This is a genomic window from Mesoterricola sp. MK458, from assembly GCF_055384935.1.
Genome location: NZ_AP045075.1, coordinates 872669 through 984882, shown reverse-complemented (window position 1 = coordinate 984882; position 112214 = coordinate 872669). Strand labels below are relative to the sequence as shown.

The 112214-nt window shown below is 66.6% G+C and carries 100 protein-coding genes, 1 tRNA gene and 1 pseudogene (1 of these 102 cut by a window edge); 40 read left to right on the top strand and 62 right to left on the bottom strand.

Annotation, left to right across the window (positions count from 1 at the left end; genetic code table 11):
- The 19 genes and pseudogenes from ACZ5LB_RS04295 to ACZ5LB_RS04205 form a co-directional block, all read right to left on the bottom strand.
- Positions 1-193 carry the 5' end (the start) of a sensor histidine kinase gene (locus tag ACZ5LB_RS04295; RefSeq protein WP_464604887.1) on the bottom strand. The gene continues 1214 nt to the left of window position 1, outside the view, so only the first 193 of its 1407 coding nucleotides appear in the window; it begins with the start codon at positions 191-193; its stop codon lies off the left edge, out of view.
- A complete protein-coding gene (locus ACZ5LB_RS04290) occupies positions 193-873 on the bottom strand; it encodes a response regulator transcription factor (RefSeq protein ID WP_464604886.1) in 681 nt (226 codons plus the stop codon). The genes ACZ5LB_RS04295 and ACZ5LB_RS04290 overlap by 1 nt, the downstream gene beginning before the upstream one ends.
- Before the next feature lie 112 nt (positions 874-985).
- On the bottom strand, positions 986-1291 hold the full coding sequence (locus ACZ5LB_RS04285) for a hypothetical protein (RefSeq protein WP_464604885.1): 306 nt from the start codon (positions 1289-1291) through the stop codon (positions 986-988).
- On the bottom strand, positions 1288-1704 hold the full coding sequence (locus ACZ5LB_RS04280) for a c-type cytochrome (protein WP_464604884.1): 417 nt from the start codon (positions 1702-1704) through the stop codon (positions 1288-1290). The genes ACZ5LB_RS04285 and ACZ5LB_RS04280 overlap by 4 nt, the downstream gene beginning before the upstream one ends.
- A 539-nt stretch (positions 1705-2243) precedes the next feature.
- Complete coding sequence (locus ACZ5LB_RS04275; protein ID WP_464604883.1) at positions 2244-2768, bottom strand: hypothetical protein; 525 nt, start codon at positions 2766-2768, stop codon at positions 2244-2246.
- Between the two features lie 192 nt (positions 2769-2960).
- The gene (locus tag ACZ5LB_RS04270) at positions 2961-3956 is read right to left on the bottom strand and encodes a radical SAM protein (RefSeq protein WP_464604882.1); all 996 of its coding nucleotides are present in this window, start codon (positions 3954-3956) and stop codon (positions 2961-2963) included.
- 41 nt (positions 3957-3997) lie between these two features.
- Positions 3998-4357 carry a CZB domain-containing protein gene (locus tag ACZ5LB_RS04265; RefSeq protein WP_464604881.1) on the bottom strand — a complete coding sequence of 120 codons (360 nt, stop codon included), beginning with the start codon at positions 4355-4357 and terminating at the stop codon, positions 3998-4000.
- 677 nt (positions 4358-5034) lie between these two features.
- Complete coding sequence (locus ACZ5LB_RS04260; protein ID WP_464604880.1) at positions 5035-6738, bottom strand: ATP-binding protein; 1704 nt, start codon at positions 6736-6738, stop codon at positions 5035-5037.
- 25 nt (positions 6739-6763) lie between these two features.
- Positions 6764-7027: a hypothetical protein gene (locus tag ACZ5LB_RS04255; protein WP_464604879.1), complete on the bottom strand. Its 264-nt coding sequence runs from the start codon at positions 7025-7027 to the stop codon at positions 6764-6766.
- A gap of 75 nt (positions 7028-7102) precedes the next feature.
- A complete protein-coding gene (locus tag ACZ5LB_RS04250; RefSeq protein WP_464604878.1) occupies positions 7103-7375 on the bottom strand; it encodes a hypothetical protein in 273 nt (90 codons plus the stop codon).
- A gap of 120 nt (positions 7376-7495) precedes the next feature.
- Positions 7496-7879, bottom strand: coding sequence for a hypothetical protein (locus ACZ5LB_RS04245; protein ID WP_464604877.1), 384 nt, complete (start codon positions 7877-7879; stop codon positions 7496-7498).
- An 11-nt stretch (positions 7880-7890) separates the two neighbouring features.
- Entirely contained in the window at positions 7891-8352 is a 462-nt protein-coding gene (locus tag ACZ5LB_RS04240) for a hypothetical protein (protein ID WP_464604876.1), read from the bottom strand.
- Positions 8353-8370: 18 nt separating this feature from the next.
- Positions 8371-11715: an efflux RND transporter permease subunit gene (locus ACZ5LB_RS04235; protein WP_464604875.1), complete on the bottom strand. Its 3345-nt coding sequence runs from the start codon at positions 11713-11715 to the stop codon at positions 8371-8373.
- Positions 11716-11725: 10 nt separating this feature from the next.
- Positions 11726-13189: an efflux RND transporter periplasmic adaptor subunit gene (locus ACZ5LB_RS04230; RefSeq protein ID WP_464604874.1), complete on the bottom strand. Its 1464-nt coding sequence runs from the start codon at positions 13187-13189 to the stop codon at positions 11726-11728.
- A gap of 13 nt (positions 13190-13202) precedes the next feature.
- Positions 13203-14636, bottom strand: a complete 1434-nt coding sequence (locus ACZ5LB_RS04225; protein ID WP_464604873.1) for a TolC family protein — start codon at positions 14634-14636, stop codon at positions 13203-13205.
- A 641-nt stretch (positions 14637-15277) separates the two neighbouring features.
- On the bottom strand, positions 15278-15604 hold the full coding sequence (merP, locus tag ACZ5LB_RS04220) for a mercury resistance system periplasmic binding protein MerP (RefSeq protein WP_464606271.1): 327 nt from the start codon (positions 15602-15604) through the stop codon (positions 15278-15280).
- A 15-nt stretch (positions 15605-15619) separates the two neighbouring features.
- Positions 15620-15904 (bottom strand): annotated as a pseudogene (merT, locus tag ACZ5LB_RS04215) (mercuric ion transporter MerT); the annotation flags it as partial.
- Between the two features lie 144 nt (positions 15905-16048).
- The gene (gene groL / locus ACZ5LB_RS04210) at positions 16049-17683 is read right to left on the bottom strand and encodes a chaperonin GroEL (RefSeq protein ID WP_464604872.1); all 1635 of its coding nucleotides are present in this window, start codon (positions 17681-17683) and stop codon (positions 16049-16051) included.
- 34 nt (positions 17684-17717) lie between these two features.
- The gene (locus ACZ5LB_RS04205) at positions 17718-18005 is read right to left on the bottom strand and encodes a co-chaperone GroES (RefSeq protein ID WP_464604871.1); all 288 of its coding nucleotides are present in this window, start codon (positions 18003-18005) and stop codon (positions 17718-17720) included.
- A 217-nt stretch (positions 18006-18222) separates the two neighbouring features.
- Between ACZ5LB_RS04205 and ACZ5LB_RS04200 the strand changes: the two genes are divergently transcribed.
- The 4 genes from ACZ5LB_RS04200 (at position 18223) to ACZ5LB_RS04185 (ending at position 21707) form a co-directional block, all read left to right on the top strand.
- Positions 18223-18930 carry a zinc ribbon domain-containing protein gene (locus tag ACZ5LB_RS04200; protein WP_464604870.1) on the top strand — a complete coding sequence of 236 codons (708 nt, stop codon included), beginning with the start codon at positions 18223-18225 and terminating at the stop codon, positions 18928-18930.
- The gene (locus ACZ5LB_RS04195; RefSeq protein ID WP_464604869.1) at positions 18927-19589 is read left to right on the top strand and encodes a YggS family pyridoxal phosphate-dependent enzyme; all 663 of its coding nucleotides are present in this window, start codon (positions 18927-18929) and stop codon (positions 19587-19589) included. Before ACZ5LB_RS04200 ends, ACZ5LB_RS04195 begins: the two co-directional genes overlap by 4 nt.
- An 89-nt stretch (positions 19590-19678) precedes the next feature.
- The gene (locus tag ACZ5LB_RS04190) at positions 19679-21226 is read left to right on the top strand and encodes a methyl-accepting chemotaxis protein (protein ID WP_464604868.1); all 1548 of its coding nucleotides are present in this window, start codon (positions 19679-19681) and stop codon (positions 21224-21226) included.
- Positions 21227-21290: 64 nt separating this feature from the next.
- The gene (locus tag ACZ5LB_RS04185) at positions 21291-21707 is read left to right on the top strand and encodes a YfiR family protein (protein ID WP_464604867.1); all 417 of its coding nucleotides are present in this window, start codon (positions 21291-21293) and stop codon (positions 21705-21707) included.
- Here ACZ5LB_RS04185 and ACZ5LB_RS04180 read toward each other — a convergent pair.
- The 3 genes from ACZ5LB_RS04180 to ACZ5LB_RS04170 form a co-directional block, all read right to left on the bottom strand.
- Positions 21704-22399, bottom strand: coding sequence for an NAD(P)H-binding protein (locus tag ACZ5LB_RS04180; RefSeq protein ID WP_464604866.1), 696 nt, complete (start codon positions 22397-22399; stop codon positions 21704-21706). The two genes, ACZ5LB_RS04185 and ACZ5LB_RS04180, sit on opposite strands and share 4 nt — an antisense overlap.
- Entirely contained in the window at positions 22396-23502 is a 1107-nt protein-coding gene (ftsW, locus tag ACZ5LB_RS04175) for a putative lipid II flippase FtsW (protein ID WP_464604865.1), read from the bottom strand. Before ftsW ends, ACZ5LB_RS04180 begins: the two co-directional genes overlap by 4 nt.
- Before the next feature lie 73 nt (positions 23503-23575).
- Positions 23576-26149 (bottom strand): zinc-dependent metalloprotease, encoded by a 2574-nt coding sequence (locus tag ACZ5LB_RS04170; RefSeq protein ID WP_464604864.1) that lies wholly within the window; start codon positions 26147-26149, stop codon positions 23576-23578.
- A gap of 411 nt (positions 26150-26560) precedes the next feature.
- On the opposite strand from ACZ5LB_RS04170, the gene ACZ5LB_RS04165 reads away from it, so the two are divergent.
- Positions 26561-26824 (top strand): hypothetical protein, encoded by a 264-nt coding sequence (locus ACZ5LB_RS04165; protein ID WP_464604863.1) that lies wholly within the window; start codon positions 26561-26563, stop codon positions 26822-26824.
- Between the two features lie 30 nt (positions 26825-26854).
- Here ACZ5LB_RS04165 and ACZ5LB_RS04160 read toward each other — a convergent pair whose 3' ends face one another.
- On the bottom strand, positions 26855-28510 hold the full coding sequence (locus tag ACZ5LB_RS04160) for an acyl-CoA mutase large subunit family protein (RefSeq protein WP_464604862.1): 1656 nt from the start codon (positions 28508-28510) through the stop codon (positions 26855-26857).
- An 86-nt stretch (positions 28511-28596) separates the two neighbouring features.
- On the opposite strand from ACZ5LB_RS04160, the gene ACZ5LB_RS04155 reads away from it, so the two are divergent.
- The 12 genes from ACZ5LB_RS04155 (at position 28597) to ACZ5LB_RS04100 (ending at position 43285) form a co-directional block, all read left to right on the top strand.
- A complete protein-coding gene (locus ACZ5LB_RS04155) occupies positions 28597-30192 on the top strand; it encodes an amidohydrolase (RefSeq protein ID WP_464604861.1) in 1596 nt (531 codons plus the stop codon).
- Positions 30189-30851: a ribulose-phosphate 3-epimerase gene (gene rpe, locus ACZ5LB_RS04150; protein WP_464604860.1), complete on the top strand. Its 663-nt coding sequence runs from the start codon at positions 30189-30191 to the stop codon at positions 30849-30851. Before ACZ5LB_RS04155 ends, rpe begins: the two co-directional genes overlap by 4 nt.
- A gap of 509 nt (positions 30852-31360) precedes the next feature.
- A complete protein-coding gene (locus ACZ5LB_RS04145) occupies positions 31361-32425 on the top strand; it encodes an MFS transporter (protein ID WP_464604859.1) in 1065 nt (354 codons plus the stop codon).
- 2 nt (positions 32426-32427) lie between these two features.
- Complete coding sequence (locus tag ACZ5LB_RS04140; RefSeq protein ID WP_464604858.1) at positions 32428-34653, top strand: molybdopterin oxidoreductase family protein; 2226 nt, start codon at positions 32428-32430, stop codon at positions 34651-34653.
- Positions 34653-35234, top strand: coding sequence for a 4Fe-4S dicluster domain-containing protein (locus tag ACZ5LB_RS04135; RefSeq protein ID WP_464604857.1), 582 nt, complete (start codon positions 34653-34655; stop codon positions 35232-35234). The genes ACZ5LB_RS04140 and ACZ5LB_RS04135 overlap by 1 nt, the downstream gene beginning before the upstream one ends.
- The gene (locus tag ACZ5LB_RS04130) at positions 35234-35746 is read left to right on the top strand and encodes a QcrA and Rieske domain-containing protein (RefSeq protein ID WP_464604856.1); all 513 of its coding nucleotides are present in this window, start codon (positions 35234-35236) and stop codon (positions 35744-35746) included. Before ACZ5LB_RS04135 ends, ACZ5LB_RS04130 begins: the two co-directional genes overlap by 1 nt.
- Positions 35743-35949, top strand: a complete 207-nt coding sequence (locus ACZ5LB_RS04125) for a DUF6755 family protein (protein ID WP_464604855.1) — start codon at positions 35743-35745, stop codon at positions 35947-35949. Before ACZ5LB_RS04130 ends, ACZ5LB_RS04125 begins: the two co-directional genes overlap by 4 nt.
- Positions 35950-35968: 19 nt before the next feature.
- Complete coding sequence (locus ACZ5LB_RS04120; protein WP_464604854.1) at positions 35969-37459, top strand: MFS transporter; 1491 nt, start codon at positions 35969-35971, stop codon at positions 37457-37459.
- 71 nt (positions 37460-37530) lie between these two features.
- Positions 37531-39636 carry a dephospho-CoA kinase gene (gene coaE, locus ACZ5LB_RS04115; RefSeq protein ID WP_464604853.1) on the top strand — a complete coding sequence of 702 codons (2106 nt, stop codon included), beginning with the start codon at positions 37531-37533 and terminating at the stop codon, positions 39634-39636.
- A gap of 10 nt (positions 39637-39646) precedes the next feature.
- Positions 39647-40168, top strand: a complete 522-nt coding sequence (locus tag ACZ5LB_RS04110) for a macro domain-containing protein (protein ID WP_464604852.1) — start codon at positions 39647-39649, stop codon at positions 40166-40168.
- Positions 40168-41550 (top strand): TldD/PmbA family protein, encoded by a 1383-nt coding sequence (locus ACZ5LB_RS04105; RefSeq protein ID WP_464604851.1) that lies wholly within the window; start codon positions 40168-40170, stop codon positions 41548-41550. The genes ACZ5LB_RS04110 and ACZ5LB_RS04105 overlap by 1 nt, the downstream gene beginning before the upstream one ends.
- 31 nt (positions 41551-41581) lie before the next feature.
- On the top strand, positions 41582-43285 hold the full coding sequence (locus ACZ5LB_RS04100) for a phospho-sugar mutase (protein ID WP_464604850.1): 1704 nt from the start codon (positions 41582-41584) through the stop codon (positions 43283-43285).
- A 15-nt stretch (positions 43286-43300) separates the two neighbouring features.
- Here the strand turns inward: ACZ5LB_RS04100 and ACZ5LB_RS04095 are convergent, their stop codons facing one another.
- From ACZ5LB_RS04095 to ACZ5LB_RS04030, 14 genes are all read right to left on the bottom strand, one after another.
- Complete coding sequence (locus ACZ5LB_RS04095) at positions 43301-43717, bottom strand: arsenate reductase ArsC (RefSeq protein WP_464604849.1); 417 nt, start codon at positions 43715-43717, stop codon at positions 43301-43303.
- The gene (locus tag ACZ5LB_RS04090) at positions 43714-44157 is read right to left on the bottom strand and encodes a rhodanese-like domain-containing protein (RefSeq protein WP_464604848.1); all 444 of its coding nucleotides are present in this window, start codon (positions 44155-44157) and stop codon (positions 43714-43716) included. Before ACZ5LB_RS04090 ends, ACZ5LB_RS04095 begins: the two co-directional genes overlap by 4 nt.
- Before the next feature lie 10 nt (positions 44158-44167).
- Positions 44168-45244, bottom strand: coding sequence for an ACR3 family arsenite efflux transporter (gene arsB, locus ACZ5LB_RS04085; RefSeq protein WP_464604847.1), 1077 nt, complete (start codon positions 45242-45244; stop codon positions 44168-44170).
- A 13-nt stretch (positions 45245-45257) separates the two neighbouring features.
- A complete protein-coding gene (gene arsM / locus ACZ5LB_RS04080) occupies positions 45258-46094 on the bottom strand; it encodes an arsenite methyltransferase (RefSeq protein WP_464604846.1) in 837 nt (278 codons plus the stop codon).
- An 11-nt stretch (positions 46095-46105) separates the two neighbouring features.
- Positions 46106-46429 (bottom strand): ArsR/SmtB family transcription factor, encoded by a 324-nt coding sequence (locus ACZ5LB_RS04075; protein ID WP_464604845.1) that lies wholly within the window; start codon positions 46427-46429, stop codon positions 46106-46108.
- A 96-nt stretch (positions 46430-46525) separates the two neighbouring features.
- The gene (locus tag ACZ5LB_RS04070; protein WP_464604844.1) at positions 46526-47047 is read right to left on the bottom strand and encodes a hypothetical protein; all 522 of its coding nucleotides are present in this window, start codon (positions 47045-47047) and stop codon (positions 46526-46528) included.
- A gap of 12 nt (positions 47048-47059) precedes the next feature.
- Positions 47060-48316, bottom strand: coding sequence for a hypothetical protein (locus tag ACZ5LB_RS04065; RefSeq protein ID WP_464604843.1), 1257 nt, complete (start codon positions 48314-48316; stop codon positions 47060-47062).
- 295 nt (positions 48317-48611) lie between these two features.
- On the bottom strand, positions 48612-49325 hold the full coding sequence (locus ACZ5LB_RS04060; RefSeq protein WP_464604842.1) for a cytochrome c biogenesis CcdA family protein: 714 nt from the start codon (positions 49323-49325) through the stop codon (positions 48612-48614).
- Positions 49322-49702 carry a TlpA family protein disulfide reductase gene (locus ACZ5LB_RS04055; protein WP_464604841.1) on the bottom strand — a complete coding sequence of 127 codons (381 nt, stop codon included), beginning with the start codon at positions 49700-49702 and terminating at the stop codon, positions 49322-49324. Before ACZ5LB_RS04055 ends, ACZ5LB_RS04060 begins: the two co-directional genes overlap by 4 nt.
- Before the next feature lie 46 nt (positions 49703-49748).
- Positions 49749-49982 (bottom strand): thioredoxin family protein, encoded by a 234-nt coding sequence (locus ACZ5LB_RS04050; RefSeq protein WP_464604840.1) that lies wholly within the window; start codon positions 49980-49982, stop codon positions 49749-49751.
- A 10-nt stretch (positions 49983-49992) separates the two neighbouring features.
- The gene (locus ACZ5LB_RS04045; RefSeq protein WP_464604839.1) at positions 49993-51066 is read right to left on the bottom strand and encodes a permease; all 1074 of its coding nucleotides are present in this window, start codon (positions 51064-51066) and stop codon (positions 49993-49995) included.
- Positions 51059-51442 carry an ArsR/SmtB family transcription factor gene (locus tag ACZ5LB_RS04040; RefSeq protein ID WP_464604838.1) on the bottom strand — a complete coding sequence of 128 codons (384 nt, stop codon included), beginning with the start codon at positions 51440-51442 and terminating at the stop codon, positions 51059-51061. The genes ACZ5LB_RS04045 and ACZ5LB_RS04040 overlap by 8 nt, the downstream gene beginning before the upstream one ends.
- 135 nt (positions 51443-51577) lie before the next feature.
- Positions 51578-52147 carry a DivIVA domain-containing protein gene (locus ACZ5LB_RS04035; RefSeq protein ID WP_464604837.1) on the bottom strand — a complete coding sequence of 190 codons (570 nt, stop codon included), beginning with the start codon at positions 52145-52147 and terminating at the stop codon, positions 51578-51580.
- Positions 52148-52155: 8 nt separating this feature from the next.
- Entirely contained in the window at positions 52156-52410 is a 255-nt protein-coding gene (locus ACZ5LB_RS04030; RefSeq protein WP_464604836.1) for a YggT family protein, read from the bottom strand.
- Positions 52411-52499: 89 nt separating this feature from the next.
- Between ACZ5LB_RS04030 and bshA the strand changes: the two genes are divergently transcribed.
- The 4 genes from bshA to ACZ5LB_RS04010 all read left to right on the top strand — a co-directional run bounded on the left by bshA (position 52500) and on the right by ACZ5LB_RS04010 (position 54343).
- Complete coding sequence (gene bshA, locus ACZ5LB_RS04025) at positions 52500-53645, top strand: N-acetyl-alpha-D-glucosaminyl L-malate synthase BshA (protein ID WP_464604835.1); 1146 nt, start codon at positions 52500-52502, stop codon at positions 53643-53645.
- Between the two features lie 12 nt (positions 53646-53657).
- Positions 53658-53734 (top strand) — tRNA-Met (locus tag ACZ5LB_RS04020).
- Between the two features lie 110 nt (positions 53735-53844).
- Positions 53845-54144: a nucleotidyltransferase family protein gene (locus tag ACZ5LB_RS04015; protein ID WP_464604834.1), complete on the top strand. Its 300-nt coding sequence runs from the start codon at positions 53845-53847 to the stop codon at positions 54142-54144.
- The gene (locus tag ACZ5LB_RS04010) at positions 54134-54343 is read left to right on the top strand and encodes a HepT-like ribonuclease domain-containing protein (protein WP_464604833.1); all 210 of its coding nucleotides are present in this window, start codon (positions 54134-54136) and stop codon (positions 54341-54343) included. The genes ACZ5LB_RS04015 and ACZ5LB_RS04010 overlap by 11 nt, the downstream gene beginning before the upstream one ends.
- A 14-nt stretch (positions 54344-54357) precedes the next feature.
- Here ACZ5LB_RS04010 and ACZ5LB_RS04005 read toward each other — a convergent pair whose 3' ends face one another.
- From ACZ5LB_RS04005 to ACZ5LB_RS03980, 6 genes are all read right to left on the bottom strand, one after another.
- Entirely contained in the window at positions 54358-54849 is a 492-nt protein-coding gene (locus tag ACZ5LB_RS04005) for a DUF4405 domain-containing protein (protein ID WP_464604832.1), read from the bottom strand.
- 133 nt (positions 54850-54982) lie between these two features.
- A complete protein-coding gene (gene acnA / locus ACZ5LB_RS04000) occupies positions 54983-57727 on the bottom strand; it encodes an aconitate hydratase AcnA (protein WP_464604831.1) in 2745 nt (914 codons plus the stop codon).
- Positions 57724-59028 (bottom strand): NAD(P)/FAD-dependent oxidoreductase, encoded by a 1305-nt coding sequence (locus ACZ5LB_RS03995; RefSeq protein WP_464604830.1) that lies wholly within the window; start codon positions 59026-59028, stop codon positions 57724-57726. The genes acnA and ACZ5LB_RS03995 overlap by 4 nt, the downstream gene beginning before the upstream one ends.
- A complete protein-coding gene (locus ACZ5LB_RS03990; RefSeq protein WP_464604829.1) occupies positions 59021-62605 on the bottom strand; it encodes a multifunctional oxoglutarate decarboxylase/oxoglutarate dehydrogenase thiamine pyrophosphate-binding subunit/dihydrolipoyllysine-residue succinyltransferase subunit in 3585 nt (1194 codons plus the stop codon). Before ACZ5LB_RS03990 ends, ACZ5LB_RS03995 begins: the two co-directional genes overlap by 8 nt.
- 44 nt (positions 62606-62649) lie before the next feature.
- Positions 62650-62988, bottom strand: coding sequence for a cupin domain-containing protein (locus tag ACZ5LB_RS03985; RefSeq protein WP_464604828.1), 339 nt, complete (start codon positions 62986-62988; stop codon positions 62650-62652).
- Positions 62989-63267: 279 nt separating this feature from the next.
- Positions 63268-63870, bottom strand: a complete 603-nt coding sequence (locus ACZ5LB_RS03980; protein ID WP_464604827.1) for a TetR/AcrR family transcriptional regulator — start codon at positions 63868-63870, stop codon at positions 63268-63270.
- Between the two features lie 167 nt (positions 63871-64037).
- Between ACZ5LB_RS03980 and ACZ5LB_RS03975 the strand changes: the two genes are divergently transcribed.
- On the top strand, positions 64038-70028 hold the full coding sequence (locus ACZ5LB_RS03975) for an alpha-2-macroglobulin family protein (RefSeq protein ID WP_464604826.1): 5991 nt from the start codon (positions 64038-64040) through the stop codon (positions 70026-70028).
- 166 nt (positions 70029-70194) lie between these two features.
- On the opposite strand, the gene ACZ5LB_RS03970 is transcribed toward ACZ5LB_RS03975, so the two are convergent.
- Genes ACZ5LB_RS03970 through ACZ5LB_RS03950 form a run of 5 tightly spaced genes read right to left on the bottom strand, consistent with a single transcriptional unit; the run spans position 70195 to position 73549 of the window.
- The gene (locus ACZ5LB_RS03970; protein ID WP_464604825.1) at positions 70195-70509 is read right to left on the bottom strand and encodes a hypothetical protein; all 315 of its coding nucleotides are present in this window, start codon (positions 70507-70509) and stop codon (positions 70195-70197) included.
- Positions 70491-71252, bottom strand: coding sequence for a prolipoprotein diacylglyceryl transferase (locus ACZ5LB_RS03965; protein WP_464604824.1), 762 nt, complete (start codon positions 71250-71252; stop codon positions 70491-70493). The genes ACZ5LB_RS03970 and ACZ5LB_RS03965 overlap by 19 nt, the downstream gene beginning before the upstream one ends.
- Positions 71222-71608, bottom strand: coding sequence for a DUF4395 family protein (locus ACZ5LB_RS03960; RefSeq protein WP_464604823.1), 387 nt, complete (start codon positions 71606-71608; stop codon positions 71222-71224). The genes ACZ5LB_RS03965 and ACZ5LB_RS03960 overlap by 31 nt, the downstream gene beginning before the upstream one ends.
- Before the next feature lie 41 nt (positions 71609-71649).
- The gene (locus tag ACZ5LB_RS03955; protein WP_464604822.1) at positions 71650-72258 is read right to left on the bottom strand and encodes a methyltransferase family protein; all 609 of its coding nucleotides are present in this window, start codon (positions 72256-72258) and stop codon (positions 71650-71652) included.
- Positions 72251-73549: a radical SAM protein gene (locus ACZ5LB_RS03950; RefSeq protein WP_464604821.1), complete on the bottom strand. Its 1299-nt coding sequence runs from the start codon at positions 73547-73549 to the stop codon at positions 72251-72253. Before ACZ5LB_RS03950 ends, ACZ5LB_RS03955 begins: the two co-directional genes overlap by 8 nt.
- Before the next feature lie 340 nt (positions 73550-73889).
- Here ACZ5LB_RS03950 and ACZ5LB_RS03945 point away from each other — a divergent pair, with 340 nt between their 5' ends.
- The gene (locus ACZ5LB_RS03945; protein WP_464604820.1) at positions 73890-74543 is read left to right on the top strand and encodes a hypothetical protein; all 654 of its coding nucleotides are present in this window, start codon (positions 73890-73892) and stop codon (positions 74541-74543) included.
- A gap of 85 nt (positions 74544-74628) precedes the next feature.
- On the opposite strand, the gene ACZ5LB_RS03940 is transcribed toward ACZ5LB_RS03945, so the two are convergent.
- The gene (locus ACZ5LB_RS03940; RefSeq protein ID WP_464604819.1) at positions 74629-75558 is read right to left on the bottom strand and encodes an alpha/beta hydrolase; all 930 of its coding nucleotides are present in this window, start codon (positions 75556-75558) and stop codon (positions 74629-74631) included.
- A 104-nt stretch (positions 75559-75662) separates the two neighbouring features.
- Between ACZ5LB_RS03940 and ACZ5LB_RS03935 the strand changes: the two genes are divergently transcribed.
- Positions 75663-76877: a C45 family autoproteolytic acyltransferase/hydolase gene (locus tag ACZ5LB_RS03935; RefSeq protein ID WP_464604818.1), complete on the top strand. Its 1215-nt coding sequence runs from the start codon at positions 75663-75665 to the stop codon at positions 76875-76877.
- Between the two features lie 85 nt (positions 76878-76962).
- Here the strand turns inward: ACZ5LB_RS03935 and ACZ5LB_RS03930 are convergent, their stop codons facing one another.
- Complete coding sequence (locus tag ACZ5LB_RS03930) at positions 76963-77310, bottom strand: hypothetical protein (protein ID WP_464604817.1); 348 nt, start codon at positions 77308-77310, stop codon at positions 76963-76965.
- A gap of 278 nt (positions 77311-77588) precedes the next feature.
- On the opposite strand from ACZ5LB_RS03930, the gene ACZ5LB_RS03925 reads away from it, so the two are divergent.
- The 5 genes from ACZ5LB_RS03925 to ACZ5LB_RS03905 all read left to right on the top strand — a co-directional run bounded on the left by ACZ5LB_RS03925 (position 77589) and on the right by ACZ5LB_RS03905 (position 83389).
- The gene (locus tag ACZ5LB_RS03925) at positions 77589-78110 is read left to right on the top strand and encodes an O-acetyl-ADP-ribose deacetylase (RefSeq protein ID WP_464604816.1); all 522 of its coding nucleotides are present in this window, start codon (positions 77589-77591) and stop codon (positions 78108-78110) included.
- Between the two features lie 121 nt (positions 78111-78231).
- On the top strand, positions 78232-78969 hold the full coding sequence (locus ACZ5LB_RS03920) for a hypothetical protein (protein ID WP_464604815.1): 738 nt from the start codon (positions 78232-78234) through the stop codon (positions 78967-78969).
- Positions 78966-81404: a hypothetical protein gene (locus tag ACZ5LB_RS03915; protein WP_464604814.1), complete on the top strand. Its 2439-nt coding sequence runs from the start codon at positions 78966-78968 to the stop codon at positions 81402-81404. The genes ACZ5LB_RS03920 and ACZ5LB_RS03915 overlap by 4 nt, the downstream gene beginning before the upstream one ends.
- A gap of 25 nt (positions 81405-81429) precedes the next feature.
- A complete protein-coding gene (locus ACZ5LB_RS03910; RefSeq protein WP_464604813.1) occupies positions 81430-82008 on the top strand; it encodes a hypothetical protein in 579 nt (192 codons plus the stop codon).
- Positions 82009-82150: 142 nt separating this feature from the next.
- On the top strand, positions 82151-83389 hold the full coding sequence (locus ACZ5LB_RS03905) for a porin (protein WP_464604812.1): 1239 nt from the start codon (positions 82151-82153) through the stop codon (positions 83387-83389).
- 66 nt (positions 83390-83455) lie between these two features.
- On the opposite strand, the gene ACZ5LB_RS03900 is transcribed toward ACZ5LB_RS03905, so the two are convergent.
- Positions 83456-83623: a hypothetical protein gene (locus tag ACZ5LB_RS03900; RefSeq protein ID WP_464604811.1), complete on the bottom strand. Its 168-nt coding sequence runs from the start codon at positions 83621-83623 to the stop codon at positions 83456-83458.
- Between the two features lie 221 nt (positions 83624-83844).
- Here ACZ5LB_RS03900 and modB point away from each other — a divergent pair, with 221 nt between their 5' ends.
- The 6 genes from modB to ACZ5LB_RS03870 all read left to right on the top strand — a co-directional run bounded on the left by modB (position 83845) and on the right by ACZ5LB_RS03870 (position 88065).
- Positions 83845-84510 (top strand): molybdate ABC transporter permease subunit, encoded by a 666-nt coding sequence (gene modB / locus ACZ5LB_RS03895; protein ID WP_464604810.1) that lies wholly within the window; start codon positions 83845-83847, stop codon positions 84508-84510.
- On the top strand, positions 84503-85597 hold the full coding sequence (locus tag ACZ5LB_RS03890) for an ABC transporter ATP-binding protein (protein WP_464604809.1): 1095 nt from the start codon (positions 84503-84505) through the stop codon (positions 85595-85597). Before modB ends, ACZ5LB_RS03890 begins: the two co-directional genes overlap by 8 nt.
- 106 nt (positions 85598-85703) lie before the next feature.
- Positions 85704-86249 (top strand): hypothetical protein, encoded by a 546-nt coding sequence (locus ACZ5LB_RS03885; RefSeq protein ID WP_464604808.1) that lies wholly within the window; start codon positions 85704-85706, stop codon positions 86247-86249.
- 58 nt (positions 86250-86307) lie between these two features.
- Entirely contained in the window at positions 86308-87084 is a 777-nt protein-coding gene (gene modA / locus ACZ5LB_RS03880; RefSeq protein ID WP_464604807.1) for a molybdate ABC transporter substrate-binding protein, read from the top strand.
- Between the two features lie 34 nt (positions 87085-87118).
- Positions 87119-87496 (top strand): winged helix-turn-helix domain-containing protein, encoded by a 378-nt coding sequence (locus ACZ5LB_RS03875; protein WP_464604806.1) that lies wholly within the window; start codon positions 87119-87121, stop codon positions 87494-87496.
- Positions 87497-87516: 20 nt separating this feature from the next.
- On the top strand, positions 87517-88065 hold the full coding sequence (locus ACZ5LB_RS03870; protein WP_464604805.1) for a hypothetical protein: 549 nt from the start codon (positions 87517-87519) through the stop codon (positions 88063-88065).
- 1 nt (position 88066) lies between these two features.
- Here ACZ5LB_RS03870 and ACZ5LB_RS03865 read toward each other — a convergent pair whose 3' ends face one another.
- The 9 genes from ACZ5LB_RS03865 to ACZ5LB_RS03825 form a co-directional block, all read right to left on the bottom strand.
- Complete coding sequence (locus tag ACZ5LB_RS03865; protein WP_464604804.1) at positions 88067-88492, bottom strand: hypothetical protein; 426 nt, start codon at positions 88490-88492, stop codon at positions 88067-88069.
- A 72-nt stretch (positions 88493-88564) separates the two neighbouring features.
- The gene (locus tag ACZ5LB_RS03860; protein WP_464606269.1) at positions 88565-90859 is read right to left on the bottom strand and encodes a PAS domain S-box protein; all 2295 of its coding nucleotides are present in this window, start codon (positions 90857-90859) and stop codon (positions 88565-88567) included.
- Positions 90860-91000: 141 nt separating this feature from the next.
- Positions 91001-93364: a hybrid sensor histidine kinase/response regulator gene (locus ACZ5LB_RS03855; RefSeq protein ID WP_464604803.1), complete on the bottom strand. Its 2364-nt coding sequence runs from the start codon at positions 93362-93364 to the stop codon at positions 91001-91003.
- Between the two features lie 84 nt (positions 93365-93448).
- A complete protein-coding gene (locus ACZ5LB_RS03850) occupies positions 93449-94039 on the bottom strand; it encodes a hypothetical protein (RefSeq protein WP_464604802.1) in 591 nt (196 codons plus the stop codon).
- A 114-nt stretch (positions 94040-94153) separates the two neighbouring features.
- Entirely contained in the window at positions 94154-95185 is a 1032-nt protein-coding gene (locus tag ACZ5LB_RS03845) for a DUF2911 domain-containing protein (protein WP_464604801.1), read from the bottom strand.
- Between the two features lie 85 nt (positions 95186-95270).
- Positions 95271-96752 (bottom strand): diguanylate cyclase domain-containing protein, encoded by a 1482-nt coding sequence (locus ACZ5LB_RS03840; protein ID WP_464604800.1) that lies wholly within the window; start codon positions 96750-96752, stop codon positions 95271-95273.
- The gene (locus ACZ5LB_RS03835; protein WP_464604799.1) at positions 96749-97177 is read right to left on the bottom strand and encodes a hypothetical protein; all 429 of its coding nucleotides are present in this window, start codon (positions 97175-97177) and stop codon (positions 96749-96751) included. Before ACZ5LB_RS03835 ends, ACZ5LB_RS03840 begins: the two co-directional genes overlap by 4 nt.
- Positions 97174-97608, bottom strand: a complete 435-nt coding sequence (locus ACZ5LB_RS03830) for a hypothetical protein (protein WP_464604798.1) — start codon at positions 97606-97608, stop codon at positions 97174-97176. Before ACZ5LB_RS03830 ends, ACZ5LB_RS03835 begins: the two co-directional genes overlap by 4 nt.
- Positions 97605-98882 (bottom strand): hypothetical protein, encoded by a 1278-nt coding sequence (locus ACZ5LB_RS03825; RefSeq protein ID WP_464604797.1) that lies wholly within the window; start codon positions 98880-98882, stop codon positions 97605-97607. Before ACZ5LB_RS03825 ends, ACZ5LB_RS03830 begins: the two co-directional genes overlap by 4 nt.
- A 117-nt stretch (positions 98883-98999) precedes the next feature.
- Here ACZ5LB_RS03825 and ACZ5LB_RS03820 point away from each other — a divergent pair, with 117 nt between their 5' ends.
- Together ACZ5LB_RS03820 and ACZ5LB_RS03815 are read left to right on the top strand one after the other, a co-directional pair.
- Positions 99000-99647 carry a purine nucleoside phosphorylase YfiH/LACC1 family protein gene (locus tag ACZ5LB_RS03820; RefSeq protein WP_464604796.1) on the top strand — a complete coding sequence of 216 codons (648 nt, stop codon included), beginning with the start codon at positions 99000-99002 and terminating at the stop codon, positions 99645-99647.
- Positions 99648-99688: 41 nt separating this feature from the next.
- Positions 99689-101329: an MFS transporter gene (locus ACZ5LB_RS03815; RefSeq protein WP_464604795.1), complete on the top strand. Its 1641-nt coding sequence runs from the start codon at positions 99689-99691 to the stop codon at positions 101327-101329.
- A 384-nt stretch (positions 101330-101713) separates the two neighbouring features.
- Here the strand turns inward: ACZ5LB_RS03815 and ACZ5LB_RS03810 are convergent, their stop codons facing one another.
- Positions 101714-102373, bottom strand: coding sequence for a class I SAM-dependent methyltransferase (locus ACZ5LB_RS03810; RefSeq protein WP_464604794.1), 660 nt, complete (start codon positions 102371-102373; stop codon positions 101714-101716).
- A gap of 59 nt (positions 102374-102432) precedes the next feature.
- On the opposite strand from ACZ5LB_RS03810, the gene ACZ5LB_RS03805 reads away from it, so the two are divergent.
- From ACZ5LB_RS03805 to ACZ5LB_RS03795, 3 genes are all read left to right on the top strand, one after another.
- A complete protein-coding gene (locus tag ACZ5LB_RS03805; RefSeq protein ID WP_464604793.1) occupies positions 102433-103320 on the top strand; it encodes a DMT family transporter in 888 nt (295 codons plus the stop codon).
- A gap of 105 nt (positions 103321-103425) precedes the next feature.
- Entirely contained in the window at positions 103426-103731 is a 306-nt protein-coding gene (locus ACZ5LB_RS03800) for a transposase (protein WP_464604792.1), read from the top strand.
- A gap of 567 nt (positions 103732-104298) precedes the next feature.
- On the top strand, positions 104299-109686 hold the full coding sequence (locus ACZ5LB_RS03795) for an RHS repeat domain-containing protein (protein WP_464604791.1): 5388 nt from the start codon (positions 104299-104301) through the stop codon (positions 109684-109686).
- Positions 109687-110334: 648 nt separating this feature from the next.
- Here ACZ5LB_RS03795 and ACZ5LB_RS03790 read toward each other — a convergent pair.
- Positions 110335-111315 carry a hypothetical protein gene (locus ACZ5LB_RS03790; protein WP_464604789.1) on the bottom strand — a complete coding sequence of 327 codons (981 nt, stop codon included), beginning with the start codon at positions 111313-111315 and terminating at the stop codon, positions 110335-110337.
- Positions 111316-112214 lie beyond the last annotated feature (899 nt).

Sequence of the window (112214 nt, the reverse complement as noted above, 5' to 3'; positions counted from 1 at the left end):
CGTGGCAGTCCTCGTGCTCGTTGAGGATGTGCACGACGGCCGCCGCCATTTCGCGCAGGGGCTCGTCGTGGTGCTGGAGCATCCGGTGGCGCGTCGCCTGGTATACGAGGGAGCCGAAGACGGCCAGGACCAGCGTCAGGATGAGCCCGTACCAGACGGTGAGGCGTAGGCGGAGAGTCCGGATCAGGCGCATCACGTCTCCTCGCGCAAAAGGTAACCCGTGCCTCGCACGGTTTGGATCAGATTCGAGCCAAAGGGCTTGTCAATCTTCTTCCGCAGGTAGGTGATGTAGACGGCCACAACGTTGCTGTCCTCGGTGGCGCGGTAGTCGGAATTCCAAACACGGTCCAGGATCGTAGCAAGGGTGACGACCGTGCCTTTCCGTTGGAGGAGCAGCTCCAGGAGCGCGTATTCCTTGGTTGAGAGCTCGATGAGCTGACCGCCTCGTATGACTTCGCGCTTCTGGGGATCCATCTCCAGGTCTCCGGCCCGGAGAAGGGTCTGGGGCTCCACCTGGGGGCGCCGGGTGATGGCCTGGAGGCGGGCCAGAAGTTCCTTGAATACGAAGGGCTTGGGCAGGTAGTCATCTGCTCCCATGTTCAGACCTCGGACGCGGTCGTCCACGGTTCCACGCGCGGTCAGCATGAGGACGGGGGCCGGACAACCGGCGGACCGGATTGCTTTCAGCACTTCGAACCCGTTCATTCCCGGCAGCATCACGTCCAGCAGGATGGCATCAAAGGTCCTGGCGAGAGCCTTCTCAAGTCCCGAAAGCCCATCGAAGGCCACCTCGGCTGTGATCCCATGCTCCTTGAGCCCTTGTTCCAGTACCCGCGCGAACTTGGCTTCATCGTCGATGATGAGGATCCGCATGCCCAATTCCTCCAATTGACCCTGGCCAGAAACCAACCGGATCTCCATGACCGGTGATAAATCCCGAGAAGGGACGAAATCCTAGGAAACTCTTAGAACCGGATTCCCAAGGTCACTTTCCCTTGGGGACGGGCCCCAGTTTGACCGTTTCCGCAGTCTTGTCGTCTTCCCCGAGGACCACGATCACACGCTGACCGGGTTTGACCTGATCGGCGCCGACCATGTCCTTGCCCCGCATGAACATCGTAGTTTTGGAGAGCGGGATGGAGACGGCCTTGCCGTCCTTGCCAACGAGTTCGATCCGGCTGGCATCAATGGATTTTACGGTCCCCATGATTTCCTTATGCGTATGGGCAGACGCGATGCCAGGAACAAGGAGGATGGCCGAAGCCAGAAGGTAGCTGGAGGCAAATTTCATGGTTTCCCCTTTCGGGCGGTGTGGGACTTTGAGTGGGACGGTGCTGATTCGGGGGCCTCGCCCCCATTCAAGAACTCATTTTCTTTTTGCTGTTGCTCCTGTTCCATGGGTGAGACAGGATTCATGAGTTTCATCTGATCAAGTTCCGCCGGCGTCAGGTTGGGCAAGTGCCGAACGAAATGGACGAGTTGCCATGTTTGAGCGTCTCCGTCAATGCCGGCGTTCCCCCAAGAAGGCATGCCCGTGAGACGCACCCCGTTCCTGATGATGCCGAAGAGTTCCCCATCAGTCAGGTCCTGGGTTGCGGCAAGGATCATGTCCGGCACCCGCGGGTACAGATGAACGCCGATTTCCGTGGCACCTCGGCCATCGTTGCCATGGCAGGTAGCACAATGATCGGCCCAGTGGGCCATTCCTTCGGCCACCACCGCAGAGGACAAGGGGACGGGGTTTGCAAGTTTCCGGTAAGAGGAAGGCACTGCAAGGTGCCTAAGCCCTCGAGCCAGCCACGCCTCAGCCGGGGTGGGCTCAACCCGCGTGCTCACCCCCCGGTGTATGGTCCAAACCGCAGTCATAGAGGCGAGGCCAAGGAGAACCAGGCTCCACGCAAGGCCTGCAGTGAAATAGGGCCGGAGTGCCGCCAGCCTCCGCCGTCTTTGGTCAACGCTTTCCAAGGGCATTCCGGGCTCCATATCAGCCAAGGCCTACAATGAGAATTATCGGCCTGAACCAAGTGATAAGTTGTTTTTTGTGGGACCAGGCCCAAGTTGAAGAGGTTTCCAAAGACCTGCAAGGCTTCGCAAGAAGTGGTGGCGGGCTGGTCCCGTTGTTTCCCACCACCCCGAAGTCCTCAGCCGGGAGAATGGACAGGTAATTTCCTGACTGCACGACGAACATCCACACCACCGCGTCTAAGGTTCTGGTGCAGAGAGGGAGGCTGGGGCCTTTTCGTTCATTGGTCCCCCCTCCCCTCCAGTGGCTTCATCCTGATCGCCAGATACGCCATCACGGCGGCCTCCGTGGCAGGGTTATGCAACCCGGCCCGATGGGCGAGTACCAAAGCCTCCTCCATCGGCCGCCTCACGTCGAGAACCCAATAGGCCAGCAGTGCGCCAGCAGCCCGGTTGCCCGAAGCGCAATAGACAAGTACCTTGGCACTCGGAGGCAAAGCTTTAATATTGGAGCGGAACGAATCCAATTCCTTGGCCGAAGGTTCCCGATCCGTGGGGCAGTTCAAGTAGGCCCCGTGAAAGGTTCGCACCCGATCCCCTTCGAGACTTATGTAGCCCTCGTCCGGCTTGCGAAGGTCGATCACATGGGTGATGCCAAGGGACTCTAAAGAAGCTGGGGTGATGCTGTCGGGGCTGCCGTTGATGACAAGCAGACCAGCCTGGATTTCGAAAGGGCGCGGACTCGATTGGGCCTGCGCGCGTGCAGTAAGCATGAGGACAGGAAGAACCAGCCCCAATCTACGCATGGGCATGCCTCCCCACTTGGGTCGTTTGGCGACCTTGACGGAATCGGATAGTAACGAACGTGACCAAGTTGTCTCCTGGATGGGTTTGCCTGATTTCAGGGGTGGTTCTTCCCTCACCTTCAAACTTAAGCCTTGGCGCGGAAACCCCGGGGGGAGCGGTGTGCGCCGGATGAGATTTCATGTATCACCGATTCAATGACCGATTGCGAAAGGGAAATCTATTTCGTTGCAAAAAGGGCTGGGAGATCGATTGACGTATTCCATGGACTTCTGGAATCTCGCCCAAAACCTCCTGGGTGTCATGTTCATGATGACGGCATTGACCCCATATGTTACGCATGCTTGCTCCGTCTTACTCCCTTCAGGGACAGAGTTCCTCGGCGGCCGAAGGACCTTGGCCTGCGGGCAAAGCAGTCGAGCCAAGGCGCAGACCTTCGAGGTCGTCAATTCGTCATTTGGCACTTGGAGATCAGGTGGTGCCATCAGTGGGTGCCGATCGTACGAACCTGGGCCAGCAATGTGTCTGGAATGAAACGGCCCCACCTCGATAAAATCGAAACCTATCCCTCGAATCGCAAGGAGTTCCTGGGCGAGGGCTGCCCAGGTTTGACCAGGGAGGCCAATCCGGATGCCACCACCAAGCGAATACCCCATCTTACGGACACGTCGGAGCAACTCGATGCGCCCCCTGAGTGACTTCAGGTTGGGGGGATGTATTTGGCGAAATAAAATCCGGTCAGTGGTGACAAGGGGGAGCAGATAACGGTCCGCCCCGGCCCTCTTCCACGCGAACAATTCGGCAGGGCTCCGATCTCCAAGGCTCAGGGTGAGGGGCAGTCCCGTTTCTTCCTTGATCCATCGTGTCAACTTTGTAACGAATCCCGTATCCAGCGCAGGGTCGATGCCTGCCCTTAGGATGATGGATTCGCATCCCATGCTCTTGGCTTGGACGCCGCAAGCGATAATCTCCGGGATCTCCATTCGGTATCTCTTGGTGCCCCAGCTATTGACGGCATGGCTGCAGAATAAGCATTCCTTGCCGCAGTAGTTTGAAAAATCGATCTGCCCCTGGAGGCGGCGTTCCCTGCCGACGTGGGCGTCGCGGACTTGATCCGCGAGAGATCCCAGTTCCTGGAGGGTAGTCTCTACCGAACTCAACAGCCAATTCAGGATATCTTCGCGGTCCATGTCAGCCTCAGTCAGGTAAGATCTGCGTTTCGGGCCACCACCTAGCGCTTTTGGAACCCATCAACTTTCAATTTCAGGATGGCCGTCACCACGGCGATTGACAGAGCAGTGAACCTTGGACCATCCAGCCTTTCCATCGCTTTACCAGGGTCAGTTGAATGGAGCCTGACCACCATGCCGACTTCCTCGTGGAATTCTCGGTGGTCACAATTCAATTGCTCAAAGTCTATTCCCTCGCCGTATTCCATTTCCCCTTGCCCGTGGAGCCAGCGACCTAATTCACAAAGATCATCCCTGTGGGCCGTCCCCGGATCGATCCCAAGATCGGCCCCTCCATTCAAGAAGAGCCGTAGACGGAGCTTCCACCGGGTGTGAGCGGCCACGGCTTCGTCAGGATTCATGGCCGTTTCCTCCTTTGGGAGGAGCGGGTGGGTTGTCCGAGGGTGCCGGCCGATCTTTGAGGGTTTCCTTTCCCGATTTACAGGAACGGGCCCCGGCCGCCTGGGTCAGGCAACCACGCTTGCCACCGCAACCCGTTTTCCCGGGTTGTTGGTCACAACCACAGCAGATCGCCCCTCCCATCGCCTTCCTGCGAAGGCTTCTCCGGAATTCCATTACGCCATACCAGGACCCAATGGTCAGGATCGCCGCAGCAATAAACCCCAAGGCAAGGCGGAAATTCCTAGCGTCCGGTTTAGGCTGGAAGGCCTCAGGTACCACTCCCGGAGCGTGGCCCACCGGGGGCATCATGAGACCCTTGAAAAAACGCTTATGCGGCCTATGTGGGTCCCATCGTACGGGGTTGGGGTCTCCTGGTCGCTTCATGCTCCACTCCGTTCCTCTTCGATTCATTTGCCGCAACCACCTGAACAACTTAATGGGCGCGATTCTTTCTCCAAAGGAGGAACACCGCTACGTGTCAACCAGACCAGGGCCAATGCCACTCCCAGCGCAGCGCTTACAAGGAGCAGCCACCGCATCCGCTCGTTTATACCGGAGGTGTCTCCTTCTCCTGGCGCGGATCCTTGATCCCCGTCCGGAGGCGGTGCGGTGGGGGGAAGGCCTACGAATCCTCGATTCATGCCCCCTCCCCCAATGGAAAACGCAGCGTGAAAACCGTCCAGCCGTCTGGCGTCCGCCCAACCTCTGCGCTCCCCCCGAGGCTTTTCATGGTTTCCGAGACATTGAACAAGCCAAAGGCATCATCGGGTTCGGTGGCGGCCAGGCAGAACAAAGGATCAAAAAAACGAGCCAGGTCGGATTCGGGATGCAGAACGGCCGGGTCCAGAACCTGGATCGTGGCAATATCCCGATCCTTTTGACTGCTTACCCGGATAGAAGCTCGTCCTGCCGCGGCATCAAGAGCTCGCTGGATCAGCACTTCGAAACATCTCCTCACTAAACCCACAGGACCTCTAACCGGGCACGGGGACGGGTCCAGGTTCATCTCGATTCCATGCATGGTGCCCCTTTCCGCATGGAAGGACTCGATGACTTCCATCAGGCAGGCCTGGAGATCGAAGTACCTCACATCTGGGGCTTCGCTCGCGTTGGCGGCCATCCGCGTGAACTGTCGAAGAAGAATAGCGGCCTGTTCGGAGCTGCGTTGGAGGGTTTGAAGGGCATCCACGTGAGATGGGCACAGAGGGACGGATTGTTGGAGGAGCTCCTGGGCAAAAAGCATGGGGTGGAGGGCGCGTTCCAGGTCGCGGGCGGTGGAAGCCACTTGCCTGCCCACCTGGATCTGCCATTGGTATGCCACCAGACGGCGCTCTCGTTCAAGCTGGGCCGAAACATCCCGCAACACCGCAACGCGAAGTGTGTCACCCGCCCGCACTAGCGATCCCACCCTCGCATCGATGGCCCGTAGGGAGCCATTGGCATGAATCAGATTGATCCGTACAACGCGGTCAGGCTGGGCTGCCTCAAGGCGGCACCGCGCCTCCGTCGGCATTATGAGGCCCAGGTCCAGCCCACCATGGACACTTGTTGCGGGTTTCCCCACCAGATCCAAGAGCCCGGGGTTGGCCGTAAGGATGCCCCCGTTCAGGCCCCAAGCCACGACCCCATCCGGAATCGTATCCACAAGGGTCTGCACGAAACGGTCCGTTTGACGCCTTTGACCCCGCTGGAGAATGGCCATGCACAGAGCAATCCCGAAACCCAACGCTGCCAGAAGCGAAGCGCCCGCGAAGGCAGAAAGCTGGGCCGCGTTTCGGCGGCTGTCTTGAATGGAGCCCTCGAGCATCTCCCGGTGGTATCTCACCAATTCATTCAAAGCTGATAGTAAGGTCCGATGGGAGTGATCAAGGTGAGCCAGAGCAGCCGACACCTTCTCCCGACGTGACCGACCACCTGACCCGTCGGCCAATCCAGCGCTTGCGTGGACCGACCTGCGCACCCGGTCGACCTCCTTCAGGTATTCCACCATGGCCTGGTCGACAGCCACTAGGTAAGGGTCAGTGTCACTTTGGAGCCGCCGTCCCAGCTCCTTCCGCGATGCTTGGAGCCGATCCAGGGCCACCTCCATGGGTGCCGAGTCCGCGTCTGGGCTGGAAGAATAGGGGAAGTGCGAGACACGATCCTGGAGGTCCTCCAGGACTTCAAGATGGCGGGAGGTTTCCAAGGTCCAGGTGCTGCAGTGGGCAAAGCCCAGAAATGCGTCCCTGGTGCCGTGAATCAGAAACCATGACCAAACCAGCAAACCGAGGAAAGGTAGGGTAACGACTCCAAGGATCCAGAGTCGGCCGGTGCGGGGACCGATCGGAACCAGTTTGCTCATGCTCCTACCTTTCCCACGTCAAGGTCTAGTGCTTGTGGCCTTCATGATCCATGGAGCCCATGGCCATGGGTGCGTTCTTCGGAGTGCCGTCCTTGCCCAAGTAGGCATCCGGCTTCGACGTCAGCTTTTTTTCGCAATCCGCGCAGCAGATCCGGTATTCCCGTCCCTTGACGGTGACGATCTGGCTCTTCTCGTTAACTTTGAGCCCCAGGACCGGGCAGGTCATGTTGGTGGCGGGAGTCGCCTGGGGCGCAGCGGCGACAGCCAGGGCAAACAGTAGATTCAGCATGAAACTCCTTCGGGATCACGGCCAATGAAGGAACGCGCACCCCGGGCCGGTATCGGGGTCCGGTTTTGAGGAAAGTCAGTGATGTCGGAAGGGCTCGATCTTTTGGCCGTACCCGGACGGTTCCCAGGCCCGTTTAATGGAGCCATCGTCGTCAAGGTAGCGCTTTGGTTCGGCCTTGAGCCGATCCTCGCACGGAGCACAGCAGATGCGGTAGGTGTGGCCTTTGATGGTCACCGTCTGGTTTTTCTCCGTGACCTTCTCCCCAAGGACGGGGCATTCGGTATTGGAGGCGGGTGGCGGGGTCTGAGGGGCCGTGCCAAGCGCCAGGGAAAGCAGAAGGTTCAACATGGTGTTCCCTCCCATTCAGGACGGCCATTAGACAACGGCGGGCCACGGGCCGTCGCGGGACCCGCCGTTGAATCCTCCCCGCAGGGGCGGGAAAGCTATCTGGCTTTCAGGAGAAGTGGATCAGTGCTGGTGCCCCTCGTGAGCAGCGGGTGGAACGGGGGCGGGAGCGGCCTCGTCCGCCTTGGGGGCGTTCAAGGGCTTCCCATCCTTATCGAGGTACTTGTCCTTGTGTTCGGCCATTTCGGGGCCGCAACCATCGCAGCAAACCAGGTAGGTGTTGCCACCAACCACCACTTCCTTGTCACGCCCAGCCTTGACGGGGCGGCCCATGACCGGGCACAGGGTATTGGTGGCGGTGACCTTAGGCCCACTGTCCTGATGCCCGGAGTGACCCTGGTGGCCAGAATGATCGCCGTGGCCGCTGTGCCCGGAGCATTGGGCGAAGGAGGGCACAGCAGCATAGAATGCCATGGCGCCGAAAAGGGATAAGGTTCGAAGAGACATTGGGAACTCCTTTATTTCGCTAGGACAGCCGTGATCAGATTGCCGCCTTGGATGGCGACGTATGCCTTGTAGGCTTTCGGGTGGCCTGAAGGGTCGTTGGTGACGAATTCAAACCAGCCATGCCCAGACTTCTCGACGAAAGCGCGCATCCGCTTGAGGACAGGACTGCCCTCCGCATCGGGCATCCTGGTGTGATCCATGCCCACGTGTTTGCTCGGGCGATTCGCAGCAAGGACGACGTAGGATTCAGAATAGACCGTGAGCTCGGGATCCATTCCTGGCATGCCGGGCCAGAACTTTCCATTAGGATTCCGAACCTCGGCCACCAGACCTTCGACGCCCCGGGCTTTCCCCAGTTTCACAGCTTCCCTGACCCAGGTTTCGGCAAGGTGGCTAGGGTCGGCCATGGCTCCCCCCGGCGCCGCCACCAGGGCTATGGGAAATATCAGCGTTGTGATAAGAATGCGCTTCATCAGGTCTCCAGAAGTGGGCTAATGCTGGGTTTTGAATTCCGCCATGGGGTCGTGGGCGATGAAAACCTCGGTGAGGGGCCCTTCCACCACTTCCTTTCGCTTCCAGAGGTAGTAGATGGATGGGTAGACCAGCAACTCGAGGATGAAGCTGGTGGCGAGACCGCCTACCATTGGCGCTGCAATGCGCTTCATGACGTCCGCCCCGGTGCCGGTGCTCCACATGATGGGGAGAAGGCCCATGAAGGCCGCAAACACCGTCATCGCCTTGGGCCGCACCCGCTTCACAGCGCCGTGGATGATGGCTTCGACAAGGTCGGTCGTGGTCTTGAGTCGGCCTTCCTTGCGGGCTTCGTCGTGGCTGAGGTCCAGGAATAGCAGCATGAATACGCCGGTCTCCGCGTCCAGGCCCATCAGGGCGATGAGGCCCACCCATACGGCGATGCTCATGTTGTAGCCGAGGATGTAGAGGAACCAGAAGGCGCCAATGGCGCTGAAGGGTACGGCCAGCATGACGATGGAGGCCTTGAAGGCACTTTTGGTGTTGGCGTAAAGAAGGCCGAAGATCAGGACGAGCGTGATGGGCAGGATGAGCTTCAGCCGTTCCTTCACGCGGATCATGTTCTCGTACTGGCCCGACCAGGTCAGGCTATAGCCAGCAGGGAGTTTGAGTTCCTTTTCAATGGCTGCCTTGGCATTGTGGACATAGGTGCCGACGTCCACCTTGGCGGTGTCGAAATCAACCAGAACATAGCCGTTCATTTGCCCGTTCTCGTCCCGGATCATGGCTGGGCCATTGGCCCATTTCAGGTCCGCGATCTCCTCCATGGGAATGAGGGCCCCATTGGGAGCTGGAATGAGGACGCGCTTCAGGGCGTCGGGGTTCTCACGATAATCGCGGGCATACCGGACGTTCACGGGGTAGCGGGCGCGACCGTCGTAGACGGTGCTCTGATTGTCGCCGCCGATGGCGGTCATGATCAGCATGTTGGCCTGCTCGACACTTAGCCCATAGCGAGCCAGTTGGTCCCGCTTCAGGACGAAGTCCAGGAAGTAACCCTGGGCCGTGCGTTCCGCGAAGGCGCTGCGGGTGCCCGGAACCCCCTGAAGGATACGCTCTGCGTCCACGGCGATCTTCTGGATGCTCTCCAGGTCCGCACCGTTGATCTTGAGGCCCACCGGTGTCCGGATGCCTGTGGAGAGCATGTCGAGGCGGGCCTTGATGGGCATGGTCCAAGCGTTGGGGATGGCGGGCAACTTCACCACCCGGTCAAGTTCGGCCACGATCTCCTCTTGGGAGATTTTGTCCCTCCAGATCGGACGGAGCACGGCCTTCAGGAAATTGGGAGCCCAGTTGCTGTACCACCGGGGTTTTTCTCTCCACTGATCCTCAGGCTTCAGGTTGATCACGGTCTCCATCATGGAGAAGGGCGCCGGATCCGTGGCCGTATCCGCCCGGCCTGCCTTGCCGAAGACGGTGTCCACCTCAGGTACGGTCCGGATCATCCGGTCCTGCACCTGGAGGATGCGCTGGGCTTCGGTCTGGCTGAGACCCGGCAGCGTGGAAGGCATGTAGAGTAGGGTTCCCTCGTTCAGGGGAGGCATGAACTCACTGCCAAGATGGAGGAACGCCGGAATCGTGCCCAGGACCAGCAGCACGGCAACCCCGATGGTCGCCTTGGCGTGCTTCACCACGAAGCGGCAAGGCCTTTCGTAGATGCGGTGGAGGAATACGCTGATGGGATGCTTCTCCTCGGCGTAATATTTGCCGACCGCCACCTGGGTGAGGGTCCAGGCAAGCCATTTCGGCTTGAACATGAACGGCTCCACCCGGGCGAAAAGCATGCGCATGGCTGGGTCGAGGGTCAGGGCCAGAAGTGCTGCGATGCCCATGGCGAAGTTCTTGGAGAAGGCCAAGGGCTTGAAGAGCCGGCCTTCCTGGTCCAGCAGGGTGAAGATGGGCAGGAAGCTCACTGCCACCACGAGCAGGGAGAAGAATACCGACGGACCGACTTCCATCAGGGCTTCCAACCGGACCGTATGGAAGTCACCTGGTTTTCCAGCTTCGATCCACCGTTCGATCTTCTTGTAGGCGTTTTCAACCTCCACGATGGCCCCGTCCACCAGGACGCCGATGGAGATGGCAATGCCGGCGAGGCTCATGAGATTGGCATTCTGGCCGATGCCGAACATCGGGATGAAGGCCAAGGCCACGCTGACCGGGATGGTGATGATGGGAACGATGGCCGAGGGGATGTGCCACAGGAAGACCAGGATGATGATCGAGACGACGATCATCTCCTCGATGAGCTTATGCTTCACGGTCTCGATGGCTTTGTGGATCAATTCGGACCGGTCGTAGGTGGTGACGACCTCCACGCCTTCCGGCAATCCCTGCTTGAGATCGGCAATCTTGGTTTTCACCCGTTCGATGACATTCAGGGCGTTCTCGCCTTGACGCATGACGACGATTCCACCTACTGCGTCACCATGGCCGTCCAGGTCCGCCAGCCCCCGCCGCATTTCTGGGCCGAGGGAGACGGTGGCAACCTCCCCAAGCCGGATGGGGGTGCCATTTTCCGCCTTCAGGACGGCGTCTTCCAGGTCCTTGGTCGTCTTCACATAGCCCCTACCTCGGACCATGTATTCCCGGCCGGAGTACTCGACCAGGCGTCCTCCGACTTCCGAGTTGGCCGACTTCACGGCGCCGATGACGGACTCGATGGGGATCTTGTAGGCCGCCATCTTGTTGGGGTTGACCTGCACCTGGAACTGCCGCGCCTGCCCGCCAACCGTGGCCACTTCCGCCACGCCTGGTGTGCTCTGGATGCCGTATCGAAGGAACCAGTCCTGCAGGGAGCGCAATTCATCACTGCTGTGTTTTCCGCTGTGGTCCACCAGGGCGTACTGGTAGACCCATCCCACGGACGTGGCGTCCGGGCCGATGGTTGGCACGACGCCGGTCGGCAGGCTCGAGGTGATCTTGCTGAGGTACTCCAGTGTCCTGGACCTGGCCCAATAGATGTCCGTCCCATCCTCGAAGACGATGTAGACGTAGGAGAAGCCGAAATCTGACAGCGCTCTCACTGCCTTTACCTTGGGTGCACCCAGGAGCGCCGTGACGATGGGGTAGGTGACTTGGTCCTCGACGATGTCGGGACTTCTGTCCCACTTGCTGTAGATGATCACCTGGGTGTCGCTGAGGTCAGGCAGGGCATCCATCGGGATGTTGCGCATGGTCCAGAAGGACATGACGAGCATCACCGCGGTGGCGGCCATCACCAGCCAGCGGTTCTCCGCTGAAAAACGGATGATGCGTTGAAGGAATGTTGGATGTTCGGGGTCGTAGGCCGTGTTTCCGCTCATGGGAGGCTCCTCAGTGCTGGTGGCCGCCCGTTTGGGCAGCGGCTGGCTGGGAGGAGCCCTTCTGGCTCATGTGGGCCAGGGCCGCCTTCAAGCGGGATTCGGAATCGACCAGGAAGTTGGCACGGGTCACAACTTCATCTCCAGGCTTCAGGCCGGAAAGGACTTCGACCTTCTCACCTGCACCTGCGCCCACGGTGACTTCCTGGGGTTCGAACTTTCCGTCGCCCAGAGCAATGAAGACCACTTTGGAAGTCCCGGCATCCAGAACCGCATCCAGGGGGACAAGAATGCCCTTGTGCCCCTGGCCCCGGAGCACCACTTCGCCGAACATTTCCGGTTTGAGCTCACCCTTGGGGTTCGGAACTTCGAGGCGGACCCGCGCGGTCCGGGTCTTGGGGTCCATGAGGGGGTCGACGAAGGCGACCCGCCCTTTGAATACCTTGCCGGGGTAGCTCGAAATCGTCAGGTCCGAGGCCATGCCGACCTTCGCGCGGGCGATCTCCGCTTCATAAATGTCCACCTGGACCCACACGCTGCTGAGGTCGGTGATCTCGAAGGGGATGTCCGAGGGGGTGATCCGGGCGCCTTCCACGACATTCTTGGCCGTGACGACGCCAGAGATCGGGCTCCTCAGCGTCAAGGCCCGAAGAACCTCGCCTGTGCTTTCAAGGTGCTCGATGGCCTCCTTGGGCACGTCCCAAAGGGACAGCCGGCGGCGTGCGGCTTCCAGCAGATCGCCGCCGCTGGTCTGCATGGTGCCTCCAGCCAGGGCCTTCTGGGTCTTCAGGGCCAGGAGGAACTCCCGCTGGGCACTGACGAATTCGGGGCTGTAGAGGCTGAACAAGGGAGTCCCCTTGGTCACCGGCTTCCCGAGGAAATCCACGTACAGCTTTTCGACGAACCCATCAACTTTCACGTTCACTTTACGGACCCGGGTTTCGTCCACGACCACGCGTCCGACGGCCCGCAATTCTCCGCTGACCTGGCCTTCAACCACTTTCGTGGTGGTGAGCCCGATGAGCTGTTGGCGTTCATGATCGATGGTCACGGCCGCATGGGTGTCGGTCCCTTTCCCTTCACCCTGGAGGTCTCCTTCGAAGACCGGTACGTAATCCATGCCCATCTCATCCTTCATGGGAACCTGGGATGTGAGGCTGGGATTCATGGGCGAGCGGTAGAAGACGATCTTGCCCTTCTCCTTGGGCTTTGCGTTCTCCATCGCCACCAGGGTCATGCCGCAGATGGGGCAGTTCCCTTCATGATCCATGATGATCCGGGGGTGCATGGGGCACTGGTACATCTGCTTGCTGGCGGCTGCAGGGGCAGTTGCGCCCTGCGGATGCTCATCCCCATGGCGATGGGTGGGGATGAGCTGGGTGGCGCCTATGCCAACAACCACGCCCAGGGCGATCAGGCTTATGGTCCGAAAACGGGAAGGGCGCTCAGTGCGGGTCTCAACGGGTTCGTCAATCATGTTCAGCTCCTGGTTACATCGATTTCATGCCGGAACCCGCATCGCCACCGGAGGCGGGGGTAGCACCGGATTTCAGGGAAGAGGCCGAGCTTGCCCCGGAGGGGCTGCCACCCATACCCATGGCGGCCGAATTCAAACTCTGGGCCGAAATGGTGGGGGTTCCGGTGAGGTTGAATTCCTCCTGGGCAATCTGAAGGGATAGGACCTGGGCGACCGCCTGAAGGTAGCCCCCGCGGTCCGCGATCCATCCGTTGAGGGCCTCCAGCACACTCAGAAAGGGGGCGCGGCCGGCTTCATACTGGGCCAGGTTCGCCTGGAAACTGGACTCGCTCTGGACCAGGAGACCTTCTTTGTACAGCTTCAGGGTTTCCTGGGCGGCCTGGAATTGCGCGGCCCGCTCCTGGATTCTCTGGCCGAGGATGTTTCGCACATTCTCGGCTTCCGAACCTTGGGCGGTGCGACGGTATTCCTGCTCGTGAACCGCCCGTTGCTGCTTCTGCCGGGACCAGATGGGCAGCGAGATCGATACGCCCACCTGCCACATGGGGTCCAGGCCACCACGGGGCATCAGGCCCGCGCTGACCGCAAAATCGGGATATCGATCGCGCTTGGCAAGATCCAGGCTCCGTTCAGCCTGCCGCGCCCCAATCCTGGCTGCTTGGAGTTCCGGGCTTTCCTTTTCGGCTCGCTGGAGCCAATCGGAAACGGCAGGCGCCTGGGGAGCGAGGTCCGCGATCCGAGCCGTGGTTGGGACCGGTTCCGCGGCACCGGCGCCGCGCAAGCGGTTTAAAGTCGCCAGGAGAACGCCCTCCTGAGAGTTCAGGGCCAACCGCGCCTGGCGGATGCGGTTCTGTTCCAACTGGGCGCGAAGCAGGTCGGCCTGGGATCCTTGCCCGACCTCGTACCGGACACGGGTGATGTCGCTGGCTTTCTGCCAGAACATGGCCTGCTGGTCCAGCAAATCCAATTGCCCGCGAACCAGGAGGAGGCCGTAGTAGGCACGCTTGAGATCCGCGATGAGGGTGAGGCGAGTGCGATCGGTTGTCGATCGCGCTGCTTCCGCCCCAAGGGTGGCGATGTCGCCCCTCAGGGCGCGTTTGCCGGGCCAGGGCAGGGGCTGGGTGACCATCACCTGGTAATAGCTGGTCTCCATCTTGCCGACTTGGATCCCCTTGAACCCGTCGTTCTGCAGCCCTAGGGTGAGGCTGGGATCCGGCAGGACCTTGGCCTGGGGGATCCGTTCCTTTTCCGCCTCGACCAGGGCCTTTGCCTGGGCCAGGCTCGGGTTTCGGTCGAGCGCCTCCTGGATCAAGCGCCCGAGAAGGGGATCGTCAATCGAACTGGATTGCTGGTACGGAGCAGATGGGGGAATGGGGGATTGGGCTTGAAGTTGGGCCCACCCGACAACCGGGATGATGCCCAACGCCAAGCGCACGAATTGGCGCATAGCGGTCTCCATGAATTCAAGATGGGAAAACATAGCCACCTGCCTATCGGCAGGCATTCTCTTCGTCTTAAATTAGGAAACGTTTTAGTTGCGCCAATCGATCAAGGTTGGGAGGTGGATTCTGCTGGCCAGCCCATCGCCGGAGCGTGCCCGCCACGGAACGGCTTGCCTGGGCCGTTCTCGGCGTTTCGGTGGGCCAAGGGTGTGCCTCGGCCTGTTTGACCGGGGGAGAGTCCGGTTCGGCAGTGATGTCAGATGCCGTTTTCCGGACCACATTCGAGGATGGACTGCACGTCGCGGACCCAGGATGGCAGGGGGAATCCACTTTTCCGGCAGGCTGGGGGCGGGCTGGAGCATGGCATTTGCAGGGTTCATCCGTCGACACTGCACAACCGCACCGGCAGGCCAGGGTTGAAGGCGCCATTGTCGCCTGGACGCCGTCCAATGGACCGACTAGGGCCAGGACAGCGAGCGCGATGTAGCGGAGGATGGAACGCATGGAAATCACCTATTCCCCATCCTATGCCAGCCAAATCCCATCACAAGCTGTTTCATTTTGTTCTAACGAAATTTTAATGTTTGGCAATACTCCGGCCAAATCGGTTTGCTGGAAGGTGGCCACAGGCAGGCCCGTTTGCCCTTCAATGCGTGTCATCAGTCCCATGATCGCCCCAGGTTCGGGTCCAGCGGGTGCACTGCTTGATGCTGGACGGATAGCCTGCGTCTCCGGTGGCCTTGGCCAGCTTCTGCACGCTGGTCTTTGCATCATCGAAAATGACAACCGCTTCGCGTGTCTCGAAGGTCACGAAGACTTTGCTGACGCCTTCGACCTTGGAAATCGCCTTCTTGACGGTTACCGGGCAGGCGGAGCAGGTCATGGCCGGTAAAGACAGTGTGACAGTCTGGGTGGCGGCCTGCTCGGGGGCAACAACGGCAGCGAGGATGAGGGAGACAAACAGTTTTTCCAGGATGAACCCCTATAATTAATAGGGAAATGACATGACGCAGGGAAAGCCGAGTGCCACCAGGACCAGCGCGACCACAAGCCAGAAAATGAGCTTGTAATTAAGTCGCACCTGGGGAATCGCGCAGCCCTCACCTGGTTTGCTAGCTTGCGCCGGGCGGTAGATGCGCCGCCAGGCGAAGAACAACGCTTCCAACGCTGCGCCGATGAAGATCGGGCGATACGGCTCCAGCACTGTCAAGTTGCCGATCCATGCCCCGCTGAATCCCAAGGAGACCAGAACCAGAGGTCCGAGGCAACAGGTACCCTAATATCGAAGTCGCTGACAACGACCAGCCATCCCATCGATTAAACAACTGCATTAATAATTGTGCTTAAATTCAGTTCTCACAAACCCCAGAGGAAAGAGGCCCCGAAGGGCCTCTTTCCTTGGGTCGTGGAACAGGGGCTAGTACATGTCTTCCATGCCGCCGCCCATGCCGGGGGCGCCCATGGGAGCGGGCTTCTTGTCCTCGGGCAGGTCGCAGACGATGGCTTCGGTGCTCAGCATCATGGAGGCCACGGAGGCCGCGTTGCGCAGGGCGCTCTTGGTCACCTTGGCGGGGTCGATGACGCCGAACGCGACCATGTCACCGAACTCGGTGGTGGCGGCGTTGAAGCCGAAGTTGCCCTTCTCCTCCTTGACGCGGTTGACGATGACGCTGCCTTCCACGCCGGCGTTGTTGGCGATCTGGCGGAGGGGCTCCTCCAGGGACTTCTGGACGATGGCCACACCCGTGGCCTGGTCGCCGCCGAGCTTCAGGGTGGAGAGCTTGGCCAGGGCGCGGAGCAGCGCGACGCCGCCGCCGGCCACGATGCCGTCCTCGACGGCGGCCTTGGTGGCGTGCATGGCGTCCTCGACGCGGGCCTTCTTCTCCTTCATCTCGGTCTCGCTGGCCGCGCCAACCTTGATGACGGCGACGCCGCCCACGAGCTTGGCCAGGCGCTCCTGCAGCTTCTCCTTGTCGTAGTCGCTGGTGGAGACCTCCACCTGGGCGCGGATCTGCTTCACGCGGCCCTGGATGGCGTCGGCGGCGCCGGCGCCCTCGATGATGGTGGTGTTCTCCTTGTCGATGACGATCTTCTTGGCCGTGCCCAGGTCCTCGATCTTGAGGTTCTCGAGCTTGAGGCCGAGGTCCTCGGTGACGGCCTTGCCGCCGGTGAGGATGGCGATGTCCTCGAGCATGGCCTTGCGGCGGTCACCGAAGCCGGGAGCCTTCACGGCGGCGATGTTGAGGGTGCCGCGGATCTTGTTGACCACCAGGGTGGCCAGGGCCTCGCCGTCCACGTCCTCGGCGATGATCAGCAGGGGGCGGCGGCTGTTGACGACCTGCTCCAGGAGGGGCAGGAGATCGCGCATGTTGGAGATCTTCTTCTCGTAGATGAGGACGAGGGGGCTCTCCAGCTCGACCTTCATCTGGTCGGGGTTGGTGACGAAGTAGGGGCTGAGGTAGCCGCGGTCGAACTGCATGCCTTCGACGACGGTGAGCTCGGTGTCGCGGCCCTTGGCCTCCTCGACGGTGATGACGCCGTCCTTGCCGACCTTGGCCATGGCATCGGCGATGATCTTGCCGATCTCCTGGTCGCCGTTGGCGGAAATGGCGCCCACCTGGGCGATGGCGTTGCCCTCGACGGGCTTCTTGATCTCGTCGATGGCGGCCACGACGCAATCCACGGCGAGATCGATGCCCTTTTTGATCTCCATGGTGTTGGCGCCGCTCACGACGGCCTTGATGCCTTCCTTGTAGATGGCGCGGGCCAGCACGGTGGCGGTGGTGGTGCCGTCGCCCGCGATGTCGGAGGTCTTGGAGGCCACTTCACGCACGAGCTGGGCGCCCATGTTCTCGTGCTTGTCCTTGAGCTCGATCTCCTTGGCGACGGTGACGCCGTCCTTGGTCATGAGGGGGGAGCCGAACTTCTTCTCGATCAGAACGTTGCGACCCTTGGGGCCGAGGGTGACCTGCACGGCGTCGGCGAGCTTGTTGACCCCGCGCAGGATGGCCTGACGGGCTTCTTCGGCGTAGATGATGGATTTGGCGGACATCGTTTATCTCCTGAAAGGGTTCCGGAATTCGTTTCTAGCCGACGATGGCGAGGATCTCGTCCTCGCGCACGATGACGTGGTCGACGCCCTCGATCTTCACTTCGGTGCCGGTGTACTTGCCGATCAGGACCTTGTTGCCGGCCTTGACGGACATGGGGATGCGCTTGCCGTCTTCGGCGAACTTGCCTTCGCCCACCGCCACGACCTCGGCTTCCATGGGCTTCTCCTTGGCGGTATCGGGGATGATGATCCCTCCCTTGACCGTTTCGGCGGGCTCGCTGCGCTTGAGCAGGACACGATCGTAAAGGGGCTTGATTGCCATGTTGGCCTCCGTGAATAAAAGGGACCCGGGAGCTTCCTCCGGGGCGGCTGTTAGCACTTACTATCAGCGAGTGCTAATCTAGCCCGCGTCCAAATTGATGTCAAGGGGTGCAATCCGCTTTTGAGTCTTTTCGGCTCAAATTTTATTACATTTTTTATTTCGATCTTTGCGGGAGATTGCCCCGCCTACCTGGTCCGCTTAGGGGTAGGCTAGAAGCATGAGTCAGCTTTCCCTCCTGATCGAACTCCAGACCGTGCACGACAATTTGCACGTTATCCAAAGGGACCTGAGCGCATTCCCGCCCGACCTGGCCGCCCTGGATTCCGAGTTGAAGATGCTGGCGAAGAAACTCGAAGAGACCGGCAGGGCCCTGGTTTCCGCCCGGACGCAGCAGGCCAGCCTCACCGGCAGCCTCGCCGCCGCCCAGAAGCAGGAGGACCTGTCCAAGGCCGCCGTGAAGGAAACCCGGCAGAAGGCGCAGTTCACCCTCGCCATCCGGGAGCTGGATGACCGCCAGCGCCAGAAGACCGCCATCGCCCGCCCCCTGAAGGACGTGGAGACCCGCATCGAGGCCCTGGAGCGGGCCGAAGGCGAGATGCGCGCCCGCCAGACCGAGGCCCGCAAGCAGTTCGACGAGCTCCGCGCGGTCTTCCTCTCCGAGCACGAGAACCAGGTGGAGGGCGAACGCCGCCTCCAGAAGCGCCGGAGCGAGCTCGCCGAGGCCATCGACCCCGCCGTGATCGCCAAGTTCGACCGCCTCCTCCAGCAGCGCCAGGGCCGCGCGGTGGTGCCCATCGACAAGGGCTCCTGCGGCGGCTGCCGCACCCGCCTGCGCACGCCGTTCCTGGCCAAGCTCCGCGAGGAGAAGAACCTCTACTGCGAGTCCTGCCAGCGCATCATCTACGATCCCGCCCAACTCCCGTGAGCCCGCTCAGCGCCCGTGTCGCCCGGTTGCGTGCCCGCATCCAGCGGGCCTGCCTGGAGTGCGGCCGGGATCCGGGTTCGGTGGAGCTCCTGCCCGTTTCAAAGCGCCAGCCCCTTGACCTGGTGCGGGAGGCCGCGGACCTGGGCTTCTCCAGCTTCGGGGAGAACTACGTGCAGGAGGCCCTCGCCAAGATCGCCCAGGCCCCCGGCCTGGACTTCGTCCTCATCGGCCCCCTGCAGCGCAACAAGGCCAAGGCGGCGCTGGTCCATTTCCGGCAGATCATGACCGTGGACCGCCCGGACCTGGCCCTGCGCCTGCGCCACCTGGCCGCGGAACTGGACCTGGTGCGCGACATCTGGCTCCAGGTGGACCTCTGGGACGAGGCCACCAAGGTGGGCGGGGCCGGCGCCGGGGACCTGGAGGCCCTGTTCGCCGCGCTGGAGAATGACCCGCGCCTGCCCGTGCAGGGCTTCATGGCCATCCCGCCGCCCGAGGACCCCGGTTCCTTCCAGGCCCTGGGCGCGCTCAGGGCCCGCTGGCAGGACAAAACGGGGCGAAAGCTGAAGCTTTCCATGGGCATGAGCGGGGATATGGACGAGGCCATCCGGGCGGGAAGCGACCAGGTGCGCATCGGCACGGCGTTCTTTGGCCAGAGATAACCGAACTTTGACGCCACAATTCGCGCTCGACGATTTATGCTTCGATATACCAGTTGCGCATTCCCAACCTGTCTGGCTAGGAGTCTGAGATGGAATTCTGGAAAACCCTAAGCATCAGGAAGAAGCTGAGCTACTCCATCCTTGCGCTGACCTTGATCCTGGCCGTCACGGCCGGCATCGTCTCGGGGTGGAAGCTCACCTCGACGCAGACGGAGGGCATCTGGTCCAAGGGACACAGCCTCTCTGCGGTGCTGGCCGAAGCCACCACCTCCTCCTACCTCTCCGACGACCTGGGCACCACCACGGGCGCCACGGAACGCGCCCTGGAGTTCGTCAAGGACGACGCGGACGTGAGCATCGCCGCCGTGGTGGCCGTGGACACCGCCACCAAGGCCGTGGCCGTGAAGTTCCAGAAGCGCTACCGCGCCGACGCCAAGGTCGACACCGCGGTCCTCTGCGAGCCCCTGGGCAAGGGCGCCGTCAAGTACGAGAAGGGCGGCTTCATGGTCACCGCCTCCCCCCTCGGGGCCGAGGCCCAGGACCCCACCAAGAAGATCTACCAGGTGCTGGTCATGAACGACGCCAGCATCTCCCGCGAGAACATGAAGAGCATGGGGATGATGTTCGTCCTGGGCCTGGTCATGGTGGCCCTGGGCTACGTGGCCTCCCAGGTGCTGGGCAACGCCATCGTCAAGCCGCTGGAGACCATCCAGACCCGCATGCGCGACATCTCCGAAGGCGAGGGTGACCTCACGGCCCGCCTCGACGTGGCCGGCACCGACGAGATCGCCCAGCTCTCCGTGCACTTCAACCGGTTCGTGGAGAACATCCAGGGCATCGTCCACCAGGTGATCACCATCTCCACCAACATCGCCTCGGGCTCCCTGCAGATGACCGCGGGCATGACCGAGATGGCCTCCACCGCCGACGCCATCGCCCACACCGCCGAGAACCAGAAGTCCAGCGTGCGCCAGGCCAACGACAGCGTGGGCACCATCGCCAACTCCTCCAAGGTGATCTTCTCCACCGTCTCGGACGCCCTGAACGTGTTCGACCAGGCCCAGGAGGCCGCCGGCAAGGGCGGGACCGCCGTGGGCGCCGCCGTGAGCGGCATGCAGGTGATCAACCAGAACTCCAAGCAGATCGGCAACATCCTCAACGTCATCACCGAGATCGCGAACCAGACCAACCTGCTCAGCCTGAACGCCGCCATCGAGGCCGCCAAGGCCGGCGAGCACGGCAAGGGCTTCGCCGTGGTGGCCGAGGAGGTCCGCAAGCTGGCCGAACGCAGCGCCCAGGCCGCCAAGGAGATCACCGCCCTCATCCAGACCTCCAGCAAGAGCATCGACGACGGCACCTCCATGGTGAACACCGCCGGTTCCGCCCTGCGCAGCATCGAGGAGTCCATCCGGGCCAGCGCCGAGCGGATGAAGACCATCGGCAGCCAGAGCCAGACCCAGAGCCAGGACAGCTCCACCGTGGTCAACGCCATGGGCAGCCTGTCCAGCATCGCCGAGGGGAACGCCGCCGCCACGGAGCAGATGGCCGCCACCATCCGGGAAACTACCCGCACCGTCAATGAGTTGAGCAACCTGGCCGAGACCCTCAACAACCTCGTTTCAAGGTTCAAGGTCTGAAATTCACCTTTCCTCCCGGGATGCCGATAAGCCTTCCGCTCGGCCATTTCCGCGGAGGCAACCCATGGGCACCCGGATCCTAGCTCCCGTTGCGGCGGCTCTGGCCTTCGCGACCCTCGCCGCCGGCGACCTCTCGCCGGACCAGCAGGCCAAGTTCATCAAGATCCTAGCCAGCAGCGCCGGTTCCACCGGCAAGGTGGCTTGCAGGGACGCGGCCCTGGCCGGGGAACTGGCCAAGCTGGGCATGGCCAGCGATCCGGGCGCCAAGGTGGCCTGGGCCGGATCCGAGGCCGAGGTGAAGGCCCTCAAGGCCGCCGGCAAGCTGGTCATCTGCGGCAAGCTGGAATGGCTGGCCGCGGGTGGGAGCATCGCCATCGTGGAGGAGGGCGGGAAGCCGCAGATCATCCTCAGCATGGGCAACATCGCGGCGTCGGGCATCACGCTTTCCGACGCGGTGCTCAAGATCGGGAAGAAGCTTTAGGCCAGGATGGGGTGATGCAGGGCCAGCCCGGTCAGGACGCGGCTGCCGGAGGCATGGGGGTTGTCCAGGGTCATCCAGATGATGGCCTTGGCCACCTGGGAGGCCTCGATGGGGGCGAAGCGCCAGAGGAACCGGGAGCGGGGGGCCAGGTAGCGGGCGGCGGCCAGGTAGGGCTTGGCCAGCAGGAAGGCGCCAAGGCGCTCGGCCAGGCGGAATTCCTCCCGGTCGCCCAGAAGCAGCGAGGGGCGAACGATCAGGTAGGGGAGGCCGCTGGCCACCAGGACCTTCTCCGCCTCGGCCTTGGTCTCCAGGTAGAGGCCCCTGGGGTGGCCGGCGCCGGCGCTGGAGACCAGCGCGAAGGCCGGATCGGTGCGCAGCGCGGCCAGGCGGGTGACGAGAGCGGCGGGAAACCCCAGGTCCACCTCCCGGAAGGCCTCGGGCGATCCCGCCTTCTTCAGCGTGGTGCCCAGGGCGCACAGGAGCAGGTCGCAGGGGATCTCCGTTCCCAGGCGCTCCAGGTCGGCCGGGGAGCGGTAGTCGAAGACCACCTCCTTCACGCGGCCCGAAAGGGAACGGAGGGTGCCCGGGCGCCGCACCAGGGCGGTGAACTCCACGTCCTTGCGCGGATCCAGCTGGCGCACCAGCTCGCGCCCCACGAGGCCGGTGGCCCCGGCGATGACGATGTTTCTCATTCGCTGGCTTCCTTGGAAATGGCCAACAGCAGCCCCAGGGACGCGAGGCTCGCGATGAGGCTCGAGCTGCCGTAGCTGATGAACGGCAGGGGGATTCCCTTGTTGGGGGCGAGGCTGAGGACCACGCTGAGGTTCATGAGGGCCTGCACCACCAGCAGGAGGGTGAAACCCATGGCGCAGAGCTTGAGGAAACTGTCCCGCACCCGGTGGGCGATGCGGTAGCCCCGCCAGAGGATGCCCACGAACAGGGCCAGGACGAGGATGCTACCGATGAGCCCGGCCTCCTCGGCGATGACGGCGTAGATGAAGTCGGTGTGCGCCTCGGGCAGGTAGTTGAGCTTCTGCATGGACGCACCCAGGCCCACGCCGGTGATGCCCCCGTTGCCCACCGCGATCAGGCTCTGCAGGGCCTGGTGGCCCTTGCCCAGCGGATCGGCCTCGGGGTTCAGGAAGCTGAGCACCCGGGCCCGGCGGTACGGCTCGAACCACACGAAAGCGAAGCCCACCGCGCCCAGCGCCGGCGCCGCCACCGCGAAGATCCACCGCTGCGCGCCGCCCAGGAAGGTCACGAGGAGCGCCACGAAGAGGATGAGGAACGTGGTGCCGAAGTCCGGCTCGCGCAGGATCAGGGCCAGGGGTACCAGGAGGATGGCGAAGAGGGTCACCAGCTTGGGCACGGATTCCCGGCTCCCCTTGCCCCACAGGTCCCGGTGCCGGATCATCCACCAGGCGGTGATGAGCACCGAGATGGGCTTGAACAGCTCGGAGGGCTGGAGGCTGAGGCGGCCGAACCGGATCCACCGGTGGGCGTGGTTGACGGCCGGGAAGAAGAACACCGCCCCCAGCAGGAGCAGGAACACCACGTAGAGCACCTGCAGGATGCGGGGGTTCTCCCGCAGCACGGTCAGGTCGGTCTGGGTGAGGGCCAGCATGATGCCCACGCCCACGAACCCGCCCACCATCTGGTTCACCAGGAAGGTGGTGGCGGCGCTGTGGTTCTTGAAGGCCGAGGCGGAAAAGACCCAGACCATGCCCACGGCCATGAGGGCCAGGGCGAAGAAAAGGAGCAGGCGATCAATGGGGCGGCGGACGTCAGGGCTCAAGGGGGGCTCGAAGGCGAGGTGGAATGTCCATTCTAGCCATTCCGGCGCCCGGCCGGAAAAAGCTTCCGGCGCCCTACAGGGCGGTCCGCACCAGGGAGGCCCTCAGGGCTTCCTCGATGCTGGCCCGGCATTCGGCGAGGTGCGCCCGGGTCTCCCGCGAGAAGGCGTGCCTGCGGGAAGCGGCGGACAGCTGCGTGCGGAGGGTCGCCAGGTCCTCCCGCGCCAGGGCGCGGGCGTCGTCGGGGGTGACCGGGCCCGATTTCAGGACCAGGGCGATGAGCTGACGCAGGTGCTCCTTCTGGAGGCCCCGGCGGGTGGCGGTGGGTTCGACGCCCTGGCGCAGCTCCTCCCAGATGGAGGTGCGCAGGCCGTCGAAGAGCTCGGAAAGTCGGAAGACATCCTTGTCCTCGGTCTTTTCCGGCGCGTCCAGGATGCGGGCCATGGCCCAGGGGTTGAGGACCCGCACCAGGACCGCCTTCTGGATGGAGAGGGTCCGGGCCGACAGGGAGAAGTCCGGAACGCTCCCGGTGATTCCGTAGCCCCGGTCGAAGGGGTCCAGGGTGAGGCGGGAGACGAAGTCCGGCCGCAGCCGCAGGGCGTCCATGGTGAAGACGGAGGAGGTGATCAGCCGGAGCGCGGCCCGCTGCCGGGCGCCGCTCACGGGGGTGAGCGGGGTGCGGGGGGAGCCCGCATGGTCGCGCAGGTACACCACGCCGCCCAGGTACTTGGCGGCGTTGAAGGTGGCCGAGGCCATCTGGTTCAGGGCCAGGCTGGTGGTGCGCCGGAGCTGCTTGTAGTCGTCGCCGGGCTTGAAGGTGCGCTCCTGGAGCCGCCCCAGCAGCTCGTGGCTGAGGGCGATGCGCTTGGCGAGGTACGCCAGGGGGTCCTGGCCCAGGTCGAAGCGGTTGACCTCCGGGTCCATGGCGGCGCTGCCCGATCCGGCCTCCTCGTCGGTGGCGTAGTCGAGGCCCGGTTCGGTCTGGCCCCGGGCGGCGATGCGGGCCAGGTCCGCCTTCTCCCGGTCCGCGGGCAGGGTGGCGTAGGCGTATTCGATGGCCCAGTAGTCGTAGGGCCCCAGCGTGGGCATCGTGTAGTCCCCCTGGGCACGGCCGGCCAGGGCCAGGTTCACGGGGGTGTAGTCCATGACCGAACCCGCGATGCCGTGCACGGAGGTGAAGGCCTTGTCCGCGAGCTGGGCCTCCGAATAGGCGATGGAGGCCCTGAAATTGTGCCGCAGGCCCAGGGTGTGGCCCACCTCGTGCATGACCACGGTCTTGAGGTAGCCCTGCACGAAGGCCTCCGCCCCGGGCGAGCCGGGTTCCAGGCCGCCCCGGGCCTCCAGGAGGTCGGCCCCGAAGGTCAGTTCGTCCCGGCCTTCGGCCAGGTAGCGGCACGCGGCCCTGCCGCCCTGGGGCAGCTCCTCCCGGGAGCTCTCCCGGATGCGGCGGGCGAAACCGTCGCCCACGGCGATGTCGGCCTCGAGGATCTCGCCGGTCCGCGGGTCCACGAGGCTGGGACCGATGGCAAACCCGGCGTCGACGCCCAGGAACCACCGGATGGAGGCGTGCCGGAGGCCGTGGGCGCCGGGGTCGGCGTCCCCGGGCTGCAGGCGCACCTCCACCGCATCCTTGAACCCGATGCGCTCGAAGGCCTTGTTCCATTCCAGGATCCCGGCCCGCACCGCGTCCCGGTACTTCTCGGGGATGTTGCGGTCCATCCAGTAGACGATGGGCTGCCGGGGGCGGCTCAGCGCTTGGCCGGGGTCGGCCTTCTCCAGGCGCCAGCGGTTCACCAGGCGGGTCCGGGGATCGGGCCGGTCGTCCTGGGTGAAGTCCCAGACCGTGGCCACGAAATGCCCCAGCCGGTCATCGGCCTCCCGGGGTTTCATGGGCTCGTCGGGGAGTTTCGCGAGGGTGTACCGGAAGCCCAGGAACAGGCTCCGCAGGTCCTCCAGGGTGCCCGGCAGGGGGGCGGGGGAGATCACGGGCCGGGCCATGGAGAAATGCGCGCTGACCTGGAAGGAGGCGTAGTCGGCCGCGGCCGTCACGGTGGTGAAGGAGCTGTTGGCCATGTCCAGGGCGTAGGGCTGGCGGTAGGCGGCCTCCAGGTCCAGGGTGGCCATGGGAAGGTCTTTCAGGAACAGGAGGTTGGCTTCCACCAGGAAGCCCTTGCCCCGGGGATCGGGCAGCGAGACCACCGGCGCCGAGGCCAGCAGGCTGTCGGAGAAACCATCGGCCACCGCGTGGGCCATGGGCGTGCCGGGCCGCGCCGTGAAGGCAGCGTTGCGCGCCAGCAGCTGGAGGGTGTTGCCGATGCGCTTGAAGTACACCAGGTGGCTGTCGCCCATCATGCCGCCGTACAGGCCCCGCTCCCCCAGGCCGCGGGGGAAGGTCCAGGACAGGAAGAACAGCGGGCCCAGGTGGTCGGGCTTGAGGTCGAGCCAGACCTTGTCGTCCTTGCGCCAGAGCGTGAACAGGCCGCGCTGCTCCCGGGCGCCCTGCACCACGTCGGCGTAGGGCTTGAGGGGAACCGGGGCCTCCTTGGCCATGACCACGGAAATGGGGGTCTGCACCAACGGGGCCGGCGGGGGGTCGGCGGAGAAAAGGACGGCCGAGGCGGAGGCTACGGCCAGGACAACGTGCTTCATCGATCCTCCATGGGTCAAACCTAGGGCTTTCCAGGTCCATGTCGATGATTCGAAGCCACTTCCGTTCCTTCGGCCGCTTCCTTTAGCGTGCCTGCCTGGCCGTCACAACTGATTCAATAATTCGGCTTTTAATTCCATTACGCTCGCACGCCCGTTATCCGGGTTGTGACGGCGACCACGATCGGTCATATTTCAAAATATCAGGAAACAGTAATGTTGGACCCGTCCCAGCCCGCCCGCGCCGCCTCGCGGCAACCCGTAAAAAAGAGGCGTAACTGTCGCATCGGTGTGAATTTTTCAACTACGGCGTTGACGAAGCATTGGGCAGCCCTAAGTTTAAAACCTCGCCGGTCGGCGAGACCTTCCCCAACCCAAGCGGAGCGTAGCTCCGCACGAACCAGGAGGTCCGCAATGTTGATTTCAGCCTTGTTCCTCATGACGTCTGCCCTGTATCCGGTCCCGGCCGTCCCGGCCGAAGCTGCGGCGGTCGTGGAACCCGCCGCCGCCACGGTCTGCCCCGTGTGCGGCAAATCCATCGAAGCCGGCCAGGGAACCAAGATCTCCCTGCGGGGCCGCGAATACATCGTGGACGACACGGCCTGCAGCGATCAGCTGATGACGGATCCGGACAAGTTCCTGGAACCCGACGGCACGCCCAAGAACGCCAGGAAGTAGGCGAAGGGCGTCCGCCGGGTCCCCGGCGCCTCAGAGCACCAGGCGTTCCTGGTACTCCCCGAAGACGGTCCTCATGGCGTCGCAGACCTCGCCCACGGTCGCCTCGGCCTTCACGGCGTCGAGGATCAGGGGCATGAGGTTCGCGGCGCCCTTGGAGGCGGCGGTGAGGGCTTCCAGCTTGGCGCGCACGGCGCCGTTGTCCCGCTCGGAGCGGTACTGGGCCACCTGGGCGCGGCGCCGGGCGCCGAGGGCCTCGTCGACCCGCAGCAGTTCGGGCTTGGCCTCGTTCTGGATCGTGAACTTGTTCACGCCCACCACCACCTGCTCGCCGCGCTCCACTCCCTTCTGGAAGGCGTAGGCGGCGTTCTGGATCTCCCGCTGGGGGATGCCCTTCTCGATGGCCGAGACCATGCCGCCGGCCTCGTCCACCTTCTTGATGAGCGCCTCCGCCAGGGCCTCCAGCTCGTCGGTGAGGCTCTCGATGAGGTAGCTGCCGGCGAAGGGATCCACGGTGTCGGCGATGCGGGATTCGTGGGCCAGGATCTGCTGGGTGCGCAGCGCGATGCGGGCGCTCACCTCGGTGGGCAGGGCCAGGGCCTCGTCGCGGCTGTTGGTGTGCAGGGACTGCGTCCCGCCCAGGACGGCGGCCATGGCCTGGACCGTGGTGCGCACGATGTTGTTGTCGGGCTGCTGCGCGGTGAGGGTGGAGCCCGCGGTCTGGGTGTGGAAGCGCAGCATCTGGCTCTTGGGGTCGTCGGAGCCGAAGCGCTCCTTGATGATCCGGGCCCACATGCGCCGCGCGGCGCGGAACTTGGCGATCTCCTCGAAGAACTGGTTGTGGGCGTTGAAGAAGAAGCTCAGCCGGGGCGCGAACGCCTCGAGCTTCAGGCCCGAGGCCAGGGCGGCTTCCACGTAGGCGATGCCGTCGGCCAGGGTGAAGGCGATCTCCTGGGCCGCAGTGCAGCCCGCCTCGCGGATGTGGTACCCGGAGATGGAGATGGTGTTCCAGTTGGGCACGCTCTGGGCGCAGAACTCGAAGATGTTCGTGATGAGGCGGATGCTGGGGCGGGGCGGATAGATGTAGGTGCCCCGGGCCATGTACTCCTTGAGGATGTCGTTCTGGATGGTGCCGCTGACCTGGTCCCAGGAGGCGCCCTGCTCCTCGGCCACGGCCAGGTACAGCGCGAGCAGCACCGAGGCCGGACCGTTGATGGTCATGCTCGTGCTCACCTTGTCCAGGGGGATGTTCTGGAAGAGCACGCGCATGTCCCGGATGGAACAGATGCTCACGCCCACCTTCCCCACTTCGCCCATGGCCATTTCGTGGTCGGGGTCCATGCCGATCTGCGTGGGCAGGTCGAAGGCCACCGAGAGCCCCGTCTGGCCCTGCTCCAGCAGGTAGCGGTAGCGCTGGTTGGATTCCTCGGCCGTGCCGAAGCCCGCGTACTGCCGCATGGTCCAGAGCCGGCCGCGGTAGCCGGTGGGCTGCACGTGGCGCGTGAAGGGATACTTCCCCGGGCGGCCCAGATCCTTCAGGGGATCCATGTTCCCGATGTCGGCGGGCGTGTAGCTGTTCTTGAGGGCGATGCCCGAACTGGTCTCGAATTTCGGCGCCCGCAGCTTGGACGGATCCTCCTTCACTTCCAGGTTCTCGCGGACCTGTCGAAGGTAGTCGGGCTGGTACATGCGGCCTCCACGGTTTCGCCCAGGGTACCAGAGGAAGGTGCGTGAAAGGGTCACACTGCTCTAGACTGGATCGAAAGGTGGAACCCATGCCCATGCACGCCCTGCCCCCTCCTCCCGCGATCCAGATCCTGCTGGGGGCGGAGGTGTGGTCCGGCGACGGGGAGGTCCGAGCCGGCCAGGCCGTGGCCCTGCGCGGCGGGAAGATCCTGGCCGCCGGCCCCAGCGCCGAGGTGCTCGCGAAATTCCCCGCGGCCCGGCGCGTGGAACTCCCCGGCGGCACCCTGCTGCCGGGCCTCATCGAGGGCCACGCCCACGTGCTGGGCGTGGGCCAGATGGGACAGCAGGCGGACCTCACCGCCACCCCGAGCCTGGCCTCCGTCCTGGACCGGGTGCGCGCCTGGGCCGCCCAGCGCAAGGGCTGGGTGGAGGGCCGCGGCTGGGACCAGAACCTCTGGCCCACCAAGGCCTTCCCCACCGCCAAGGACCTGGACGCCGTCACGGGCGACCGCCCCGCGGTCCTGGAGCGGGTGGACGGCCATGCCATCTGGGTGAACTCCGCCGCCCTCAAGGCCGCGGGCATCACCCGCGCCACGCCGGATCCCCGGGACGGCAGCATCCTCCGCGACGCCGCGGGCGAACCCACCGGCATCCTCGTGGACGGCGCCGCCAACCTGGTGGCCAAGGTTCGCCCCGTCCCCTCCCCCGCGGCCGTGGAGGCCGCGCTGGTGGCCGGCCTCGACCACCTCCGCAGGCTGGGCTTCACCTCCGTGGCGGACATGGGCGTGGACCACGCGACCCTGGATGCGTACCGCCGCCTGGCCAAGGCCGGCAAGCTTCCCATACGCGTCTTCGCCTACCTGGAGCACGACACGAAACTCATGCTCCAGGAGCTGCGCCGGGCCCGCGCCGCCAAGACGGCCATGTTCCAGGTGCAGGGCGTGAAGTTCTACCTGGACGGCGCCCTGGGCAGCCGCGGCGCCCGGCTCCTGGAGCCCTACGCCGACGCGCCCACCCAGGGCACCTGGACCACGGATCCCGTGCGGGTGGCCGCGGACGTGAAGGCCACCATGCGGGCCGGTTACCAGCCCGCCATCCACGCCATCGGCGACGCCGCCAACCGCAAGGCCCTGGACATCCTGGAACGGATCCCCCGCCGGGCCGCGCTGCCGCCCCGCATCGAGCACGCTCAGATCGTCACCCCGGAGGACGCGGCCCGGTTCGGCCCCCTGGGCGTCGTGGCCAGCATCCAGCCCGTGCACTGCACCGACGACCATGCCTGGACCCCCGCGCGCCTCGGTCCCGCCCGGCTGGAGGAGGCCTTCCCCTGGCGCACCTTCCTGCGGGGCGGCGCGCTCCTGGCCCTGGGCAGCGACGCCCCCGTGGCCGACGCCAACCCCTTCGTGGGCATCGTCTCCGCCGAAACGCGGCAGGACGCGGCCCCGGACCCGCCGGGGGGCTTCCTGCCCGCCCACCGCCTCACCCGCGTGGAGGCGCTCCGGGCCTACACCCAGGGCAACGCCCGGGCCCTGGGCCACGCCGACCTGGGCGCCATCCAGGCGGGAGCCGCCGCGGATCTGCTGTGGGTGCAGGCGCCGGTCCTGGCCCTGACGCCCGCCCAGGTGCGCGCGCTGAAGCCGGGCCGGCTCTGGGTGAACGGTATCGAACGAACGGAGAAGCCATGACGCGCCCCCTGCCCCTCCTCGCCCCCTCCATCCTGTCCGCGGACTTCGCCCGGCTGGCGGAGAGCCTCCAGGTGCTCGGCGACCGGTGCGTGGTCCACGTGGACGTCATGGACGGCCGGTTCGTCCCCAACATCACCCTGGGCATGCCCGTGGTGGCCGCCCTGCGCCGGGAGACGAAGCTCCCCCTGGACTGCCACCTGATGATCGTGGACCCTGCGAAGTATGCCCTGGAGTTCGTGAAGGCGGGTGCCGACTGGGTTTCCATCCACCAGGAGGCGGATCCCCACGCCCACCGCACCCTCACCGCCATCCGGGAGGCTGGCGCCAAGGCCGGCATCGTCCTCAACCCCGGCACCCCCGTGGAGACCCTCACGGACCTGGTGGGCGTCTTCGACTTCGTGCTCCTCATGAGCGTGAACCCCGGTTTCGGCGGCCAGTCCTTCATCCCCCGTGTCCTGGACAAGGTGCGCCGCCTGGATGCCCTCCGCCGGGAGCGGGACGCGTCCTTCTTCATCGAGGTGGACGGCGGTGTCGGCCCCGACAACGCCGGCGCCCTGGTGGCGGCCGGCGCGGACGTCCTGGTAGCCGGCAACGCCGTCTTCAAGGCGCCGGATCCCCGGGCCGCCATCGCCGGACTCCTGGATTCCATGCATCCCTAGATCCCCTATTCGCCCCTGCCCAGGGATGGACTGTTCCGCTCCGGCCTGGCCCAAAGGAGCCGCAACTTTCGCCCCGTGAGGAATCCCCTCATCACTCACTCTGGCGGGCCTTGGGACGGGTGGTCCAAGGCCGTAATATTCCCGTCATCCAGACCGTTCGAAACAAAAAGCCTTGTACGAGGCGCCGAAGACGCCGAGGTTCGCCGGGAAAAGATCTTCTTTTATTCGGCGATCCTCGGCGTCTTCGGCGCCTCGGCGACAAGGCCCTTCGATGGAGTCTGCCGGATTCACCGGGTAACAGGTCGGCCGCGGCAGACTTCCGGCATCTTGGGTTTGCCGAGAACACGAGATGAAGGATAAGGCCCCCATTTCGACCCACCATCGAATTCAAAGGCGGGTTTCCCGCCCCCCGGCCCCCCCCCGTTGACCCGACCTTGATTTGCGTCAAGGTCCCCCCCCGCATTCCACCGCATGCTTGGGCGACCGGATCCCCGGAAATCGAGGTGGAGATGCTCGCCCTGTTGGAGTTGGAACTTCGGCCCCTGGCGCGGGCGACGCTGGCCACCCTGGCCCTGGCCGGACTCATCGCCCTGGGCAACGGTGGCGGGCGCTGGCTGGACCCCGCCCTCCTGGGCTACCTCATCGCGTCGCTCTTCGCGTGCTTCGGGGTGGCCTACCGGTACTTCACCTGGCTGGAGCGGCCGGCCACGGGCATGTACTGGCGCTGGACCCTGCGCACCCTCCTGACGCCCCGGGTGCTGGCCCGCCTTCCGCTGATCCTGCTGGACCAGTTGTTCCTTCAGCGCTTCATCGGGAAGCGCTCCCTCAAGCGCTGGGGCGCCCACGCCTGCCTGGCCTGGGGGTGCCTCCTGGCCTTCGCCGTCACCTTCCCGCTGGTCTTCGGGTGGGTGCGCTTCACCAGCGACGGGCTCAACGCGGACCGGTACCAGGCCTGGGTCCTGGGCCTGCCCGCGGGAACCTTCCCCCTGGGAGGGTTCGCGGCCTTCGCCGCCTTCCACATCCTGGACCTGGCCGCCGCCATGGTCATCGCCGGCTGCATCCTGGCCTTCGTGCGCCGGAGCCGCGACGAGGGGGACACCGCCACCCAGCGCTTCGACCTGGACATCCTGCCCCTGCTCCTGCTCATCGCCATCTCGGCCACCGGGCTCCTGCTCACCGCCTCCGTGACCTGGCTCCAGGGCCGCAACTTCGGGACCCTGGCCTACCTCCACGAGATGACCGTCATCCTCATGCTGCTCAGCCTGCCCTTCGGCAAGCTCTTCCACATCGTCCAGCGCCCGGCCCAGGCCGGGGTGAAACTGTACAAGGCCGAAGGGGACGCCCTGGGGCTCCGGCCCTGCAAGGCCTGCGCCACGCCCTTCATCCGCGCCAACCAGCACCGCGACCTGCGCCAGCTCTGGAAGGAACTGGGCCTGGAGGCGGGCGCGAGCCACCTGGACCTCTGCCCCCGCTGCAGGCGCCGCCTGCTCATGAGGGCCCAGAGCCTGCGCCTGGGCGGGGCCTTCGATCCCTTCGCGGACACGCCCGTGCCCGTGGAACCCCTGGAGAGCTGACCATGGCCCACCTGCCCACCGACCCCAGCCTCCTGCGCGACGCCTTCGGCCCCCACCTCAACACCGCCCCTCCCGGCGGCTGGGACGCGGACCTGCGCCCCGAGAAGACCGTGACCACCCACTGCTGCTTCTGCGGCCAGCAGTGCGGCATCAAGCTCAAGGTCGCCGGCAACAAGGTGGTGGGCTTCGACCCCTGGGAGGAGTTCCCCTTCAACAAGGGCAAGCTCTGCCCCAAGGGCGTCAAGCGCTACCTGCAGGGGAGCCACCCCGACCGGCTCCTGCACGCCATGAAGCGCACGGCTTCCGGCTTCGAGCCCATGGGCTGGGACGAGGCCATGGAGCGCACCGTGGCCGAGATCACCCGCATCCAGGACACCTATGGCAAGGACGCCTTCGCCATGCTCAGCGGGGTGAGCCTCACCAACGAGAAGAGCTACCTGGCCGGGAAGTTCGCGCGCCTGGGCCTGGGCACCCGGAACCTGGACTACAACGGCCGCCTTTGCATGGTGAGCGCCGGGGCCGGCAACAAGAAGGCCTTCGGCGTGGACCGCGCGGCCAATTCGTGGGAGGACATCCCGCTGGCCGACGTGATCTGGGTCTCGGGCGCCAACGTGGCCGAGTGCGCCCCCATCACCACCGACTACATCTGGCGGGCCCGGGACCGCGGGGCCAAGCTCATCGTGGTGGACCCCCGCATCACCCCCCTGGCCCGCACCGCCGACCTGGCCCTGCCCCTCAAGCCGGGGTCCGATTCCGCCCTCACCAACGGCATCCTCCACCTCCTGGACAAATGGGACCTGGTGGACCGCGACTTCGTGCGGGACCACACCAGCGGGTTCGACCAGGCCCTGGAAGCCGCCCGGGAATGCACCCCTGAGTGGACCAGCGCCATGACGGGACTCCCCGTGGCCGCCATCGAGAAGGCCGCGCGCATGTGGGGCGAGGCCCGCACGAGCTTCCTGCTCCACGCCCGGGGCATCGAGCACCAGACCAAGGGCGTGGAAAACGTCAACTCCTGCATCAACATCGTCCTGGCCACGGGCCGCATCGGCCGCCCCGGGTGCGGCTACGCCACCATCACGGGCCAGGGCAACGGCCAGGGCGGGCGCGAGCACGGCCACAAGTGCGACCAGCTCCCGGGCAACCGGGACATCGAGAACCCCCAGCACCGGGCCCACATCTGCTCGGTGTGGGGCTGCACGGACGAGGAGCTCCCGGGCAAGGGCCTCAGCGCCCAGGAGATCATGAACGAGATCCACGCCGGCGCCATCAAGGGCCTCCTGTGCCTGTGCTTCAACCCCGTGGTGAGCCTGCCGGACTCCACCTTCACCCGCGAGGCCCTGGAGAAGCTGGAGTTCTTCGTCTCGCTGGACTTCTTCCTGTCCGAAACCGCGCAGCACGCCGACATCGTCTTCCCCTCGGCCCTGCACGAGGAGGACGAAGGCACCACCACCAGCGCCGAAGGCCGGGTCATCCGCATCCGCAAGGCCGTGGAGCCCCCGGGGGAGGCCCGCACGGACTGGGAGATCATGGTGGAGCTGGCGCGCCGCCTGGGCCAGGGAAGGTTCTTCGACCACTTCACCTCCCCCGAGGCGATCTTCCAGGAGCTGCGCCGGGCCTCCGCGGGCGGCACCGCCGACTACGCCGGCATCACCTACGCCCGGATCGAGCAGGAGATGGGCATCTTCTGGCCCTGCCCCACCGAGGACCACCCCGGCACGCCGCGGCTCTTCGAGGGCGGGCGGTTCTTCCACCCCGACGGCCGGGCCCGGTTCATCCCCACGCCCTGGCGGCCCCCCATGGAGGTGGTGGATGCCGACTACCCGGTGTGGCTCACCACGGGCCGGGTGGTCTTCCACTACCTTTCGGGCACCCAGACCCGGCGCATCGGGTTCCTGGTGGAGCAGTGCCCCCACCCCTACGTGGAGATCCACCCGCGGCTGGCCGCGACCCTGGGCATCGGGGAGGGCAGCGCCGTCTCCGTCGCCACCCGCCGGGGCGAGCTGGTGCTGCCGGCCAAGCTCGTCACCACCATCCGCCCCGACACCGTCTTCATCCCCTACCATTGGCCCGGGAGCCTGGGGGCCAACCGCCTCACGGCCCGCCACCTCGACCCCGTGAGCCGCATTCCCGAGTTCAAGGTGAGCGCCTGCCGCGTCACGCGCACCACCCCCGACCGTTTCCCGCCCGAGCTCCTGGAGCTCATGGCCCTCGTGAAGGGGGCGTGATGGTCAGCGAGGAATTCGGCTTCTTCATCGACCCCCAGCGCTGCATCGGCTGCCGGTCCTGCGTGGCGGCCTGCGCGGAGTGCGGCACCCACCGCGGGCATTCCATGATCCACCTGGACGAGATGGACCGCATGGCCTCCACCCAGACGGGGCCCACCGTGTGCATGCACTGCGAGGATCCCATCTGCGCCATGTCCTGCCCCGCCGACGCCATCAAGCGCACCGAGGACGGGGTGGTGCACGCCAGCCAGAAGCCCCGGTGCGTGGCGTGCCAGAACTGCGAGATGAGCTGCCCCTTCGGCGTGCCCATCGTGCTGCCCGGGCTGGAGCAGATGCTCAAGTGCGACCTCTGCTACGACCGGTCCTCCGTGGGCCTCAAGCCCATGTGCGCCACCGTGTGCCCCAGCCAGGCCCTGCTCTTCGTCCCCCGCCACGAGGTGGCGGCCATGCGCGGCTCCAAGCCCCTGCGGGACTTCCAGATCGGCGCCCTCCGGATCCGCACCCGCAACGCGATCATGGTGCCCGACCCCGAAATCCCCCTGAACCTGGACGCGTCGATCCTCATGGAAGGAGGCCTCTGATGCCCGGCTGGAAGTCCCTTTTCCCCGTGGACCTGGCCGAGGAGGGGCGGCTCTCCAGGCGGGAGTTCGCGCGGTTCCTGGCCCTGGTGAGCGCCGGATTCACCGGCGGCATCGGCTACCTGGGCCTGCGCAGGAAGCCCCTGGACGGCGCCCCCGCCGCGCCGGCCGACGCCCCCCGGGAGCTGCGCCTCTGCCGCGCCGAGGACGTGGCCCCGGGCAACAGCCACCTGTTCACGTACCGCGACGCGCAGGACCGCTGCATCCTCGTGCGCACCGCCGGGGACCAGTGGCGCGCCTACCGCCAGACCTGCACTCACCTGGGCTGCGCCGTGCGCTGGGACGGAAAGGGCCTGGAGTGCCCCTGCCACAACGGCCGCTTCGAGGTGGAGCAGGGCTTCCCCACCGCGGGCCCACCGACCCGGCCGCTGTCGCGGCTGCGGGTGGAACTGCGCGACGGCGACGTCTGGATCGTGGGGGACCTGCCTAAACCCGGAGAAGGGGGGCTGGCATGAAGCGGTCCGTGTTCACGGGCGCCGCGCTGGCCGTGGTGCTGCTGATCGTGCTGATCCAGGCCTACCTTTTCGAGACCGTGCTGGGCGCGGTCCTGGATGGGGAGCGGGGGATGCTGGGCGGAGCCTTCGCCGTATCCCTCGTCCTGACCGCCGTGGCCCTGGTCCTGGCCTTCAAGGCCAAGGACCTGGACAACCCGGAATGACCCTCACCCTGGAGCCCGCATGACCCCGATCACCTCGTGGAACCCCGAGGACCCCGCCGCCTGGGAGTCCGGCCAGAAGGCCGTCGCCTGGCGCAACCTCGCCGTCTCCGTCCCGGCCCTCCTGGTGGCCTTCTCCGTGTGGATGTTCTGGTCCATCCTGGCGGTGCGCATGCGGGACGCCGGCTTCCCCTTCACCCCGGCCCAGCTCTTCACCCTCATCAGCATCGCCGGGCTCGCGGGGGCCACCCTGCGCATCCCCAGCGCGTTCCTGGTGCCGCTGGCCGGCGGCAGGAACACCGTCGCCGTCACCACCGCCCTGCTGATCGTCCCGGCCCTGGGGGCCGGGCTGGCCCTGCGGGACACCCAGACGCCCTTTTCCACCTTCGCCGTCCTGGCGACGCTCTCGGGCATCGGCGGAGGCAACTTCGCCTCCAGCATGGCCAACGTCCCCGCCTTCTTCCCCAAGCGCCTCGCGGGCACGGCCCTGGGCCTCAACGGCGGCCTGGGGAACCTGGGCGTGAGCGTCATGCAGGTGGTGATCCCCGCCGTCATCGGCGTGGGGCTCTTCGGGTCCCTGGGCGGCAAGGCGCCCCTCTACCTGGCCAACGGGGCCCTGGTGTGGGTGCCCCTTCTCGTTCTCCTCTCCGTGCTGGCCTGGGTGTTCATGGACAACCTGCCCGGCCAGGACGCCGAGCCTCTGGGGCCCGCGGTGCTGAGGATCCTCGGCCTGCACGCCCTGGGGCTGGCGGTGTCGGCGGCCGGCGTGGCGCTGCTGGTGACCTTCCGGCTGGGCCTGGCGGCGCAGATGGGGGTGCTGCTGGGCACCATCCTGGCCTCCCTGGGCCTGCTCAAGCTCATCCCCGGCCGCGTGAGCGAGCGGCTCGCCGCGCAGTTCGCGCTGTTCGGCAAACCCGACACCTGGGGCCTCACGGTGCTCTACCTGGGCACCTTCGGCAGCTTCATCGGCTTCAGCGGGGCCCTGCCCCTGCTCATCAACGTGGTCTTCGGGCGCCTTCCCGACGGCATGGTGAACCCCCACGCGCCCCGGGCCATGGCCTACGCCTGGCTGGGGCCCCTGGTGGGCAGCCTCTTCCGGCCCGTGGGGGGCTGGCTCGCGGACCGGTGGAAGGGCAGCCACGTGGCCCAGCTCAGCTTCGTGCTCATGGGCATCGGCGCCCTGGGCGTGGCGCACTTCGTGGTGCGGGCGCAGGGCGCGCCGGCCCCCCAGGTGTTCTTCCCGCCCTTCCTGGGCCTGTTCCTGCTGCTCTTCGTGGCCACGGGCCTGGGCAACGGGGCGGTGTTCCAGATGGCGCCCCAGGTCACGGCCCCGGGCATGGCCGCGCCCACGGTGGGCTGGATCTCGGCCGTGGCGGCCTACGGCAGCTTCCTGGTTCCTGCCATTTTCAAGATCCAGGTGGACGCGGGTTCGCCCCAGCGCGCCCTGTACCTGTTCACCGCCTTCTACGCGGCCTGCGTCATTCTCAACGCCTGGAGATACGCAAGGAGGTAGGAAATGGGCATAATGGCAGGCACCCCCGGGACGTAGGCCGTCCGGGGCCCAGAGATGCCCGGAGCCCTGCCATGACAACCCTCAACAAGCGCCTGGTGGAGGCCCCCTACCCCGTCGTGGGCCTCACGGGGGGCATCGCCGCCGGCAAGACCTACGCATCCAGGCGCCTGAAGGTTCTGGGCTGGGAGATCATCAACGCCGACCAGGTGGCGCGCGAGGTGGTGGAGCCCGGCACCCCGGGCTTGGCCGCCCTGGTGCAGGCCTTCGGCGACGGCATCCTCTCGGACGCGGGCACCCTGGACCGGGAGAAGATGGCCGGCCTGGTGTTCTCCGAACCCGCCAGCCGGGAGCGCCTGGAGGCCATCCTCCACCCCCTCATCGAGACCCGCCTGGCCGACAAGCTCCGCGCGCTGCCCGCCGACGTCAAGGGCGTGGTGCTGGACGCCGCCCTCTGGGTCGAGCGGGGCCAGGCCCACATCTTCGACGCGCTGTGGGTGGTGGACGCCCCGGAGGAGATCCGCCTCAAGCGCCTGATGGAGCGGGACGGCCTCGACACCGCCCGGGCCATGGACCGCATCTACGCCCAGAGCGCGGGCGCCGAGAAGCTGCTGCACGCCGACCAGGTCTTCCACAACGACGGCCGCGACCTGGACGAGTCCCTGCACAAGGCCGAGGAGGCCCTCCTGGCCCACTGGAAGACCGCCCGGAGCCGCAAGTGGCACCCGCCCATGAAGGCCCCCTTCGACGCCGGGCAGCTGCGCGAGACCCTGGCGGCCCTGCTCAGCCGCGGGGGCGACTATGGCGAGATCTTCGTGGAGCACCGCCGCGCCTGCGGCCTGGGCATGGACGACGGCCGCATGGAGGACGTGGCCGCCGGCGAGACCTTCGGGGTGGGCCTCCGGCTCATGGACGGGGAGACCACGCGGTTCGCCGACCTCATCGCCCCCACCGCCGAGGAGCTCCTGGACGCCGCCCACACCCTGGCCGCCCCCGGCACGGGTCCGGCGGCCGCCATCCCGGAACTGGCGCCCCAGCTCCTGCCCAAGCCCAGCCCCATCGAGCGGGAGCCGGCCGCCGTGCCCCTGCCCGAGAAGGTCGACCTGGTGCGCCGGGCCGAGTACCTCGCCCGGCGCCGCGCGGAAGCCCTGCGCCCCGGCGCCCTGCGCCAGGTGGCGGTGGGATACGGCGACAGCACCCAGAGCGTCTGGATCGCCTCCGCCGAGCGCGTGGACGGCACCTGGACCGCCACCCTCACCGAGGACCGGCGCATCCAGAGCGTCCTGCGCGTGAACGTCACCGCGGGGTCCGGCGACCTGCTTCAGACCGGGTACCAGGCCCTGGGCCAGACCCGGGGGTTCGAGCTCTTCCATTCCCAGGAGGTGGAGCGCACGGTGCACGAGGCGGTGCGCCTGGCCATCCAGGCCCTGGACGCCCAGCCCGCCCCGGCGGGCACCTTCCCCGTGATCCTCTCCTCCAGCGCCGGGGGCACCATGATCCACGAGGCCTGCGGCCACGGCCTCGAGGCCGACCTGGCCCTGGCCGGGGTGAGCGCGTTCTCGGGCAAGCTGGGCCAGAAGGTGGCCTCCGATTGCGTCACGATCATCGACGACGGCACCCTGCCCCACAAGCGCGGGTCCTCGGCCTGCGACGACGAGGGCCGCGCGGCCCAGCGGGTCGTGCTCATCGAGAACGGCGTGCTCAAGTCCTACCTGCAGTCCCGCAAGACCGCGCGCCGCATGGGCGCCGAGCCCACCGGCAACGGCCGGCGCGAGAGCTACCGCCACATCCCCATCCCCCGCATGCGGAACACCTTCCTCGCCCCCGGCCAGGAGGACCCCGCCGACATCCTCCGGGACCTGGACCGGGGCCTCCTCGTCAAGCACATGGGCGGAGGCCAGGTGGACACCGTCACCGGCAACTTCGTCTTCCAGGTCACCGAGGGCTACTGGGTGGAGGGCGGCGTCGTCAAGCACCCCGTGCGCAACGCCACCCTCACGGGCTGCGGGCCCGCGGTGCTCAAGGAGATCACCCGCATCGGGCGGGACCTGAACCACTTCGACATCGGCACCTGCGGCAAGGACGGCCAGGGCGTGCCCGTTTCCGACGCCCTGCCCACCATCCTCTGCCCCGCCCTGGTGGTGGGCGGAACCGCGGAACCCCTTCCCAGCGTCATCTAGGAGCCTGTCCATGGTCTCGCGTCTGAAGCTCCAGCTGGGCGACATCACCGCCATGGACACGGAGGCGGTGGTGAACTCCACCGACCCGACGCTCGCCGCCGGGGGGCCGGTTCACGTGGCCATCCACCGCGCCGCGGGCCCCGGCCTGGAGGCGGAGTGCCTGGGCGTGGGCGATTGCCCTCCGGGCGAAGCGCGCCTCACCGGCGGCCACAACCTGGCGTCCCCCTTCGTCATCCACACCGTCGCCCCCATCTGGCAGGGCGGCGGCCATTCCGAGGCCGCCGTGCTCGCATCCTGCTACGTGAGCGCCCTCGAGCTGGCCAGGTCCCGGGGCATCCGCTCCGTGGCCTTCCCCAGCATCGGTTCGGGCATCGAGCCCCAGATCCCCCTGGACGTGGCCGCCCCCGTGGCCGTGAAGGCCATCCTGACGTTCCTGGACGCCAACGCGGTTCCCGAGCAGGTCTTCCTGGTGTGCTTCAACGCGAAGACATACCAGGCCCACCAGAAAGCCCTCAAAGAGGCCCTACCCTGATGTCCGACACGACGCTGTTCCAGACCTTCATTTCAGAAACCCTCGAGGAGCGGCTCCAGGCCGGGATCCGTTCGGCCCTGGCGCTGGGCGCCGAAGGCGCCGAGGCCTTCGTGAGCGTTTCCCGCTCCCGGCGCGCCAAGGTCCAGAACGGCGCCCTGGAGGACCTCACCACCAGCAAGCGCGGCGGCCTGGGGGTGCGCGTCCTGCGGTCCGGGGCCAAGGGCATGCGCACCGGCATCGCCACCACCACCGACCTGGGCCGGGCCGACTTCACCGAGCTGTTCGCCCAGGCCTGGGAGCTCTCCGCCCTGGGCGACGAGGACCCCTGGATCCGCCAGGCCTGCCCCTCGGGCGTGGACGACCTGCCCTCCCGCCACGACCCCCGCGGCTCGGCCCTCACCCCTGAGGAGCGCATCCACCGCGCCCTGGAGCTGGAAGCCCACGCCCGCAGGGCCTCCTCCAAGGTCGTCGCCGTGCGCGACGCCTCCTGGGCCGACGGAGACGGCGCCTCCCTGCTCCTCACCCAGCGCGGGGTGCGGGCCTTCGACCTGGGCTCGTCCTGCTCGGCGGCCATCGAACTGGCCGTGGAGGAGCGCGGCGACCGTCAGGCCTCCTGGCACTGGGACATGGGCCGGCATCCCGGGGCCGTGGACCTGGCCGCCATCGGCGCCGAGGCCGCCCGCAAGGGGGAGCGCAAGCTCAACCCGGCCCAGATGGACGCCGGGCGCTTCAACGTCGTCCTCCACCCCGAAGTGACCGTGGACATCCTGGGCATCGTCGCAGGGATGCTCTCGGCCGAGGCCGTGCTCAAGGGCCGCAGCCTGTTCGCTGGCCGGCTCGGAGAGGCCATCGCCTCCCCCCTGCTCACCCTGGTGGACGACGGCAGGCTGCCCGGGGGCCTGGGGTCCGAGCCCTGGGACGGGGAGGGCCTGCCCACCCGGCGCAACGTCCTCATCGAAAAGGGCGTCCTGGGCACCTACCTCCACACCCTCAAGACCGCCGCCGAGATGGGCGTGACCCCCACCGGCACCGCCGGCCGGGGCACGGGCAGCAACCCCGGGGTCTCCACCTTCAACCTGTTCCCGGAGGCCGGGGACACCGCGCCCGACGAACTCCACCGCATGGCCGGGGAGGGGGTGCTCATCACCGAGCTCATGGGCCTGCACACCGTGGACCCGGTGTCCGGCGACCTCAGCGTGGGCGCCTCGGGCATCCGGATCCGCGGAGGGCAGCTGGCCGAGAGCGTGGACCGCATGACCTTCGCGGGCAACCTGCGGGACTTCCTCACGCGCATCGCGGCGGTGGGCAACGATCTCCACTGGTACGGAAGCAGCGCCGGCGTGTCCCTCCTGCTCTCGGACATGAGCCTTGGCGGGGCGTGATAAGGTAGTCGGAGCCTAACGAGAGGATTCGATGTCCACGACCGCCGCACGCCAATACCTCGCCTTTCCCCACCTGGAGGCCGAACTCAGGGCCGAGCTCGAACCCCTGGTCCAGGCCGCCGAAAAGGGCGACGCCGCGGCCCAGGTGGAAGTGAACGACCGGTTCTTCGAGCCCCTGGCCTTCGGCACCGGCGGCCTGCGGGGCATCATGGCCGCCGGCCTCCGCCGCATGAACAAGCCCAACGTCCGCCGCACCACCCTGGCCCTCGCCCAGGTGGCCAAGGCCCGGGCCCCCCAGGCCCGCACCGCCCTGGTGGGCTTCGACACCCGCCTGCAGTCCGATGTCTTCGCGCGGGAAGCCGCGCGGGTGCTGGCCGCGGCCGGGTACCAGGTGTACCTGGGCAGCCGCCCCCTGCCCACCCCCTTCCTGTGCTACGCCATGCGCAAGCTGGGCACCGCCTGCGGCATCATCATCACCGCTTCGCACAACCCCAAGGAATACAACGGCTACAAGGCCTATGACGACAAGGGCGCCCAGGTTGTGAGCCCCTGGGACACCGAGGTGGAAGCCGCCATGGCCCAGTTCCCCCTGGTGCCCGAGCCGCCCCCCGCCGAGGGCGACGCCCGCATCGTGCCCATCCCCGCCGAATTGGAGGAGGGCTACCTTTCCCTGGGCCTCGAGCTCATGACCCGCCCCGCCGGGTTCAAGCCCGCCAAGGTCCTCTACACCCCCTTCCACGGCACCGGCATCGCCTTCGTGCCCGAGCTCTTCAAGCGCGCCGGGCTCCCCCTGGACATCTGCGCCTCCCAGGCCGTGCAGGACGGCACCTTCCCCACCGCCCCCCGGCCCAACCCCGAGGAGATCGCCGCCTACAAGGCCCCCCTGGCCGATGCCGCCCGGCTCGGGGCCGACGTCATCCTCGCCAACGACCCCGACGCCGACCGCATCGGCCTCGTGGCGCCCCGCAACGGCACCTGGGAGCTCATGAGCGGCAACGACCTGGCCGCCCTCACCCTGGACTACCTCTGCACCCTCAAGGGCCTCAAGGGCGTCATGGTCACCACGGTCGTCACCTCCGACCTGCTGGCCGAGGTGGCCCGCCGCCACGGCCTCGAGGTCATGTGGACCCTCACCGGCTTCAAGAACATCGCCCTGTGCATGGACATCCTCGGGCGCAACGGCGAGACCTACGCCTACAGCGCCGAGGAGTCCTTCGGCATGCAGCTCAGCGACCAGATGCGCGACAAGGACGGCGTCCTGGCCGCCCTGGTGGTGGCCGAGATGGTGGGCCACTACAAGACCCTGGGCATGGGCCCCTACGAGGCCGTGGAGGCCCTCAAGGCCCGCGTGGGCATGTTCCACAACCGCCTCGTGAACCTGGAGGATCCCCGCCCCGGCGGCGCCGTGCGCTTCGCCGAGGCCATGACCCGCATCCGCCAGGCCGGCCTCACCGTCTTCGGCGGCGAGAAGGTCGTCTCCTGGGAGGACCTCCAGGCCGGCCAGTGGCACGCCGGGGACAAGGTCGAACCCATCCTCGACCGCCCCGACAACCGCGCCAAGGCCCGTCCCATGGACCCCTCCAACGTCCTCAAGTTCCGCCTGGAATCCGGCGCCTTCGCCGCCTTCCGCCCCAGCGGCACGGAGCCCAAGCTCAAGGTCTACCTCCAGAGCCGCACCGACGCGGCCCTGCTGGACCGCATGGAGACCGAGGCCCGGGCGCTGCTGGGACTCTAGAGGATCACAGGACCGTCAGAACCGCTCGGCCTTGAGCCGCTCCAGCCGGCTCTGGATCGCGTCCCGGCCCGCCCGGAACCGCTCCAGCAGCTGGTCCCGGGTCAAGCCCGGGTCCTCGCTGGCCGGGTCGGGAATGGGCCAATGGAGCTTCTCGGCGCCTCCCAGGAAAAGGGGGCAGACCTCCTCGGCGCAGAGGGTGATGACCAGGTCCACGGTGGCGGGGTCGATGCCCTGGACCGGCTTGGAGACCTGCCCGGTGGCGTCGATGCCCTGCTCCGCCAGGACCTCCACGGCGTAGGGGTTCACCCGGCCGGGGCGGCTACCGGCGCTCTGGATCCGGACCCCTGGGAACAGGCGCCGGGCCAGGCCCTCGGCCATCTGGGAGCGGGCGCTGTTGGCCACGCACAGGAACAGGATGCTCGTCGGGGTCATGGGTGCTCCGGGTCGGGCGTCGGGCGGGCGGGCCGGTCCTTCCGGGAGCGCATGACGCAGGCGCATTCCCCCTGGAGGATGGTTTCGGGGTCGGTCACCAGGGGCAGGCCGGCCTGGTCCCAGGCCAGCATTCCGCCGTTCAGGCATGCGACGTCCTGGAAACCGGCCGCCCCGAGGACGCCCGCCGCGCCCCGGGTATAGACGCCCGAGGAATCCGCGAGGATCAGGAGACGGTTCCGGGGGAGTTCCGGGAGCCGCTCCGGCAGGTCCGTGTGGGGGATGTGCCGGATGTCTGGAACGGCGAAGGCCTTCATCTCGATCAGGTAGTCGCTGCGAAGGTCCACCAGGAGCGCGCCCTCCCGGAGGGCCTCCAGGGCCTCCCCCGGGGCCAGGAACCGGATCCCCTGGACCACCATGCCCGGACGGTGGGATTCCTCCATTGCGGTCCTCCTACTTGCAGCACCCGGCGTCCGCGACGGTCTCCGGACCTCCCTGGAACCAGCGGCCTTTCAACCGCTGGGCCACCCCCACCAGGCCGATGAGGACCGGCACCTCCACCAGGGGCCCGATGACCGCGGCGAAGGCGGCGCCGTGGCTGATCCCGAAGGTGGCCACGGCCACGGCGATGGCCAGTTCGAAGTTGTTGGAAGCGGCGGTGAAGCTCAGGGTGGCGCTCTGGGGATAGTCGGCGCCGGCCTTCTTCGACAGCCAGAAGCTGGCCATGAACATCAGGACGAAGTAGATGAGCAGCGGCACCGCGATGCGCAGCACGTCCAGGGGCAGCCTGACGATGGTCTCGCCCTTGAGGCTGAACATCACGATGATGGTGAACAGGAGGGCCACCAGCGTGAGCGGCCCGATCCGGGGCACGAACACCCGGTGGTACCAGTCCAGGCCCTTGATGCGCCCCAGGATGAACCGGGTGAGGAAGCCCGCGATGAAGGGGATGCCCAGGTAGATGAAGACACTCTGGGCGATCTGGCCGATGGTGATGGCCACCACCGCCCCCTGGAGGCCCAGCCGGGCCGGGAGCACCGTGGCGAAGAACCACGCGTACACGCTGAAGAAGAGCACCTGGAAGATGGAATTGAAGGCCACCAGCCCCGCGCAGTATTCCGTGTCGCCCTTGGCCAGGTCGTTCCAGACGATGACCATGGCGATGCAGCGGGCCAGGCCGATGAGGATGAGGCCCAGCATGTACTCGGGCCGGTCGCGCAGGAACAGCACCGCCAGGCCGAACATGAGCAGAGGTCCGATCACCCAGTTCTGCAGGAGCGAAAGGCCCAGCACCCGCTTGTTGCGGAACACCCGGTGCAGTTCCTCGTACTTCACCTTGGCCAGGGGCGGGTACATCATCAGGATCAGCCCCGCCGCCAGCGGCACGGAGGTGGTGCCCACGTTCCAGGCGTTGATGGCCCGGTTGAAGCCCGGAACGGCGAAGCCCAGGAGCACCCCCAGGCCCATGGCCAGGAAGATCCACAGGGTCAGGTAGCGGTCCAGGAAGGAAAGGCGCCGGCTGTCGGTCATGGGGATCCTCGGTTCAGGCGGGTTTGCGGGCGGAGATGATCAGGCTGGCGATGAAGTCCGAAGGGCGGGTGCCCGCGGGAAGCAGGTCCAGCAGGTGCGCGGTCATGGGGTCGTCGGCGGGCAGCATGGCCTCCACGTTGCCGTCCTTGGCCTGGAGGTCCAGGTCCACCAGCCCCGCCGCGGCGATCATGCGCACCAGGTCCTCGCGCAGGGCGGCGCCGGCGATGCAGCCCACCAGGGCCTCCACGCTCCCGCGCACCGCCTCGGGCAGGGGCCGGAGCAGGACCATGTCGGAAATGGAGACCCGGCCGCCGGGCTTGAGGACCCGGGCGATCTCCTTCCAGACCGTGGCCTGGTCGGGGCTCAGGTTCAGCACGCAATTGGACAGGACCACGTCCACCGAGGCGTCGGGCAGCGGCAGGGCCTCGATCTGGCCCTGGTGGAACGCCACGTTGTCCAGCCCCGTGCGTTCACGGAAGGTCACGGCGTTGCGGCGGGCCTTCTCCAGCATCTCGGGGGTCATGTCCACGCCGATGGCGCGGCCTCCAGGGCCCACCCGCTGCGCGGCCAGGAACACGTCCAGCCCCGCCCCGCTGCCCAGGTCCAGCACCGTCTCGCCGGGCTTCAGCGCCGCCAGCGCCGTGGGGTTGCCGCAGGAAAGGCCCAGGTTGGCCCCTTCCGGCAGGGTGGCCAGCTCCGCGTCGGAATAGCCCACGCCCTGGGCCACCTGGTCCGCGCGGCCGCCTCCACAGCAGGAGGACTGGGGCCCGCAGCAGCCGCCGCCCTGGGCGGCGATGCGGCCGTAGGCCTTGCGCACGAAGGTGTGGGTGGGATGGCTGGAGGTGGCCATGGGTGCTCCTTTCAGGGACAGCAGGAGTCCCGGCGGCCGGAACCGCAGCAGTCCTCCCACAGGTAGTCCGTGAGGGTCCGGAGGTGGTCGAAGCGCGCCGCGTACCGGATCGTCGTGCCCTGGCGGGCGGATTTCAGGAGCCCGGCCCGGGTCAGTTCCGAGAGATGGTGGCTGAGGGTGGACCCCGGCACCGCGAGCCGCGCCTGGATCTCCCCCACCGGCGTGCCCTCCACCGGCCCCTGGACAACGAGCCGGATGATGGAGAGGCGCGTGGCGTGCCCGAGCGCCTTCAGGCGCAGGACCTGGAGCTCGAGGGCGGTGCCGGGGGTGTCCATGGCCGTAATTCTATACTTCTAGAAATTATGTTCAATACCCACATTCAGCGGAGCCCCGCGTCTCCGCCCTGGTGGCGGGAGGTCGCTCGGACCGACCTAGCGCACAACCGCAGGCGTGGACGGGGCACCCGCCGGAACAAGGCCTTTTTCCAGGAGATCCAGGAGCTTGCAGTATTCCTCCGGCGCGACGTCGTGCTGCACGCCGGCGAGTGTCGCCAGTCCCCCCGTTTCCTTGACCCCATAACGGTAAATTTCAGAGGAGCGGCCTGTGAGCAGGAGCCTGAGTTGGCACCGGCCCCGGCCCAGGGGCGTCACCAGCAGGGTGCCGTCCTGGATGATGCTGGCCTCACGCTGTTCCCGGTCCTGCCACTGCTGCCGGAAGGCCACCATCCCGAGATTCCTGTCGGCGCAAAGGACCAGGTGGCCCTGGTCAAGGAGGATCTCCAGGACCTTTGGGAAAATAGCCTCCGAATCCACGGCCACCGTTCGTACCCGGTGGGCGGCGAGCCGGGTGACCTCCTCCCGGGGAAGGACCGGCGCAGAATGGATTCCAACCACGGGAAGGGACCCGCAGCCTGCCATGACCAGGCAAGGAAGCACGGCGAGCAACGGCTTCATGGGCCCTCCTTCCTACTTCAGGTAGGTGAACAGGAAGCTTCCGTACAGCGTATCGGTGTAGACGGCGATATGGGTCGGCCCGCGCCAGTCACTGCCCGGCTGGGGCACCGAGAGCTCCGCGTGGGCAGATTCCCTGACCGTGCGTGAGGTCGAGATTTCATCGGTCCACGTCCAGGATTTGTTTGCCGAGATGCCTAGCATGCTCGTCAAACCGGCGCCCATGGCAGCGGAAACCGAGTAGCTGCTCACCGTTGAGGTGCCCTTCGTCTCAAGCCCCTCGTTGAGGACCATGAGCGAAGAGGTGTGCACCGCACCAGACGCGGGGCTGTAGTCCACGGAGCGAAGGTTCGTCAGGCTGAACCTGTTTGGGTCGGGCACGAAGGTGTTGCCCGTGAAATCCGAGCCAATGGCGTGATAGGGGTTCTGCTTGACGATGGCATGGAAGTCCGAATCGGTTCCGGGCCCCGTCAAGGCGCCGCCCCCAGGCCATTCCCGCTTCAGTCGCGCCAGCAGGTGTTCGTTGGTGATCGGTTCCTTGCCAAGGAGCTGGGCGACGGTCAGATGGACGATGTTGGCTCCGACGGTGGCCGAAACGGGATCGCCCGGATGGTTCATGAGCCGCCACGAAGCTTCTTTGGAGGACGTGAAGGACAATTCCACGGCGGGGTTCAGCCAGATCTCCAGGATGTCCTGGTCGTGGTTGATGCCTTCGGAGGTGCCGGTCCAACGGTTCTGCGTCGAGAGGTTGTTGCTCATCGTGATTGAGCGGGAATCCGTTGTGCTGGTGGACCAACCAGCGCCCAAGGTGGTGAAATTCCTTTGGTCGCCTCCTACCAGACTGGCCGAAAGGTTGAAGGCGCCCGCAAACGTTTGGCTGATGGAGGAAGTGGTTCCCACCCCGGCCCCCTTCCCGTAGCTGACCGTACCCCCGATGCCGGGAGGCGCATAGATGACGGAGAGGACTTTGTATTTGGGATAGGCCTGGCTCCGGATGGTGATCTTCCCTTTGCCCCCGTTCTCGGTGCTCAGGTAGATGGGCGCGCCGTCCAAGGCCTGGACGCGGTTCAGATCCGTGTATTCCAGGGCGCCGCCCGCCTGTGGGATCATGCCGACGCCGTTGATCGCGATCATCCGCCGGTTGGCTGAACTGGTCCCGGGAAACCCGTGGCGGACGCCCTCGGGGTCCACCCAGGTCCAGTTGGACCAGGTGTGTCCGACCAGGATGGAATCCTTCCCGTCCTGCAGCAGGGGGTGGGTCGGGGTGGCCACCTGGGTCGCCGTCGGAGGCGCCCAGACCTGGGAACACAGGGGCGCGGAACTCGCCGCGAGGAGGATGGCTCCGGAACAGGTCAGGCTTCTTGAGAGAGGTGTCATGGCGCCTTCCCGCGCTTCGTGACCAGGCAAACCGGAGGCCACCACCCCGGGCACCTCGCCCGCGGCCGGCGACGTCCTTCTGCGCGGGCCAACGTCACCCTCCAATGCGAACCGGGACGCCAAGGTTCCGGGGCACCAGAGCGCCGTCTCCCGAATGAAACGGCCGATTCCACGCGGACTAGGGAAGGTTTCAGCGCCCCTGGAACCCGTTCCAGGCCAACCGGAGCACCCACAACGCACATCCCCCGAGGAGCGCGCCCATGGCCCGGGGCAACCAACGGCCCAGCACCGCGGAGAAGCGGCTCTGGGCATAGCGGCTGGCCCAGCCCGAGGAAGCCCCGGCCAGGAACAGGAGGAGCACGTGCCCCAGGGCATAGGCGAATAGAAGGACCCCGCCCCACAGGACCTTCCCCTGGAACGCCACCAGGGTGAGCACGGCCGCCAGGGCGGGCGTGGCGCAGGGGGCCGACAGGGTTCCCGTCAGACCTCCCAGCGCGAAGGCGCCCAGGAGGCCCGCCCCCTGGAAACGCCGGAGGCTGGCCTGGGACGGGCCCGGCAAGGTCAGGACGCCCAGGAGGTGGAGGGCCACGGCCAGGAGGACGAGACCCAGCAGGGCCTTCCAGCCCCAGCCCACGTCCCCCAGCAGTGATCCGGTGAGGGCCGCCACCAGGCCCAGGGCGGTGAAGGCGGCGGCCAGTCCCAGCACGAAGACCCCCGACAGCACCATGGGATGGTGCCGCCCCTCCCGGGTGCCCCCCGTGAACCCCACCACCAGGGGCGCGGCCACCAGCACGCAGGGGTTCGCCGAGGTCATCAGCCCCCCCAGGAAGACCAGACCGAGCTGCTGGTAGGCCGGGGCCTGGGCGACCGCATCGGCCAGGCGCTCGATGAGGCCCACCGTCATTTCAGGCCGGCCTTGGCGAGCCCGGCCAGGAAGTCCCCCTTCTCCCAGAACCCGATGTGCCGCGCCACCTCCTTGCCGGAGGGGTCGAACACCACCTGGGTGGGCATGGCCATGATCTTGTGCGCCTTGGCCTCCCGGGGATGCTCGGTCACGTAGAAATTGCGCACCTGGGCCCGGTTCCCGAAATGCTGCTGGAGGTCCGCCAGGATGGGCTGCATCTTCTTGCAGGGGATGCAGGTGGGTCCGCCGAATTCCACGACGGTCCAGGTGCCCGCCCCCAGGATCCGGGTCAGGCCCGCCGGGTCCAGGGCGGGCACCTGGGCGGCGAGGGCCGCCGAGGCGGCCAGGATGAGGGCGCCGAGGCGCGGCAGGGTCATGGGACCTCCAATGGGCTAAGGATGGGCGGGGCGGGAAGGTGCCAGGTCAGCCCTGGAGCAGGGCGAGGATTTCCGCGGAGGAGACCACCTTGCCCTGGAACCGCAGCTGGCCGTCGACGGCCAGGGCCGGGGTGCTGAGAATCCCCCGGGCGGCCATGGCCGCGTAGTCGGAAACCTTGACCACCTGGTGATCGCCGCCCGCCTGTTCCACGGCGGCCTTGGCGTGCTTGAGGAGGGTTTCGCACTTGGCGCACCCGGGACCGAAGACTTCGATGAGCATGCGTGTCTCCTTATAGAAGCGCGTTGAAGAGATAGCCCACCAGGCAGATGCCCAGGGCCACCACACCCACGAAGGCGCCGATCAGGCGGGGGCGCAGGACCCGGCGGAGGATCACCATTTCGGGGAGGGACAGGCCGATGACGGCCATCATGAAGGCCAGGGTCGAACCCAGGGCCGCGCCCTTGCCCAGGAGGGCTTCCACGATGGGCATCACCCCGGCCGCGTTGGAATAGAGGGGAACGCCGATCAGCACGGCCAGGGGCACGCTGTACCACGACTGCCGGCCCAGCAGGCCCGCCATGAAGGCCTCGGGCACGAACCCGTGGATGAAGGCACCCACCGTGATGCCCACCAGGATGTAGGGCCAGACCTTGCCCACGATGTCCCGCACGCCCTGGACGGCCTCGGCGATGCGGCCCGCCAGGTCGAGGCGTTCCTCCCCGGCCTCGCCCAGGGCCGGCGCGGCCAGCGCGTCCTGGACCCAGCCCTCCAGGTGGCGTTCCATGCGCAGGCGCCCCAGCACCAGGCCCGCGGCGAACGCGATGGCCACGCCGGTCCCCGCGTAGAGCAGGGCGGTCTTCCACCCGAACATGGCGAACAGCATGCCCAGGGCCACCTCGTTGACCATGGGCGCGGCCACCAGGAAGCTGAAGGTCACGCCCAGGGGAACCCCCGCCCGGAGAAAGCCGATGAAGAGCGGCACGGCCGAGCATGAGCAGAAGGGGGTGACAATGCCGAACAGCGACGCCATGGCGTTGCCTAGGCCCGCGTTGCGCCTGGAAAGCGCGTCCCGCACCCGGGACGGGCTCACGAAGGTCTGGAGGAAGGTGACCACGAAGACCACAAGGGTCAGCAGGAGCAGGACCTTGGGAGTGTCGTACAGGAAGAAGGCCACCGCCTCGCCCAGATGCGAGCCGGGCGTCAGCCCGAAAAGGCGGAAGGCGGTCCAGTCCGCCAGGGGGTGGATGACGCGGTAGGCCAGGACCCACGCGGCCAGGGCCGGGAGCACCCAGCCCCCGCGGCGGAAGGCACCGGTCTTGGGGGATGCGGTCTTGGGGTCAGCGCAGCACGGGGCCTCAGGCACGGGACGCCTCCCCGGCCACGGTGAGGTGCTTCCGGCACACCTCCTGCACGGGGATCCCCTTGACCTCGGCGATCCGCGCGCGGTCCCGGGCGGTTTCCGGGAGCGCCTCCACCTCCGCCAGCAGGCTCGCCAGCAGGGGTGCCGGAGGCTCCGGGAGGGAAACGTAGACCCACCGCCCTTCCCTGCGCTCGGCCACGAACCCCGCCCGGCGCAGCTCCCGCAGGGCCTCCGACACCGAGGAGGCCGGCACCGCGAGCGCCTCGGCCACCTGGCACACACAGAGCTCCCCCGGCGCCAGCACCCCGATCACCCGCATCCGCAGGGGGTGGGAGGCCGCCTTCAGCCGTTCCACCAGCGCTTTGAGATCGTCCGTCATGCCCGCATCCTTTCCGGACCGCCCCGAACAGGGGGGCCCGCAAAGGCTATTGTAGTCATTTCGGAAATTTCCGAAATATTAATTTATCCACGCCGCGACTCTTCCCTGCAGGCGGCCGTTCCATGCGGCTGGGGATCAGACCCCGTCGTTCCCGAAGCCGGCCTTGCCGGTGCGGGCGGGGTTCTGCCCCGTGAGCTGGTCGATGCGGGCCGCGTCCCGTTCGTCGAGCCTGCGGGTGGGCTCCGCGGGCGGGAAGATCTCCGGCGCCTCCTCCTGGAGGAACCGCCGCGTGCGGGCCAGGAGCGAATCCATATCCTGGAGGAAGCGCACCCGCTCCAGCTTCAGCCCGCGGATGGCGGACTCCATCTCCTGGGACTTGGCCGTGGCGTCCCGCAGGAGCTCGTCGGCCTTGAAGTCGGCCTCGCGGAGGATGAGCGCCTTCTCCCGGTTCACGGCGTCCAGGATCTCCTCCTTGGTGCGCTGGGCGTTGAGCAGCGTCTCCCGGAAGATCCGGTCCTGGTCCTGGTACTGCTTCAGGTGCTCACGCAGGTCCAGGATCTCGGTGCGCAGACGGGAATTCTCCATCTGCAGTTCCTCCCATTCCCCGGCCACCTCCAGGAGGAAGGCCCGAACCTCCCCTTCCTCCAGGCCCCGGAACCCCTTCTCGAATTCCCGGCGTTGGATGTCCAAGGGCGTGAATTTCATGGGCGCTCCTAGGAGAGGACACTTTTCTGCAGCAGGGCCTGCAACGCGTACAGGATCAGGATGGCCACCATCGGGCTGAAATCCATTCCCATGGAGGACGGCAGCACGGTCCGGATGGGGTGCAGGACCGGATCCACGATGCCGTGCAGGAGGCGCACGATCGGGTTCCGGGGATCCGGCTGGATCCAGGACAGGATGCTCGTGATGAAGATGAGCATGATGAGCAGGAGAATGAGTTTGTCGGCCACGAGCACAAGGAACATAGGGTGGGGGACCTTTCCCAGCCATGATAGTCGGAACCGGGCCCGGCGTCCCCTTGGACAATTGGGGAGAACTGAAGTACAACCGTGGGATGCGAATCGGAATCTCCTGCTACTCGACGTTCGGCGGTTCCGGGGTGGTGGCCACGGAAGTGGGGAAGGCCCTGGCCGCCCGGGGCCACGAGGTCCATCTCCTCAGCCCGACGCCCCCGCCCCGGCTGCTGGGTTTCGAGGACAAGATCCTCTTCCATGAGGTGACGGCCAGCTCCTACCCCCTCTTCGAGGCGGCCCCCTACTCCATCGCCCTGGCCTCCAAGATGGCCGACGTGGCCGAGCACCATGGCCTGCAGATCATGCATGCCCACTACGCCATCCCCCACGCCTCCGCCGCCCTCCTGGCGCGCATGGCCCTGGAGGGCCGGCTCAAGGTGGTCACCACCCTCCACGGCACCGACATCACCGTGGTGGGCTCGGATCCCAGCTACCTTTCCATGGTGAGGCTCGCCATCCGTGAGAGCGACGCCGTGACCTCCGTGTCGGAGTTCCTCCGGGACGAGACCTACCGCACCTTCAAGGTGGACCGCCCCATCGACGTGATCCCCAACTTCGTCTCGGCCCCCCGGGACCCCAACCAGGGCTGCCGCAAGTGGCTGGCCCCCGCCGGCGCCTCCATCCTCACCCACATCTCCAACTTCCGCCCCGTCAAGCGCGTCATGGACGTCATGAAGACCTTCGAGCGGGTCCTGCGGGAGCAGCCCAGCTTCCTGGTCATGGTGGGCGACGGCCCCGACCGGGCCGAGGCCGAGGCCTACGCCCGCGACCACGGCTTCACCGACCACGTGCGCTTCACCGGCAAGCAGCTGGACATCGACGCCGTTCTCGCCTGCACGGACGTCTTCCTTCTCCCCAGCGCCACCGAGAGCTTCGGCCTGGCCGCCCTGGAGGCCATGGCCCACAAGGTCCCGGTCATCGCCAGCCGCGTCGGCGGCCTCCCCGAGGTGGTCCGCCACGGCGTGGACGGCTACCTGGAGCCCCTGGGCGACGTGGACGCCATGGCCGAGGACGCCCTCACCCTCCTGCGCGACCCCGTCCTGCGCCGGAAGATGGGCCTTTCCGCCCAGACCCGCGCCCTGGAGACCTTCGAGGAAAAACCCATCGTCGACCAGTACGAGCAGGTCTACGAAAGGGTTCTCGCCACCCCGAAATCCACCGTGGATTTCGGAGCGGGATCACGCTAGACTAGCTCCTTCGGCTGGGTAGCTCAGGTGGTTAGAGCGAGGGTCTCATAATCCCTAGGTCGACAGTTCGAGTCTGTCTCCAGCCACCACCAAAGACGCCCCGGGAGCTTGCGCTCCCGGGGCGTTCCGCGTTCCAACCCGGTGGAGGGGGTTTTACCGGCTCGCGCCTGCGGGATACTAGCGGTGGGGGACCCTTCCCATGCGGCTCGACGACGCGATGACCATCCTGAAGGCGGCCCTGCCCGCTCTGCGGGAGCGTTATTCCGTCAAGGACATCGCCATTTTCGGTTCCGTGGCGCGGGGGGAGGAGGCCCCGGGAAGCGACATCGATCTGCTCGTCGAATTCGAGCCGGGCAAGACCGGGGGCTACTTCAAGTTCTTCACCCTGCAGCAGGACCTGGAGGGCCGCCTCCGGATGAAGGTCGACCTGGTAACCCCCGATGCCCTCAAAGCACAGCTTCGCGAGCGCATCCTGGCGGAAGCCGTTCATGCGGCGTGACTGGCGCCTTCGCATCGAGGACATCCTGGAATCCCTGGCCAGGATCGAACGCTATCTGGACGGGATGACCTACGAACAGTTCGCGCAGGATGAACGAACCCGGGATGCCGTGATCTGGAATTTCGGAATCATCGGCGAGGCCGCAAACCATGTCCCCGAGGGGGTTCTACCGGCTCGCGCTTGTGGGATCTGCCCTTGAGCTTCGTCTTCCCCTCAGCCGTTGTGGGGGAAGACCAGGTCCAGGACGAGGATGGGATCCCGATGACTGGCCTGGGCGATCTGACGCACGGTGGCATTTTCCCCAAACGTGAAACCCTGGGCACGAAGTTTCGCCTTCAGATCCTCCTCCGTTTGGTGGGTGATTCCTGCCAGCGTGTGGAGATCCAGTTCCAACAACACTCCCATCGTCTGCCCCGCGACCCGATGGGGGTTACCACCCCTGTCCCCCGCCGGCAGGAGCCCCACCCCGGCCACAAGGCAACAGAGCAACGTGAACCCCGCCACGGCCGGCTTACTCAGGTGATTGAGGGTCGGCCTCCAGTTGATCGCGCCATGGAGGATGCTCCCGATCACGAAGAGGATGCTTGACCACTGGTGGATGGGGTTCACGAGGCCCCGGACATGGAAGAGGAGGCAAAGGCCCGAGAAGGTCACCACCACGAAGCTTCCGATGGTCAGGGGGGTTGCTATGCTGCGCAGCGTCATGGTGTTCTCCGGGGGGAATACGTCCCGGAATTCATGGTCAGATCTTTCCTGACCCTTTCTGGGGCCTCCACGTGAAGTGCAGTGCGACCCTATCCAATGACACGGCGGTGGGGTCGAACGGTTTGGGCCCAACCTAACGCTCCATGCGACCCGCCACCAGGGAGCGCAGGACATAGGGCAGGATTCCCCCATGGAGGTAATAGCTCGCCTCGATGGGCGAGTCGATCCGCAAGCGGAGGGAGACCCGTTGGGTGCTCCCATCCTTGCGCGTCACCTCCAGGGTCACCTCCTGCCGCGGTTCGAGGCCCTTTTCCAGGCCCAGGAGATCGAAGACCTCGTCGCCCCGGATGCCCAGGGTCCCAAGGCTGTCCCCATCCTGGAACTGCAGGGGCAGTACGCCCATCCCCACCAGGTTGGAGCGGTGGATGCGCTCGAAACTGCGGGCGATCACGGCCTTCACCCCGAGCAGCCGGGTGCCCTTGGCCGCCCAGTCCCGGCTGGAGCCCGTGCCGTATTCTTCGCCCGCGAAGATGATCGTTGGCGTGTTCAGTTCCTGGTAAATCATGGCGGCATCAAAGATGGGCATGACTTGTCCGCCGGGCTGGAGCAGGGTGAGGCCACCCTCGGCCTGGCCGCCGTCCGGCAGGGGCGGCAGCATCAGGTTCTTGATGCGGACATTGGCGAAGGTGCCGCGGACCATCACCTCATGGTTGCCCCGCCGGGACCCGTAGCTGTTGAAGTCCGCCGGGGCCACCCCGTGACCCTGTAGGTAGACCCCCGCGGGGGAGGACGGCTGGATGGCTCCCGCCGGGCTGATGTGGTCCGTGGTGACCGAATCCCCGAACAGGGCCAGCGCCCGGGCCCCGCGCACACCGGAGGTTGGGCCCGGCTCCCGGGTGAACCCGCCGAAGAACGGCGGCTCCGCGATGTAGGTGGAGTTCGGCCAGCCGTAGCGTTGCCCGCCTTCGACGGGAAGGCTTTGCCACAGACTGTCGCCCTGCTCCAGGTCGGCGTAGAGCGTTCGATAGGCCTCCGGGTCGGCTGCGAATCCCATCAGATCCTGGATTTCCCGCGGGCTGGGCCAGAGCTCACGGAGATAGACCGGCCGCCCGTCCCTGCCGTGGCCGAGGGGCTCCTGGGTGAGATCGATATCCACCCGGCCGGCGAGGGCGAAGGCGACGACCAGGGGTGGGCTCATGAGGAAGTTGGCCTTGAGGCTCACATGGATGCGCGCCTCGAAATTCCGGTTCCCGGACAGCACCGCCGCACCGACAATCCCCTGCCGCGTGAGCGTCTCCTCCAGGCGAGGCTCCAGCGGGCCGGAATTGCCGATGCAGGTCGTGCAGCCATAGCCAACGACCCCGAAACCCAGTTGCTCCAGATAGGGCAGCAGGCCCGCCCGGGCCAGGTAATCGGTGACGACCCTCGAACCGGGGGCCAGGGAGGTCTTGATGTGCGGCCGGACCGAGAGTCCCCGTTCCACGGCCTTTTTGGCCAGCAGGCCGGCGGCGAGCATCACGCCCGGGTTGGAGGTGTTGGTGCAGGACGTGAGGGCGGCGATCAGCACGTCGCCGTGCCCCAGGGCCACGGAGCGGTCCAAGGCCGGATCGGGGGCGGGGAGTTGCAGCAGGGAATGGCGCCTCGCGAGGCCTTCCTCCGGGATGCCATACCCGCCTTCCGAAACAGGTTTGATCAGCAGGGACGTGAACCTGCGCTTGAGGTCCGCCAGGTCGATGCGGTCCTGCGGACGCTTGGGGCCGGCCACGGAAGGGGTGATGCTGCCGAGGTCGACCTCGATCACCCGGCTGTAGTCGAGGTCGCCGGGCCTGGGCATGCCGAAGAGCCCCTGGGCCCGGTAATAGGCCTCGCAGACCGCCACGTCAGCCGCGCTGCGGCCCGTTGCCCTGAGGTAGCGGAGGGTCTGCTCGTCCACCGGGAAATACCCCAGGGTGGCCCCATATTCGGGCGCCATGTTGCCCAGGGTCGCCCGGTCCGGCACCGTCAGCGAGGCCGCGCCCTCCCCGAAGAATTCGACGAAGGCCCCCACCACGCCCCCGTGGCGCAAGCGCTCGGTCATGGCCAGCACGAGGTCGGTGGAGGTGACCCCCGCTGCCAGCCGCCCGTGGAGGTGCACCCCGACGACATCCGGCATCAGCAGATATACGGGCTGGCCGAGCATGGCCGCCTCCGCCTCGATGCCGCCCACGCCCCAGCCCACCACGCCAAGCCCGTTGATCATGGTTGTGTGGGAATCGGTGCCCACCAGGGTGTCAGGGTAGAGGACGCCGTCCTTCAGCCAGACGCCACGGGACAGATGCTCGAGATTGATCTGGTGGCAGATGCCCTTCCCGGGGGGCACCACCTTGAAGGTTTCGAAAACCTGCTTGCCCCATTTGATGAACCGGTAACGTTCCGCGTTGCGCCGGGCTTCCCATTCCATATTGGCCTGGAGCGCCCCGGCGGAATTGAAGACATCCACCTGGACGGAGTGGTCCACCACCAGGTGCACCGGCACCTGCGGCTCGATCGCCCCCGGATCGGCCCCCAGGCGGTGGGCCGCACTGCGCATGGCGGCAAGATCACAAAGGAGGGGCACGCCCGTGAAATCCTGAAGCAGGACGCGGGCCACGAAGAAGGGGATCTCCTCCAGGCGGGCCGCCTGGGGCGCCCAGGCGGCGATCCGACGGATCGGCTCTTCGGTGACCCCTTCGTTGTCGAAATGCCGAAGGACGGATTCCAGCACGATGCGGAGCGACACAGGCAGCCGCGAAACGGGGCCAAGGCCTGCCTCCTCAAGCGCGGGCAGGGAATAGAACCGTCGGGGCTCTCCGCCGGGAATGGCGAGGTCCCGCAGGGCATGGAAGGGATCTGGTTTCATGACGGGCCCCCATTGGCGGGGCGGGGGCATGGCTTCAGGATCAGCCGCGCTCTCCGCTGGGTTGTAAGGTACGCCCCGAACCAGTTCAGGAGAACCGCAACCCGGTTCTGGAAGCCCACCAATTGGAGAAGATGGACGAACAGCCAGGCAAGCCAGGCCAGGTAGCCGCTGAAGCAGTAGGGCCCCATTCGGGCCACGGCGGAGCCCCGGCCGATGGTGGCCATGCTGCCCCGGTCGCGGTACCGGAAGTTCTCGCGGCCCTGGCCGGCCAAGGTGGCCAGGATGCTCCGGGCCGCCGCCCTGCCCTGCTGGACCGCCACCGGCGCCACGCCCGGCAAAGGCCGCTCCAACCCATGGGAGAACGAAGCCAGATCCCCGATGACGAAGACCTCCGGATGCCCGGGCACGGAGAGGTCCGGCTCCACGAGGACCCTGCCCGCCCGGTCCAGGGGCACCCCAAGGGTGCGCCCCAGGCCCGAGGCCGCCACGCCCGCGGCCCACAGCACCGTCCGGGCGGGGATCCGTTCGCCTCCCAGGTCCACGCCCTCGGCGTCCACTCCGGCCACCGACTGGCCCAGGCGCACCTCCACCCCCAGGCGGGTCAAGGCCGCCTCGGCCTTGGCCGCGAGGTCCTCGCAGAAGGCCGTCAGGAGGCGGGGACCCGCCTCCACGAGAATGACCCGGGCCTCTCCGGTGCGGAAATGACGGAACTCCCGGGGCAAGGTCCGGGATGCGATCCCCTTCAAGGTGCCCGCCAGTTCCACCCCGGTGGCGCCGCCCCCCACGACCACATAGGTGAGGAGCGCCCGGCGACGTTCCGGATCGGGCTCGCGCTCAGCCTGCTCGAAGGTGAGGAGGAACCGCCGGCGGATCTCGCAGGCGTCCTCCAGGGTTTTCAGCCCCGGCGCATGCTGGGCCCAGGCGTCCTTGCCGAAATAGGAATGGCCCGAGCCTGTGGCCAGCACGAGGAAGTCGTAGTCGAGCTCGCCGCCGTCCTGGAAGGACACCTTCCGGGCCTCCAGGTCCACGGCCCCCACCTCGGCCAACAGGACCTCGGTGTTGGGCTGCCGTTTCAGGATCTGGCGGATGGGTGCGGCGATGTCGGCCGGCGACAGGGTCGCGGACGCCACCTGGTACAGGAGCGGCTGGAAGAGATGGTGGTTGCGCTGGTCGACCACCGTCAGCCGGACCGGGGCCTTGGCCAGGGCCTTGGCCGCCTCGAGGCCTCCAAAGCCGGCCCCCACCACGACCACACGCGGGCCGCCACGGGTTGCGTCAATCGGTACGACGGTCTCAGTCATGGGGAAGCTCCTGAAGGGTCGAACGGGGTTCAAGGGCCTCCGCCACCAGGGCCTCCTGTTCCTGCTTGAAGACCCGGTGGGAACCCGGGGCCGTGCTGGCGAGTTCCCGACGGCCGAGGTAGCGCAGGGGGCGCTGGACACCGCCCACCTGGCCATCCAGGAACTGCTCCCGCACGAAGCGCCACGCTCCCATGTTCCGGGGCTCCTCCTGGATGAAGACAACCTCGGCCTCCGGAGGGTAGGCGGCCAGCGCCCTTCCCAGGGCGGCACCCGGGAATGGATACAACTGCTCCAGGCGCAGGATGGCCACCTGGGAAGCCTGCCGCTCCTCCCTGGCCGACAGGAGGTCGTACGCCACCTTGCCGTTGGCCACGAGCACGCGGCGGACCGCGGACCGATCGCCCTTCACATCCTCGAGCACGGGCCTGAAGGCGCCATCCACAAGATCCTCCAGGGACGAGACGGCCTGGGGGTGCCTCAGGAGGCTCTTGGGACTCATGATGACCAGGGGTCTCCGGGTCGTGTCCCGGGCCTGGCGGAGCAGGAGGTGGTAGTACTGGGCCGGCGTCGTGGGATTGGCTACCCGGATATTGTCCTCCGCGCATAGGGAGAGGAAGCGTTCCAGACGGGCGGAGGAATGTTCGGGGCCCTGGCCTTCCTGGCCGTGGGGGAGAAGGAGCACCAGGCCACTGGTCTGGTTCCATTTCTGCTCCGAACCCGAAAGGAACTGGTCGATGACGACCTGGGCCCCGTTGGCGAAGTCGCCGAACTGGGCCTCCCACAGCACCAGGGCGGCGGGATCGGCGACGGAATAGCCGTATTCGAAGGCCATGGCGGCGTTCTCGGAAAGGAGGCTGTCCACCACCTCGAAGGGCGCCTGCCCGGGCGCGAGGGTGTTCAGGGGGACCCGTTCCAGGCCCGTGTGGACATCCGCGAGGACCGCGTGTCGCTGGCTGAAGGTGCCCCGGCCGGAGTCCTGCCCCGCCAGGCGCACCGGGATGCCTTCCAGCAGGCACGCCCCGAAGGCCAGGAGCTCCGCCCCCGCCCAATCGATGGTGGGTCCCCCCTCCAGATAGGCGGACCGCCGCCGCAGCAGGGGCTGAAGCTTCGGGTGGAGGGCGAAGTCCTCCGGGACGGTGGACACCGCCCTGACGACGGCCGAAAGGCGGTCGCCCGGGTCCGCTTCGCGGGGCGGGCCTGACCGGGAAGGGGGCGCTTCGGCGGGGGCGGCCTGATGCGATGGCGGGCTGTCCTGCAACAGCCTCTCGCGGGTCGCCGTCCAGAGCGCCTCCCGTTCCTCCGGTGCCAGGATGCCGTCCCGGAGGAGCTGGTCCCCGAAGAGATGGGCGACCGCCGGGTGCTCCTTGATCTTCCGGTACAAGAGGGGCTGGGTGTAGCTCGGTTCGTCCCCTTCGTTATGGCCATACCGGCGGTAGCAGACCAGGTCGACGACAACGTCCCGGTGGAACCGCTGCCGGTAGTCCACGGCCAGGTCCACGACCTGGGCCACCGCCTCGGGGTCGTCCCCGTTCACGTGGAAGATGGGCGCCTGGATGCCCTTGGCGACGTCCGTGCAGTAGGTCGACGACCGGGTCTCCCCAGGATTGGCGGTGAAGCCGATCTGGTTGTTGACCACCACGTGGAGGGTCCCGCCGGTGTGGTAGCCGTGGAGCTGGGACATGTTGAGCGTTTCAGCCACCACCCCCTGCCCCGCGAAGGCCGCATCCCCGTGCAGGAGCACCGGAAGGACCTGGTCATGGCCAAGGTCGCCCAGCAGACGCTGGCGGGCCAGGACCATCCCTTCCACCACCGGGTCCACGGCTTCCAGGTGGCTGGGATTGGGGGCCAGGGTCAGCCGGAGGCTCCGCCCCCCCTTGGCCTTGTGGACACCCGTGGCGCCCAGGTGGTACTTCACATCCCCGGACCCCTGGGTGAAGCCCGGCTCCAGCGCGTCCTCGAACTCGGCGAAGATCCTGGCCATGGGCTTGCCCACCGTGCAGGCCAACACCGTCAGGCGGCCCCGGTGGGACATGCCCAGGAACGCCTCCTGGACGCCTGCTTCGGAGGCCCGGTCCAGCATGCGGTCCAGGAGCGGGATGACCGCTTCGGCCCCTTCCAGGGAAAACCGTTTGTGCCCCATGTACCGCGTGTGGAGGGTCTTCTCGAAAACCTCGGCTTCCACCAGCTTGCCGAGGATCCGCTTGCGCGCATCCGGGGTGAGCTCCGCCCGGTTCCGGGTCGTTTCCATGCGCTCCATGAGCCAGCGCTTCTGCTCCGGATCCTGGATGTGCATGAACTCGGCACCGATCTTCCCGCAATAGGTCTGCCGCAGGACTTCGAGGATCTGCCGAAGGGTGGCCTCCTCGGTTCCACCCAGGCCGTTGGTGAGGAAGGTCCGGTCCAGGTCCCAGAGGGTGTAGCCGAAGGACGCCGGATCCAGTTCGGCATGGCTGCGGGCGGGTCCGGTGAAGAGGGGGTCCAGGTTGGCCACCAGGTGCCCACGGACCCGGTAGAAGTTGATGAGGGACAGGATTCGCGCCTGTTTCACGCTGAAGGAACCGCGCCCTGCGTCGAAAGGCGGTGGGCTGGTGTCCCGGGCCCAGGCGGTGGGATGGTGGGGCACCTCGAGATCCGAGAAGATCCTCTGGTAAAAGCCATCCCCGCCCAGAAGCAACCCTTCGAGCGTCGCCAGGAAGGCGCCCGATTCCGCGCCTTGGATGACCCGGTGATCGTAGGTGGAGGAAACGGTCATCACATGGGCCATGCCCAGGGCCGCCAGGGAGGCATCGGGCATGGCCGACATTTCCGCCGGGTGGCCCATGGCTCCCGTGGCGATGATGGCGCCCTGTCCCTTCATCAGGCGCGGGATCGAGGACGTGGTGCCCAGGGTCCCGGGGTTGGTGAGCGTCAGGGTGGTGCCGAAGAAGGCGTCCGGTTCGAGGGCGCCCTTCCTGGCTTTGCCGACCAGACTGTCGAAGGCGCTGACGAAGCCGACGAAATCGAGCTTCCCGGAATCCTTGATATTGGGGACCAGCAGGGAATGGTTCCCCTGCTCACGGGTGACGTCGACCGCGATGCCGAGGTTGATGCCGGCCTTGCGCACCCGCATCGGACGGCCGTCCACTTCGCCAAAGGCATCGTTCATGCCGGGGTGCTTTTCCAGGGCGCGAACGATCGCCCAGGCCACCAGATGGGTGAAGGAGATTTTCCCCCGCCCCATGACTTCCCGGTGCTGGTTGAGGATGCGCCTGTTCTCCTCCATCACGTTGACGGGGATCACCCGGGTGGAGGTGGCGGTGGGAATCCCGAGCGAGGCTTCCATGTTGCGCACGATCGCGGCCGCCTGGCCCGTGATGGGCAAGGCTTCTTCCCCGGGACGGGGCTCCGGGGCCGGCATCCTGGGCGCGGGACCGGGCGGGGCCGACCCGGGTCCAGGGTCCCGCAGGCCCTGGAAGACCCGGCGCCAGCCTTCATCCAGCGAGGTGGGATCCAGGCGGAATTGGATGAGTTTCTCGTATGCGTACCCCGCATTGGGCCCGAAGAGCTCAGTCAAAGGAGAAAGAAAAGGGTCGCTCATTTTGGCTCCACCCCTGGGCCGGGCCCCGGGGAACGGCGGGGCAGCTAATGTGAAGCCGCAGCCCGGGCGCCCAGACCACGCAGGTGGGTGACGATGAAATAGGAGGATTCACTCGCCCGGATGGCATGGCGCAGGCCCGCCTCCACGGCCACGAGTCCCCCGGGCGCCAGGGGCGTCCAGGTCTCCCCCAGCATCACGTCGATGGACCCGGAAAGGAGCAGCACCGTGGCCGGGTAGGGAACCTGGTGAGCCGGGATTTCGAGGCCTCCGGGAATGGCCACCACCACGACCTTCGTATCATCCTTCACGTCGAGGAGCGGCAATTGGGCTTTCTGGCCAACGGGCATCGGAAGCAGTTCCGGAAGGGAGACGGCGGACGGCATGGGGACCTCCTGAAGGTTGAGGGAATTGAATCGGGATGAAGGAGGGGAGCCAGGGGGTTCCCCCTTCAGGATCAATGTAAGTAAACGTTTACTCTAGTCAAGGACGATTTCAATTAAGTGCTTATTTTATTGCGCTTTTTTTATTTGGGACCCCACACATCAAAGCTGCTAGCATGGTTTCGTCCTGGCCGGCGGGCCGGGATTTCTGCCATGCGATGCCCAGCCAGGATCCCAAAGCCTGGAGTGCGCCCGTCGACCCGGGAGTTCCGCGCCGCAAGCCTAGGGAGCGTGGGGCAGACCCGGGGGTTCCAGAAGGACCAATAGGGTGTCGAGGACGGCGTCGGTGTCGCCGATCTTCAGCAGGCCCAGCGACCCGGCGAAGACCAGGTGCTGCAAGGTGCCCATGACGATGGGCAGGAGCGCTTCCGGGCCAAGGTCGGAGCGGATCTCACCCCCGTCCGCCCCCTCGTTCAGGGCTTCCAGGAGAAAGAAACGGGTGCGGCTCACGAGGCGCTTCAAGCGGTCGGCCGCGGTTTTGGGAAGCGCCAAGGTGAACGAGTCCGAGAACATCAGGCGGGCGATACCCGCCTGCTTCCCCACCGCCTGGGCCCGGGCCCTGAACAGCAGCCGGATCCGTTCCAGCGGGAGGCAGGAACAGTCGGGAACGGTTGCGAGGATCACTTCCTCCACCCGAAGCGCCACAGCTTCGAGGATCTCCGCGCGGTTCGCGAAATGCCGGAAGGGAGCGCCACTGCTTTCGCCCAGTTCCGCCGCCAGCGTCGCCGTGGTCAGCGAAGCGATCCCCTGCCGGCCAATGATCCGCAACGCCGCATCCACGATTTCAAGACGCTTGGGAGAGAGGTGAGAAGCAAGGTCGCCCATGCCGCCAATGTAAGTAAGTATTTACTCTTGTCAAGGTGCGTGGCGGCGGTTCACCAGAGGGAGAACAGGGCCTTGCATTAAGGGGTTAAATGGCGGAGCAAAAGGTTCATACTCTTTGCAAACCAGCCATTTGTTCACGAAGCCACCATGCCCGGCAAGGATTCCAAATGTTCCGAGAACTATTCTTCGTAGGGTGTTCCGCCGCATTGGCCGTGGCCGGCACCCGTGACGCCCAATGGACAAAGGTCAACGTCGCCATCGGGAAGGGACTGCCCGAAACGGCGGTCACGGAACTGGAACCCATCGTGAAAGGGGCGATGGAAGACCGCGCCTATGGCGAGGCCGTCAAGGCCATCGGGTTGCGCATCGGCCTTGAAGGGACGATCCAGGGGAACAAGCCGGAGGAGAAGATCCTCCGGATGCAGGAAGAGCTTGCCAAGGCACCCGGGGAAATGAAACCGATGATGGAGTGCATCCTGGCCAATTGGTACTGGCAGTTCTTCCAGAGGAACCGCTGGCGATTCATCCGGCGGACCCGCATGGAAGGCGGTTCGGGCGGAGATCTGAACACCTGGGACCTCGGCCGGATCCTCGAGGAGATCGATCGGCACTTCACCCTTGCCCTGGCTTCCAGCGACGCGCTCAAGGCCATCCCCATCTCCACCTTCGAAGATGTGATCGAGAAGGGCACCGTGCCTGAAGGCTACCGCCCTACCCTCTTCGATTTCATTGCCCACGATGCCCTCACGTTCTATACCGCTGCGGAACAGGCTGGAGCCAAGTCCGAAGATTCCTTTGAACTGGAAGCCGAAGGCCCAGTCTTTTCCCAATCCGAAGCCTTCCTCGCCTGGCGGCCCGAAACCAGCGATGCGTCCTCTCCGACCTACAAGGCCATCCGCCTGTTTCAGGACCTGATGACCTTCCATGCCAAGGACCGGGACAGGTCCGCATACGCGGACGTCGATCTCATGCGGCTGGAATTCGGCAGCAATCGCGCAGTCGGGGATGGGAAGATCGCGCGCCGCAAGGCGGCCCTGCTCGCCTTGGCGAAGGAGATGAAGGGGCAGGAAGTCTCGGCTCGGGCTCTCGCGATCCTGGCCGGGATCCTCAAGGACGAGAATGCCCTCCCGGAGGCAAGGTCCCATGCCCAACAAGGTTTGAGTGCCTTCCCCGACTCGCCCGGAGGGAATTCCTGCTTCAACCTCATCCAGGAGATCGAGCGGAAATTCATCTCCATAACTACGGAACGTGTGTGGAACGCGCCCATGCCGACCCTGGACGTGTCCTACCGGAACGTGGCCAAGGTCCATTTCCGGGCCGTCGAGGCGGATTTCGACACCTGGCTGAGGTCTCACAGGTGGGGTGGCCTGAACTATGAATGGGCCGTTGATCAGGGTTTGAACGATCGCAAGCCTGCCCTTGCCTGGCAGATGGAGCTGCCACCCACCCCCGATTTCCGCCTGCGCACGGCTCATCTCCAGGCTCCCACGGGTCTCAAGCCCGGATTCTACTTCATCCTCGCCAGCCCATCCCCGGACTTCGGAAGTGTCGACAATGTCGTGAGCGCCACTCCCATCTGGGTGAGCGACCTGGCCCTGGTCGTCCGGCCCCGCCGGCTTGAAGTGGGTTGTGAAGGGATGGTGCTCAACGCCATCACTGGCACCCCCATTGCCGGGGCCAAGGTCGTTGTGCGGAAAACGCAGACTCAAGGCGGCCTGCTGCCCAGCGGAACCGTCTCCACGGACCTGGATGGGATTTTCAGCCTCCCCATGGCGGACACCCCCTACGCCTCATGCGTACTGGTCGCGACCTACCATGGCCAGACGGTCGTGGCGGATGCCTACGCCGGCGGCGGGGAGGAACCCGGAAAGGTGACCCCCCAGACGGTGCTGTTCACGGATCGCTCCATCTACCGACCGGGCCAGACCATTTCCTTCAAGGGCATCTGTCTCCAGGTCGACCAGGCCCATGCCGATTACCGCACCCTGCCCGGGAGGGAGGTCTCCATCGTCTTCCAGGATTCCAACGGGAAGGAAATCGAACGCAGATCCTTCTTGTGTAACGGCCTGGGGTCCTTCAGCGGCGTCTTCACGGCCCCCAGGGACCGGATCATGGGCCGGATGACCCTACGTGCCGAGGAGCCATCCGGCGCAACGTCTGTCCGGGTGGAGGAATACAAGCGCCCTAAATTCCAGGTTGAACTCCCCGCGCCCAAGGATGCCGCCAAGCTCGGCTCCGAGCTGGTGGTGGTCGGCAAAGCGACCGCCTACACGGGAGCCGCGGTCGATGGAGCCCGGATCGCATGGCGCGTTCAACGTGGCGTGCACCTGCCGCCCTGGTGCTGGTGGGGTGGCCGCTACGGGGTCGGAGGTCCCGGTTCAAGCCAGTCCATCGCCCATGGAACCGGCATCACGGAACGGGACGGGAGCTTCCGGATCACCTTCATCGCAAAGTCCGACCCGGCCGTACCGGAAAAGGATGAACCGGTGTTCCAGTTCACCATCCACGTGGATGTGACGGATCCATCCGGAGAGACCCGCTCGGAGGAACGGACGGTGAACGTGGCCCATGCGGCGCTGGCGGCAAGCCTGTCCACCCCGGAATGGCTGACGGCAGACCGCCCCGTCGAGGTGCTGCTCAGGACCACCTCCCATGATGGCGAAGGCCAGGCGGCCGCCGGAACCTTGACGATCCGTACCCTCCGGCAACCGGCCAAAGTCCTGCGGCCATCCCTGAAGCCGGTTCGGGAGTATTGGAATTCGGACCCCCTTACCGTCCCCAAGGAGGAGGCAGACCCCTCCCTGCCCGCAACATGGGAACCGGGAGAGGTCATTTCCTCGCAGGCGGTCCAGACGGACCGAAGCGGCAAACTCCAGGTTCCCGTGAACCTCAAGGCCGGGATCTACCGCGCGTTCCTTGAGGCCCGCGACAGGTTCGGCAAACCGGTCACGGCGAGATCGGACTTCCAGGTCGTGAAGCCGGGAGCCCGCCACTACGCCCTCAAGCTGGCCGACCACTTCGCTTCGCCCTCCTGGTCCGCCAAACCCGGCGAGACCTTCACGGCCCTCTGGGGCACCGGCTATGGAGAAGGACGCGCCTTCGTCGAACTGGAGTGCAAGGGGAAGCTCCTGAGGCGCTATTGGACCCGGCCGGGCCGAACCCAGGAGACCATCCGCCAGATGGTCGACAAGGACATGCGAGGAGGGTTCACGGTCCGCACGACCTTCGTCCGGGAGAACCGGGCCTACATCAACGAGCGGATCGTCGACGTGCCTTGGTCCGACAAGGAGCTTGCCCTCAAGTGGGAGCATTTCACCTCGAAGTTGACGCCCGGGCGGAAGGAAACGTGGACCGTCGCGATCTCAGGTCCGGACTCCTGGAACGCCACCGCAGAGCTTGCGGCGACGATGTACGATGCGTCACTGGACCAGTTCCTTCACCATGACTGGATCCATGCCTTCAGCGGCTTTCGCCGCGAATGGCTTAGGGTGGATTCGAGGTTCGAGAACAGTGCCGCCGTGTTGCGCCCCATCCGCGGCAGATGGAATTTCGCTTCCCGGTCCATGAATTGGCGGTATCCGAGCTTTGATGGAGCGGTCTCCCAGAATCTGTGGGGTTATGGATTCCTCGACGGCAACCGGCTCAGGAGCGCCAAAGGCACGGTCATGCCTCCACCGCCTCCTGCACCTGCAACCCGGGGCGCCGATGGGAGTGCCGTTGTGGAGGTGGTAGCAGAGCTTCCTGTAATGGATCGGACCGAAACGATGACAGCCGTCAACTTTAGCCTGGAACTGGTACAATCCATGCCGGAGGCTCCGGCTCCCGTCGCTGACCTTAGCAAGGTGGTTGCCCGAAAGAACATGGCTGAAACGGCCTTCTTCCATCCCCACCTTCTCTTCGGATCCGATGGCATCGCGAAACTGGAATTCACCATGCCGGAGACGCTCACCGAATGGAAATTCCTCGGTTTCGCGCACGATCGCGACATGCGGAGCGGCTACCTCACCGGAAGATCGGTGACGAGCAAGGACCTCATGGTGCAACCCAATCCGCCACGCTTTCTCCGGGAAGGGGATTCCGTCGAATTCACGGTCAAGGTGAGCAACCCTTCTGAGGAGGTCCAATCCGGCGTCGTGCGGCTGGATTTCGCGGATGCCCGCACCGGAGCGCCCCGCAATCAGCTTCTCGGGAACACCCAAGGGGTCGAGAAACCCTTCGAGATCCCGGCCAAGGAGAGCCGCACCTTTGCCTGGAAGATCAGCGTCCCCGACGGCTGCGAATTTCTCACCTACAAGGCCGTCGGCGCAGCCGCCCTGGTGAGCGACGGTGAAGAGGGCTTCCTGCCCGTCCTGGGCCGGCGGATCCTGGTGACGGAGTCCCTTCCCCTTCCCATCCGGACCCCGGGGGAAAAGACCTTCGAGTTCAAGAAGCTTCTGGAATCCGGCCAGTCCTCGACCCTGCGCCAGGAGAGCCTGACCGTGCAGATGGTGTCCCAGCCGGCTTGGTATGCGGTGATGGCCCTGCCTTACCTGATGGAATTCCCTTACGAATGCAGTGAACAGGTCTTCAATCGCCTTTACGCGAACGCCGTGGCCCGCCACATCGCTGCCAGCAACTCGAAAATCCGCCAGGTCTTCGAACAATGGAAGGGAACCGTCACCCTCGACAGCCCCCTCGAGAAGAACCAGGATCTCAAGGCGGTCATGCTGGAGGAGACCCCATGGTTGCGGGAGGCCACGGCGGAGAAGACCGCCCGCCGCAACATCGGCCTTCTGTTCGATGCCAACCGTCTGGACTCCGAGACATCCGCCGGGCTCCAGAAGCTCAAGGATATGCAGCTCCCGGATGGACACTGGCCGTGGTTCTCCGGGGGGAGAGGAAGTGATTTCATCACCCTCTATGTCGTCACAGGCTTCGGGCGGCTTCGCCACCTGGGCATCGACCTCGATGTCGGATCTGCCCTCCGCGCGATCGATGCGCTGGATACCTGGATGGACGACGCCTACCGCCGGATCCGCAATCGCGACACGTACGTCCCGGACTCGATTGTCGCCCTGTACCTGTATGGCAGAAGCTTCTTCCTGAAGGATCGGCCCATCCCGGCGTCGCACCGGGAGGCCGTCGACTTCTACCTCAGCCAGGCCCGCAGGAACTGGCTCAAGCTGGCGAACCGCCAATCCCAGGCCCATCTGGCGTTGGCTTTGGCCAGGTTCAGGGCGGTCCTCAAGCTCGACGATCCGGCACCCGAGGACATCATGCGAAGCATCAAGGAGCGCAGCCTCGTCAGCGAGGAACTCGGCAGGTACTGGAGGGACCAGGAACAATCCTGGTGGTGGTACCGGGCCCCCATCGAAACCCAGGCCATGATGATCGAAGCCTTCGACGAAGTCGCCCGCGATCCTCAAGCCGTGGAGGATTGCCAGGCCTGGCTCCTCAAGCAGAAGCAGACCCGGGACTGGAAGACCACCAAGGCCACGGCCGACGCGATCTACGCCCTGCTCCTGCGGGGCTCCGCCAAGCTGGGAAGCGATGCCCTGGTTGAAGTGTCCCTCGGTGGTAGTCCCGTCCGGCCCAACGGAGTGGAGGCGGGGACAGGGTTCTACGAGCAGCGCTTCGTCCGGGATGAGGTCAAGCCGCAGATGGGCCGCATCGTCCTCAGGAAGCCCGATGACGGGGTGAGCTGGGGAAGCGCGCACTGGCAGTATCTGGAGGACATGGCCAAGATCACGCCCCATGAGGGCACCCCCCTCAGAATCAAGAAGGCGCTCTTCATCAAGGACACCACAGCCAAAGGCCAGGTGCTCAAGCCAGTGACCGGGGAACTTTCGGTCGGAGATGAACTGGTCGTGCGGGTCGAATTGCGAACGGACCGGGACATGGAATACGTCCACCTCAAGGATCAGCGCGGCTGCGGCACCGAACCCGTGGAGGTCCTGAGCGGGTACCGGTACCAGGACGGATTGGCCTATTACGAGAGCACCCGGGATACGGCGACCCATTTCTTCATCGATTACCTGCCGAAGGGAACCTACGTCTTCGAATATTCGACCAGGGTCCAGCTCCGAGGGCGCTACCAGACCGGGATCGCCAGCATCCAGTGCATGTATGCGCCTGAATTCAACAGCCATTCCGAGAGCCTGGCCCTCGAGGTCAAGTAGACAAGGTTAGGCAGAGACCCCGATCGTGGTCTGGAGGACCCATCGGCTTCGATCCGTGCTGACGATTCCATCGAAAACGACCGTGGTGGCCCATATCCCCATACTTTGACTTTTTTCCAACAAGGCTGTGGTCTCAGAGGTTCAGTGGACCGACGAGCCAGGGCGTTCACGTTGGGAACTGGAATCCATTCAACGCGCACATCCCGAAAAGGCCTAGGAATACGACCACCGGAACCAACGCCGTCGAAAAGATGATGCTCACCAGCATTGTCCGGCCATCCACCCGGCGGCCAATGTAGAGGAGGTGGCCAACGAAGGCGATCAGGAGCAACGGAAACAGGCCGCCATTGGAGAGTCTCATCAAGAGACCGCCAACCACCCACCAGGCAATCCCGATGAGGATCCCGGCCACACGGTCACGCCGCTTGGACCCCAGAATGAAATTGGGGTCAGGTGAGGGTGTCACGGATAGGTTATCCATGGCCGGCTCCGAAAAAGCTTGAAGGCGGTCCAAAGGACCACCGGAATGCAAACAAGTTGGAAGTTGGTCAGACCCCAGATGGAAATGGGCTCAATGCGGATGAACTCAAGGAAGAACCGGAATGTGAAGTAGCTGCCAATGAAGAGATCGAACAGCGCACCCTTTTCACCCTTCGGGCGCGCAACCGTGAAAAGGAACCAGAGCAACCCGAAGGCGCATTCATAGAGTTCTGTGGGATGGCGGTCCAGCCCGTCACCAAAATCCACTCCCCAGGGGAGGTTGGTGACCTTCCCGCAGCAGCATCCTCGAAAGAAGCACCCTACCCTGCCAATCCCCAGCCCGAGGCCAAGGGCGGGCACCAAGGCATCGCCCTTCCGGGTGTGAATCCCCAGGCGCCACTTGGTCAGGCGAACGGCGAGAATGCCCCCCAGGAACCCGCCCAGGATGGTGCGACCCGCGAAGAGCATTTCCGGGTCTCGAATTCCGGCCAGATAGGATTGAACATTGGCGAGGAGGTATGGAGCCTTGGAACCCAGGATCCCTCCCGCCAGGCTGGCGGTGATGATAGCCAGGGAGGGTCCACCCCGCGTCCCGCCTCCCTGAAAGCCGTACACGGTCGCGCCAGCGATGAAGGCAAGGCCCACCATGAGCGAATACATGGGCAGCGTCCAGGGGCCCAGGTGCAGGTAGGGGAAGACCCCCCAGTGGCCCGTCAGCACCGGTTCCCCGTCAAAGCGCAACATCCGCCCTTCCTTAGGCAGACGAAGAGTTTGGAGGCCGGGCAGAACCCGAGGGCGGAGATGGTCTTGAGGACGCAGAAACAGGCGAGTGCCACCCAGCCAGCGCGGGGGTGGAGGAGAATCGCCGCCAGCACACAGGATCCCAGGATGGCACCCGTGGCGTGGGCGAACCGCATTGCGGCGACATCCATGAACTCAAAGGAGGCAGGCGGAAACAGCTTTCCCAGCGTCATCCGGTAGAGGACCACCATGGGGGAGCGGTCAACCCGCAGGAGCATGGAAATGGCAAGCAGGCCCACCACCACCCCCAGGATCCAGACCTGCCGTGTGGCGAGAGACAACCACAGCAGTCCGGTCAAGGACCACCGGCAGAAGGCGAAGGCACGGCGTGGGACTTGAACTACGTGTGGGGCCATGGCCAGGGAACCAGCATGCCTGTCTTGCGTCGATAATCGGCGTAGCCAGGGAAAAGGATGATCAAGGCGGCTTCTTCCTGTCTGGCTCTGTAGATCATGGCCGGCACGAAGATGCATAGGGTCGCCCCCAGGGCGGCCACATTGCTGAAGACCAAGGACGCGCCGGAGGCCATCCAGATGAGGGAAGCGTAAAGAGGATGACGCACCCAGCGGAACATGCCGGAACTCACCAGGGCGTGATCCTTGTACAGAACCACGTGATTGCCCCACTGTCCGCCAAGGGCGACGCGGCCGAGGATGTTGACTACCGTGCCAACCAAGAGCAGGGCAAGGCCGAAATCAAGAAGGACATTGGACGTCCTGGCAGGCAGTCGAATCTCTCCAATGTGGAATCGAAGCAGAAGATACAAAACCACGAAATACACCAGCATGGTCCCGGTGGCCACGGCGCTTTTCTTCTCGGATTGGATGGTCGAGGGAGGGGGCGCAAACACGAAGTTTGCAGCCACAGCCAGCAGAGCCGCACCTGTGCAGATGGCAACGATCGCCGGGGCAACCTGCCGAATCAAAGCCTGGAGGCTGATTTCACCCATGGCCGCCTCGATGGTGGAGGTTGAAGGCCGAGAATGGAATCTTGCGGAGGTCCGGAGTGATGACGTGCACGCATTCCTTCTGCATGGCCTTGAGGTCGAAGTTGAATGCGTCGAGGAAGGAGACCACGCTCAGTCGGAATAAATTCTCATTGACGTATTCCACTCGCTCCGTTTGCCCACGATGAAGGAAGGTCCGGGGGATGAACGCAAGCAGATCCGCAAGGCCACAGCAGGAGGAGCTGGTCGCGGCCTCCTGGAGGAATTCTTCGACTTTGAAGTTGAAGGTGTTGCGGATGTATGGCAGGTATTTACGGAAATCCACACCTCGAGTGATGGGGATCCAACCTCCCTGGTGACGGTACAGGTAGTTCACGGCCACCCGGTCCACGTGGCAAGGCAGCGGCACGAAGTCCTGGAGGAGGATCTGTCCCTTGGTTTGGGTTTCAAGCCCTTGGAGGATTCCTGTGAGGGTTGCCCGCTCCTGGGTTTTCGTTCCTGCTGGAAGGCGTCCGAACCATGCCACCGGCTGGAAATTGACCCCACGAACATTCCGGAAACCCATGGCGAAGGCAACCATATCCCCCAGCGCGTGGTCATTGACGCCGGCCTGCACCGACATGACCAGGGTCACCGGAACGTTGTGACGCTCCAAGGCTTGTAGGGCCTCCCGTTTCCAAGCTTGGACACCGGCCCCTCTCAGCGGCTGGCCCGATGCTTCCTCCAGCGCATCGAATTGCAGGTACACCTCAAAGCCGCCGACGAATGCGGCCAGTTCCCGCACAAAATCCTCATCTTGGGCGAGGCGATGTCCATTGGTATTGAGCATCACGTAGGCCAGGTTCTTGGTCCTTGCGTAACGAATTATTTCCAGGATCTCGGGATGTTGTGTCGGTTCCCCGCCTGAGATCTGAAGGATTTCCGCCTGACCGCACTCGGAAGCCACGTAGAAATCGATCATCTCCTGGACGCGCTCCAGGGGAAGGTGGGCGCCCCCGGGCAATGAATCGGCGTAGCAGGTTGGACAGCCCCTGTCACATGCATCGGTAACTTCGATGAGGCCAATGCAGGTGTGCTGTTCATGGCTGGGGCACAAACCGCAATCCCAAGGGCAGCCGCGAACAACCTGGGTCTGGGTCAATCCAGCGGAACCTGGCCGGCTGTATTCATTCCGCTTGCGGAAATAGGCCGCGTCCGCCTCCAGGAGCTCCTGTTGGAAACCATGAGAGGGACAGAACTTCCTCAGAAGGATGCGCCCGCCCTCCTCCACGATCTTGGCCTGGACTGTGGTCATGCACGTCGGGCAAAGGCTGAGGGTGGCCTCAAGGACATCGTAGGAGCGCATGCTAAGTGGCATATCATAATTTATCATATTCCCTACCCGCACCATCTCTCCGCAGGCAGGCCATCCAGGCCTAGCTTCATGGCTTTATGATCCAAATCCCCATGAGCCAGGAGCCATACCTGCCTTCCCAAAATCCTGGAGGCTTATGTCTACCCCGGGTTCACCGCTGACGCCAGAAGAGTTGAAGGCCTGCCCCTCCTGTGGCGCTTCCACGGAGCGTTGGTCCCGGGTCTGCCCCCACTGTACATTCGAGTGGAAGGAAGGAGGTCTCCCCTCGACGGAGGCCAAGGTGTGGAACCCCATGGCGGTGTTTGGATGGTCCTTCCTCTTCGGACCGCTCTTCGGCGCCATTCTCCTGGACAGGAATTGGCACCACCTCAGACAGGAAGAAAGGGGCAGGAATGCGAGATTCTTCCTGTGGGGGTGCATCGTCTTTTTCGTCTGTATCGCGGCCACCTTCCTTGTCGGTTTTGAGCCCCAGGCAGACAAGACGGTTCAGGGGGTCATCAAGGTCATCGGCCTGGCCCTGACGGGCACGTGTGGTTCCCTGGCGCGTTCACAGCGAGATTTCCTGGGCGAAGCCATGGGGGGAGCCTACCCGAAGAGATCCTGGTTCAAGCCCCTCTCGATTGGTTTCGGCCTTCTGGTTCCACTGTTGACCGTCATTGTCCTGTCGGCCTTCCAAGGCCCCCTCCTGTGTTGGCTCGTCGAGCGCGATGCCCGGCCACTGCTTGTCCAGGAATTCTCCAGGCGCCCGGATTATTCAGGTGTTTCCATCCAAAGCGTCACCTTCGACCACCGCAACGGCTCCGACTATGACGGCAGCATGGTGATCCGTACGGCCTCGGGAACCAGGATCGTGCCTCTCAGGGCACATCTTGAGGGCAATCGACTTTCGGTCAATTGGCCCAACAACCTTTCAGGTTCCCTGGGGCCACCTTGAACCTGCTTCATGCTTCTCCGCGGTGAAGACAAGTCAAGACCCTGGATGGGCAGGACCCAGATCAATTTCTGGGCCTTTGGGATTCTCAAGGAGTCGAGCTTCCCAGGATTCCCCACTTCGCCAGCCGAAGCTCCGCCCATACGCGCCACCCGCCAGGAACCAGCACCCCGGCCTCCATGTGCCGGGCGCCATGGACGAGGGTGAGGTCCGGATGGAAGGAGGCAATGGCCCGTACGCCATGGATGGGCGTGATGTCATCCGCGTCGCCGGCCAGCAGGGCGATGGGCGTCCTGAGGTGCCGGGACGCTTCCAGGGGGGAAACGTCAGCGGGACGGAAATGCCCGAGCCGCCCCGCCCTCAGGAGGGCGAGCCGCTCCCCGGGCCGAAGCAGCCATTCAGCAGTCCCAAGGGTGCCCTGCACATGGTTCCGGGCGGCCTCCTGGAGGGATTCAAAAGGGGATTCCAGCAGGGCACCCCCAAGGGGGCCCTGCCCTTCCAGCCGCTCCAGGGCCAGGAGCGCGACCCCGGCCCCTTGGCTGGTCCCGACGAGGACGATGCGGTTCCGGGGCACTCCCCGGGTCACAAGATGCCGGACGACCGCCGCAGTATCCTCCCGTTCCCACCCCCCCAGGGTGGAGGGTGCCCTCGGGTCCAGGTCCCGATTGCGGAAGGTGAAGGTCACCGCATCCAGTTCCGGCAGGTCCTTGACCCGGGAGACGCCACCCCAGGCATCGTCCCCGAACCCATGCAGAAGGACCGCCACGCCGCGTGAAGCGGGCCGGTGCAGCCGCCAGACCGTGAGGGGCCGGCCCTCGCCCCCAACCAGCGTCTCCGAGGTCCAGGCACACCCCGGCGCACAGTACCGGGCTCGAAGCGCACTCCGCTCGGCTTCGGTCCTGGCCGGTAGCGGCGCATCCAGCAGCATCGGCGGAAGGATGGCCCAGCCTGCCAGGAGGTTGAGAAGGACGAGCACCGCCGGAACCGTGATGCAGAATGAAATGAGGAATCGCTTCATGTCTCCGGCTACGTGGTACTCCGCGGCCCTCCTTAGTCTGCGGGTTTCCCATGGTATGTTGGAGCGCTCACCTGAACATGACGGCACCTGTGGCGGAGAACCCGATGACCCCGGAAATGGATGCATCTCCATCCTGGCGACGCCGGCTCTCGGTCGCCCTCGGCTTGGCCCTGGTGCTCCCTGGTGCCTTCGGGACCTGGCACCTGTGGGTGAACCGGGACCGTGGTGCCCGGGTCGTGCCCACCGCCGCCACCCCCTGGCGAAGGGAAGATCCCGTGCCAGGGGTGATCCACCTGGAACTCCATGGTCAGGGGTATGGACTGGGGCTTGCCCAAGGAAGCGCCCTGAAAGGGGAGATCCGCGAGATGGCCCGGTTCCTGCGGGAGGATTTCCTCGGGAAAGGCCTGCTCGGCGCGGGAACCCGTGACTGGCTGCTGTCCACGGCCTGGAAATTCGAAGCCTTCCTCGCGCCCCGCTACCGGGAAGAGCTCCGGGGCATGTCGGAAGCCACCGGCGTCCCGTACGCCGATCTTCTTCTCATCAACACCTTCGATGACCTTCAGCACGTCTCGGGTTGCAGTTCCGCCGTGATGACCGGAACGGGGAGCCAGCCCCTTCTCCACGCCCGCAACCTGGACTACCCGATCGGCAGGTTGGCCAGGGTCAAAGTGGTTTCGGATATCGAGAATGGCGGCAACCGAATCAGGACCTTCGGCTTCCCAGGTCTCATCGGGGCGTTGACGGGGATGTCCAGCAGGGGCCTGGGGCTTTCCAGCCATACCAGCGCCAGCAGGCGGAACCGCATCGGTGAGCCCTCGGTCCTCCTGTACCGGCGCATGCTCGAGGAATGCAGTTCCCTTGACCAGATGCAAGCTGTCCTGGAAAAGGCTCGCCGGACCATGGGAAACAACCTCGCCCTCTCGGATGGTCCCCGGAACCGTGCCTTGGCTTTGGAATTCGATTCCGAGGCGCTCGAGGCCCGACAGCCCGAACAAGGCAGGCTCTTCGTTACAAACCATTTCTGGAGCCATGCTCTCCAGCAGCACCAGAGCGAGGGATGGTGGACGCCTGGGTCGGGCAGTCAGGCCCGGATCGCCTGCCTTGCCCGGGCCTTTCCCCCGGGGTCCAGAACCAGCGCGGAAGCGCTTCAGAAGGCCTTGAGCCTCGAAGGTCCCGGCTCCGCATGGCGCACCCCGGCCAACCGGGGCACAGTGCAGAGCGTCGTAATGGAGCCCGGCACGGGAAGGGCCTGGCTGGCCACAGGCACCACCATCCCGGTCACGCGAGGAGCCTACCTGGAACTGGGCCGCGCCTGGTGAACCGAACGCCGCCGCCACTTTAGGTCCAGCCAATTCCTCCGTTAGGTATCACCAACCTCCCAGGGATACAGCTTTCGGGAAGCGCTCATGCGCCCCGGTGGTGGCGAAGATACTCAACAGCCGCCATTTGTAACAATGCATTGAGAGATAGCCCTTCCTCTTCGGCCTGCGCCTGCAGGCTCTCAAGGAGATGCACAGGCAGCCTCACGGCCTTCACGACCGTCTCTGCCGTTTTCTCGCCCTGCCTGGGTCTACCCCTTTGAATCCGGATGGACGGGCCTAGGGGTTCCTTACCTTTGATGGCTCGCTCCGCCCATATCGCGTCCTCGTTGTGGCGCTTCTTGAGAACCTCCAGGGGCTCGCCCGGCCCGCTCTCGCCAAGAATCTCATCCATCGTCAGCATTGGCGCTGGAGTCCTTTTCCTGGTGGTCATGGGGTTGGTCCTCCGTTTTGAACGCATCCAGTGAGAGGTCAGGGCGCAGCCCCCATCTGGAACCCGCGCGCAAACCCTACTATGGGAAAGCATCGCGGCACCGGAATAATTGTAGAACAATTTAATTCGCCGTCCAAAGGCGCGCCCCCACAAGGAAGCCCCATCGCCGTGCGTTCCACCCTCCAACCGAAGCCGCCTGCCCTTCATCCCAAGTCCCGGGTGTTGGCGTAATCTGGTCTTCCTTCCCAAGTTTCTGATCCCGTCCCCAGGATTACCCGATGACCCCAACGCTTCGCGCCCTGCTCGGCGACATCACCCGGTTGGATGTGGACGCCATCGTCAACGCCGCCAATTCCTCCCTTCTGGGGGGTGGTGGGGTGGACGGGGCCATTCACCGGGCGGCGGGGCCGGACCTTGTCCAGGAATGCCGGTTGCTGGGGGGCTGCAAGCCGGGCCAGGCGAAGATGACCCAGGGCTACCGGCTGCCGGCCCGGCACGTGATCCATACGGTCGGCCCGGTGTGGCGGGGCGGCGCTTGGCAGGAAGCGGACGTGCTCTCGTCCTGCTACCTCCGGTGCCTGGAACTGGCCGCCAAACATTCCCTTCACTCCATCGCCTTCCCGAGCATCAGCACGGGCATCTTCGGCTACCCCATGGAAAGCGCCTGCCGGATCGCCGTGTCGACCACGCGCGCCTTTCTCGCCAAACCCGGCCCCATCGGTGAAGTCATCTTCTGCTGCTTCAGTCCTTCCGACCTGGAGGTCTACGAGAAGGTCCTCGACGGCCAGCCGGAACCATGATCCGGGCCTCGGACCTTCCGTCTCACGGGTGGATCAGACCCGGTGGAAACCATTCCGGCCTTTCCCGCACTCCCTCTTGCACATGATCTTCGCGAACCCCCCAAAGCCCGGCCCCCTGCCCTTGAGATGGCTTCTGACGGGGCTGCTGTGCCTCGGCCCCGGCCTGTTCGCGGGGCCGGGTTCCGGGCCTCCGGAACCCCGGATTTGGCTCTGGGCGTGGGACAGGCCGGAGGACCTGAGGTTCCTGGGGCCCCGGGACGCGGGGGTCGCCATGTTCGTCCTGGGCATCCGGGTGGAGGCGCGCGGACTGTCCCTGCGCCATCGGACGGCGCCGCTCCGCCTCTCCCCGGGAATGCGCCGCATTGCGGTGGTGCGGTTGGAGGTCGTCCCCCGCGACCTGGACGATCGGCGCCTGGGGGAGGTCGTGGCGGCCATCCGGACCCGGGCCCAGGTCCCCGGGACGGAGGGGATCCAGGTGGATTTCGATGCGACCCGGAGTCAGCGGCCCCTGTACCGCAGGCTGCTCGCGAAGCTCCGGGGCGATCCCGCCATCCGGGTTCCCGTCACCATGACCGCCCTGGCGTCCTGGTGCATGGGCGACCGGTGGATCGCGGACCTGCCCGTGGAGGGAGCGGTCGCCATGCTGTTCCAGATGGGCCAGGGCACGGCGGAAGCGCTCGCCTGGCTTCGGCGGGGGCGCCCCCTGGGCGGACCCGCCGGAACGGCCCTGGACTGGGGCATCTCCACCGACCAGCCCCTTCCCGCCCCACCGCCCGCGACGGCCCGGGTCTTCGTCTTCCATCCCCTTCCCTGGACCCCGGCGGCCTACGGAAGAGCCTTGTTCCTGGTGAAGCCATGAGACCTCGCAACCTGCTCACGGCAGCCCCCCTCGTCCTGGCGGGCGTCCTGGCCGCGATCCCCATCATCCGCGCCTGCGCGCCGGAAGGGCCCACGCTGGCCTTCACCTGGGAGCGGCACCCGGACCTGCCCCTGAACGATTTCGCCGCCGGGAAGCTGGGCGTCCTGCAGCCGACCTACGCCAGGAGCTACCTGGTGGTCGCCTACCGCCACCTCACCGGCGCCCCCCTGACCCGGGCGGAGCGCGCCGGCGCGCTGGCCCTCTGGGAGGCCCGTCTCCAGGGCGGGGCCCAGTTGCCGCACGCACCCAAGGCGGCGGCCCCCGAGGATCGGGCCCTCCGGGACTGGACGGCGACCCGGGCACGCTTCACGAAGGCGCCGCAGCCCGAGCCCAGCCGGTTCCAGTGGAACGCCACCTTCTACCGGCCCGTGGTTTCCGACAACGCCCTGGAGGTCGCTTCGGACACCCTCCAGGACCGGGCCCGGCGGTGGAAGCCCGCGTGGGTCCAGGAATGGATCCGGACGCAGGACAAGGTGTTCTCCACCAACGGGAGCGCCCGCATGGCGCCGGACCCGGTTCCGGCCGGACGGGACGCGCTCTTCCTGAAGGACCGCGCCTACCAGGTGGCCAGCGCCCATTTCTACGCCGGCGACTTCCAGGCGGCCCGGGACGCGTTCCAGGCCATCCGCGACGACGCGTCCAGTCCCTGGCGGCGGCTCGCGGCCTACCTGGTGGGGCGATGCTGGTTGCGGGAAGGCGCCGTCGCGCCTCCGGGAGAACGGGCCACGGTCTGTTTCAAGGAGGCCCATCGGACCTTCGAGGAACTGACGCGACGGGGCCTCCCTCCCCGGCCGGCCTGCGAGGCCCCGGAGCCCCTTCCCGAAACGGAGCTGCTCGCGGCGATCGAGGTCGCGGCCTTCCAGAGCTGGGCGAAGGGGGCGCCGGCGGAGGCGGGGGCGGCCCTGGCCTCCGGCCTCCTGGGGCGGACCCCGTGCCGGGATTACGGGGACGCCCTGGGCCGGTATTCGAACCTCCTGGACGCGCAGATCGCCGGGGAGAACACCTGGGGCGACGACCGGGCCCGGCCGCGGAGCATCACCCCCGGCCTCCTGGGGAACGACCTCACCGAGTGGGTCTACCGGTTCCGGGACACGGGCCCGAAGGCCTACGCCGCCGCCTTCGACCGGTGGACCCGCACCCGGAGCCTGCCCTGGCTCGTCATGGCCCTGGCCAACGGTGAGCCTTCCTCCAGGGGCATCGACGAGGTGCTGGAGGCCGGCGCCCAGGTCAAGGGGGACCACCCGGGGCACGAGACGATCGCCTTCCACCGGGCCCGCATCCTGGCGGCCTCCGGCCGGGCCGCGGAGGCCAGGGAACTCATGAATGCGTTCCTGGACCGCCCCGGTGCCGCCACCCCCTCCTCCCTCAACCTCTGGCGGGCGCTCCGGATGCCCCTGGCGGCGACCCCCGCGGCGTTCCTCGCGGATGCCCTGCGGGTCCCCGCCGGATCCTACGGCCTGGGCGGGGAGGTTTCCCGGGCGCACCGCAGCCTGACCACCTGGGACGCCGGGACCCAGGCGACCCATCCCGACGTCCGCGCCCTGCTGAAGGTCGTCCAGCCTCCCCCGCGGTTCATCCAGGGGGATGCCGCCCGGATCCTGAACCTGGCCACGCCGGCGGACGTGCTCCTCGGGCTGGCCCGGAACCCGGCCCTGCCGGACCACCTCCGGCGCGAGTGGCGCCGTGCGGCCTGGGTCCGGGCGGTGCTTCTCGAGCAGTGGGACCTGGCCGCGGAGGCGACCCCGGACCTGGTGGAAGGGGAGCCGGGGCTGGGCTCCGCCCTCGCCGGTTTCGCCCAGGCTCCCCGGGACGAGAAGGAGCGCCTGGCCCTGATGGCTCTCCTCTCCCACCCGGGCCTGCGCTGGAGGGTCTACCAGGGCATCAACCGGCGGACCTTCACCGAGCCGGGCGCCAAGCCCATCCCGCTGCGCCATCGGGACACCTACCTGGCCGCGAGCTGGTGGCCCGGACCGAAGGGGAACGGCCGGGGGCAGACCGATAAGGTGGAGGAATCCTACATTTGGGGATCGTACTTCTACTACCCGCAACCCCATGCCATGGAGGTCCCCCTGTTCAACCTGGCCGGTACCCGGCTGCCCGCCCTGCCCTGGCTCACCCCGGCCCAGCGGGACCGGGGCGAGGCGGAAGGAAAGGCGCTCCAGGCCCTGGCGGAAGGTCCCGACTGGCTGAATGAGCGCACCCTGGCCTGGGCCAGGCGGGAGCCGGAGGACCCCCGCATCCCCGAGGCCCTGCACTACGCGGTCGTCGCCGAGAAGGTGGGCGGGGAAAAGAGACTGGGGAAGATCTGCTACAGACTGCTCCACGGGAAATACAAGGCCAGCCCCTGGGCGGGCAGGACGCCAATCCACTACTAAGAGACGACCTTGGTATGGTTGTCCAATGATCCCTGAATCCTTCTCGATCCTTGGCGCAATCATCGGTTCACTGGGCGGTTTCTACTACCTGTTCGAGACCCTGGCCGGCCGTACGCAGCCCAACCGCATCACCTGGCTGTTGTGGGGCATCTTCCCGATGGTCATCTTCGTCGCGCAGAGGACCCAGGGGGTCCAGGGGCTGTCCTGGACGACCTTCGCGGCGGGCTTCCTGCCGCTTCTCATCCTCGGGGCGTCCTTCTTCAACCCGAAGGCCTACTGGAAGACCGAACCTCGCGACTACTACCTGATGGCCGCCGCCGTGGCCGGCGTCATCCTCTGGGGCCTCACCCACAATCCCAACCTGGCCCTGGTGTTCTCGCTCCTGGCCGATATCCTGGCGGGCATTCCCACCGTCCTCAAGGCCTACCGCCATCCCCGCTCCGAGAGCTGGGTCGGTTTCACCATCAGCGCCATCGGCTTCGGGATCAGCTTCCTGTCCATCCAGACCCACACCTTCGGCACCACGGCGTTCGTGGTGTACCTGGTCATCGGCAACGGCACCATCGCGGCGTTGGCCTCCCGGGGCCGCGGCCCTCGGACGTAGGTTGCCCGCGTCATGAAGGACTTCGCCGCCTGAAGAGGGCAGGCGGTCCCTCCCGCTTTCACGAGAAAGGATCGGGTTCGACACAGGGCCTTCACACCGGCCGGGGAAGCTAACGACACCGACTTCCGGTACTGGAGATCCGATGAAGAGACTCACCCCCGTGGCGTCCCTGGCCCTGCTTCTCGCCGGCGCTTCCGCGACCGCCCAGACCCCCACCGTCGGCGGGCTGGTGCAGGTGTGGTACACCCAGATGATGGACAACAAGCTCCGCCTGAACAGCGGGGCCAACTACTACAACCTCCGCAGCGAGTTCAAGGAGAACGGGTTCAACCTCCGGCGCACGGAACTCAGCCTCAAGGGGTCCGTGCTGGCCGGGATCGACTACCAGGTGATGATCGACCCCTCCATCAACACCTCCTCCGCCAACTCCGCCAACAGCAACGCGTCCTACAACCCCACCATCCTGCAGGACGTGTTCATCACCTACACCTTCATGGGCGTCCAGGCCAAGGTGGGCCAGTTCAAGACGCTCCAGACCTACGAGGGCAACATCAGCTCGTCCGAACTGCTCTTCGCGGAACGCAGCCAGCTGGGGCGGGTCTTCGGGGACAAGCGCGACCGGGGCCTCGTGCTGTCCGTACCCTTCGGCGACGCCAAGGGCTTCGGCGGCCGGGTTTCCGCCGGCGCCTTCAACGGCGTGTCCGACCTGGCCTCGGGCAAGGCCGGCGACACCAACGCGGGCAAGGATCTCGTCCTCCGGGTGGACTTCAACGCGCCCGGCGGCCATGCCTTCGGCGCCTACACGCTGCAGGGCTCCACGGACCAGGCCGACAAGGGCGCCCTGGTCGCCAAGACCTTCGCGGGCGCGTCCGCCCCGAGCGCCGCCCAGGTGCTCGACACCAAGGACAAGACCACCAACCTGGGGGCCTACTATGCCTACAAGGCCGGCGCCCTGCAGCTTTCCGCCGAATACATCACGGGCCTCCTGGGCCGCCGCGCCCCCAGCGTGGGCGCGCAGACCGGCGCCGCCGGCCGCGAGCACCTGGACCAGAAGTTCACCGGCTTCTACCTCACCGGGGGCTACACCGTCGGGGCCCACACCTTCCTGGCCCGCTTCGACCAGATGAACTACAACAGCGGCGACCAGTGGTACGGCGCCACCAACCCCTACATCACCCCCGCCGCCGACTTCAGCCCCAAGTTCACCGAGACCACCCTCGGCTACACCTACGCCTTCAGCCCCGCCAAGCTCAAGGCCGCGAACCTCAAGCTGAACTACATCCTGCGCAGCAAGAACGTCCTCAAGCCCAGCACCGCCGCGGGCCAGACCTCCGAGCAGGGCGGAGACACCCTGGTGGCGGCCTTCCAGGTGGCCTTCTAGCCGGAACGCAGTGAACGGGAAAAGGGCCGGTGCGAACCGGCCCTTTTCATTTCCGAAGCCGCTTGGCTAGCGCAGGAACACGTGCCCCTGGGGGTCGAACCCGCCCTGCCCCCTGGCCCCGATCGCCAGCAGGCCCCCGGTGAGGAGCACCAGGATCGCCGCGAGCATCAGGTCCCTGGAGGACAACCGGCCGGGGCGGGAAGGCTTGTTCATGGAGCGGGTGGAGGTGTTCATGGGGGTCCCCTTGAGGTCGTCTGCCCTACGATGCCCCCGCGGCCCGACCTTCCCGTGAACCGGGTGTGAAACCTTTGTGACGTCCCCGGGTTTTCCGGTCGCGGGCCCGCCGCCTCGATCCCGGGGACCCGGTTGCCTTATGCTGGGTCCATGCCCTTGGCTTCCCTCCCGATCTGCCTTCAGACCCGTTCCGGCCTTCGTCCGGCGGGGCGGCCCTGACCATGGACTGGACCGCCCTCGGGCTTTCCCTGCGCCTCGCGGCCTGGACCGTGGCCATCCTGCTGCCGGTGGGGGTGCTCCTGGGGCGGTTCCTCGCCCGGGCGCGTTTCCGCGGCAGGAGCGTCCTGGAAGCGGTGGTGGCGCTGCCCCTGGTGCTGCCGCCGACGGTGCTGGGGTACTACCTGCTGGAGGCCTTCGGCGCCCGGAGCCCGCTGGGGTCGCTCTACGCCTCCCTGGCGGGCCGGACCCTGGCCTTTTCCTTCGAGGGGCTGCTGCTGGCCTCCGTCCTGTTCAACCTGCCCTTCGCGGTCCAGCCCATGCGCCGGGCCTTCGCGGGCATCCCCGGGTCCGTCCTGGAAGCCGCCGACTGCTGCGGGCTCTCGCCCTGGCGCCGGTTCCGGCGGATCGAGCTGCCCCTGGCCTGGCCGGGCGTCCTGGGCGCCCTGGTGGTGACCTTCGCCCACACCCTGGGCGAGTTCGGCGTGGTGCTCATGGTGGGCGGAAACATTCCCGGCGAGACCCGCACCGTGGCCATCGCCATCTACGACCGCACCCAGGCCCTCGACCCGGCCGGCGCGGGGACCATGGCCCTGGCGCTCCTGGCCATCTCCCTCTGCGCCATCGCCCTTTCCTACGCCACGGCCCGGGGCCGTGATTTCCATGCCTGACGCCGGGCTCCACGTGCGGGCCGAGCAGGCCGGTCCCATCCCCCTGGCGGCGGAATTCCGCTGCGCACCGGGCGAGATCCTCGCCCTGGTGGGGCCCTCGGGGGCCGGCAAGTCGACCCTCCTGCGGGCGGTGGCGGGGCTGGTGCGGCCGGCCCGGGGCCGGGTGACGGCGGGGGGGGAGACGTGGTTCGACGGGGACGCGGGGATCTGGCTGCCCACCCGGCGCCGCCGCGTGGGATTCGTCTTCCAGGACTACGCGCTCTTCCCCCACCTGACGGCCCTGGAGAACGTCATGGAGGCCGCGGACGGCCCGGGCCGGGAGGCCCAGGCCCGGCACTGGCTGGCAAAGGTGCATCTGCAGGGGCTGGAGGACCGGCGACCCGGCCGCATGTCGGGGGGCCAGCAGCAGCGGGTCGCCATGGCCCGGGCCCTGGCCCGCCAGCCGGCGGTGCTCCTCATGGACGAGCCCTTTTCCGCCGTGGACCGCGTCACCCGGGAAAAGCTGTACTTGGAACTGGCCGCCCTGCTCCAGGGGCTGGCCATCCCCATGGTGCTGGTGACCCACGACCTGGACGAGGCCGCCATGCTCGCCTCGCGCATGGTGGTGCTCTCCAAGGGCCGGACCCTGCAGACCGGGACGCCCGAGGCGGTCATGGGCGCGCCGGAATCCGTGGAGGTGGCCCGGCTCCTGGGCAACCGGAACATCCTTCCCGCCGTGGTGAAGGCCGTGGACCCGGAGCGCGGCGTCCTGGCGCTGGACTGGAACGGCCTCGAACTGGCGGCGGAGGCCGGGCCCGGGTTCACCCCGGGCCAGCACGTCACCTGGATCGTCTCCCCCGGGGACGTGAGGTTCCGCCGTCCCGGCTACCCGGAGGACCGGCCCGGCCACACCTACGTCCAGGGCCGCATCGCCGCGCTCGTGCGCCACGGCGACCTGGTGCGGGCCGTCCTGGAGGTGCAGGAACCCGCCGCCGGGCATCTCCAGTTCTCCACCACCCGCCACCTGGCCGAACGGGGCGGCCTGGCGCCGGGATCCCAGGCCCGGGTGGCGCTCCCCGCCGGGCGCATCCGGGTTTTCGCGGGATAGAACCAAAGGCGCCCTCCGGACACTTCGAATCTACCCATGGGATGGGAACGGCGGCGGGCGGGGTGCCCGCCCTGGGCCCCGTCCCCCTCCACCGAAAGGATCGATCATGTCCCACGAGACGAAGTCCATCCGCAGGACCCCGTGGATGGCCAGGACGGCGCTGGCCTTCACCCTCCTCCAGGGGATCTCGGCCCTGGCCGCCAACACCCTGGCCAACGGCTCGCGCCTGGCCGCCGGCGAGACGCTGACCTCCGCCAACGGCCAGTACCGCATGAATGTGGAAACCGACGGACGGCTCGCCGTCTACCGCATCGAGCCGCCCGCGCCCGGCGCCGGATCCCCGTCCGGCATGGCCACGGTGCACAGCCACTGGGATTCGGGTTCCGCGGGCCCGGTCCACGGCACCCTGACCCTGGAGATGCAGGCCGACAACAACCTCGTGCTCTACGACACGGTGGGCGGAACGGAGCGGCGGGCCGCCTGGAACTCCGACACCTGCAACGCGGGCCGGGCCGGCGCCGCCGTCCTCGTCCTCCAGGACAACGGCGAGCTGACTGTCCAGAGCGACGGGGAATGCCTTTGGAACTCCATGCGCAGGATCACCTCCCTGGGCGGCGGCAGCTCCAGGATCACCCTGGGCATTCCGAAGTAGGGGAACCGGGGGCCGAAGTATGTGCTAGCATACAACGACCCCATCGGAAGGAGATCCCATGAAGCGCCGCGCCCTCCTGGCTTTCGTGCTGGCCCTGTGCCTCCCGGTCCTCCTTGCGGCGCAGGGCCGCCCGGCCCCCGTGGCCATCGCCGCGGCCGGGGACCTGCGCGGCGTCCTGGAGGAGCTCAAGGCCGCCTTCGAGGCCCGGCATCCGGAAGCGGTTCTTCAGCTCTCCTTCGGGGCCTCGGGGACGCTGGCCGCCCAGATCCGGCAGGGCGCCCCCTTCGACATCTTCCTGGCGGCCGACACCGGGTTTCCCGAGGCCATCCAGAAGGCCGGCCTCGCCACCGCCGACGGGCTCTTTCCCTACGCCCAGGGCAGCCTCACCCTCTGGGTCCGCAAGGACCTCGCCCTCGACCCGGCCCGGGACGGCCTCAAGGTGCTCCTGGACCCCCGGGTGAAGAAGGTGGCCACGGCCAACGCCGCCCTGGCGCCTTACGGGCGCGCGGGTGAAGCCGCCCTCCGCCGCGCGGGGCTCCTGGAGGCCGTCCGGCCCAGGCTGGTCTTCGGGGACAACATCGCCCAGGCGGCCCAGTTTCTCCAGGCGGGCGTGGCCGAGGCGGGGCTCATTTCGGGTTCCCAGGCCCGCAACCCGTCCCTGCGGTCCGCGGGGGTGGCCTGGAAGGTGCCCGGCGACCTGTACCCGCCCCTGGTCCAGGCCGGGGTGATCCTGAAGCGCACCGCCAGCCCGGGTCTGGCGCGGGCCTTCATGACGTTCCTGACGGGCCCCGGAGGCCAGGCCATCCTCGCCGGGCACGGCTTCGCCAGGCCTTGAAATCCGGGGCCGGCGGGCCCAGGATGGGGGTTCCGTGAAGACCGCCTCCGAACCTTCCCTGATCCTCAAGATCCGGATCCTCCACGAGGACCTGTTCGCCTTCGGCCCGGGCAAGGCGGCGCTCCTGGACGCCATCGCGCGGCACGCCTCCATTTCCGGGGCCGGCCGGGAACTGGGGCTCAGCTACAGCAAGACCCGCCGCCTGGTGGACGAGATGAACCTGTCCTTCCGGTCGCCCCTGGTGGAGACCTCCCGGGGCGGCAGCGAACGGGGCGGGGCCGGCGTCACGGAAGCCGGCCGCCGGGTCCTCGCGGCGTTCCGCAGCCTGGAGACCAAGGCCCGGGAGGCCGCCCAGGAGGGGTTCCGGGACCTGGCCTCGGAACTGAAGGGGGCCGGTCCCGAAGTCCTATAATTTCCCCAAGGAGTACGGCCATGGCGACCCCCTTCGCATTCGACTGCTTCCGATCGGTGATGGAGGGCTGGGTGGCCACCGGCACGGTGAGGGGGGTGGCGGGGGGGTCCTTCGAGGAGCGGCCCGTGTGGTTCGGGTGCCAGGGGGAGACCTGGGAGGAACTGCAGGCGGGCATGCAGCAGCTCGTGGGCGTGCTGCGGCCCCGGGTGGAGGAAGGCGCGCTGGCCACGCCGATCCAGGCCTACCTCAGGACGTGGCCGGTGGACCAGGCGATGCTCGTGCCGCCCGCCGGGGACCCCGAGGACCTGTTCCAGAACCTCATCAACGTCGGCACCCGGCGCCGGGGCTGGCTGGAGAACGCCGACGAGGTGCAGATCATCTCGTTCCTGAAGCTGGGGGCGCTGGCCATCCTCAGGCCGAAGGGGGCCTACAAGCCGGAGCTGGTCTCGAGCTTCCTGGGGTTCGCCATCGGGCTGGTGCCCGAAAAGCCCACCCCCACCCCGGACCGGGCGGGCCAGACCACCGCCGACCTGGTGGACGAGCTCCTGCTGGGGGGCCGGTCCAACTGAATCAGCGCGCCGCGTACTGGAGCTGGCCGTCCTTGAGGAAGCGCACCACCCGGGTGGCGGATCCGGGCTCCACGTGGCTCCACCGGGTCTTGGTGGCCTGGGCGTTGCTGTAGATGTTCGACAGCTTCTCGAAGAGGGTCACCGTCCCCTTGGCGTCCAGCTCCAGCCAGGTGTCGAAGGATTCCCAATCGGAGGGATTGGAGCCGTCCCGGCCCACCTTCCAGGTGACCTTCCCCGCGGGGTTGGCGATCCAGGCCTTGCCGTCCCGGACGTTGAGCACCCAGGGCGGGGTCGCGTCGTTGGTGTAGGTGCCCTCCTTCAGCATGCGGTGCTGGCCGGTGTCCAGCAGGGTCCGCTGGGCGTGGAGGGCGGCCCCGCCGGCCAGAACCAGCGTCGAGACCAGAATGGACGTCAAGGAAGGTGCCATGGGTTCCCCGGGCGAAGAACGGCCGGCGGACCCGCCGTGGGTCCGTGCGCTCGTCGAAAATAATTTAATTATTTATAGTCCCGCGTCAAGGCCGGCCAGGGTCCGGATCTCGAGGAGCCTGCGTTCCAGCTGGGCCTTGGAGAAGGGTTTGAGGATGCTGAGGGCGTGGCCGTCCCGCGCCAGGATCTCGCCGGTGTCCCCATCCAGGAACCCGGTGGCCATGAGCACCGGAAGGCGCGGCCGGAGCTGGCGGAGGGCCTTGAGGGTCTCCACGCCGTTCATGCCGGGCATGTTCAGGTCCAGGATCACCAGATCCAGGTCGTCCGCGGACCGGATGCGCACCAGGCCGTCCCCGCCGGAGGGGGCGGTGTCCACGGCGTGGCCCAGCGCCTCCAGGAGGTCGGGGATCGTGGACAGGATCAGGGGGTCGTCGTCCACCATGAGGATCCGCAGGGGTCCCGCGGGCGGCGGCGCGGGTTCCGTGGCCGGGGCGGGCCCGGGCTGGTTCTCGCAGGCCGGCAGGCTGAGGGTCACCTGGGTGCCCTGCCCCGGCGCGCTTTGGATGGCCAGGGTGCCGCCGTGGGCCTGGAGGGTGGCGTAGGCCAGGGACAGCCCCATGCCCGTGCCCTTGCCGATGGGCTTGGTGGTGAAGAACGGTTCCAGGGCGCGGGCCTGCACGGTCTCGGTCATGCCTTCGCCGGTGTCCTCCACCCGCACCTCCACCCGGCCGGACTCCGCCCGGCGGGTGCGCAGGGTGAGGGTGCCGCCACCGGGCATGGCGTCCACGGCGTTGACGCAAAGGTTCATGAGGGCGCTGGAAAGGGTGCCCCCTTCACCCATCACCCACGGCAGGTCCTGGGCCAGGTCCATGACGAGGACCACCTTCTGCAGGGTGGTCCGGGCCAGGAGGTCCACCTCCTCGGCCACCATGGCGTTCAGGTCCAGGGGCTCGGGCTCCCGCAGGTCCTTGCGGGCGAAGTGCGTCAGACCCCTCACCAGGTCGCGGCCCCGGGCGCAGGCCCGTCCCATGAGCGCGAGGCGGTCCGCGAGGAAGGCGTCGTTCCCCACCCGTCCGGCCACCGTCTCGGTCATGGCCTGGATGGCGCCCAGGACGTTGTTCATGTCGTGGGCCACCCCGCTGGCGAGGCTGCCCAGGCTGTCCAGCTTCTGCATCTGGTGGCGCTCGGCGTCCAGCTTGCGCTGGAGCTCCTCGGCGGTGCGCCGCTCGCGGATGTCCAGGGCCATGACCAGGAGGAAGTTCTCGTCGCCCGCCTGGAACGCCTCGGCGAAGAAGAGGCAGGGGAAGGTGTGGCCGTCCCGGGTGCCCACCGGCAGTTCCAGGTTCTGGACGCTGCGCCGGCCCCTGAGGGCCTCGATCATCCGGGCCCGCACCTCCGGCGCGAAGATGCCCAGTTCCACGGAGGTCCGCCCGACCACCTCCTCCCGCGCGAAGCCGAGGGCCTGGCAGTAGCGGTCGTTCACCTCGAGGATGAGGCCGTCCTCCAGGCGGCTGAGGGAGGCCAGGAGAGGGGAGTTGTGGAAGGCCTGGTGGTATTTCTCCTCGCTCACCCGCAGGCGGTCCTCGGCCTCCTTGCGGGCGGTGATGTCCCGGCCGATGCCCAGCACGCCGATGACGCGCCCGTCGGCGGCGACGATGGGGGTCTTGATGGTCTCCAGGAACTCCCGGTGGCCGTCGTGGCGGAACCGGATCTCCTCCTCGCTCGCCGTGGGCCCGCCGGCGGCCAGGGCCCTGCGGTCCTGCACCCGGAAGCGGTCCGCCTGGGCCGGGTCCACGAAGTCCAGGTCGGTGCGCCCCAGGATGGTCTCCTTGGGCACCCCGAAGAACTGCTCGAAGCGGCGGTTGCACTCCAGGTAGACGCCGCCGGGGTCCTTCAGCCACACCAGGTCGGGCAGCGTGTCCAGCAGGGTCCGCAGGAACGCCGCGTCCTTCTGGCGGGCGGCCTCGGCCTTCTTGAGCTCGGTGAGGTCCCGGGCGTAGACGATGCGGGAGCGCGGCGTCCCGTCCGGGTCGCGCACCAGGGTCGCGTCCACCAGGACCGGGAAGGCGGTGCCGTCCTTGCGCAGGTTCACGGTCTCGAAGACCGCGTGGCCGTGGCGCTCCAGTTCCCGGCGGACCTCGTCGAGATGCCCCGCATGAGCCGGCCCCAGGATCCGCCCCAGGTTCAGGCCGACCATCTCCTCGGGCGTATACCCCCGCGCCGCGGCGTAGGCCGGGTTCACCTGGAGCAGGTCCCCCGTGGCGTGATCCACCATGGCCAGGGGCAGCGCCGAGGCCGCCACCGCCTCGCACCAGGACAGCGGGCCGGAGGGGCCGGGGGATGGGTCGGGCTGGGACGCGGACGGCATGGACAAGGGCTTCCTCGAGGAATCCCCATTATTCCCCAGCATGCCGGGGGGTCCGCATCGAAAATGCGGGCTCTGTCAGGTAATGCCGTGTCCGCTTCGGACGGGGCCGGCAGGTCGCCGGATCCCGAAGTCCCGGGTCGCCTACCCCCTGCCCTCCAGCACCCGGTCCAGTTCCCGGGCCAGGTCCCGGATCCGGTAGGGCTTGGGCACGAAGCCGGCGAGGCCCTGGGCCAGCAGGTCCTCCGTGGCCTCCTTCCGGTCGAAGCCGCTGGTGAGGAGCACGGGAACCTCGGGGCGGACGCGGTGCATGGCCAGGAAGGCGGAGGCGCCGTCCATGCGGGGCATGCTGAGGTCCATGAACACCAGGGTCAGGTCCCGGGCCCGCTCGGTGAAGCGTTGCAGGGCCTCCACGCCGTCCCGGGCCGTGATCACCCGGTACCCCAACGATTCCAGGGCGGAGGCGGTGCTCTCCAGGATCATCGCCTCGTCGTCCACCAGCAGGATCGTGCCGGTCCGGTGGGGTTCCCGGCGGCCGGGTGCCGGCTCCTCGAGACCCTCCCCGGCGGCCAGGACGGGGAAGAACACCTGGAAGGTGGTGCCCCGCCCCACCTCCGTCGCGATGCGGATGCCGGCCTTGTGGCCCTTGAGGATGCCCAGCATGGCCGAGAGCCCCAGCCCGCGGCCGGTGACCTTGGTGGTGAAGAAGGGATCGAAGATCCGGGAGAGCACCTGGGGTTCCATGCCGCAGCCCGTGTCCGCCACGGACAGGACCAGGTAGTTGCCTGGCTCCATGGCCTGGCCGGGGAACCCCGCGGCGAGGCCGTCCCGGTCCAGGTCGGCGCCGGAGGTGGTGATGGAGATCCGCCCTTCCCGGTTGCCGATGGCCTCGGCGGCGTTGGTGATGAGGTTGAGCACCACCTGCTGGATCTGCGCGCCGTCGGCCATGAACAGGGGGAGGTGGGGTGCGGGCTGGAACTCCAGGCGGATCAGCTTGGGGAGGGAGGCCGCCAGGAGGCCCGTCATTTCCTGGATGATGCCGTTGAGGTCCCGGGGCTTGACGACGAAATGGCCCCTTCCGGAATAGGCCAGCATCTGCCGGCTCAACTCGGCGGCCCGCAGGACGGTGCTCTCCACTTTGTCCAGGTAAGGGCGGGCCGGGGCGTGCTCGCCCACCCGGTCCTGGGCCAGGTTCAGGTTGCCCATGATCGCCGTGAGGAGGTTGTTGAAGTCGTGGGCGATGCCCCCGGCCAGGACGCCCAGGCTCTCCAGCTTCTGGGCCTGGCGGATGGATTCCTCCACGCGCCTGCGCTCGGTGATGTCGCGGTGGTAGGCCAGGATGATGTTCCGGCCTCCGGAAAGGATCCCGCCCGCGGCCACCTCGAATTGGATGAGATGGCCATTGCGGTGCCGGTGCTCCACCTCGAAGATGGGTTCCTCGCCCGCCATGACCCGGCGTATGCGCTCGCCCAGGTGCCGGTAGGTCCCGGGGGTATCCAGGTCCTCCAGGCGCATGGCCAGGATCTCCTCCCGGGTGTAGCCGTGCATGCGCGCGAAGGCCGGGTTCACGTCGATCAGCTCCCCCTCGGGGGTGAGGGCCAGGATCCCGTCGGTGGCCATGTCGAACTGGGTCCGGTAGCGCTCCTCGGACTCCCGCAGGCGCTCCTCGGCCTCCCGGCGGCGGCCCTCCACCTCCAGGTGGTCCAGGGCGAAGGACACGTCGCCCGCGGCCTCGTCCAGGAGATTGAGTTCCTCCGGCCCGAAGAAATCCCGCACGGCGGCGTACACCACCAGGGCGCCCACCACCCGCCCGCCCTGGCGGATCGGGAAGGACGCCATGGACGCGAACCCGGCCGCCCGGGCCCGGTCGAACCAGGGCCGCAGGCGCTCCGATGCGAAGAAGTCGTTGATGACGCAGCAGCGGCCCTCCCGGATGCTTCCGCCCACGCCCCCCCGGCCCAGCTCGCTGTCGTCGCTGCGCACCTGGAGGCCGTCCAGCGCGCCCGTGGTGTCCCCGTGGATGCTGGCGATGCGCACCTCGTGGGTCTCGGGATCGTCCAGGCCGATCCAGGCCAGGGTGAACCGGCCGAACTCCACCATGACCTGGCAGATGCGGGCCAGGAGCGCTTCCCGGGTGGGGGACCAGACGATGGCCTGGTTCACCTGGCTCAGGGCGGCGTACAGGGTGGTCATGCGGTCCAGGTGCCGGGCCTGGGCCAGGGCGGCGGTAACGTCCTGGAAGGAAGCCAGGGTGCCGCCTCCCGGCAGGGGAACCTCAGTCCATTCCAGGCAGGGCGTGGCCCCGGGGTCCCGGGACGTGAGGTCAGGCAGCGTGAGCGCGTCCAGGGACGCCCGGTCCATCCCCAGGATCCGGGCCGCGGCGGGATTGGCCCCCACCAGCCGTCCCTGGGCATCCGCCAGGACGACCCCGAAGGGAAGCAGGTCCAGGAGTCCCGGCCAGGAGGAGGCCGGTCCCGCGGGTAGGCTCGGTTCCTCCAATGAGACCATGTCCGGTCGCCCTTTCGCTAAATCTGCCGATTCCCAGCATTCTCGCCGCCCGGCGGGGAGAGTCAACCCGGAAACGCGCCCGTTTCAGGGCCGTTCGGCCTGGTCGATGAGGTCCATGAGGCGGCGGAGGTCGCGTTTGGCGCCGGGCACCGAGCGGTTGGCCAGGTCGTCCTGGAGCATCCCCAGGCAGTCGTTGATGCGGCGCACCTCCGCGGAGTGGCGGCCGCCGGCGCTGTGGTCCAGGAAGGGCTGGAAGGCTTCGGTCAGGTTGGGGATCTGGTCCCAGGACCGGGCCTCCACCCGGCACCAGGCCAGCATGGTCGCCTGGTACGCGGTGAGCCGCGCCCGGGTGCGGGAGGGCCGCATGTGGCCGAGGACGGTCCCGGCCAGGCCCAGGGCGGTTTCGGCCATGTGCCGCGGCTTCAGCGCGGGCATGGTGTCCAGGCCCCGGTCGAGGGCCTGCGCCTCCAGTTCCGAGAGCCCCTGGCCGTGGTTCCGCCGGGCATTCTCCCAGGCCTTGCGGCTGGCGGCCACGAGGGCCGGCAATTCGGCCTCGCGGCCGTCGATGAAGGCTTCGGCGATGCCTTCCAGGGCCTCCACCAGCGAACCGTAGGACCTGGGCGCCACCACCGCGGGTTGCACGGTTGCAGGGGGGACCAAGGCCATCATCAGCATCAGGGATCCTTCGTACTCGGGTGCGGTCTGCCCCGCTCCCGGAAGCGTCAGGGAGGAACCCTCATGTTCCCTTAACCGGGCGGGTCCGCGCAAGCCGTACGTCCCCGCGGGGCTTCAATCCTTCAGTTTGGCCAGCTCCCCCCGGATGCGGGCGCGCTGGTCCTCCGCCTTCACCCGCTCCAGCGCCTTGCCGTAGTTGAGGACGGCTCCGGCCCGGTCGCCCTTGGCGGCCAGGGCCTCGGCGAGGCTGTCGTACGTGTTCCAGGAATCCGGATGGTCCTTGACGTTCCGGCGGAACAGCTCAAGGGCCTCGTCCGCCTTGCCCTGGCCCAGGAGGGCGTAGCCCAGGTTGTTCACCTCGGCCTCGGTGGCCAGGGCCAGGGCCCGGGCCCGAAGGGTCCCGGCGGCGGCGGCGTCGCCGCGCTTTTCCAGGATCAGGGCCTTGGTGCGGAGGCCCAGGAAGGTCTCCTTCATTTCCAGGGAGCGGTCCGCCCAGCCCAGGGCCTCCTCCAGGTTGACGTCGTGGGCGGCGCACCAGCTGGCCGCGCCGGCCCACCCCTCGGGGAAGAACCGCGGCAGACCCCGGAGCTGTTCCCGCAGGCTCGCGGCCACCACCCGGTTCGTGTCCACCTCGATGCGGATGGGCACCCGCAGCTTTTCCCAGCGAAGGGAGAGGGTCGCGCCGGCGTCGGAAACCTCGTCGAAGGTGTAGGCCAGGCGGTCCAGGTCCTCGGCGGCCACCGGCGTCACCGTGAAGCGGGCCGCGTCCTCCCGGGGGTCGTAGCTGTAGCTGCCCCAGGCCTGGCTCTGGGTGCTGAACATGACCGTCCAGGTCGAGGCGGTGGGCAGCATGTGGAGGCCGTAGCTGCCCGCGGGCAGCGCCACCCCGCCGGCCTTGACGGGGGTCGAGAAGGTGACGACGGTGTTCTCGTTGGCGCCCGCCCGCCACACCTGGCCGAAGGGCACCAGGCCCCCCCACACCTTGCGGCCATGCACGGAAGGCCGCGCGTAGACGACGCTGATCTCGGTGAGTCCGACGGTCTGGGCCACCTTCGCCCGGGGGCTGGCCTGGGGAAGGACGAGGGCGGGCGTCTGGGCGGCCAGGGCCGTGCCCGCGAGGACAAGGGCGAGGGGGAAAGATGGCATGGGAACCTCCGGAACAACACTAGGCGGCCGAACGACGCCAGCCACCGGGCTGGGGCGAAGCGTTGCATTCCAGGGGCCGGCCCCCCTACTCGCGGCCCGCGCCGCTCCGCAGGGCGGCTTCGGCGCGCGCCAGGAGGACGGTGGGACGGGGCGCCTCCCCGGGCCCGGGAAGCGCCAGGCCCGCGCGGGCGGTGAGCTGCGCCTGGCCTCCCGCCGCCAGGGGGATGGGGGCGTCCAGCGTGCCCACCAGGGACCGGCCGAGGCTCAGGCCGGCCTCCGCATCCTCCAGGCGGTCCAGGAGGACCAGGAAGGTGCCGTCCTCCAGGCGCGCCAGGGTGTCCCAGCGCCGGATCCCCGAGGCCAGCCGGCGCGCGGCCTCTTCCAGGACCTCCTCCCGGGCCGCCGGGACCCGGTCCAGGCCGTCCAGGGCCAGGAGCAGGAGGCCGGGGCCCGGCTCGCCCGACGCCAGGCGCGCCTCCAGGGCGTGCTCGGCGCCGAGGCGGTTGAGGGCGCCGGTCAGGGGGTCGGTCACGTCGAGCCCGGCGCCGGGGGCGTCCCGGTACGAGGTGACGTCCGTCAGGACGCCCTGGCACCAGCCGGGGCCAAGGCGGTCCAGCGAGAGATGCAGCCACCGGTGGCCGGGGCCCCGCGGGTCCGGCAGGCGAAGGGTCGCCTGCGCCGATCCCGAGGCGCGGCACCGGTCCAGGGCCTGGGCCACGGGGTCGGCCCCGGGCCCGAACAGCGCGGCCACCGGAACCCCGGGCAGGGGCTCCCGCCCCAGGAGGCCCGCGACGCCGGGCGTCCACGCTTCCAGTGCGCCGTCGCCCCGCACCACGATGAGGTTGGCCCCCGCCTCCCCGCGGGAGGCCGGGTCCCGGGGAAGGCCAGGACCAAGGGCCTGTTCCTTCCACAGGGCCTCCGTCATGCGCTCCAGCAGGGCGTTCACGTCATGCACCAGCAGGCCCAGCTCGTCCCGTTCGTGGCCCTTCGGGGTGGCCAGGCGGCCCCCGGCGCCGGCCTGCAGGGCGTGAAGCTCGCGGCTCAGGGAGGCGATGGGGGCGATGATCACCCGGTGCACCGACAGGGCCAGCCCCCCGGCCAGGATGGCCAGGATGCCCAGCGACCAGGTGCGGAACAGGCCCGCGGCGTGCGCGTTCTGCCGCCGGGTCTCGTCGGGGTCGGGGTAGAGCACCAGTTCGCCGATGATGGCGTCGGGGGCGAAGGGGCTCTGCAGGGGCCGGGAAAGGAAGGCGGCGCCGGGCCCAGGGTGGCCCGCCTCCGCGAGCACGCGGTCGCCGGCGCGAACCCGCGCGGCCCGCACCGCGGGCGTGCCGAGGAGGCCCCGCACCACCTGGTCGGCCAGGGTCCCGTCGTCGGCGAAGCACGCGGCGCTGGCCGAAGGCGCCACCACGTCCAGCAGGGACTCCAGGGCCTGCTTCTGCCGGGTCCCCTCCCAGCGCCGGGCCAGGGCCCCCCCGCCGTACCCCAGGGAGAGGAAGCCCAGCACCAGGGCGATCCCCGTCACCTGCAGGGTCATCCTCACCACGATGCTGTCCCGGAGCCTCACGGTTCCACCTTCCCCTCCAGCACCAGCACGGCCTTCACGCGGCGGTCCACCTGGCCCTGCTCCACGAAGCCGACGGCGCCCCGGTTGGCGCCCACCACGCGCAGGGTCTCCTCGGCGTTCCCGGCCTGCCGGGGAGGCTGGGCCTGGCCGGAGAAGTAGAGCCGCGCCCAGTAGGCCTGCACCTGCGTCAGGGTCAGCCCGGCCAGGAGCCCGTAGAACCTGGCCCGGAGGCCCTCGGGTTCCACCTGCTCCACGGGCAGGGCCACGAGCCCCGAAGGAAGGTGCCGGGTGCGGCCCATGAAGATGCCGGTGACTTCGGCGCGGGTCAGGCGCGTGACGCCGCTGGCGGGGTTCACGATCACCACCAGCGGTTCCTCCGCCCGCAGGGCCGCGGCCAGGGCCAGGGCCAGGAGGCGCCGGGTCACACCGGCCCCTTCGGGCTCAGCACGAGCACCACCCGCACGCGCCGGTCGAGCTTCGCCCTTTCCACGAAGCCGATGGCGCCGCGGTTGGCCGCGACGATCCCCAGGGTCTCCTCGGCGGAGCCGGCCTGCAGCGGAGGCTGCGCCTTGCCGGTGAAGTAGAGCCGCGCCCAGTAGGCCCTCACCTGGGCCACGGGCATGCGCACCAGCCTCGCGTAGAACTGCTCCCGCGTCGCCTCGGGAACCACCTGCTCCACGGGCAGGGCCATGAGCGCCGAGCGCAGGTACCGCTGGCGGCCCAGGAAGAGGTTGCGAGCCTCCTCGGGGCTGACGCTCACCACCCCGCTGTCGGTGTTGACGATCACGGCCAGGTCCCCCACCTGCCCCCAGAGCCCGCAGGTCGAGATGAGCAGGAGCGCGGCGCGGCGGATCATCGCCCACCCCCGAGGTGGAAGTCCAGGGTGACGCTGTACACCATCAGCCGCCCGTTCCAGGGCGGCGGTTCCCCCTGGGTGGGGACGTAGAGGTTGCCGGTGCCGCGGTCGGGGGAACGCAGGCTGTCCACCTGGAACTTCAGGTCGGCCCCGGGGGCGAAGTCCCAGCGCAGACCGGCGGTGAAGGTCCATTGATTGGCGGCCCGGGCGCGGGCGATGGTGTCCACGGCGTAGGCGAGGTACGCCGCCTGGGGGGCCAGGGGCCCCGTGACCGTGCGGAGCGCGCCCAGGTCGGGCACCCGGGGGGCGCCCACCTCCAGCCGTGCCGCCATGGCGTAGGGGACCAGGCTCCCCACGCGATAGCCCATGGAGACGTAGCCCTGCCAGGTGGCCGGGGATGAGAAGGCGTTGGAGATGACGCGGCCCACGTAGCCCTGGATCTCGTAGGGCCCCTCCGCCCACACCGCGTGGACGAAGGCGGTGGAGAGGGTGCGTCCCCGGCCGTCCAGGGCATCGGCGGCCTTGGCCGGGCGGGGATCCCCCAGCATGGCGCTGAAGCCGCGCAGGTACGTCTGGATGGTGGGGATCGGCTCGGGCACGTTGGATGTGAACTTCAAGGCCGCGGCCCCGACGCCGATGCGCCAGCCCCCGGTGTAGAGCACGAGCCGGGCGCCGCCGGTGGGGGAGCCCGAGACGTCCCAGGCGCCCACGTGGTCAATGGGCTGCTTCCCCTGCATGGAGCCGTACTGGGCCGAGACCTCCAGGGTCGCGCCCGGCCAGGCCTCGAAGGTCTTGGCGACCCAGATCCCGCGCACGGTGGTCAAGCCGCCGCCCATGACCTCCACGGGGGGACGGGCCCAGACGTAGGTGTGGCCCACTTCCATGTTGTCCCCGGCGGGCGTCTCGTTGAAGTTGAAGACCCCCGCCCTCACCTGCAGCCCGGGCGCGGGGCTCCAGGTGAGGGTGGCCCAGGGGATGCCGGGCTTGAAGGAGCCGTCGTAGCGCTCCCGGCTCAGCACCTGGACCGTGGCCAGGAGGTCCGGGCGCAGCTGGGCGCTGGCCTGGATTCCCAGGCGGCTGTCCAGCTCGCCCGAGACCTTCGTGAAGATCCCGTCGTACTGGTTCCCGTCCCGGCGGAAGCCCACCAGGTCCGAGTCCGTGCGCGCCAGCCCCAGGGTGCCGAAGGCGCTGATCTGGAGGTTGCGGGCGGGTTCCTGGGCCCCAAGGACCGTCACGGCCCAAGCCGCCAGGCCATATGCACCCGACACTCGCATGAATCTCCAATCCAAAAGGACTTGCCTGGATACGATATTGAGTCCAGCTGTCATAATCAAACCAAATTTTCGCATTTGGTCCGGTGCAGGTAATTTCATGAATCGAGGATCCGTTCCATGCTGCAGCCCACCGTCGCCCCCCCCTTCCCCCTGGCCTGGGGGTTCTCCACCCGCCTGGACGACCCGTCCACCCTGCCCCCCGTGCGGCTCCGGCAGGTTCACGGGTGCGGGGTGGTGGCCGCCTCCGGGGAGGTGCAGGCCGCGGACGGCATCTGGACCCGGGAACCCGGGTGCGCCGTGGGCGTGCGGGTGGCGGACTGCGTTCCGGTGGTACTGGCCGGCCTGACGCCCCGGGGCCCCTGGGTGGCCGCGCTCCATGCCGGCTGGCGGGGGGCGGTGGCGGGCATCCTGCGCAAGGGCGTGGCCGTCTTCCGGGACCAGGGGGGCCGGCCCGAAGACCTGGCCTGGGCCCTGGGCCCCGCCATCCTGAAGTGCCACTTCGAGGTGGGCGAGGAAGTGCTGGACGCCGCGTTCCGGGACCCCGCCTGGAACGACGCCCTGGCCACCCCGGGCCCCCGCGGCAAGCCCCACCTGGACCTCCACGGCTTCCTGCGGGCGCAGGCCCTGGACCTGGGCCTGGACGGGGCGAAGGACGGGTCCGTGGTCCGGTGCACGTACTGCGAGCCCGACCTCCTCTACTCCTACCGCCGCGGCGACCTTGAGGGCCGCCAGTGGGGATGGGTGCGCATCCTGCCGCAGGACTGACCCGCACCGGACCGGGCCCCCCGGCATGCTAGAATCGCCCGATGACGGAAGCGGCGCCCCTGCGGACACGGCTCCTGGACCCCCTGGCGTCCCGGATCTTCACCCTGGTCTGGATCGCCAACATGGCCTCCAACGTGGGCACCCAGATCCAGAGCGTGGGCGAGAAGTGGCAGATGGCCCAGCTCACCTCCTCGCCCCTGCTGGTGGCCCTCATCGAGACGGGGACGACCCTGCCGGTGCTGCTGCTGGGGCTCTCGGCCGGGGCCCTGGCGGACATCGTCGACCGCCGCAAGCTGCTCCTGGGCACCCAGGTCTTCATGCTGGGGTGCGCGGCGATCCTGTCGGGCCTGACCTTCCTGCACCAGATCACGCCCCCGGTGCTGCTGGTCATGTCCTTCCTCATCGGCATAGGGTCGGCGCTGAGCATGCCGGCCTTCCAGGCCATCGTGCCCGAACTGCTGAGCCGGGAGCACCTGGCCGGGGGCGTGGCCCTCAACAGCGCCGGGTTCAACATGAGCCGGGCCCTTGGGCCCGCCGTGGGCGGGCTCGTGGTGGGCCTCCTGGGCGCGGGGTGGGCCTTCGCCCTCAACGCGGTGAGCTTCCTGGCCGTGGTGGCGGTGCTGGCGTCCTGGGAGCGCCGGCCGCCCACCTCCAGCCTCCCCGGCGAGCGCTTCCTGGGGGCCCTGAAGGTGGGCTTCCGGTACGCCCGCCACAGCCGGCCCTTCCAGATCATCCTGCTGCGCGCCCTGGGCTACTCCTGGTTCGCGGGGGTGATCTTCTCCCTGCTGCCTTCGCTGGCCATCCTGCACCTCCACCTGGGTTCCGAGGCCTTCGGCGCCCTCATGGGCTGCGTGGGCGCCGGGGCCGTGGCCGGCGTCTTCTTCCTGGGGCCGCTGCGGGACCGGTTCGACACCAGCACGATTCTGGCGGGCTACACGGTGCTGGCGGCCCTGTGCCAGGGCGTCATGGCCTACGTCCCCCACACGCCCACCGTGGCCCTGTGCCTTTTCTTCTCGGGCATGAGCTGGCTGGGGATTCTTTCCACCATCAACACGGCCATCCAGCTTTCCGTGCCGCCCTGGGTGAAGGCCCGGGCCTTCGGCACCTACCACACCGTCTGGGGCGGGGCCATGGCCCTGGGCGCGGCCTTCTGGGGCGTGGTGGCCCAGCACGCCGGGATCCGCGCGGCCATGGGGTTTTCGGCGCTGGGCATGCTCGCGGCCCTGGTCCTGCTGCACCGGCTTCGCATCACGGCCTTCGACGCGGTGCTGGACCTGGGGCCCCACCACGACGCGCCCCACGCCCCCACCTCCATCCCCCCCGAGGCCGGCCCCATCCTGGTGCAGATGGAGTACCACGTCCTCCCGGAACGCAGGGCCGCGTTCCTGGCCGCCATGGAGGCCGTGCGGAGCCTCCGCCTGCGGGACGGCGCCCTGCGCTGGGCCCTCTTCGAGGAGCCGGACCGGGCCGGGACGCCCCGGTTCCAGGAGACCTACCTGAGTTCCACCATGGGCGAGCACCTCCGCCAGCACCACCGCGCCACCGCCCAGGACCGCGCCGTGCTGGCCGCGGCCTACGAGCACGCCGAGGGGGGCCGGCCCGAGACCCGGCACCTGGTGATCGTGGAGGACCACGACTCGAGTCTCCTGCAGCGGATCTGGCAGGGGTGGGCGGGGGAATGAATGGGGGCTGGTCCTGAAATCTGAATTTGGATGGCGAATACCCGAACGGCTCGGCGCATGACGGATCCCGGAATGACTTGACGTCGGCGCACGGAACCGATGCGGCTCGAAAACGAAGAAAAAGACCAAACGCTGGGGCGCAGAGGGCTCGCTGGGGCGCTGGGAAAAGAAGAAGGTGGGCGCCCGATGGAACACAAGGGAGAATACCCAGCGCCCCAGCGAAATCTCTGCGCCCCAGCGTTTATGCTTTTCGTTGGTTGTTCCGATCCGCCCCGGACAATCCGTTCAGAGCGTCAACATATTGGAAACCGCTCCGGATTCACGACCTTTAAGAAATGGGTGTAATTAAAGTTTTTATTTAATTTACTTTAAAAAATTGACCCGCTATCTCTTTCTCGCGAGGGTCAGCCCGTCGCCGATGGGCACCATGGACAGGTCCACGCGCGTGTCGCCCAGGAGCCGGGCGTTGAGGCGCTGGATGGCCGAGGTGTCGGGGTCCGTGGCGGGGTGGGCGACGCGGCCGCTCCAGAGGACGTTGTCGATGGCGATGAGGCCCCCCGGGCGCAGCAGGGCGAGGCAGGATTCGTAGTAGGCCTCGTAGACGGTCTTGTCGGCGTCGATGAAGGCGAAGTCGTAGGTGCCGCCCTGCCCCGCCGCGAGGCGGGCATCCAGGGTTTCCAGGGCCGGACCCAGGGCCAGTTCGATGATCCCGGCCACCCCGGCCCGCTCCCAGTGGGGCTGGCCCACCGCGACGTACTCGGCGCTCACGTCGCAGGCCAGGAGATGGCCGTAGGGCGGCAGGGCCAGGGCCACGGAAAGGGCGCTGTAGCCCGTGAACACCCCGATCTCCAGGGCCCGCCTCGCCCCCAGGAGCCTGACCAGGAACTGCATGAACTGGGCCTGCTCGGGCGCGATCTGCATGTGGGCCCCGGGCAGCCCGCGGGTGGCCTGGCGCAGGGCGGCCTGCTCCGGGTGTTCCCGCAGGGAGGCGGCGAGCAGGTAGTGGTAGGTGGCGTCGTCGAGGGGCAGGGTGCGGTTGCTCATGGGGGCCTCGGGGACGGAGAGGATACCAACGGCGGCCCGGCTTTTGGTAGTCTGGAGCCATGGAACCAAACGTCGACCGCGTGCCGGAGCGGAGCAAAGGTCTGGCTTATCTGGTCGCGGCCTCGTTGTTGTGGAGCTCCAGCGGGATCTTCATCAAGGTCCTGACCCTCTCCGCCTTCCACATCGCCTGCTACCGGTCCCTGGTGTCGGCCCTGGCCATCATGGCCATCCTGGCCCTGCGCGGGCGGCCGTGGTCCCTGCCCCGGGACCCCCTCAGCCTGGCGGGTTCCTGCATCTACGCCCTGGTGCTGGTGCTCTTCGTGGTGGCCACCAAGCTCACCACCGCGGCCAACGCCATCTTCCTCCAGTACGCCGCGCCCATCTACCTGCTGTTCCTGGAGCCCTGGATCTTCCGCCGGCCCTTCGCGCGCAGGGACTTCTGGGCCGTGGCGGCCTGCCTCGGAGGCATGGCCCTCTTCTTCGCGGGCCACCTGGAGAAGGGGGGCCTGGCCGGGAACGTGCTGGCCCTGGTCTCCGGGTTCCTCCTGGCCCTGTTCTCCCTGCTGCTCAAGTGGAAGCGCGAGACCCGGCCGGGCCACGACCCCATCGGCATGGTGGTGCTGGGCAACCTGGTGGTGGCCCTCATCTGCCTGCCCAAGGTCCTGCCCTCCCCCCAGGTGACCCTGAACCAGGGCCTCATCCTGCTCTACCTGGGCATCTTCCAGCTGGGCATCGCCTACATGTTCTTCACGGCGGGCATGCGCTACCTGTCGGCCACCGCCGCGCTCATCACCTGCATGCTGGAGGCGGTGTTCAACCCGGTGTGGGTGTTCATCGGGGTGGGAGAGCGGCCCTCGCCCCACGCACTTCTCGGGGGCACCGTGATCCTCTCGGTGATCCTCTGGTACAACCTCCGCAAGGCCCCCGTGCCCGAACCGGTGGATTGACGCCGGAGCCTGTCCAGGCAAGTTGGTCCGGGTCCCGACATTCCGCCTCACCTGCTCCCGTCCGTCGCATGGAAAGGGGCTTGGGACGGGTGGTCGAAGGCCGTCATGTTCCCGTCATCGAGGCCGTTCGATACGAAAAGCTTACCGCCGAGGCGCCGAAGACGCCGGGGATCGCCGATAAAAAGAGGATTTTTTCTCGACGAACCCCGGCGCCTCGGCGCCTTGTATGTTTCCAGGGTGGGCCGCCAGATCACATTATTCAGGACCATCAAGGGGGTCGGCATCGTCACCGGGACCGTGATTCTGGCCGAAATGGGTGACCTGCGACGGTTCGGGAGCAGTCGAAAGCTCGCCGCGTTCGCCGGGGTCATCCTCCCCGACGAAGGTTCGCTTGGTGCAATGAACGCCTAGGATCCATGAACAGTTACTAGGTTTTACCGTTCATCCCCCGTTTTCGACCGTTCAGGGGAAGATGACCGGTTCCGGCCGCCCCGGCGTTATGTTCCTTCATAGCGTCCAGGCGGGCGTGCTCGCCCGGACGCAGAACCTGCCCCCCTCCCAGGATCGCGCGCTGATGCAACAGATCACCCAGCCGAGAATTCCGGTCGTCCTGAGCGAAATGGAACTCCATTGGCTCATCACGTGGCACGACCTGAACATCCACGAACCGTCCGCGACGAGCGCGAGCGCCGGCAGGGATTGGAGCCTCGGCCGAAGGGAGGACCTGCTCAGTGCCTGGGACCGGACGCCGGAACGCCGAGGGGGTCTACCGGCGCCTATTGGACGATTCGGACTTACCCGTATTCATCCGTGAAATGCTCTGGTTCTGTTGAACTGGGATAGTAATATGTAGTTATGCAGCGAACAACCGCTCTTTATTTACCTGCTTGGCCCAACGCAATCTAGCACCCTGTCCGGCATCGATTCGCACCCCGCTCACGCGCGGGTGCCTCCGGCGCCCACCCCCCTGGAGCCCCCATGTCCCTCTGGCATGCGACCTTTCGATTCCTGGCTTCGTGCGTCCTTCTCGCGGGCCTCCATCCGCCCCTGAGTGCCCAGGCCTTCCAGTCCAGCTTCAGCGAGGTGAAATTCGACCGCGCCAAGGCTCCGGTGAATTATTTCTCCGCCGTGCAGGTGGATGTGGCATCCGGGGCGGCCAGCCTCGACCTGCCATGCGGCCCCGGCATCGGCGAGCGGGGCCTGCGGTTCCGTCCCACCCTCAGCCTTCGCATGGCCCCGCAACTGGGAGTGAGCTCGGTGAGGGAGACCCATCTGGGCTACGTCAGCGCGGCCGGCATCGAGCACTTCGTCACCGCCGACGTCGACACCCTCCACCAGCGAGGTTACGGTTCCTCCACGTTCAATGCCGGCACCTTCGACCTGGCCCTGTGCGGCGCCACGGGCCAGTTGAGCACCTACGCCCTGCCCGGGGGCGGTGGTGGCACCGTATTGGGCCAGGTGCCCGCGGCCATGACCCCAACGGCGGTCCAGGCCCTTCTGCTCCGGTTCGGTCTCGCCGATCCCATCGCCGCCCTGCCGGGTTACGGGACCACCCCCACTGCCCCCTTCATCGCCATGGGCAGCACGAGTCACCTGGTGGTGGGCCTGGGCACCGAGGAGGTCAGGGACTGGCCCTACTTCGAGAACATCGGCATGAACAGCGTGGCCACGTACCACTGGCCGCGGCGCCTCGTGGTGGTGCAGGGCGAGGTGGCCATCGAATACACCTACGTCAGCCACCGCTACACCGTCCAGAATCGTTTCGATCTGACCTATGGCAACCGTTCGGCCCTGAACGGCGCCCACTTCGTGGCGACGCGAATGCTGAACCGCTTCGGCGAGAGCATCGTCTTCAACTACGACGGCAACGGCCTTGGCTACCAAGCCACCTGGCGCAAGGGGCCCATGGACGGGGACGTCATCGCCACCATCCGGGTCGCCGTCCAGGCCCAGGAACCGGCGCCAACGATGCCCAGCCTGACCCAAGGCTTGCTGAACGTGGGTCCGGTGACGCCGGTGCTGGTGACTTACGAGGGAATCAACGCGCCGGTGCCCCAATATCGGCTGGTCCTGGCTAACGTCGGGGCCCTGAACGGCCTTCCCCTGACCACCACGGGCCAGCCCGGCACCAGCCCGGGTCCCAACGGCCTGCGGGAACAGGACGAATTCTGGGGCGAAGCCTCCCAGGTCATTCAGCCGGTCAGCATGACCCAGCAGTTCCTCGACAACCCCGACCTCAACGAGACGGTGTCATTCGACTACGGTCCCGGCCCGGCCTCCACATGGGACGCCATCACCATCGCCCCCACCGTGCTGCGCGCGGTTACCTTCCCAACCCGCAAGATCAGCCTGGAGTGGGAGGCCTACCGCTACAAGGCCAACTACAGCCCCGACTCCGCCGTGTTCACCAGCGGGCCGCGCCTGCGCCCGGACATCGCCTACGGGGTGCACTCCGTGGGCGACTCGGATCTCCTGGCAGGCGCCGGCCGCGCCACCTTCTACACCCGGGTGGTTCCAGTCATGAACTGGGCCACCAGTGTGCCTCTGCCGGGCGACAACCTGGACGAGTTCTGGGTGGACCCGACCTTCTACACCGCCGTCACGGGGCCGGACGGCCTGACCGTTCTGCACAGGTTCCAGGAGCCCGGACCCGCGAACCAGACCGCAGGGGGATCAGCACCCATGTCCTTGGGTTACCTCAAGCATTTGGAACAGGAGGTGCGCTACTTCGCATCCGGGGTGGATTGGCGTGACGACCTGGCCATTTCCGGCTCCGGTGGAAATGCCTACCGTGTGGTGGTGGCCGACCACTATGACGCCCGCAGCGTCGCCAGCCCCGCGGGTTTCGGGAGCCTCAACCCGGCACCCTACGCCACCCGCACCCGCACCTGGGACCGGGACAGCCAGACCCTGTCGGGTACCGAAATCGAGGGCTGGAGCGATGCGCAACTAGGCTGGACCCAGGAGCGGCGGGTCACGGACCTCAATTACAACCCAGATCTGACCTTCGCGTTCAGCAAGGGCTCGGACGGTCCGCTCACCGATGCCGCCGGCACCACGGATGTGATCACGCGGAGCCTCGACAACCTGGTCACCGAATGGCTGTTTGGACGGGTCATCCAGGAAAGCACCACCCGCCAGGACCACACCGGCCATGGCAGCGCAACAGGGGCACCACCCCCCGTGAGCCGGATCCTGGACCCGGTGTACAACACCGTCACCTCCATCACCACCGGTGGGTCGGACCTGGCGGTCACCACCCTCCTGCCCCACGGGAGCTCCGGGGTTGCCGCGGCCCAGGTGGAAAGCGCCACCCTCGTCAGTCCCGGCCTCGCCCACAGCGGTCTGGCCGGGGTCCAGGCCTTCAGCTATGACGCCAACGGCTTCCTGGCGGGCATCACCTTGCAGACCGGAACCACGACGCTGCCCACCAGCCAGACGCAGGACGCCCTGGGCCGGGTCCTGAGCCAGACCGATGCCGACGGGCGCACCACCACCTTTGGGCGAGATGCGGCCGGCCGCCTCACTTCCATCCAACCTCCGGGTGGGGACCTGGCCACGACCATCACCTACAGCTCGAACCACCGCCAGGTGACCGTGACGCAGGGTGCCCGCACCAGCGAATACATCTTCAACGCCTTTGGGGAACAGGTTCTGGAGCGCCGAAAGGACCCCGACGGGGCCTGGTCGCACCGGATCTTCGGATACAACGGCGCCGGGAACCTTTACGGCACCACCCTTTGGCTGCCCGGGGCCGGCGCCGACCGCGATACCTGGTGGGCCAAACAGAACCTGTTCAATGACGTGGTGGTGACCACCCCCGGCGGCGTCGCCTGCAAGAAGTGGGGCCCGCTCAACCCCGACACCGGCGAGCGGGACTGTCTGCAGTGGCAAACCGTGGCGCCCACAACCACCACCTTCCCGGCCCTGGCCTCCGGGGGGACCCGGCTCTCCTACGACAGCCGCAGCCGGGTGATCCGCGCCCAGGATGCCGCCGGGGTGGTCACCGCCACCGCATACCCGGTCCACGCCGGCTTCCTGAAGGTGGTCACCGTGGCAAGCCAGCAGGCCACCTCCTTCCTGAACGACAGCGCAGGCAGGCTGATGGAGGTCACGGACGCCCTGGGCCAGGTGACGCGCTACCACTACGACGCCTCCAACCGCCTTACGGAGGTTCGCCAGTACTATTCCGCCTCCGGCTACCAGGGCCGCACCTGGACGTACAACAGCCTGGGCTGGCTCACCAGCCTGGTCCAGCCCGAAAGCGGACTGACCCTCTACGAGGACTTCACCGTCCAGGGCGCCCCTGGCTCCGTCAACTACAACGGCCGGGTGGTGCGTACCACCCGGGACCGGTTGGGCCGGCCCCTGAGGGTGGACTCCGCCACCGCCGACGCCCGGGCCGTGCACCAGTCCTTCACCTACGATCCGGCCAACGGCAAGGGCCAGATGGCCGAGAGCACCGACGGGGTGGTCAGCGCCAACTACGGCTATGCCGACACCACCGGGCGCCTTTCCCGCCTCACCACCACCGCCGTGGGCCAGACCTTCGTTCAGTCGTTCACCTATGATGGCTACGGCCAGCGCACCGGCGGCAACAACAGCCATGCAGCCTGGGCCCAGACCTACCACGATGCCGCCGGCCTGCCCCAGACGCTGACCCACGGCGGGGTTCAGGTGGCCACCACCGGGGCCTGGTCCACCGGCTTCAACCCGGTGACCTGGCTGCCCCAAGCCATCAGCTACGCCAATGGGGCCTCCAGCGCTTTCGAATACGGAACAGACCAGCAGCGGCTGGGCCGGATCACCCACAGGTCGGGCAGCAACGCGGTGGAGGACTGGTCCTATGGCTATGATGCCCTGGGCCGCGTCAACCAGGTGGACGACCGTCTCAAGCCGGGCTGGTTCGACGCCTTCGGCTACGACGACTTGAACCGCCTGATCTCGGCCCTGACCCAGAGCCAGGGATTCGGCGAGCAGTTGCAGACGTTCGCCTACGACACCTTCGGCAACCGCGTGAAGGTCACCTCCGAGCGGGTCACGGGCTGGACCGGTGCGCGAAACAGCAGCACCGCAGCCGTGGTCCCCACCACGGTGGACGCCGCGGCCACCTTCACCCTGGACCCCCTGGACCCCGCGCTTCTCCTGCGCAACCAACTGCCGGCCAATGCCACCAACGGCGCCGCCACCGGCAAGATCTACGACGACCAGGGGAACCTGACGCAGGTGTATGCCGAGCCGGGTGACGTGACCAACGTCCTGCTCATGGCCTACGACGACCTGGGGCGGGTGATCCAAGTCCAGCATCTGGGCAAGGGAACCCGGGAAGACTACGGCTACAGGGCCGACGGCCTGCGGACGGTGATCGACGCGTACCAGAGTGGCACCTACCAGAAGACCCGGTTCCAGGTCTACAATGACCTGCGACAATTGGTGGCCCAGTACGAGAAGGCCGGGGCCGGATCCTTGACATGGAAGAAGGACATCGCCTACCTGGGGACCCAGGTGGCCGGCGAGATCGACGCCAGCGGCATCACCGTGACCCAGGTGGACCACCTGGGCACCCCCAGGGTGCTGGTGCGTCCCGGAGGCCAGGTGGTCCGACAGAAGTACCTGCCCTTCGGGGAAAGCCTGGACCCGGCCGTGCCACAGCCTGCCAAAGGCTTTACGAATCACGAGCAGACGGATGTGTCGGGGCTCATATACATGCAGGCGCGCTTCTATCTGCCTATGTATGGGCGGTTTGCCAGCCCGGACCCGGCACGGGATCAGCACTTTGAAGAGACGCAATCCTGGAACATCTTCTCCTACGTGCAGAACAATCCGGTAATGATGACTGACCCAAGTGGGATGTTTGGATTGCCGAATTGGTTGGTTAAACTCCTTCCTCCATCGCTTCGACCAGGGGTGCAGACAGCTAGAATGTTGGACACGGGGGTTAAGTCTCTTGATCAACAAAAGAAGGAAAATTCAGAATCAGTTAAACGTGCTTCAATGAGTGATGATAGTTTTGATGAAGAGTCTGTTACGCAATTTAGGCGCATTGAGACCAGGACAAAAAACACCGCATTAAAAATGCTTTCAGAGGCTGGAGACGTTGTTGATGAAACCATCAATTTAAATGTCAAGATTAAAAAGGATGAAGCAAAAGATGCATCCGACATGGCAAAGCCGGGGACTGCATTTGATGCAAAAACTAGTGACGCAAAAGGCGACGGTCTCGTGAGGTCCTCCAAGGAACAAAAAGCTGGCGAAGCTCCTGGAGAGGTGAAGCCATCGGACGCCCAGAAGGCCAAAGACAAGAAAGACACAATACAATCACTCAAAGAAATGTGGGAAGCGGCCAAAAGGAAAATACTGAAATGATGCATTGCACAAGGTGATGTCATGCTCGAAAATAAAACGATCCGCATCGTATTTCCATCTGATAAATCGGCATTATCCAAGTCAACAATACTGACTTGTATGTACTTGTGGCGACAAGTGTCACTGTTTTTTATTTTAGTGATATCAATTGGTTGGGGCGTTAGCTTTTTGTATTCAGTTTGGTTTGAGTATACAAATATCAATATTGGTGTTCGAGTTTTAGCGGTTATTTCAATACTTATTGCTTACATCGTCTCGACTTTTATTGCGACGTTCGATATTTTAAGAAAATATTCTCATGCCGATGATTGACTTCCATAATCTACTTCGCCTTGATTCTGTTTTTGTTATTGCGGTTTTAGTTCTTATTGTTTTGTATTCAGCAATCAGGCTGATTGCTGTCCGTGGTGTAGTTCGTTTCATTGTGTGGTTGGTTAATCCATTTCGATGGATATTGTGGGGTGATAAAGGCGAGTTGTACTCTGTGATTCCAAGTTGGATGGGCTTTTTGCAGGTGATATGTGTGTTGTATTTGCTTTGGATTTGTTGTTGCAGGTGAGCTTGGTTGGCATTCGCTTTCACGAGCATCGGCACGGAGTCCAGGATTCGATGGACTTGGCCGACACGCTCGTCACAGGCTACCCGTGGCTACCGGCCATCAAGATTTTTTAGAATCGTTTCAGAGTCCGTGTAGAAGTATTTGCTCAGCTTGGTCGCCATCGGCGAAGAGTAATTTGCGTGTGGCAGCATGTTTTTGTCGAGATCAAGTTTAAAACGTAGGGAATGATAAAAATGCTCCTCAAGGTACAACTCACAGGGCCCGTGGGTACCGGCATGGATGGCGCGATGAACGGCATCATCAATCGACCTGAGTTGGGCAAATGGAAGCCCTAGGCTATTCAATGAAACATGGTTTCCTTTGGGTGAGTAGTGGAGAAGGCCACTGTCGTGGTATTCATTAACACCTTGCACAATTATTCCATAAATTTTAAGGCCAATTTCAGATTGAAATGCATCTGAAATGGCAGGCATTAGCTTAATCAGTGTTTCGGGCTCGTAGGAGTAGTGAATATCGCTGTCGTACTGGCCGACGAACCAGTTGATTTTAAGGAGGATATTATCAGCAAAGCTTATGAATGCCACTCCGGGATTGGCTGATGCGATTAGATCTATTCGATCTCGAAGCCTAACAAGCTTTGGCCCATCAAGGTGATTGCCCAACAAGGCGGCCTTAACCCCTATGGCATCTATGAGTGCGAAGGCGGAATACGGACGCAAGTGTAGGTTCGATAACCAAGGGCCCTTCACAAAGATGCATGGCTTACCACCGCAGCTGGGGGTGTCAACACAGGTTACGAATGCCTCTCTCGGCAATCGAATTGATACTTCATGATAACGCGTAAATATATTGGGATACCAGGACAGTTCGAGTGAGTCTGCAGCAATGCTGTGAACTGATGCGTAGCTGGCAAACCCTGCATTGCCGTCGCCCCTTCCGTTGAACATGTCAATTTGTGCGGCCTCGTAATCGGAGAGCCAGCGCTCATCCATCAAGAAGGTGTCCTGATCCAGAGGAATATCCTCGAAGGCGTAGCTCTGAAACTCCGGATGAGAGAATGGTTGTGGCACGGGTTTCCTCCCTTATCGGTTTGAAACGCTGTGGCATTTCTCAGGGAACCAGGCTCAATTGACGTTTTTGAGAAAGGCATTGGTCGTATTGGCCGGAGATAGGGTGAGAGGCAGGTCTCCATGCCCGGATTAATCTCGTTTTCGCCACCAAAGTTTGAGCAGGGGCACCATCGCTCCGGCCAGCACGGCAAGATGGATCAGGTTGATTTTCAGTTCCATGGATTCCTCCGAACACACTTCCCCTTAAAGGAAAGTTGAAGGAATCTCGCGGGGCGATGAAAGAAGGGTCGCCTTTGGGGTTGGTAGTGTCAAGGGCTCCAAAGGCACCGAAATTTTCAGTTGGTAAGATTTCAGGCCTCAAATGCAGTCAGGGCCGATATCTCCGGTGTGCAAGGCCGGGATCTGGTCGCTGGTTCATGCAGGTTACCTTCGCGTCCGATTTCGCCCTCACACAAGGGAGGCGGGTTTGGTTGTAGAGCCGCCACCCCTGGTCCAGGAGTTGACCATCCCGGAGCTGTCACCCAAGCCGCCACCCCTGACCCTGGGCGTACCCTTCGGCTTTTCCGTCCGTCCTGGGCTCCGATGAAAACCCGGAACCCGAAGATCGGAAATCCCATTCGGCGGGGTGGCCATTTCCATTTTCGGGGCGGGTTCTGGAGCCCGCCATTGCCGGGGCGATGGGGTTCCTGATCGAGTTTCGGTACGGCCGCTCCCGGCTTTCGAACCCCGGCCATCGGGGACAAGAATTCCATTTCGGAAAGCATCGGGCCGATTTTCCGGCTCCGCTTTTCCGGCGACCTGGGCGCACAGGGGGAGGCGCTGGCCTGCGCCTGGGGAAATGGCTGCGGGGCATGTGGGCGGTGTCCTCGGTCCTGGGGGTGGTGGCCGCCGCCGCGCTG

Excerpts from the sequence above, each read along its gene's own strand:
- ACZ5LB_RS04290 (WP_464604886.1), bottom strand. The coding sequence starts at position 873 with ATGCGGATCCTCATCATCGACGATGAAGCCAAGTTCGCGCGGGTACTG.
- ACZ5LB_RS04285 (WP_464604885.1), bottom strand. The coding sequence starts at position 1,291 with ATGAAATTTGCCTCCAGCTACCTTCTGGCTTCGGCCATCCTCCTTGTT.
- ACZ5LB_RS04280 (WP_464604884.1), bottom strand. The coding sequence starts at position 1,704 with ATGGCCCACTGGGCCGATCATTGTGCTACCTGCCATGGCAACGATGGC.
- ACZ5LB_RS04275 (WP_464604883.1), bottom strand. The coding sequence starts at position 2,768 with ATGCGTAGATTGGGGCTGGTTCTTCCTGTCCTCATGCTTACTGCACGC.
- ACZ5LB_RS04270 (WP_464604882.1), bottom strand. The coding sequence starts at position 3,956 with ATGGACCGCGAAGATATCCTGAATTGGCTGTTGAGTTCGGTAGAGACT.
- ACZ5LB_RS04265 (WP_464604881.1), bottom strand. The coding sequence starts at position 4,357 with ATGAATCCTGACGAAGCCGTGGCCGCTCACACCCGGTGGAAGCTCCGT.
- ACZ5LB_RS04260 (WP_464604880.1), bottom strand. The coding sequence starts at position 6,738 with ATGAGCAAACTGGTTCCGATCGGTCCCCGCACCGGCCGACTCTGGATC.
- ACZ5LB_RS04255 (WP_464604879.1), bottom strand. The coding sequence starts at position 7,027 with ATGCTGAATCTACTGTTTGCCCTGGCTGTCGCCGCTGCGCCCCAGGCG.
- ACZ5LB_RS04250 (WP_464604878.1), bottom strand. The coding sequence starts at position 7,375 with ATGTTGAACCTTCTGCTTTCCCTGGCGCTTGGCACGGCCCCTCAGACC.
- ACZ5LB_RS04245 (WP_464604877.1), bottom strand. The coding sequence starts at position 7,879 with ATGTCTCTTCGAACCTTATCCCTTTTCGGCGCCATGGCATTCTATGCT.
- ACZ5LB_RS04240 (WP_464604876.1), bottom strand. The coding sequence starts at position 8,352 with ATGAAGCGCATTCTTATCACAACGCTGATATTTCCCATAGCCCTGGTG.
- ACZ5LB_RS04235 (WP_464604875.1), bottom strand. The coding sequence starts at position 11,715 with ATGAGCGGAAACACGGCCTACGACCCCGAACATCCAACATTCCTTCAA.
- ACZ5LB_RS04230 (WP_464604874.1), bottom strand. The coding sequence starts at position 13,189 with ATGATTGACGAACCCGTTGAGACCCGCACTGAGCGCCCTTCCCGTTTT.
- ACZ5LB_RS04225 (WP_464604873.1), bottom strand. The coding sequence starts at position 14,636 with ATGCGCCAATTCGTGCGCTTGGCGTTGGGCATCATCCCGGTTGTCGGG.
- groL (WP_464604872.1), bottom strand. The coding sequence starts at position 17,683 with ATGTCCGCCAAATCCATCATCTACGCCGAAGAAGCCCGTCAGGCCATC.
- ACZ5LB_RS04205 (WP_464604871.1), bottom strand. The coding sequence starts at position 18,005 with ATGGCAATCAAGCCCCTTTACGATCGTGTCCTGCTCAAGCGCAGCGAG.
- ACZ5LB_RS04200 (WP_464604870.1), top strand. The coding sequence starts at position 18,223 with ATGAGTCAGCTTTCCCTCCTGATCGAACTCCAGACCGTGCACGACAAT.
- ACZ5LB_RS04190 (WP_464604868.1), top strand. The coding sequence starts at position 19,679 with ATGGAATTCTGGAAAACCCTAAGCATCAGGAAGAAGCTGAGCTACTCC.
- ACZ5LB_RS04185 (WP_464604867.1), top strand. The coding sequence starts at position 21,291 with ATGGGCACCCGGATCCTAGCTCCCGTTGCGGCGGCTCTGGCCTTCGCG.
- ACZ5LB_RS04180 (WP_464604866.1), bottom strand. The coding sequence starts at position 22,399 with ATGAGAAACATCGTCATCGCCGGGGCCACCGGCCTCGTGGGGCGCGAG.
- ACZ5LB_RS04170 (WP_464604864.1), bottom strand. The coding sequence starts at position 26,149 with ATGAAGCACGTTGTCCTGGCCGTAGCCTCCGCCTCGGCCGTCCTTTTC.
- ACZ5LB_RS04165 (WP_464604863.1), top strand. The coding sequence starts at position 26,561 with ATGTTGATTTCAGCCTTGTTCCTCATGACGTCTGCCCTGTATCCGGTC.
- ACZ5LB_RS04160 (WP_464604862.1), bottom strand. The coding sequence starts at position 28,510 with ATGTACCAGCCCGACTACCTTCGACAGGTCCGCGAGAACCTGGAAGTG.
- ACZ5LB_RS04155 (WP_464604861.1), top strand. The coding sequence starts at position 28,597 with ATGCCCATGCACGCCCTGCCCCCTCCTCCCGCGATCCAGATCCTGCTG.
- rpe (WP_464604860.1), top strand. The coding sequence starts at position 30,189 with ATGACGCGCCCCCTGCCCCTCCTCGCCCCCTCCATCCTGTCCGCGGAC.
- ACZ5LB_RS04145 (WP_464604859.1), top strand. The coding sequence starts at position 31,361 with ATGCTCGCCCTGTTGGAGTTGGAACTTCGGCCCCTGGCGCGGGCGACG.
- ACZ5LB_RS04140 (WP_464604858.1), top strand. The coding sequence starts at position 32,428 with ATGGCCCACCTGCCCACCGACCCCAGCCTCCTGCGCGACGCCTTCGGC.
- ACZ5LB_RS04135 (WP_464604857.1), top strand. The coding sequence starts at position 34,653 with ATGGTCAGCGAGGAATTCGGCTTCTTCATCGACCCCCAGCGCTGCATC.
- ACZ5LB_RS04130 (WP_464604856.1), top strand. The coding sequence starts at position 35,234 with ATGCCCGGCTGGAAGTCCCTTTTCCCCGTGGACCTGGCCGAGGAGGGG.
- ACZ5LB_RS04125 (WP_464604855.1), top strand. The coding sequence starts at position 35,743 with ATGAAGCGGTCCGTGTTCACGGGCGCCGCGCTGGCCGTGGTGCTGCTG.
- ACZ5LB_RS04120 (WP_464604854.1), top strand. The coding sequence starts at position 35,969 with ATGACCCCGATCACCTCGTGGAACCCCGAGGACCCCGCCGCCTGGGAG.
- coaE (WP_464604853.1), top strand. The coding sequence starts at position 37,531 with ATGACAACCCTCAACAAGCGCCTGGTGGAGGCCCCCTACCCCGTCGTG.
- ACZ5LB_RS04110 (WP_464604852.1), top strand. The coding sequence starts at position 39,647 with ATGGTCTCGCGTCTGAAGCTCCAGCTGGGCGACATCACCGCCATGGAC.
- ACZ5LB_RS04105 (WP_464604851.1), top strand. The coding sequence starts at position 40,168 with ATGTCCGACACGACGCTGTTCCAGACCTTCATTTCAGAAACCCTCGAG.
- ACZ5LB_RS04100 (WP_464604850.1), top strand. The coding sequence starts at position 41,582 with ATGTCCACGACCGCCGCACGCCAATACCTCGCCTTTCCCCACCTGGAG.
- ACZ5LB_RS04095 (WP_464604849.1), bottom strand. The coding sequence starts at position 43,717 with ATGACCCCGACGAGCATCCTGTTCCTGTGCGTGGCCAACAGCGCCCGC.
- ACZ5LB_RS04090 (WP_464604848.1), bottom strand. The coding sequence starts at position 44,157 with ATGGAGGAATCCCACCGTCCGGGCATGGTGGTCCAGGGGATCCGGTTC.
- arsB (WP_464604847.1), bottom strand. The coding sequence starts at position 45,244 with ATGACCGACAGCCGGCGCCTTTCCTTCCTGGACCGCTACCTGACCCTG.
- arsM (WP_464604846.1), bottom strand. The coding sequence starts at position 46,094 with ATGGCCACCTCCAGCCATCCCACCCACACCTTCGTGCGCAAGGCCTAC.
- ACZ5LB_RS04075 (WP_464604845.1), bottom strand. The coding sequence starts at position 46,429 with ATGGACACCCCCGGCACCGCCCTCGAGCTCCAGGTCCTGCGCCTGAAG.
- ACZ5LB_RS04070 (WP_464604844.1), bottom strand. The coding sequence starts at position 47,047 with ATGAAGCCGTTGCTCGCCGTGCTTCCTTGCCTGGTCATGGCAGGCTGC.
- ACZ5LB_RS04060 (WP_464604842.1), bottom strand. The coding sequence starts at position 49,325 with ATGACGGTGGGCCTCATCGAGCGCCTGGCCGATGCGGTCGCCCAGGCC.
- ACZ5LB_RS04055 (WP_464604841.1), bottom strand. The coding sequence starts at position 49,702 with ATGACCCTGCCGCGCCTCGGCGCCCTCATCCTGGCCGCCTCGGCGGCC.
- ACZ5LB_RS04050 (WP_464604840.1), bottom strand. The coding sequence starts at position 49,982 with ATGCTCATCGAAGTCTTCGGTCCCGGGTGCGCCAAGTGCGAAACCCTC.
- ACZ5LB_RS04040 (WP_464604838.1), bottom strand. The coding sequence starts at position 51,442 with ATGACGGACGATCTCAAAGCGCTGGTGGAACGGCTGAAGGCGGCCTCC.
- ACZ5LB_RS04035 (WP_464604837.1), bottom strand. The coding sequence starts at position 52,147 with ATGAAATTCACGCCCTTGGACATCCAACGCCGGGAATTCGAGAAGGGG.
- ACZ5LB_RS04030 (WP_464604836.1), bottom strand. The coding sequence starts at position 52,410 with ATGTTCCTTGTGCTCGTGGCCGACAAACTCATTCTCCTGCTCATCATG.
- bshA (WP_464604835.1), top strand. The coding sequence starts at position 52,500 with ATGCGAATCGGAATCTCCTGCTACTCGACGTTCGGCGGTTCCGGGGTG.
- ACZ5LB_RS04015 (WP_464604834.1), top strand. The coding sequence starts at position 53,845 with ATGCGGCTCGACGACGCGATGACCATCCTGAAGGCGGCCCTGCCCGCT.
- ACZ5LB_RS04010 (WP_464604833.1), top strand. The coding sequence starts at position 54,134 with ATGCGGCGTGACTGGCGCCTTCGCATCGAGGACATCCTGGAATCCCTG.
- ACZ5LB_RS04005 (WP_464604832.1), bottom strand. The coding sequence starts at position 54,849 with ATGACGCTGCGCAGCATAGCAACCCCCCTGACCATCGGAAGCTTCGTG.
- acnA (WP_464604831.1), bottom strand. The coding sequence starts at position 57,727 with ATGAAACCAGATCCCTTCCATGCCCTGCGGGACCTCGCCATTCCCGGC.
- ACZ5LB_RS03995 (WP_464604830.1), bottom strand. The coding sequence starts at position 59,028 with ATGACTGAGACCGTCGTACCGATTGACGCAACCCGTGGCGGCCCGCGT.
- ACZ5LB_RS03990 (WP_464604829.1), bottom strand. The coding sequence starts at position 62,605 with ATGAGCGACCCTTTTCTTTCTCCTTTGACTGAGCTCTTCGGGCCCAAT.
- ACZ5LB_RS03985 (WP_464604828.1), bottom strand. The coding sequence starts at position 62,988 with ATGCCGTCCGCCGTCTCCCTTCCGGAACTGCTTCCGATGCCCGTTGGC.
- ACZ5LB_RS03980 (WP_464604827.1), bottom strand. The coding sequence starts at position 63,870 with ATGGGCGACCTTGCTTCTCACCTCTCTCCCAAGCGTCTTGAAATCGTG.
- ACZ5LB_RS03975 (WP_464604826.1), top strand. The coding sequence starts at position 64,038 with ATGTTCCGAGAACTATTCTTCGTAGGGTGTTCCGCCGCATTGGCCGTG.
- ACZ5LB_RS03970 (WP_464604825.1), bottom strand. The coding sequence starts at position 70,509 with ATGGATAACCTATCCGTGACACCCTCACCTGACCCCAATTTCATTCTG.
- ACZ5LB_RS03965 (WP_464604824.1), bottom strand. The coding sequence starts at position 71,252 with ATGTTGCGCTTTGACGGGGAACCGGTGCTGACGGGCCACTGGGGGGTC.
- ACZ5LB_RS03955 (WP_464604822.1), bottom strand. The coding sequence starts at position 72,258 with ATGGGTGAAATCAGCCTCCAGGCTTTGATTCGGCAGGTTGCCCCGGCG.
- ACZ5LB_RS03950 (WP_464604821.1), bottom strand. The coding sequence starts at position 73,549 with ATGACCACAGTCCAGGCCAAGATCGTGGAGGAGGGCGGGCGCATCCTT.
- ACZ5LB_RS03940 (WP_464604819.1), bottom strand. The coding sequence starts at position 75,558 with ATGAAGCGATTCCTCATTTCATTCTGCATCACGGTTCCGGCGGTGCTC.
- ACZ5LB_RS03935 (WP_464604818.1), top strand. The coding sequence starts at position 75,663 with ATGACCCCGGAAATGGATGCATCTCCATCCTGGCGACGCCGGCTCTCG.
- ACZ5LB_RS03930 (WP_464604817.1), bottom strand. The coding sequence starts at position 77,310 with ATGACCACCAGGAAAAGGACTCCAGCGCCAATGCTGACGATGGATGAG.
- ACZ5LB_RS03925 (WP_464604816.1), top strand. The coding sequence starts at position 77,589 with ATGACCCCAACGCTTCGCGCCCTGCTCGGCGACATCACCCGGTTGGAT.
- ACZ5LB_RS03915 (WP_464604814.1), top strand. The coding sequence starts at position 78,966 with ATGAGACCTCGCAACCTGCTCACGGCAGCCCCCCTCGTCCTGGCGGGC.
- ACZ5LB_RS03910 (WP_464604813.1), top strand. The coding sequence starts at position 81,430 with ATGATCCCTGAATCCTTCTCGATCCTTGGCGCAATCATCGGTTCACTG.
- ACZ5LB_RS03905 (WP_464604812.1), top strand. The coding sequence starts at position 82,151 with ATGAAGAGACTCACCCCCGTGGCGTCCCTGGCCCTGCTTCTCGCCGGC.
- ACZ5LB_RS03900 (WP_464604811.1), bottom strand. The coding sequence starts at position 83,623 with ATGAACACCTCCACCCGCTCCATGAACAAGCCTTCCCGCCCCGGCCGG.
- modB (WP_464604810.1), top strand. The coding sequence starts at position 83,845 with ATGGACTGGACCGCCCTCGGGCTTTCCCTGCGCCTCGCGGCCTGGACC.
- ACZ5LB_RS03890 (WP_464604809.1), top strand. The coding sequence starts at position 84,503 with ATGCCTGACGCCGGGCTCCACGTGCGGGCCGAGCAGGCCGGTCCCATC.
- ACZ5LB_RS03885 (WP_464604808.1), top strand. The coding sequence starts at position 85,704 with ATGTCCCACGAGACGAAGTCCATCCGCAGGACCCCGTGGATGGCCAGG.
- modA (WP_464604807.1), top strand. The coding sequence starts at position 86,308 with ATGAAGCGCCGCGCCCTCCTGGCTTTCGTGCTGGCCCTGTGCCTCCCG.
- ACZ5LB_RS03870 (WP_464604805.1), top strand. The coding sequence starts at position 87,517 with ATGGCGACCCCCTTCGCATTCGACTGCTTCCGATCGGTGATGGAGGGC.
- ACZ5LB_RS03865 (WP_464604804.1), bottom strand. The coding sequence starts at position 88,492 with ATGGCACCTTCCTTGACGTCCATTCTGGTCTCGACGCTGGTTCTGGCC.
- ACZ5LB_RS03860 (WP_464606269.1), bottom strand. The coding sequence starts at position 90,859 with ATGCCGTCCGCGTCCCAGCCCGACCCATCCCCCGGCCCCTCCGGCCCG.
- ACZ5LB_RS03855 (WP_464604803.1), bottom strand. The coding sequence starts at position 93,364 with ATGGTCTCATTGGAGGAACCGAGCCTACCCGCGGGACCGGCCTCCTCC.
- ACZ5LB_RS03850 (WP_464604802.1), bottom strand. The coding sequence starts at position 94,039 with ATGCTGATGATGGCCTTGGTCCCCCCTGCAACCGTGCAACCCGCGGTG.
- ACZ5LB_RS03845 (WP_464604801.1), bottom strand. The coding sequence starts at position 95,185 with ATGCCATCTTTCCCCCTCGCCCTTGTCCTCGCGGGCACGGCCCTGGCC.
- ACZ5LB_RS03830 (WP_464604798.1), bottom strand. The coding sequence starts at position 97,608 with ATGATCCGCCGCGCCGCGCTCCTGCTCATCTCGACCTGCGGGCTCTGG.
- ACZ5LB_RS03825 (WP_464604797.1), bottom strand. The coding sequence starts at position 98,882 with ATGCGAGTGTCGGGTGCATATGGCCTGGCGGCTTGGGCCGTGACGGTC.
- ACZ5LB_RS03820 (WP_464604796.1), top strand. The coding sequence starts at position 99,000 with ATGCTGCAGCCCACCGTCGCCCCCCCCTTCCCCCTGGCCTGGGGGTTC.
- ACZ5LB_RS03815 (WP_464604795.1), top strand. The coding sequence starts at position 99,689 with ATGACGGAAGCGGCGCCCCTGCGGACACGGCTCCTGGACCCCCTGGCG.
- ACZ5LB_RS03810 (WP_464604794.1), bottom strand. The coding sequence starts at position 102,373 with ATGAGCAACCGCACCCTGCCCCTCGACGACGCCACCTACCACTACCTG.
- ACZ5LB_RS03805 (WP_464604793.1), top strand. The coding sequence starts at position 102,433 with ATGGAACCAAACGTCGACCGCGTGCCGGAGCGGAGCAAAGGTCTGGCT.
- ACZ5LB_RS03800 (WP_464604792.1), top strand. The coding sequence starts at position 103,426 with ATGTTCCCGTCATCGAGGCCGTTCGATACGAAAAGCTTACCGCCGAGG.
- ACZ5LB_RS03795 (WP_464604791.1), top strand. The coding sequence starts at position 104,299 with ATGTCCCTCTGGCATGCGACCTTTCGATTCCTGGCTTCGTGCGTCCTT.